This is a genomic window from Kordia sp. (assembly GCF_050633145.1).
Lineage (GTDB): Bacteria > Bacteroidota > Bacteroidia > Flavobacteriales > Flavobacteriaceae > Kordia.
Genome location: NZ_JBOEFY010000004.1, coordinates 32538 through 147880, shown reverse-complemented (window position 1 = coordinate 147880; position 115343 = coordinate 32538). Strand labels below are relative to the sequence as shown.

The window sequence follows — 115343 nt, the reverse complement described above, 5'->3', positions numbered from 1 at the left end:
AAAACTATCTTTCTTTGACGATTTTGTGTTTAAATTTAAAGCGGCAAATGGAGCTGAAATGATCGGAAAATTAGAAGCAAATCATAATGTAGATGTTATTCTGATGGACATTCAAATGCCCGAAATGGATGGAATAAAAGCGACGGAAATCATTAAAGAACGTCATCCGCAAATCAAAATTATCATGTTGACTGTTTTTGATGATGAAGAAAATATTTTTAGAGCCATTCAAGCTGGAGCTGATGGTTATTTACTCAAAGAAATCAATGCAGAAAATATTCATAAATCCATTTTAGAAGTTGTAAACGATGGTGCACCAATGTCTCCGAGTATTGCGTTGAAGGCATTAAACTTACTTCGAAATCCGCTTCAAATCACAGAAGAATCAGCGATTGAAAAGGTAAAACTCACCAAACGTGAAACCGATGTATTATTGCAATTAAGCAAAGGTTTAAACTATAATGAAATTGCAGAAAACCTATTTATTTCTTCGGGAACGATTCGCAAACACATTGAAAACATTTACAGAAAACTAAAAGTGCACAACAAAATGGAAGCTGTACAAAAGGCGAGATCACAGAAGTTAATATAGGTTCGTAGTGAGTGTTGAGGTTTTTTCAAAGCACGTTAGGCTGAACTTTTACGTTGAGCGAAGTTGAAGTGTAATTCAGCTTCATATAACAATAAAAAGAAAATAGTCATAAATTTGTGACAACATCTCGATAAATCTTTCTTCATTTCATTATGAAAAATCACTCGATGTGACGTTGGAATACTAAAAGACCTAAGACCCAAAACCAAAAACCTGCCATATCGAGCGGAGTCGAGATGCTACTCCACAGCAACTTTCTTAATATAGTTTGAAAAGTCTTGTTGGCTTACGCCTAATTTTTCTTTGATAAACCTAAAAAAGTCTTCATCAGTATCTACGGTTCGCAAACCATCAATCACGCCTTTCATTCCGTGTTTTTCAAATACTTTCTTGCAAACAAGTCCACCAATAACATAGCGAAACTCTGTATGATGTTCGCCATTTGGAATATAACCACGCAATTCAGAAAGTGAAATTTCAAAATCAGGATTTTCTAAAATATAAGCTTTTAATTTCTTTGTATGCCAGTCCAAATCATTGCCGCCACTTCCTCCTAAATAAGTAGCAAAACCTTCATTTAACCAAAAATGATTTGCATCAGGGAAAAGTTCATGCGTGTAAATATGTACCAATTCGTGTGCGTAATACGCTGAATTATTTCCGGCATATACAATTCGATTCTGAATATCGGCAACGCCGCCAGTTTGTCCTGGAATGTAAATTTTAGACATGTAATCATATCCTAACAAACGAACAATTTCTCTTGAATAACTACTCAAAAAATAGTCAAATGAAATAGGAGCAACCTTAAACATTTTTGCAATTTCTTCATTAAAGTCATTCATTCGAGTTGCATCTTTCTCATCAAATTGATGCATTGGATGAATATAATACGTGATTTTACCAAATTGCTTTTTTTGCCAAACATTTTTATGATACTGCGAACTATTTACGAGCAAGAATTTTCCGTCTACTTTTTTAGCATACACGGAAAGAATAGCTTCCAAAACAATGGTGTTATTTTCATCTAAATGAGCCAACGAGGTTTTTATTGCATAATGACCGTTTTCTACAGGAAATATACCTAATACAGTACATTGCACTTTTGGAGTTCTTGTGCGAACTGTTCTAAGATCAATCATCCACAAAAAATCATCAGGAATACGATACTGACTTGTATCCCAATATGGAGTTTCTGGATTTTTATATTCGCCAGATTTTAAATAGGCAGTCCAAAGTGCTATAATTTCTTTCTCATTAGGATCATTTGCGTTTTCTACATTTGCATCAATTTTTACTTCAAAAGTATTTTCATTTTGCGCAAAGCAAGCCATATTGAATATCAAAAAGAGAAAAAATAAAATTCGTTTCATTATCGGTTGTTTAGTTGCCCAAATTAAGAAATGAATATTTTATTGATATAATATTTATGATATGTTTAAGGTTTTTAACTCGTACTGACGCTCAGAGCACTAAAATACCAAGTGCAAAGCAATCTAACAGGCGAAGCCGATACTAACATTCTAAAAACGAAGTGCGTCTAACAATCTAATGAGGCAATTTATCTTTCAACAAACCATAGACAAAAGTTCCTAACAAGGCAGCAACAATTAGAACAATAACAGGCAAAAAACCTGCGCCAATTAAGGTGAACATTGGTCCTGGGCAAGCGCCAGCCAAAGCCCAACCCAATCCGAAGATGATTCCGCCAATGATATAGCGTGCAACTGTTTTCTGCTTTGGAGGAAATTGTATTGCTTCTCCATAAAATGATTTGACCTTGTAACGTTTGATTAATTGTTTTGTAATAAGACCAAACAATAAGGCAGTTCCAATAATTCCGTACATGTGAAACGATTCAAATTTGAACATTTCATAAATACGAAACCAAGAAGCTGCTTCCGACTTCAGCATGGTAATTCCGAATACAATTCCAATCAATAAATAAGCAAGTGTTCGTTTCATAGTTTAAAAAAGTAAAGGGAAAATAACATGAATCATAAGCAATCCGCCAATAAAAAAACCAATAACAGCAAGGAGTGAAGGCAATTGTAAATTACTCAAACCAGAAATAGCATGTCCAGAAGTACAACCACCAGCATAACGAGCGCCAAAACCAACAAAAAAACCGCCGATGATAAGAAGAGAAATACTTTTTATATCTGTAAAAGCATCTAACGAAAATAAGGTTTCAGGCAAATAGGCTTTTCCAGCACTTTCAAATCCCAAAGCTTGTAAATCGTTTACTGTATTTGGATTGATGGCAACAGAACTATCTACAGTTAAAAACTCGTGCGCAATGTATCCGCCAATCATTGTACCTAATACTACAATTAAATTCCAACGTTGTGCTTTGCAATCAAATCGAAAAAAATCTGCTTTATTTCCAGCACCACAAATACTACAAATTGTGCGGAGATTTCCAGACATTCCAAAATTCTTTCCAACCATGATTAGTAAAAACATGACCAAGGCAATCATAAAACCTGAAACATACCACGGCCAGGGTTCATATATCCACTCCATAACATATTATTTTTAACAAAAAAAAGGAAAACATAGCAGGATGGAAGTAACTTAGGTTACAGAGGTGAAAAAACGAGCATAAACAGGGGTTTTTACGCTAAAATACTTATAGCATTTCTAGTACATTTAAAAAAACAAACTAGCATGGCAATACCAGAGAGAAAACAAAAAGCAGAAGAAATAGCTTCTCAAATCAAGCTAAATGTATCAGAATCAACCAAACTTGGTGCAGGTTCAAAATCGAGTATGTGGTTTTATCCAGGAGAAGTACTAGAAGATGGTGAAATGCGCGTGACACTCATGGGAACTGGTTGGGGAAACGTTGTTGGTCCATCACAAAAGGGACCAAGTATTTTTGTAGAACTAGGAAACGAAAACAAAGATTCATTTGTGTTTGATGTTGGTCCAGGTTGCATTCTTAATTATAATGCAATGGGAATTCCAATGTCTCGAATGAACCATATTTTTATCTCACACTTACATATGGATCATTGTTCCGATTTGCCATTTATTTATGCTTTTGGACCAAATTTAGGAGACCGTTTTAAAGAATTACACATTTATGGACCTTCGGGACCAACTGTATATGGTGAAAACAAAAAAACGGGAACAACTCTTGGCATTAAAAACATGGTTGAAGGCATGAAGCAATTCACACAATGGCATACTACAAGTTTTGAAACAATGACATATGGAGCTAAACAAAGTTACAACCTTGACAATAATGTTCATGAATTTGATTACCGTGAATGTGGTGGAACGGTATACGGATCAGACAAACGAAAAGGAAAAGAAGATCATGTTGTGATCAAACATTTTCCAGCATTACATATCATTGATGGTGCAGTAAGTTACCGACTCGAATGGACACCCAAAGGACAAGATGAACCAATTGTATTGGTATATTCAGGAGACACATTGCCGAATGATTTTATGTTAGAATATGGAGCTGGAGCAGATTTATTAGTTCATGAAACAGCTCCATCCATAGAACTAGTAATGAATGGTGCAAATGCAACACCTGCAGAAGCTTTTGCAATTGTATGCAACTCGCATACACCAGCAAATAGTTTAGGGTCTATTATTCAAAAAACAAAACCAGGATTGGCAATTACAACACATTCACCAATGGATCCACGTTCTATAGAAACCTTAATTATGGGTGTGCACGAAGGATTTAATACTGCAAATGCCAAATCTGATGAAACAATAAAAGAAAAGCTAGCATACAAACTAAATTATCAAGTCGGCGCAGATTTAATGGTGTTTAATGTATCAAAGCCAGCTAAAGACGAACTTTCTATAACCAAACGAATGGCTGCTTCGGTAGATCGTCCTTGGCCAGTTCGTGAAAAAGTCAATACAAGTGAAAACATAATGAGTGATGAAGGAGTTAAACATTACCAAAACGGAATCTCTACTGAAGCACCATTTAAACTTAAAGGGAGAATTTTTGAAAAATTAAACGAAGCTCCACAATGTGCTATTTATAATAAATCACAAGAAAACGAAAGTGATGACGAAAACACATTTTAAAAAAGCAGTTCCAATAACAATTATCGCTGGTTTTTTGGGCGCAGGAAAAACATCATTACTCACACATATTCTTAATGCAGATCATGGAAAGCGTATGGCAGTTTTGGTGAATGATTTTGGAACACTAAACATCGATGCCGAATTAATTGTAAAGGTAGAAGGTGAAACTGTAAGCTTAACTAATGGATGTATTTGTTGTACAATTAGAGATGATTTAATGACAGAAGTTTTCAAACTTTTAAATCAAGAAGTTGTTCCAGAACATATCATGATTGAAACCAGTGGAGTTTCCGATCCGACGTTGGTAGCACACACATTTCAAATGCAAGCAATACAAGGAATTGTAGAAGTACAAAGTATCATTTCTGTAGTAGATGCCGATCAGACATTAGCATTACAAAACGAATTTTTGGAGTTGGCGATTCGGCAAATAAAAGTGGCTGATGTCATTGTTATAAATAAAGTTGATTTGGCTTCCGCCAGAAAGAAAACGGAGCTAACAGCATTCATTAAAGAAAAAGTGCCAAATGCCAGAATCATAGAAGCAATTATGGGGCGTGTTCCGTTACATTTAATCCTAAACGAAGCTAGGTTTAACCCAGATCAATTAGTAGAAACTACGCAAAGTCACAATCTCGCGTTTGAAACGTGGACATACACTAGTAAAGAAGCATTTACCTTTATGGCAATACGAAAAGCTTTAGAAAAATTACCTTCTAGCATTTATAGAGCTAAAGGTTTTATACAGTTAGAAAGTGCGCCCGAAGAACAAGGTGTTTTTCAAATGACAGGCGAACGTGCATGGTTGCGTATGGGAACACATTGGGAAAGTGAAAAAAGATCAACACGTTTGGTGTTTATTGGTAAAAAGGAAAGTCTCAATCCAACAGAAATAAACGAACACATAGATGAGTGCCAACAGACATATAGTCGTGAAGCGTTAAATACACGAACAACACCTGTAAAGATTGAAAACTTAAATGCGCTGAAAGTATTATTTGGCTAATCATTCGTTTTGTATCTTGCTCTTTATTTTACATGTATGAAACAACAAATTTTGAGAGAGATTTTAGGAAACGCAGATATTTATTTGATCGATCAAATATTAAAAGGTCGCTATAGAGAAGGCGATTTAATTTTGGATGCAGGTTGTGGAAGCGGAAGAAATTTGCACTATTTCCATCAAAATGGATATACCTTTTATGCAATTGACAATAACGCTGAACGCATAGAAAATCTTCAAAAAAAATATCCTGAACTTTCAACTAATTTTAAAATGGAAGCATTAGAAAACACAGCTTTTTCAGACGATATGTTTAATCATATTTTGTGCAATGCCGTTTTGCATTTTGCCAAAAGTACAGCACATTTTAAAAACATGTTTTCAGAATTGGTTCGTGTGCTAAAAAAAGGCGGAAGCTTGTTTATACGAATGACTTCGGATATTGGCATTGAAGGAAAACCAACACTTTTACAAGATGGTGTTTATTTTTTGCCAGATCAGTCTGAACGATTCCTCTTAACACGTCATTTGTTGAATGAAATGCTAGAGAAACATGAGCTTACGCTGTTGGAACATGTAAAAAGTACTAATGTAAACGATTTGCGAAGTATGACAACTTTAGTATTGATGAAATAAGCTTACTTCCAAGCTTTATATCCACCTTTTAAATCGTATATTTTTTTGAAACCAATTTGAATTAATTTTTTAGCTGTACGTTGACTTCTGTTTCCAGAACGACAGTACAAATAGATTGGTTGTGCTCGATCAAAACCTGCAAAGTTTTCTGTGAAATTTGAACGATCAAAAAAATCGATGTTTACAGCGTTTTCAATATGTCCTGCATTATATTCTAGTTTTGTTCGTACATCAACTAGTTGAATTTTTTTAGTAGAAATTGCTACTTTGAATGTGGTTACATCTAAGATTTCAATTTCGTTTGTAGATTTCGTTTGTCCACCAAATAAGGAGTTTATAAAAGACATGATATTCGAGTTTAGGGGATTATCTCATAGCAAAAATAGGTGTGTAATTTTTTTTGCACAGTAACTTCGGTTACATAGTATTCTTTTTGTGAAAATAAACTGCAGCTGAGTTGTTTTACCATACCAAACTCTAAACATTTTTCATTTCTCAACTGCAGTTGTATTCTAATTTTATACTAATTATAAACTCGTCGGACAGACAAATGCTGACACAGGAATTGTTGTTTCTTTAATGGCTTTAAATCCACCTTCTATATTGACGAGATTATGAATGCCTCTACTTTTTAAGATAGAAGCCGCAATAACACTTCGATAACCGCCAGCGCAATGCACATAAAATGTATTGTCTTGTGGAAATACCGCTAAATGCATATTGATATAATCCAACGGTGTATTTTTTGCTTCTAAAATATGTTCTGAAGCGAATTCACTTTCGCGTCGTACGTCAAAAATTGCAAGATCTTTACGGAATGTTTCCTGAAACGTTTCTGACGAAATTGAACTTATTGTATCATATTCTTTTGTTGCTTTTTTCCATGTGTCAAATCCGCCTTGCAAATACCCCAAAGTGTTGTCAAAACCAACTCTCGACAAACGTGTTACAGCTTCTTCTATTCGATTTTCGGGAGTTACCAACAAAATAGGTTGTTGAACATCGGCAATCAATGCGCCAACCCAAGGAGCAAAACTTCCATCCAAACCGATAAAGATAGAACGCGGAATGTGTCCTTTTACAAAATCATCTTGATGACGAACATCTAAAATAATTGCATTTGTTTCATTGGCTATTACTTCAAATTCTGTTGGTGATAATGCGGTTGTTCCACGTTTTAAGACTTCTGAAATGTCGTCATACCCTTCTTTGTTAAGCTTTACATTGTCTGGAAAATAACTAGGTGGCGGTAATAAGCCATCGGTAACTTCTTTGATGAATTCTTCACGTGTCATATCTTCGCGCAAAGCATAATTTACTTTTTTCTGATTGCCCAAGGTATCAATCGTTTCTTTCATCATGTTTTTTCCACAAGCAGAACCAGCGCCATGTGCAGGATATACAATTACATCATCTGCTAAAGGCATTATTTTTTTGCGCAAGCTGTCATATAAATGACTTGCTAAATCTTCTACCGTGATTTCACCAATTTTTTGTGCTAAATCGGGTCTTCCAACATCGCCCAAAAACAAAGTGTCGCCACTAAATAACGCATGATCTTTTCCATTTTTGTCACGCAAGAGATACGACGTACTTTCCATAGTATGACCTGGTGTATGCAATGCAATAATGCTAATGTCTCCTAACTGAAATTCTTGATTGTCTTCGGCAATAGTTGCTTTAAACGAAGGTGTTGCATTTAGGCCATAAATAATTGGTGCGCCTGTTTCTTTTGCAAGCGTTATATGTCCGCTGACAAAATCTGCATGAAAATGCGTTTCAAAAATATATTTAATTGTAGCGTTTTGTTGTTGTGCTTTGTCAAGATAGGGTTGTACTTCGCGTAATGGATCAATAATAGCAACTTCACCATTACTTTCTATGTAATATGCACCTTGAGCAAGGCAACCTGTGTATATTTGTTCAATATTCATAATACGTAATTTAATGTGATATAAAATTACGAAGAGATGAATTTGTACACAGTAACTTGTGTTACAGTACTGCGCTTTTTTGATTACTTATTGCTTCACAAAAAACTCCATATAGAAGATGAAGATTGCCATTACAAAGATGAAATATCCAAATCCTTTTTTGAGTTTTTTTCCATCGATGAAGTTTCCTAAGTAGCTTCCTATAAAGATTCCAACTAACGAAATAGATGTAAAAATAGCTAAGAACTGCCAGTCAATTTCCATTGTAGTGGCATCGCCCAAAAAGAAGCCTAATAAAGATTTAAAAGCAATGATGATTAAGGAAGTTCCAACAGCGACTTTCATTTCTACATTGGCTAATAATACCAACGCGGGAATAATTAAAAAACCACCACCAGCACCAATCATTCCTGTAACCGCACCGACGACTAAACCTTCTAATAAAATCAGTGGATAGTTATATGATACTTTTCCCGAACTTGTTTTTTCTTTACGTTCTTTCAGCATAGAAATTGCCGCAGGAAACATGAGCATTGCAAACAAACCAAACATTCCCATTCTGCGTGTAAACTCGAAATCTCCAACTGTAAATAAGGTATCTGGTAAAGAAGGAACTATATAATAGCGTATTAAAGTAACTCCAATAATTGATGGAATACCAAAAACAATTGCGGTACGCCAATCTACATAACCTTTTAAGTGTTGTTTGAGTCCGCCAACGAGTGCGCTTGTTCCTACAATAAAAAGTGAATATGCGGTTGCTACTTTTTCGTTAACAGTAAATAAATAGGCAAGTACAGGAACAGCTAATATTGAGCCGCCGCCGCCAATAAGACCAAGTGATATTCCAATAATCAAGGCACTAGCGTAGCCAAGTATTTCCATAATTATTCAAGTATTTATCAGTGCAAAATACAGTTTGGGCAATTGTTTTGCAGTAACAAAAGTTACATATTCAGGCTAAATTTATGATTTTAATATGATTTCTGTGCAATTCTATACGTCCCATTTGTTCTAATTTTTTTAAAAGCCGCGAAATTACTACTCTGGAACTGTGCAAGTCATAAGCAATTTCTTGATGAGTGTTGTGAATTGTATTTGTTTTGTTGATGCGAATTTTCTCTTTTAGATAGTTTAGTAAACGCTGGTCCATTTTTTCAAACGCAACACTGTCTAGTATATGTAATACTTCATTGAGTCGTGTGTGATAACTTTCAAAAACAAAATCGCGCCAAGTTTTATAGTTCGCTGTCCATTCTTCCATTTTTTGAATAGGCACCATAATAAGTTTGGTATCTTGTTCGGCAACGGCTTTGATTTCGCTTTTTGTTTGTCCTAAGCAACAATTCATCGTCATAGAACAAGTTTCTCCACTTTCTAAATAGTAGAGTAGTAGTTCGTCTCCTTCTTTGTCTTCGCGCATTACTTTGATAACTCCAGAAACCAACAAAGGCATTCCACGTACATAATCGCCAATTGCCATCATGGTAAAACCAGCGGGAACTTCTTTAAAAGTACCTACTTGTGCAATTTCGTTGAGTAAATTTTCTTCGAAAAGATGTCCGTAGTTGTCTTTGAGTTCTTGAATCATGAATTGCGTTTTGGACGTCAATGATTTTAGTTACTAAAAGTAATGAAACGATTTAGAATACAAAATTATTGTTTTTCATTTTCTTACTCAGTAACAATGGTTACAAAGCTTCAATTTTCTTCATGATTGCTTCTGCTTCCGCTGTTTTTTGATCGCTTAACTTTCTGTTAGATGTAGAAAGGTCAAAAGCTTCTTTGGTGAGTTTTGTATACTGATCGTATAGTTTTTCTTTTTCAGTTTTCTTTTTGAATAATCCGAACATATTTTTCTTTTTTATAGCACTCTAAATATACAACTTAAAACGCTTTATCGCTATTGTTTTAAAACTAGAAAAGCTAGAAAATCAGTGATTGACTTTCTAGCTTTTCCATATAACAAAAATAAAGAAACATTAATCTTGGATCTCTTTTTGTTTTTTACGTAAATCAGTATTAAATACAACACTAAATTGTAAATATCCTTTTCCAGTAGTGCGTACTCTTTGATACAACATTCCTGTTTGTAAATTCACATTTTTATTTAATTGATATCCAATTCCGCCATACAAACGGTTTCTATCAAATAATTCTTCTTGTCCATTCACAAATATCTCATTGTAAACTCCAAAGAAAAATGTCCCTGTTTCTATTTTTGGTTTATTTACAGGAATAAATAACATCAATCGGTAACGAAAACGTGTTTTAAAATCGTCTTCAACCCAACGTTGTTCTGCTCGGTATCTGTGTTCAAATTTTACACGACCTAAATAGTTATTCGTAATTAATTGTTGCCAAATACGGTGTTCTTCCGTTTCAGGACTATCGCGTTCGCTTTCATAAGCAAAACTTCCAATATATGCATATCCAGCAGTAGCAAACGCATTTTTTGCAAAGTGATAATTTAATCCAGTTCGTAACAACCATTGTTCTGTATTGTTTGGAAATACGGTATGATTACGAAATTGAACTTCCGAGTGAATACTTAATTTTTCACTAATTCGGTTCGATCCAAAATACATTAACCAGTTTCCTGTTTCGTCCTGACTCCAACTCATAAGTGGAATCATACACAATAGTAAAACAATGATTCTTTTTTGTATGATTAACTTCATTTTATAAGAAAGTTACTTTTCCGTTATTGATATCGTACATTCCACCAACAATTTTAATTTCTCCATTGCTTTCTTGTTCTGCTAGTACAGGACTTTGCTTGCGAATGTTTGCAATAGTCATTTCCACATTTTTTACAGCAACATTATTTACAAAGTCAATGTTTTTAGAGTTACGTAAACTTTCATCAGTTGGCTCAGTTACCGCTTCTACTGCAGGCTCAATCTTGTTGATTAAAGCAGTTAAGTTTCCAAGTCTTGCATGATCGCAAGCTCCTTTTACAGCTCCACATGCAGTATGTCCTAAAACAACAATCACTTTAGTACCTGCAAGTTTGCATGCAAATTCCATACTTCCTAAAATGTCTTCGTTAACAAAATTTCCAGCGATACGAACACTAAAAATATCTCCGATTCCTTGATCGAAAATCAACTCAGAAGAAACTCTTGAATCAATACAACTTAAAACTGTTGCAAATGGATATTGTCCTGTGCTTGTATCTGAAACTTGATCTAATAAGTCGCGAGAAACTTGTGTGTTTCCCATAAAGCGCTCATTACCATCTTTTAATGCTTGTATTGACGAATCTGGAGTCATTACTGCTTGTGTTTCTTTTGTATGTGCTTTCATAATGTATTAATTTGTGTTATTGTAGTTGAATTGATGATTTATTATTTATAATTAAAATCGGTGCATTGATTTTTTGAATTACTTCTTTTATGTTAGATTGTATATTGAACAAAGGTCCTGAACTTTTCTTTTCATGCGGATTTATGCATAAGAGTCCAATATTATTTTTAGCAACATATTTAGCGATGTTATTCATTGTATTGCTATCGTTCTCAAACTCGTATGTAATTACGTTTTCAGCATTTGCTTCTTGCACCATTTGTTCCTTTTCATTGCGAATGTGAAAACGTTTCATTGGGCTTTTATTATTCTTGCGCAAATCGTTAGTAATTACAGCGGGTAATTCGTCAACAGTTGTGTTAAGCATTCCTAGTGACATCCCTTCAGACGGTTGTAATGCTTTTTCCTTTCCAGAAATTAATACTGAGCCTTCAAAGGAATTTAAGATAAACTTTGTAAATCCATCACCAAGAAAGTTCGCTAATTTTTTTGTACGCTTTCCTAATACGATAATATCTGGGTTTACTGCTTCAATATATTCTGTAGCTTCGTCTTTTAAGTTTCCTAAAATACAATGTGTACGAATGGTAATATTTGACTTTTCAGCAATTTCTTTTGCGATTTCTTTTAACTGCGATTTTTTATTAACTCGTTCTTCATCAATAGAGCGCATAGTCGAAAATTGATTTTCATATTCTGCAATATCAGAAGATTTCATTACGTGAAAAACATCAATGCTTCCACCGATAGTCTTAGAAAGATTTACGGCGTTTTCTAGCGCTATATTACAAGCTTTAGAAAGGTCTGTTAATACTAATAATTTATATTTTGGTGTGCTCATTATTTTTGACTTTTAGTGGTTAATAGTGCTTAGGCCGTTTTTGGTCTAAGCTGGAAAAACTCGATAAAACTATCTGGGTTTTCAACAATACCGCGTTCAGAAATCAATTTAATATCAATATTTCTGTTGCGTGCTTTTTCTGAAAAATCGTCTAATATTTCAATAATATCGTTGTCCAAGAAACGTGTTTTACGAACATCTAATTCTAAAAATGTATCTCTTGGTAAGCTATCTAATTCTTTTAAGATGGTAGCTTTGTTAAAGAATGTTACTTCTTCGGCAAGTGTCATCTTAATTTTATGTTTTCCGTTACTTTTATCTTCAATATGTAAGAAGTGAGAGTTTTGGAAACTTCTATAAAGTATTACTACAATACCTACAGCAAGTCCAAGTCCGATTCCCCATAAAAGGTTAATAAATACAATTCCAATAATGGTTACAATAAATGGTACAAACTGCATCCATCCTGCATTCCACATATTTTTAAAAGTAGAAGGCTTTGCTAATTTATATCCTACAATAAGTAATACTGCAGCTAAAACAGAAAGTGGAATTTTATTTAGAATCGTTGGAATAAGAATTACCGAAATTAATAAAAAGAAACCGTGAATAATTGCTGACATTTTAGTGCGTCCACCAGATTGAATATTTGCAGAACTTCTTACAATAACTTGTGTAATTGGCAATCCACCAATTAATCCAGAAGCTACGTTACCAGCACCTTGTGCTATTAATTCTCTATTGGTAGGTGTTACACGTTTTAACGGATCTATTTTATCAGTTGCTTCTACACATAATAAGGTTTCTAAACTAGCAACCAATGCAATGGTAAATGCGGTAATTAAAACTTCAGGGTTTGTAATAGATGTCCAATTTGGAAATTTAAATTGACCAAAAAAGGAGTCCATACTCTCTGGTACAGGAACATCTACTAAATTTTTATTTGCAATGGCAAAGGTTTCTGAATCGCCAAGGAAAACATAAAATAAAATTCCGACAACCACAGCAACTAAAGGTCCTTGAACCAATTGAAATATTTTTCCTTTTTTCATTAAAAAAGTCCAAGCAATTAAGATGACTAATCCAATCACGGCGATAAGCGTATTTCCTAAACTAATTTCAGAGAATGTAGTAGCGATAGCAGTAAATGTACCTTCATCTTTTGGAGGAATGTATCCAAAAAAGTAAGGTATTTGTTTTAAAATGATAATGACACCAATACCTGTAAGCATTCCTTTAATTACTGAAGAAGGGAAAAAGTATCCAATAATTCCAGCTTTTAGAACGCCCAATAGTATTTGAATGATTCCAGCCAATACGACTGCAACTAAAAAATTTTCAAAACCTAATGATCCAATAGCTGTAAGTACAATAACGGCCAAACCTGCTGCAGGACCACTCACTCCAATTTGTGAGCCGCTCATTACTCCGACAACAATTCCACCAATAATACCTGAAATTAAACCAGCAAAAGGATCTGCTCCACTGGCTACGGCAATTCCTAAACATAGAGGAAGTGCAACAAAGAAAACGACAATACTGGCGGGGAAATCCGCTTTTAAATTTTTAAATGGGTTTGAACTATTCATGATAGTAATAAATATTTGTAGAACCGAAAAAGCGTTATATATACAACGCTACTTTCAATCCGTAGTTAGCTTAAATTTTTTTTGACATGAGTAATTGAACTGCTCTTCAATAAATTAATTTCTGAGAATTAAAGAACATTCAATAATGTGCACTATGTGCGCAGAAGTGTTTTATACCATTTCTGGTGGAGGAATCAATATTTCTATGCTGTGTAAAAGATTTGATTTTTGTACATAAAAGTGAGAATTGCACAAAGATAAATCTATGTTTGTAAGCACAAAATGAGTGGAATCTGTTGTTACTTTTTGATTTTTTTTAGAGGAGTCTTCGTTTTCTTCTTCGGTATCATCTTCAAAATCATAATCAGCCAATTCGTAGGCTTTTGAATTAGAAAGTATCGAATATGTTTGTATGATAGGTTGTGATAAGAATGCACAAAGCACAAGCAAAAAAGGAAGTTGCTTTAATAAGTTTAATATGTGCTGATATTTATTTGGCATGTTAATTAATTACTTTAAAAACTAAGTCATGATAAAATCTGACAATAGTATCTTTTCCTTCTTGAACGTTTGTTAACGATGGTAAATGTTTTGAAAAATAACGTTGTTGATGTGCGCCTTCAATAACTGTTGAAATCAACATTTGCGGACAATCAAAATCAGCATTTATCTCTTTTACCATATTGCTAACGCGTTGTACTACACGTTTGTAAACTTTATAATATCCTTTTTCGTTTTCGGTGTCAATATCTTTTGTATGATACGCTTTTGATGATTCTGCAATAATAATTCTATTCAAAATTACTTCATTGATGTATGAAAACGAATTGTCAACATCTACTTTGCGTGTCAAAATTTCTATAGCTGCGGCTAATTTCTCTTCTTTCGATTGAATATTTGCTGTTGCAAACACTAACTTATACTCAATCCAACTCCAATACCAACAAATCAAATACACCAAAAGCATGTGTTTGCTTTCAAAATATCGATAAATTGAACTTTCATTTGAGCCGATGGATTGTCCCAATTTTTTAAATGTGAACGATTCAAAACCTAATTCATCAATCATTTCAATACTGCGCGATACGATCTTCTTCCCCAATTCTGAAGATTCGGGATTTTTCGTATACAGTTCTTCACTGATAACAATATGTATTTGTAAACGATCCATACTAATATTTACAAATATAATAGTATTACTATCAAAAAATAAGAGTTTAACTATATTTTTAGAAAAAAATAAAGAAAATTTATAAAGAGAATTAAAAAAAGAAGTTGAATTGTTTGAAAATCACGTCAATGAAAAAGAAGTAAAGCAGTTGTTTCTTGGTAAATATATGTATTTTTGCACACTTAAAATATACTAGTAAATCAACATTATATATGTCACACAAAGCAGGGTTTGTTAATATTATCGGAAATCCAAACGTAGGAAAATCAACTTTGATGAATGCGTTTGTTGGAGAAAAACTTTCTATTATAACCTCGAAAGCACAAACTACGCGTCACAGAATTTTAGGAATTGTAAATGGCGAAGATTTTCAGGTGATTTTATCAGATACACCAGGAATTATAAAACCTGCGTATGAATTGCAATCGTCCATGATGGATTTTGTAAAGTCAGCTTTTGAAGATGCTGATGTGTTGATATACATGGTAGAAATTGGTGAGAAGAGTCTAAAAGATGAAGCTTTTTTCAAAAAAATCATCAATAGTAAAATTCCTGTATTGTTATTATTGAATAAGATTGATAAATCGTCGCAAGAACAATTAGAAGAGCAAATGGAATTGTGGCGAGAAAAAGTACCAACAGCAGAAATTTATCCAGTATCTGCGTTAGAAAACTTCAATGTAACACAAGTATTTTCAAGAATTATTGAATTGCTTCCAATGTCGCCAGCATTCTATCCAAAAGATCAGTTGACAGATAAACCAGAACGTTTCTTTGTCAATGAAACCATTCGCGAAAAAATCTTAGTCAACTACAAAAAGGAAATTCCGTATGCAGTTGAGGTGGAAACAGAAGAGTTTTTTGAAGAAGAAAACATCATTCGTATTCGTTCTGTAATTATGGTAGAGCGCGAAACCCAAAAAGGAATCATTATTGGTCACAAAGGAAACGCATTAAAAACAGTTGGAATTCAAGCACGAAAAGACTTAGAGAAGTTCTTTGGGAAGCAAATTCATATTGAATTGTATGTGAAAGTCAACAAAAACTGGCGTAGCAATGCAAAGCAATTGAAGCGTTTTGGGTATAATAAGTAGGTTTGTTAGTTTTTTGTTGCTTTTGAAATAGCTTCTTCAATATTTCTCAATGGACTAAATTTTGAGTTCATCCAAATTTCTGAATCATACTTGTTGTCAAGTAACCAATTTCTCATAGTGCTCAGTTTTTTCAAGCTATTTGTGTCACTTTTGTTGATTAAGAATGAAAAATAAGAAATACTATTTCGAATATCAATATCTGTACAATTTATAAATAAACTTAAGTAGAAATGAGCGGCATTCTGTACTTGACTTTCATCAAGAAATACACTAAAAGCTCCATCAAATCCAAAGCCAATTGCTTCTATTATTATATGCAAGTAGTCGAATTGCCAATAATTTATATCAGAAATTAAATCATTCCAATCTGTATCTTTAAAATTGTTTACGATGGTTTGTATATCGTGATTTCCACCACCTAAATCCCAAAAATCTCCATCGTGTAATGTAATGTCATTCTTGAATATAATATATCCGTAGAGGTAATTAACTTTTGTGTTTTCAGTTTTTGATGTCGAGAACTCAGCTATTTTTTTTGAGTTATTAATTAAATACTCGTTGTATTCTTGTATATCAGAACTTCTGCGCATATTCTTTATGGTAAATTAAACAAGATTATTCTACAAAATACCATCATATTCAATTAAGTGAATAGTTTGATTTATAGTTTCTAGGTGAAAACCTAAATTATTATTGCTATAGTCTATAATGGCAATATGCCCGAAAATAGTTCCTTTTTTTACTTCAATATCTATATCAAAAATTTCTAAGCCATCAAACCAATGTTGATCGGCTTTATCTATTTTATATTCAATGTTTTTTTGATTATAAAAATTGATTAGTTCTTTTTTACAATTTCCTAACCACAAAAAATATTCGCTAACACTATCAAGGTCTATTTGATCTGCAGAGATAAAAATAGCAGTAGTTGAGATGTATTTGTTGAATACAACAAGTTTCTTAAGTTCATCTTTAAATGACATTCGATACTTTTTGTCTTCATTTATAATGAAAAAATCGTCTTCGGTAAGTTTATTGATTTCTTTTAAAATACGTGCTTGCCGTAAATCTCGATAATGAAAACGTGTATGTAATCTTTTGTTTTTCTCTAATTCTCGTAATTTTTTTTGATGTTTCTTAGCTTCTTTTGATGAAAAAGATTGTGTTTTTAATAGTGAAAAAAGATCGTATGCTTGTATATAAAAACCTAAAAGGCAGTATGCTTCAACAAGCAAAGTGGTTTCTTGATAATTACGTTCTTTATGTTCTAACAGATAGGCAAAGTCAAAAATAGCTTCCACATTTTTTTGAGATGCGTTAGATTCTTTGAATGCCGAAACAAGTGTGTTGAAGTGTAATCGTTTTTGTTGACTCACAATTTTAATTTATGCAAACAAATATACGAAGCTCAACTTAGTTGATTTCCAGTATCGTAACCTTACGTGTCAATTTTGTTCTAGTTTGAATTAATTGTTCTGAGTTTATAGTTACGTTCTTTGCAGTTTGAACGTTTAATTTACTCTTTATTATTTTTTCTTCAAGAGATTCAAAAGATGCATAACCTCCAATTATGGCAGCTTCGTTGGGTTTAACAGTAAGTGTTACAGTATTTGAAGTGGCATCGTAGACAGCATTGTTAGGCAATTTTACAGGTCTTTTTTCAGGATTATTTTTATATAAATACTTTATTTTTTTATTGAAAGAATATGTACTTGGCTTCTTGGAGAATTCAGTTTCATTGACCTCATACGTAACTACGATATCGTGATCTGAACTATTTCCAACAGCCAATAAAATCCCCCAAGAACAAGAGGAAAGACAAAGTGTAGTTATAAATAGGAGTGTTAGTTTGAGTGGTTTCATACTATACAATACGTTTTTTACTAAAAATTAGTATATAGAAAAGAAATGTTTATGTGTAAATGGTTTTATTCAAAAAATCATTCAACTGTATCATTTCTGGCTTTCCAGTCGATTTCCCCCAGCGACCACCAAAATACAACGAAAACCACACCAACACCATGAAAAATGACAATGCAACTTGAATGGCATACGAGTTTCCTAAAGTAGCATTGGAATATGCCCAAACCCCAAATCCTATAAATAAGCACGCTACTATAAAGTGCAAGAACATAAAAAATGTCCAAACTGTCGGACTTGGTCCAAAGAGTCCATGTAACAAGCAGTTGTGTTCATCTATTTCGTCAATCTCAACATGCAATTGTGGCGACCAGAAATGCTGTTTTTGCTTCGGGATTTTTATAAAAACATGCTGGTCAATTCGAGATACGATAAAATCTTTCTGTGTTTTTTTAGTTGCTTCCAAACGATTCAATATCGTTTCAGACGCTTCAGGAATCTCAACTTTAAAGCGCGGTCGTAATACAATTTCTTCTCCTAAACTCATGATAGGTAATTTTTAGGATTCCAAAATAAATCATTCCATCAAAATAAAATCTGATAAATATCATACTGTTAAAATAGTTCTATTTCTTTTTCTAATTAGCAAGAAGTTTTGTAACATTTAACATAACTATTGTACGTATCTATTGCATTAAAACAAATTTAACATGAAAAAAATCACATTAATATTCTTGATTCTAACCACAATAGGTTGTAAGAATAACACGCTTTCAGAAGCAGATAAACTAAAAGTAACAGAATTAAATAATAAAGCAATTGAACTTAGGATAAAGGGGGAAATAGATAAAGCCGAAGAGTTATACATAAAAGCTTTAGAAATTGATAATACAGACTTAAATATTCATTATGCTTTAGTTGGTATCTATATGCAAAAGAAAGAGATTGATAAAGCATTTGATTTATTAAATAACTTGCCAGAAGATGAAAAAAAGGAACCTTATTATTATCAAGCAAAAGGCAATGTTTATGAATTTGATGGAGATTTAAAAAAAGCAAAAGAAAATTATATCAAAGCTTATGAACTGAGTGAAGTAATTGATGTAATTGCTGAAGAAGATTTAGGCTTGCTAGTTGGTTATGCAACTTTAGAAACTTTTGCAGGATACAAAGAAAAAGCAGTTGACAGAATGAACAAAGCGCTAAAGCTTGATTGGCTAACTAAAAGTAATAAACAGTTTCTAGAAAGTTTCAGAAATGAATTTGAATTCTACCAAGGAAAGGGAGCAAAAGAATTTAGTGATAAAGATGAAATGACAATTTGCTCAAAAAACATTGATAGTTTAACTAATATACTCAAAACATATCATATAAATGTTGCAGGAAGTAGTTATACTTCAGAAGAAATAGCAGGAAAAACAAAGAAAGTCGGAAAAATAAGAGTGCATAAAAAATTCTCAAGCGGGATTGAAAAACTAGGAATAAAAGAATGTGACTCCAAATAACTATATTAAAATAACAACTTCATAAAAGACTTACTCAAATTTACTTTTTACTCATCAATAGAAAACGTACCTTTGCAGGCACAAAAAGAACGAAATGAGTAATATAGTAGCCATCGTAGGACGTCCAAATGTTGGAAAATCGACTTTATTTAATCGTATGATTAAACGTAGAGAAGCGATTGTTGATGCAGTAAGTGGAGTTACCAGAGATAGACATTACGGGAAATCGGATTGGAATGGAAAAGAATTTTCATTAATCGATACAGGTGGATATGTTGTAGGAAGTGATGATATCTTTGAAAAAGAGATTGATAAGCAAGTAGAATTGGCAATTGATGAAGCAGATGCAATTCTTTTTGTTGTAGATGTGGAATCTGGTTTAACAGGAATGGACGAAGAAGTAGCAAACTTACTTCGTCGTGTAGATAAGCCTGTATTATTAGTAGTAAACAAAGTAGACGCTGCTAACCGTTTGCACGATGCAACGGAGTTTTACTCGTTAGGTTTAGGTGAATATTATCCAATAGCTAGTATCAACGGAAGTGGAACTGGTGAAATGCTTGATGCTTTAATTGAAGCGTTGCCAGAAGTGGTAGAAGTAGAAGAAGAAAACTTACCGCGTTTTGCAGTTGTTGGAAGACCAAATGCTGGAAAATCATCTTTAATAAATGCGCTAATTGGTGAAGATCGATACATTGTAACTGATATTGCAGGAACAACACGTGATTCTATCGATACAAAATACAATCGTTTCGGATTTGAATTCAACTTGGTTGATACTGCCGGAATTCGTAGAAAAGCCAAAGTAAAAGAAGACCTAGAATTTTACTCAGTAATGCGTTCTATTCGTGCTATTGAACACAGTGATGTTTGTTTGTTAGTTGTTGATGCTACAAGAGGATTTGACTCGCAAGTACAAAATATTTTTTGGTTGGCTGAAAAGAATCACAAAGGAATCGTGATTTTGGTGAATAAGTGGGATTTGGTAGAAAAAGATACTTCTACAGTAAAAGAATTTGAAAAACACATTCGCCAACAAATTGAACCATTTACAGATGTGCCAATCGTATTTATTTCGGTATTGACAAAGCAACGTATTTTTAAAGCGATTGAAACTGCGGTTCAAGTATACAAAAACCGTTCAAACAGAGTGCCAACAAGCAAATTGAATGATACTATGTTATCAATCATTGAACGTACGCCACCGCCAGCACACAAAGGAAAATATGTAAAAATAAAGTTCTGTACGCAGTTGCCAACAGCATATCCGCAATTTGCATTCTTTGCAAACTTACCGCAATATGTGCGCGATCCGTACAAGCGATTTATAGAAAACCAACTTCGTCAACAGTTTGACTTTAACGGAGTTCCTGTGCAAGTCTATTTTAGAAAAAAATAACATGTCACCCAAAGGAATCCTCATCACGTTTGCAGTTGTCAGTCTTTTGTTGATTGGAATTATGTTTTTAGCTGTTGATGGGAGAAATAATTCGGTTTTAGAAAAAGATCCAGTTACAAAAACTTCAAACAGAAGCAAAGCAAACGAAGTGACAAAACGTGAAGATTCACTCAAACTGATTACACAAAAAGACGATCCTAAACTAGAAGATTTCATCATAAGGAAAACGATCAATCCAAACGAAGTACTTAAAACAGAAGCGCAAATAGATTCACTAAAATCGATTGTAAAGTCACAAAAATCAACTGATAAAAAAGTGAATTTGGAAGCGTTCAATAGCATTTCCGAAGAAATTATCACGCATATAAAAGAGCTGCAAGAAACGTTATTTCCTGGCGGACTTGCTGCTCACGACCTTGGAGAATCTCCTAGAATAACAGAAAACAATGCTGTTTTCTTCAAAAAAAATGATGAATACACAAAACAAGCAACACGGTTTATAGCAAAGCTTGATGCTTTTGAAAATGCTATTCGAAGCTTGCAAAAAAACTATCCGAGTCTTAAAACTATAAAACCGGAAGTCCGTGAAGAATATACAGGCGGACATGATTGGCTAGAGTATAATTACAAAGACTTTCCTGCCATAGCTTCACACACAAAATTAATACAGTTAAAAGAAGCAATTAGAAGGAAACAAAAAGATATCATTACCACTTTGTTAACGAACGAGTAATTCTTTACAATAAGTTTTCACAAACAACACACATCAATCACTTTTCACTAACATTCAAATAAAATACGAAGTTCATTTTTGTTGAAATAAATACAATCAACACAATGCAAACTTTAAAAAAATCACTTTTAGTTACAGTCGCAATTATTGGATTGAATAGCTGTAATACTAATGATGATAATCAAACGAATACGGCACAAATAGATACTTCGGTAAATTTTCAATTTAAAAATACCATTAATGTCGGTGGAGAAGGATCAGCAGAAATCTCTGCATTCGACCCTACAACAAATAAACTATTTACGGTAAATACTGAATCAGATCAAATTTCTATCTATGATATTTCTGATGTAAATGCGCCAGTTACAGAAACACCAATCAGTGTTAGTGGTTTTGGAACGCCAAACAGTGTTGCAGTATACAATGGAAAAGTAGCAATTGCAGTAGAAGCTTCCAACAAACAAGCCGCTGGAAAAATATATGTGTACAATACTTCTGATAGCTCGCTGGCAAATGAATATACAGTTGGATCGTTACCAGATATGGTCACTTTTACAAAAGATGGAAACTATATTTTAGTAGCCAATGAAGGCGAACCAAATGATGATTATACAGTTGATCCAGATGGTACAATAAGCATCATTGAAGTAGCCAATAATACGGTAACTACCTTAGATTTTTCTGCTTTCAATGCACAAGAAGCAGCATTGGAAAATCAAGGGTTTAGAGTATTTGGACCCAATGCAAACTTAGCTGCTGATGTTGAGCCAGAATACATTACAGTTTCACAAGACTCACAATATGCATGGGTTTCGTTGCAAGAAAATAACGGAATTGCGAAAGTAAACATACAAACGAAAACCATTGAAGCTATTTATCCTTTAGGTTTCAAAGATTACAGCGTATCAGGAAATGCTATTGATGCAAGTGATAAAGATGATACCAACGAATTGAAAACTTGGCCTGTGTACGGAATGTATCAACCAGATGCGATTACGTCTGTAAATATTAATGGAACAGACTATGTAATTTCAGCAAACGAAGGAGATTCTAGAGAATACGAAGGAGCGCCAGGATATGTAGGTGAAGACCGTGTAAAAGATATCACCTTAGACGAAACGGCTTTTCCAACTTCTGAAAACTATCAAGCCAATGAAAAAATAGGTCGTTTAAAAATTGCTTTAGATTTAGGAGATACTGATGGTGATGGCGATTATGATAAATTATACAACTATGGAGCGCGCTCGTTCAGTGTTTGGTCTGCTGATGGAGCATTATTATACGATAGTGGAAATGAAATTTCAACACGTGTTTTAGCAGAAACTCCAAATCGTTTTAATTGGGATTGGGAAGACAATGAAACAGACAAAAGAAGCGACGATAAAGGTGCTGAACCTGAATCTGTAGAAGTATTAAACATTGCAAATCAACGTTACATTTTATTTGTTGGATTGGAAAGAAACAGTCAAGTAATGGTGTATGATATTACAAATCCGACAGCGCCACAATTTTTACAATTCTTACAAAGAGATACTGACTACGCACCAGAAGGAATTTTGGCAATCAACGCTGAAAATAGTCCAACAGGAAAAGCATTACTCATTATTTCGTATGAAGACAGCGGGACTGTTTCTATTTATGAAAATGAATAAATAACTACAGTAAATAACCAATATCCAAATATTAATAACAGAGGTGTGCCCATTTATAAATGGGCGCACCCTTTTCTTTTATAGCCTATGCTGAATGGCTACTTTCGTTTCGAATCATATGCATTCAACCGCAGAAACTTTGACTGCAACAAACAATTCAAAGTGTATACAATTTAAAATTAATACCATGAAGAAAAAGAATCTTAACGCAAAACTGTCATTCACAAAAAGTACGGTGTCAAACTTTAAAGCATCCACTATAAAAGGAGGAACTGGAGACACAAGAGAAGTTACTTGTGATACATCATTAGTATTTGTTTGTTTAAGTGACAATTGCCCAACCTTGGGTTGTACAGTAGGATGCCCTCCTGGTCCAACAAATGTTAGTTGTGCAGAATCATGCTTTAATGCAATGTGCGATCCGCAAAGTAATCAGGTTGCGGTTTGTTAGAAGAATAATGAGTTGATTATAATTCCATTGTTGTCTTTTTTCTTGATAACAATGGAATTTGTATTTGTTAGTATGGATGTGTAAGTGGATCTACCATACATTTCTTAGGATCTATGCTTTTGGTACAATTTGGATGTTGAGTTTCGGGACATCCTATATACGTTTTGCTTGTGTTGGTTTCATCATCAAGTGAATTTCCACCTCTAGTTCCGCCAAACAATTTTTGAGCATTTAGGCTAGAAATTAAAACCTTCTTCAATACAAGTTTCTTATTCATGATATAGAGTTTTAAAAATGGACTCTCAAATGTAATGGTAAAACTTTCAATAAGTTAAAAGTACTAGTGCCCATTTATAAATGGGCATATCTATTTCTTTTATCGTTTGTGTTGAATAGTTACTTTGGTTTATAGTTATATGCATTTAACAGCAGAAACTTTGACTGTATGAACTAATTCAAAGTAATAGATTATAAAATGTAAAGCCATGAAGAAAAAGAATCTTAACGCAAAACTATCATTCACAAAAAGTACGGTGTCAAATTTTAACGCATCCACAATAAAAGGAGGAACAGCATTTACTGCACAAGTTGATTGCGATACTTCACAAATATTTGTGTGTTTAAGTGTTGCAAATTGTCCAACAGCAGGATGCACAGTAAATTGTACAGTAACATGTCCTACCAACAATAACTGTCCAACAGATGTCAGTTGTCAGCCATCATGTTTTAATGCAATGTGTAATATAACAAACCAACAAGGACCTTGTTAAAAGAAGAATAAAATAATAATTCCATTGTTGTCTTTCTTTTGATAACAATGGAATTATTTCTCAGCATAAAATAGATTACGGATGTGTAGGCGGATCTACCATGCATTGATTTGGAATGATGCTACAACCATCATAACAATCTGTATATACGCAAGTAGGTTGATGTTGTGTTGCAGGAGCATTACAATATTCGGAAGGAGGTTTGTTCGTTTCGTCATCCAAAGAATTTCCTCCGCCAGTTCCACCAACTAATCTGAAAATATTCAAATTAGAAATAGAGCGTTTTTTTAATACTAGTTTTCTTTTCATAATACTAAGGTTTTAAAAATGTGATCTCAAATGTAATTGTAAAACTTTCATTAGATAAAAATTACTAGTGCCCATTTATAAATCAGTCACAAAATAATCATTCAGATATCGTTTCCGCTTCTATATTTTTGATGTAATACGAAGGGTAAATTCCTGTCTTCTTTTTAAAAGCTCTTGAAAATGATTTCGCGCTTTTAAAACCGCATTCTTGGGCGATAGACGCTATTGAGTATGCTCTAAATCGTTTCTCATTTTTCAATCGTTTTAAGGCATACGAAATACGCAAACTTACCAAGTACTCTGTATAACTTTGTTTTTTATGAGTATTTATAATTTTTGAAAGATACGTAGTGTTCGTAGTTAATTCTTGTGCTAAAAAAGGCAAGGTACAGTCAGGATTTACAAACAAAGTACTTTGTTCAAAATGTACTAATGCATTTAAAATTGTTTCTGTTTGTGCTTCTGAAACATGTGTAGCAATCGTATTTTTAGGAACTGCTACTTCTTCTTCGGTTTGTGATAAACTTCTTAAAGTCTGTTCAAAATTCTTTTTATTTAATCGTTCTCTTCGTTTAAAAAACACAAAACTAGCTATTAAAACCATCACTAAAATTAAAGCCAAAACGATCCAAATTTTCTTAGTGTAAGAAGCGCGACTCAATTCATATTGTAACTGTTTTGACTTTTCTTTCAGTTTTGGTAAATCGTACTTTGTATCTAATGTATATTGTAATGAAGCTCTTTTTGAATATGTATTACTTGTATATGCTTCAGCTAACTGTGAGTACTTTAAAGCTTCCTTTAAGTTGTTTTGTTGTTCATAACTTTCAGATAAAAGTGCATACGTGTTAGGAAATGCAAATAGCTTTGATGTATCTGCTAAATGCACTGCATTCTTCTGAAAATAATAAATTGCAGAATCGGGTTTTTTTTGAGCCAAAAACACCATTCCTTTATAATGATACACAGATTTTAAACGTTCTTTCAAACCAATTTCGGAAGCAGTAGTTTTTGCTTTTGTCAAATAGGATAAAGCATCCTCGTAATTTTTGCTTGTATAAGATGCAATTCCTAGTAAAGTTGTTAGATATGTAATATCTTTTTTATTCTTTTCTGCTAAAGCAAGTTTCAAACCTTTCTGACCGAAAAAACTAGAAGAATCTAACAATTTTTTCACCGAAGGATCTAGTGAATATTTCTTAAAATAAACATTGCTTAAACTTTTTATAATAGGAATCTTTATAGCATAGGGAATTTCTTTTTTATCATAGGTTTGATTGTATAAAGTTCGATACATTTGCAATGCCACTTTTTTATTATCGATCATAAAATACAAGGCTGCAATCTTATGTTCTACAGTAATCATTAATAAGGTGTCATTAGTATCCTCTGCTAGTTTTGATGCTTTCAAATAAAACTTTAAAGCGGTTTTATAATCTTTCTTTTTATAATAAAAAACAAAACCTTTTCGCTCATAAGCCTTGCCCATTTCTACAGTGTTCTTTTGACTTTCTAATAAAGAAATTGCAGAATCAACATGTGCAAATGCCTTTTCGGTAGAACCATAAAAAGTTTCATGTCTACAGGCTATTAAAAGTGAAGCAACACGTTGCTCTAAAACAGTTGCTTTTGAGAGCATTTTGTCAAGATAAATTTTTGCTTCTTTTGGACTTGTATTCTTATAAGAGTCGTATTTCTCTGTTAAATCCTTAAAAGAATATATTTCTAAACTGTCAGTGTGAATCTTGTTTTCTTGCGAATGTACATGTAAAGAAAATATAGAATATATACTAATTAAAAGGAAAAGTTTCAACATGTGTAAATAATAGTTAATGCGCATAAATGAAATACAAAAGTAGTAATTAAAGGAATCGAGTTTGAATATAAAATAGTGTTCAATTCTGGTCAATCTAAATATTTTAAGAGTTTGTAAAACCTTTTTAAGATTATTTTAATAATAAATCATCATTTTTTCTGTTTGTTTGTGGAACGAAAACCGATGACCATCAATTAAAACTAAAAATGAATAAACCACTAATTACAATACTGGTATTAATTATCAGTGTTTTTACATCTACAGTAGTTGCACAAGAATTCGAAATAAAAGGAAACATCGTTGATAAAACAGGTAAAACTCCTTTAGAATCTGCAACAGTCTATTTACAAACCATCAAAGATTCTACATTAATTACGTATACAATAAGCGATAAAAATGGACGTTTTGAACTGGCAGGACGAACAAAGCAAACGGAAGCAAATCTATTTGTAACCTTCACAGGATTTAAAGTCTATCAACAAAAAATTACCTTAAACAAGTCAGTCATCACACTACCAGAAATTGGTTTAGAATTGGCAACTGACGAACTCGATGCTGTACAGTTGGTAGCCATAAAAGCACCAATTACTGTCAAAAAAGATACCCTAGAATTTAATGCAGATTCGTTCAAAACACGACCGGATGCTACGGTAGAAGATCTTATCAAAAAACTGCCTGGTGTTGAGGTAGATAGTGATGGAAAAATAAAGGTCAACGGAAAAGAAGTAAACAAAATTCTGGTGAACGGAAAACCATTCTTCGGAAACGATCCAAACATTGCAACAAAAAACTTAACGAAAGAAATTGTAGATAAAATTCAAGTAACGACTACAAAAACGGATGCAGAAGAATTTACAGGAAAAAAAGGAACTTCGGAAGAACAAACCATCAATATAGAACTCAAGGAAGACCAAAACAAAGGTTTCTTTGGGCGAGCCACCGTAAGTGGCGGAACCGACGAACGCTATGCAATGAGTGGTATTGGGAATTATTTCAATGACAAGCAACGAATAAGTGTACTCGCTGGTAAAAACAATATCAATAGCTCAGGATTTAGTTTTGATGAAATTTATGATATGATGGGAAATGCTGGAGGAGGAATTTCTTGGAGTGATAATGGTTCATTTAATATTGGCGGTCAAAGCTTTGGTGGTGGACAAGGAATTACAACATCAACCAATGCAGGGGCAAGTTTTGTAGATGAATACAAAGACAAAACAGAAGTCGTAGCCGATTACTTTTTCTCGCGTGCCGATTCTGAAAATGAAAGTAAAGTTGAACGAGAAAATATTTTGCCAGATGGAAACTTCTTTACAAACTCTAGAAGTACTTCTTTAAACAAAAATGACAATCATAGAGTCAATGCAAATTTGGAGTTTGAAATCGATTCAACTTTTAAAATCATTGTAAAACCAAATTTCCAATTTTCAGAAGGAGAAAACTTTTCGTCTCGTAGTGAAGAATCTCTAGAAGAAGATGGCACTGTAATTAACAGAGGTGATTCACAAAATAGAACTGATTCCGAACGCCGTAATTTTAGAAGTAATATTTATGTGGTTAAAAAGTTTGGAGCTAAAGGAGCGTATTTAAGTGTTGGAGCTAATGGAAACTTTATCAATAACACTTCCGAAAACTTCTTAAATACAACCAACGAAATATTTGGCACAACACCTTCTACTGAAACTAGAGATCAATTGACAGATTCAGAATCCAAACAAAACGAAATTTCTGCAAATATTGAATATCGAATTCCGTTAAAAGAAAAACTATTTATAGATCTTGGATATCGCTTTGCAAACAGACGTGAACGTAGTGATAGACGTGTTTTTGATTTCGATACAGGAACCAATGCGTATGATGATTTTAACCAAAGTTTAAGTTCTGATTTAAAAGTAAATTTTCAAACACATTCGCCAACAATTGGAGTAAATTATGAAACTGATAAACTCTATTTAGGAGTTACTACAGGTTTGTTATTTTCAGAATTAGAAAACGAGGAATTTATACAAAATACATCTGTAAAATCAACGTTTTCAGATATTAGTGTAAACAGTTACATGCGCTATCGCATCAAACAAGGAATGAGTGTATATATTAACTATAATACACGAACACAAGCGCCAAGTGCGCAGCAATTACAGCCTGTAGCCAATGTGAGCAATCCACTAAACATAACTGTTGGTAATCCAAACTTAAATAGAGAGTTTGCACATGATTTCTATGCAAATTTTAATAACTATGATTTTAAATCAAAAAGTGGGTTTTTTATATGGTTAAATGGAGGCTTTACAAACGATAGAATTGTTCCATTATCGGTTACAGATGAAAACAGAATTAGAACAACCACGTTTACCAATGTAGATGGTGTGTATAGAATAAATGGAGGCGGATCTTTAAGCAAAACAATCAAGCGCGATAGTACATCACTTCGTTTCAGAGTAGGCTTGTATGGAAGAGTCAATAAAGACCAAAACTTTAGTAACGGTGTTAAGTTTTCCACAAAGCGAAATACGATTACACCAAGCGCACGAATGACATACAATTATAAAGAATTGCTAGAGATAGAGCCGCGTTATTCACTTTCATTTAATACAATCCGTTACAGCTTAGATAATTTAAGCAATGAAACATTTCAAAATCATAATGTAGGTTTAAAAACGACGACATTTTGGCCTAAAAAGATTGTATTTGGAAACGACTTGCGTTACACATATCGAACCAATGTTGCGCCAGGATTTGAGCGAAGTGCACTATTTTGGAATATGAGTTTAGGGCTAAAAATTCTTAAAGACAAAGGAACTATTAAGCTTACTGCCTACGATTTGTTAAATCAAAATATCAATACCAGAAGGAGTGTTACGGCTGACTTTATTCAAGATTCACAAAGTACAGTATTACAACGTTATTTTATGCTTGGTTTTACCTATAAACTTAATAAAGTTGGTGGAAACAAAACTAGCTTTGAAATGCACTAAACATATATATCATTATATAAAAAAAGCTTCTGAGTATTTTTCAGAAGCTTTTTTTATACGTCAAATATTGTGTCTTTATAAATCATGAATAAATCTTATATTTACGATTGATGAAAGAAAATTGTAACGAATCATTAAAAAGCATCGTCAAACAGAAAAATTGCGCATGAAAAACATACTAAAATCATTGCTTTGTATTATTGTTCTATTAAGTTCAATAACAGTTTTTAGCCAAGAAAATACTCTTGAAACAGAAACCAATTTTATGAATTGTGTGTATCAAGGATTACCCGATAAAGGCGCGGAATTCAGAGAGAGATTCAAAAAAGCAGAACAAAAACTCATTGAGTTAAACTACTTAAAAGATAAAAGTGGTGAAAGTTATGTAGAGTTGTATAATAACCTTGATAACATGTTCGATAAAAATTTGAAAGATTTAGGTGTTGCTGCTTATATGGGAGAAATATCTAGTGTTTTTAATGATTTAGAAGTAGAAAAATGTATGATAAAAATATTTGAATCTCCATCATTTGAAGATTCTAAGCTTTCAAGAATGATGATTCTTATACGATCATTAAATCAATATGATGGTGATTTAAAAGAAGACATCTTAAAAATACTAGATCCTAAAGATTTTGAACATGATTATTACAAAATGATAACATTTACCATGATTGAAAGGATGAATTATGTAGATCATAGTATAGTTCCTGAATCGCCAAAAAAGAAAGAAGAAAATTTTACAGAAGAAGAACTCAGAAATGCATTTATAATTACAATTGATAAAAACGAACAATTGAGTGTAAATGGTGAAAAAATAGCATTGGAAGAGTTGAAAGATAAAGTAGTGATATACCTGAAACAACATACATCAAAAAGTGTCATTGCATTTCAAATGAGTAAAATGGCTGATTATGGAAACTTTATTAAAATTCAGGAGCAAATTGCAGAAGGGTTTGATGCAGTTAGAGATCAATTGGCACAAAAAGAATACAATCGTTCTTTTAAAGAACTCGAAAAGTCAGAACAAAAAATAATTATAGAAACATATCCATTCCGAATCAAAGAATTATAAATAGATGAATAACATGATAAAATCAATAGTCTGCGCTTTTGTAGTATTAATTTCATTGCAAACAAAAGCCCAAAACAACTACGAGCTCGAAACGAACTACATGAATTGTATGTGTAGTTTATTTGATGATAATGGCACAGAATTAAAAGCACTCGTAAAAAAAGCTGAACAAAGTCTAATAACAGCAGAAGTATTAGAAAGTACAAACGGAAAAAGTTACATTTCTTTGTATAAAAACATTCGAACTTCAATTGATGGAAGAGTCGCAAATTTTGGAATTAGTGACTATGTTGTCAATACATTAATGGATTCAAAAAATGTCAAGAAATATTCAATCTGTATGGACAGCATTCTAAAAAATCCAAACTTTAAAGATTCGAAACTCAGTAAATTTATTGCTTTGTCTACTTCAGGAAACAATCCTAAAATTACAGACTTAACAAGCAAAATGTTAGAAGTTTTTGAAGCGAAAGATTTTGAACATGATTTTTATAAATACTTGACTTTTTCGCTAATAGATAAATTCAATGCTGCTAATAAAAAATAAAAATACCTAAAGCTAAATGCGCGTAAAAAAGTAATGAAAAAGAAGCTGCTTAAAATAAGTGTCATTCTGCTATTTTTAATAGGAATTGCAGGATATGTTCTCACAATTCATGTAGCGCCGTACGCCATCATTCAACCGCAAAAAATCAATCTAGATATTACGCCAAAACAACTTGGTTTGCAAAGTGAAATGCTTACAATTACTACTAAAGACAGTATTGAGCTAAAAGGCTATTACATTCAACCAAAAACACAAGCAACTGAAGCAATCATGATTCTCATTCATGGTATTGGTGGTTGTAAAGAACACTTTTTAAACCTTGCGAAAAATTTGGCAACACACGGAATAGCTTCTGTTGTTTTTGATGGAAGAGCACATGGAGAAAGCGGCGGAAAATATTGTAGCTACGGTTTTCATGAAAAACGAGACATTGCAGCAATTGTTGATGAAATCAAAAAGCGAAATCCATTATTAAAAATTGGAATTTGGGGAAACTCGCTTGGCGGCGCTATTGCAATTCAGGCATTAGAACATGACAAACGGATCGAATTCGGAATCATAGAAAGCACATTTGCCGATTTAGATCAAATCGTATACGATTACAAAAAGAAAATGTTAGGCGGCTTCGGATTGCGTTTTATATCGGATGCAGCGTTGCACGAAGCAGGAAAAATTGCTAACTTCAATCCCGATGAGGTAAAACCGATTCGTTCTGTAAAAAACATTCAGCAGCCAATCATTATTGCGCATGGCGATCAGGATGAAAATATTCATTACAGTTATGGTAAAAAGCTCTTTAAAAATACCGCTTCCGCGGAAAAGGAATTCATCTTGGTAAAAGGTGCAGGACACTTTAATGTTGGAGAAAAAGGCGGAAGTGTATACCAAGAAAAATTGTTGAAATTTATCAAAAAGCAATTGCAATAAATTAGCAATCTAACAGAAAAAAACAATCAATGAAAACAATATTTCAAAAGCTTAGTTGTGTGATTCTTCTATTTAGTACGATGCATATTTTGGGGCAAACAGAAAAATATGAAAAAGAAACTGTTGCGATGAATTGTTTTCGTAATGGTTTTAAAGACAATGGAGCTAAACTTGAAAATCTTATTAAAAAAGCAGAAACACTGTTAATTGAAAAAAAGTTACTGAAAGATGGTTCGGGCGAAAGCTATCTAAACGTATTTAAAAATTTAAAAACACTTAAAAGTTCTGAGACTGTAAATTTAGGAGTTGCAGATTTTATTCTGAATACAATGGTGAAAGCAGATGACTTTATTTTTGAAAAATACAAATCTTGTATAAGCGGAATGATGAATGAAATAGGTTTTAAAGAATCTCGCATCAATAAAAATACTGAATTCTTAAAATCTATAATCAAAAATAAAGGCACAAACAGTATTTCTGAAATTGGAAATGAAATTTCCAAAACGTTTACAGCAGAAGATTTTACACATGAATATTACAAGTTTCTAATAATTACGACTATAGATAACTACTATACAAAACCAACAATACAAGAAGTTGATATAGATGAATCACATTTAGCAGAAGAAATTAAAGATGTAATAAAAAAAGATCCGACTGTAGCTACCAATCTTCAAATCACAATTGAGGGAAAAAGCACTTTAAAAATAAATAATGTAAAAGTCTCTTCTGATGAATTAAATGAGATACTTAAAAAGCACTATCAAAAACATACATTCAATAGTAGCATATCTCTAAGAGTTCATTCTGAAACATTAATGGCGACTATTTCTGATTTAAAAAAAGAAATTCAAAAAGTAGCTAATACACTTCGTAACGAATTAGCAGTAAAAAAATTCAATCGTCCATACAACGAACTTACCCAAAAACAACAAGAAGTCATAAAAAAAACATACCCAGAAAGCATAACTAGAAGTTAGTTTTTACAACTATAACGTTATAGTTAATAAAAATCTAGCAACTCACTAGACTGCATGAAAAAAATACTTATTTTTAGAGAGATACTCTAAATAATATGCGCTATTTTTCTCGATCGATATGCTTTTTTCTATTGCTTTTAGCAACTCTAATATTGCATGCGCAAACGCCACCGAATATCTCGGCAGAAGGCGATCAACACTACTGTGAAGATGTTCCAATGAATATTGCCATGAATGTGTCTATTACTGATCCTGATACGCAAGACACAAGTTTACCTGTTGTATATATTCAAATTTCAGAAGGATATTCAAACGGACAAGATCAATTGAGTCTAACAGGAACGCATCCTAATATTGATGCTTCTTGGGCACCAGATTTAGGTCGATTGGCATTGGTAGGACCAGCAACATTTGCCGAATATGAAGCTGCTATTGAAGCTGTCGTTTTTCAAACCACACAAACCAGTTTTACAGAAGATAAATTTTTCTCTATCAATCTAGGCGATGCCAACTATTTGCCCTCTACAGGACATTACTATTTTTATGTAGCAAACACAGGAATCACTTGGACAGAAGCGCGTGACGCAGCAGCAGCACAAACGTATTTTGGACTCGAAGGATATTTAGCAACTTTAACAACCGAAGAAGAAGCCGAATTAGCAGGTTCGCAAAGTTCGGGAACAGGCTGGATTGGTGCCTCAGATGTAAATCAAGAAGGCACATGGCAATGGGTTACAGGGCCAGAAGCAGGAATGATTTTTTGGATTGGAGAAGCTAATGGAGCACCGCAAAATGGCGCGTATACATTTTGGAATTCGAATGAACCCAATAATTTAGGAGAAGAGCATTATGCACATATTACCGATCCGAGTATTGGTTTGTTAGGTTCTTGGAACGATTTGCCGAATGCAGGTTCAACCGATCCGAATAATCCATATCATCCACAAGGATATATTGTCGAATTTGGCGGAATGCCAGGCGAACCAGCAATCAATTTATCTGCGAGTACACGAATTCAAACACCGCAATTTACAATTACAGAAAGTGAAAGCTGTGCTGCAAGCGAATTGACATTGAGTGTTACTACAAATACAGATAGTGTGCAATGGTATACTTCAGAAACCGCAACAACACCAATTCACACCGGAACGAGTTATACGGTTTCGCTTACTGAAACAACTACGTTTTGGGTATTTCCAGCATTTTCAACTTGTACAAATGGAACACGGATACCAATTACAGGAACCATTTTTGGCCTGCCTGAAACGGAAGATATTTCTATTGTACAATGTGGATCTACAAGTGGAGAAACAATTTTTAATCTATTTGAATACAATGAAGAAGTTGCAGCAGGAATCGTTGCAAATAGACAAGTCCGTTATTATACAGATAGTGGATTAACAGATGAAATCACGACAAATACGTATACAAATACGTCCAATCCGCAAACCGTATATGCAAAAATTACAGATGTAGTTTCTGGATGTGAAAATACGGCAGAAGTGATGCTTCAAGTAAATTCAAATGCAATCAATAATGCAACGTTAAATGCTTGTGATGCTATCGAAGAACTTGGTTTTACACAATTCAATCTATCTGATGCAGATATACAAATAACGGCTGGTTTGCCAACGGATGTTACGGTTGCTTACTATGAAACGCTGGAAAATGCGTTATTACAATCAAATCCTTTAGGGAATCAATTTACAAATACAACAGCATATTCGCAAACTATTTATGCACGCGTAGAACAAAATGGTGGTTGTTACGGAATTGGAGAAGTAATGCTCAATGTGATTAATTTACCTTCTATTGACACAGAAGAAACTGTCTATTACTGTCTAAACTTTTCACCACAAATGATTACGCTTTACAGCGGAATTACCAATGACGTATCTAATTATACTTTTGAATGGTCAACTGGAGAAACAACGTCTCAAATACAAGTCAATCAAATTGGAACGTATACAGTAGAAGTAATGGAAATTGGTCGTTGTGCAAAAACAAAAACAATCTCAGTGCAACCATCAAATATTGCCACTGTTGAAAATATTCAAATTGATGATATTTCAGATAACAATATTGTTACCGTGATGGTTTCTGGCGAAGGCGAATATGTATTTGCTTTAGACAATCCGAATACTATATTTCAAGAGTCAAATGTTTTTCAAAATGTAGCTGCAGGATTTCATACAGTCTACATAAAAGACATTAAAAATAACTGCGGAACCATCTCAGAAGAAATTGCTGTTATTGGCTACCCAAGATTCTTTACGCCAAATAACGATGGAATTAACGACACGTGGCAACTCAAAGGAATTTCGGATGTGTTTCAAGCAAATTCTCAAGTCTATATTTACGATCGTTATGGAAAATTACTCAGAGTATTAATTAACTCCGAAGACGCTTGGAACGGAAACATTAACGGTGCAAAAATGCCTTCAAACGATTATTGGTTCTCCGTAAAACTACAAGATGGACGCACCTTTACAGGACATTTTACGTTGAAAAGGTAAGTTGGTAGTGAGATGTTTCTCAATCATGTATAGCTATCTAAGTGCAAACTTTTTCATAAAAACGGTCTGTTTATAACAAACGTCTCTTCGAGTGGCGAATCTATGATTCGTTGTATCGAGAAGTACTAGAGAAACGAATTTGTTACATAAATTCACTCGATCTGATGGTTAGAGTAGAATACAAAAATATCAAGGTAAAACGTAAATAATAACCTAAGAGATTCCCGTCTAAATGGGAACGAGTTTAAAAGCAAAGCGAGTCTAAAGCTCTAAGAGAGAAACAAGTCTAAGAGAGAAACAAGTCTAAAAGCAAAGTAAAGGTAGCTGCGCCTGTCGAAGCTACCAACTTCCACCAGCACCACCACCGCTAAATCCGCCGCCGCCGAAACCGCCACCAAATCCACCGCCGCCGAAGCCGCCACCGCTGCTTCCACCGCCGCCAAAGGAACCTTTTCCAAGATTACTCAAGATAATAATATCGAGTAAATCACTTCCAGTACTTCGTCTTCCACCGCTGCCATTATTGCCACCGCCGTTACGTTTATTATTTCCTAAAATTGAAACTAATACAATAAAGAAGATCACTAAAAAGAAAACCACACCAACAGGTGTACTTTTACTGGAACCTTTGCGACTACCTGTAAATTCGCCAGCTAGTACTTCAATAATACTATCAACTCCAGCGTTCAAACCGCCATAATAATCACCTTTCTTAAAAAATGGAATAATTCGATTTCGCGTAATTTGTCCCACAATTCCTGCGGTTAATTCATTCTCAGCACCATATCCTGGAGAAATCCATATTTTTCGTTCGTTCTTTGCCAAAAGGATAATAACTCCATTATCTTTTCCTTTTTGTCCAATTCCCCATTCGTGTCCCCATTTTGGTGTAAGCATACCAATGCTTTCGCCTTTAAGGCTTTCAATAATAACCACAACAATTTGTGTAGAAGTGGTATCTGAATATTTGATTAACTTATGTTCTAACGATGCTTTTTCGCCTTTAGAAAGCAAGCCTGCATAATCGTATACTGCATCAGGATTTGCCTTTGTAGGTTTTGGCGGAATGTCATATTGAGCATGAGAAACGTTCAAAAAGAACAATCCGATAAGGAAAATAAGTGTATGTAAGGGTTTTATATGTAGTGTCTTAAGCATTAGCCTCTTGAAATTTCATTTGAGAGTTCGTTTTTGTCATCCACATCCCAAGGGAAATGCTTTTGTAATTCTAGTCCAGCTTTTAAAATACCATCAATTAGTCCTTGTGTAAAATTTCCTTGTCGAAATTGATTGCGCATTGTGTCTCGCGTAGTATCCCAAAAACCTTCTGGAACAACATTATTAATGCCTTCATCTCCGCAAATTACAAAACTTTTATCTCGTACAGCTACATAAATAAGGACACCATTGCGGAGTTTCGTATTGTCCATCTTAAGCAGATGAAATACTTCTAGTGCACGATCAAACGTGTTCGTATCTGCATGATCTTCGATGTGGACGCGAATTTCACCAGAAGTACTTCGTTCTGCCGTTCTAATGGCAGCAATGATTTCTTGTTCTTCCTCTGCGGAAAGGAAATCTTCTACTTTAGACATATTGTGTGTACGTATTGTAAATTATTATTTAAAATCTAACTCAACATTTGGTGCATTTTCTGTACCAGCTGCACCTTTAAAACGTGCCATCTCTTTAAAGCTAAAAATCTTTGCAAACATATTTGTTGGAAACGTTTTAATGTGTTTGTTTAAATTGTTTACTGCAGTGTTAAAACGATTTCTAGAAGTTCGAACAGAGTTTTCTGTACTTGCCAATTCGTCTTGAAGCTTTAAGAAATTTTGATTGGCTTTTAAGTCAGGGTAACGTTCTACTGTTACTAAAAGACGAGATAATGCTCCAGATAATCCTTCTTGTGCTTGTTGAAACTTAGCCATGTTTTCAGGAGTTAAATCATCTACATTAATTTGTGTAGCAGTAGCTTTTGCTCTCGCATTAATAACAGCTTCCAAAGTTGTACGTTCAAAATCGGCAGCACCTTTTACAGTTTTCACTAAGTTGTTAATAAGATCGCTTCTTCGTTGGTATTCACTTTCAACGTTAGACCATGCAGTTTTTGCATCTTCATTTAATCCAACCATTCCATTGTATTTCGTATACGTGAAAATGGCAATCACTACAAGGACAACTGTAATGATAATCGATTTTTTACTCATAATTATTCGGGTTTATCTATTTGTTAGTATTGTATTTGGTTCGAGCGTTACATATTATCTTTAATTTTTACTAGTTCAGCTCTTATGTGTTGTAATTTACGAATAATCTCAAAATTGGAAAGTGTTTTTTTCTTTTCCTCTTTTAAGTGAACTTTTGCGCCGTCAAGTGTAAACCCACGCTCTTTTACCAAGTGATAAATAAGTTCAATATGCTTGATGTCTTCTGGAGTAAACTTCCGATTTCCTTTTGCATTTTTTTTTGGTTGAATTTCATCAAATTCTTTCTCCCAAAAACGAATCAAAGAAGCATTTACGTCAAAAGCCTTGGCAACTTCGCCGATGCTGTAATATAATTTGTCTGGTAAATTAATATGCATTTAGTCAAGCGATTGATTTTGCTTTGCAGCGTTTTTAAGTAATTCCTCAAATTCTTTGGGAGTCAAATTTCCGTAGTAGAAGTTAAGCGGATTAATTTTATCGCCATTTTTTCGAATTTCATAATGTAAATGTGGTGCTTGCGATCGTCCTGTGCTTCCCACAAATCCAATCAAATCTCCACGTTTTACTTTTTTTCCTTTACGAACATTGTATCGACTTAAATGTGCGTATAAAGATACATATCCATAACCGTGATCAATACGAATGTGCTTTCCAAAACCAGAAGACGAATTATCTGCACGTACTACAACACCATCGCCTGCAGCGTATATAGGTGTTCCTTTTGGTGCGGTGAAATCCATTCCCCAATGCATCTTACGAGCTTTTGTAAATGGATCGTTTCGAAAACCATATCCAGAAGCCATACGTGTTAAATCTTCATTGTTTACAGGTTGTATGGCAGGAATAGATGCTAAAAACTTTTCTTTGTCCTCTGCTAATTTTGCAATTTCATCTAAAGACTTTGAATGAACAATTAAGCGTTTTTGTAATTTCTCCATTTCTTTTGTGGTGGAAACTAACAAATCGGCATTTTCGTAATTGTATAAAGCTTCATACCTGTTTACACCGCCAAAACCAGCTTTGCGTTGTTCTTCGGCAATCGGATTTGCTTCAAAATACAATCGGTAAATATTATTATCTCTTTCTTCTAAGTTTTCTAACACGGCTTGCGCTTGTGTCATTTTTTTATTCAATAAATTATACTGAAGCTTCAATTGAGATACTTCACGCTTCAATACCTTTTCATTAGGTGTTTCAAAAGCCATATTGATAAACAAAAGAAGCAGTAAAAAAGCACCCAAAACAACCGCAGCTAAATACAAAAGAATGGCTCCAAGTCTGCGTCCACGCTTCGTTTCTATCTTGCGATATGACAATGTTTCTGAATCGTAATAATATTTTACCTTACTCATTCCTTAAATTATTCTATTTTTGTACAGATTTTTCGTGAAAAAAACTCACGAGAAGCTTGTAAAACGAACAAATATAGCTATAGTTTTACAGTTTTTTAAAACTTTAAAGCAGGTTAAGATAATTTTAATAATTCAAAAACTCGCTTTTCTATTTAAATTTTAACACGTTTACACAAATAAATAAGAGATTGTTTACAATTTCTTTTAATACGTTAACATAAATGAAATCTCAAGATATCCGTACGAAGTTCTTGGACTTTTTTAAATCTAAAACACATCAAATTGTGCCATCTGCGCCAATGGTAACGAAGAACGACCCAACTTTGATGTTTGTAAATTCTGGAATGGCTCCTTTTAAAGAATATTTCTTAGGAAATGGAACGCCAAAAAGCAATCGTATCGCCGACACACAAAAGTGTTTACGTGTAAGTGGAAAGCATAATGACTTGGAAGAAGTAGGGTATGATACCTATCATCACACCATGTTTGAAATGTTAGGAAACTGGAGTTTTGGTGATTACTTTAAGAAAGAAGCCATTGCTTGGGCATGGGAATTATTGACAGAAGTATACGGAATAGATAAAGATATTTTATACGTAACTGTTTTTGAAGGAAGTGATGAAGATGGATTAAAACTCGATCAAGAAGCATATGACTTATGGAAAGAAATTATTCCAGAAGATCGTATTTTGATGGGAAATAAAGCAGACAATTTCTGGGAAATGGGAAGTCAAGGACCTTGTGGACCTTGTTCTGAAATTCATGTAGATATTCGTTCTGATGAAGAAAAAGCAAAAACACCAGGAGCCGATTTAGTCAATATGGATCATCCACAAGTAGTGGAAATTTGGAACTTGGTATTCATGCAATACAATCGTAAAGCTGATAAATCGTTAGAAAAATTACCTGCGCAACATGTAGATACAGGAATGGGATTTGAGCGTTTGTGTATGGTATTACAAGATGTAAAGTCTAATTATGATACAGATGTTTTTACACCAATTATAAGAGAAATTGAAACAATTGCGAATGTAGATTATGGAAATGATGAAAAAGTAGATGTTGCTATTCGTGTCATTGCCGATCACGTGCGTGCAGTATCTTTCTCTATTGCAGACGGACAATTGCCAAGTAACAATACGAGAGGATATGTAATTCGTAGAATTTTGCGTAGAGCAGTTCGTTACGGATTTACATTCTTAAACAAAAAAGAACCATTTATTTATCGTTTGGTAGATGTACTAGATAAAAAAATGGGGAAAGCATTTCCTGAACTCAAAGAGCAAAAGCAACTCATTCAGAATGTAATAAAAGAAGAAGAGCAATCATTTTTACGTACGTTAGATCAAGGATTGGTCTTACTTGATCGTGTGATTGAAAATGTAAAAGGGAAAGAAGTTTCTGGTAAAAAAGTATTTGAACTAAAAGATACTTATGGTTTTCCAGAAGATTTAACTGAGTTAATCTTGAGTGAAAATGGATTAACGTATAACAAAGCTGAATTTGATGAGGCTCTCAAAATACAACAAGAAGGCGGACGAATAGGAACTAAGATTGAAGCTGGCGATTGGGTAGTTGTATTAGAAGATGAAGACGAAGAATTTGTTGGGTACGACACATTGGAAGTTGATGTAAAACTGACACGTTATCGTAAAATTGAAACTCAAAAAGAAGGAGTCCAGTATCAATTAGTATTCAATGTAACACCATTCTATCCTGAAGGAGGTGGACAAGTTGGAGATAAAGGATACTTAGAAGTGCCAAATGGTGATGTAGTATATATCTTAGATACAAAAAAGGAGAATAATTTAATTATTCATATCACTAAGAATTTACCGAAAAATATAAATGATACGCTACGCGCAGTAGTTGATAAAAAGCAACGTGATCGTACGGCAGCAAATCATACGGCGACACATTTATTACATCAAGCATTGCGTGAAGTATTAGGAACACATGTTGAGCAAAAAGGTTCAGCTGTGCATTCTAAATATTTACGATTTGACTTCTCGCATTTTTCTAAATTGACAGTAGAAGAATTGCGCGATGTGGAAAACTTTGTAAATGCGCGAATAGAAGGAAAGCTTCCGCTAGAAGAAAAACGAAACAGACCTGTTGCAGAAGCAATGGCAGATGGTGCAATGGCACTATTTGGCGAAAAGTATGGAGATACGGTGCGTTCTATTCGTTTTGGACAATCTATTGAACTGTGTGGAGGAACGCATGTACAGAATACAGCTGATATTTGGCATTTTAAAATAAAATCGGAAGGAGCTGTAGCAGCAGGAGTTCGTAGAATAGAAGCAATTACTTTTGATGCTACAAGAGAATTCTATTTTGAAAATAACAGAGCGTACTACGAAATTAAAGATGTTTTAAACAATCCGAAAGATGCTGTAAAAGCGGTAACGGATTTAAAAGACGAAAATTCGAAGTTGAAGAAGCAGATTGAAAATCTACTAAAAGACAAAGCCAAAAACTTGAAAGGTGATCTTAAAAATGAACTAGAAGAAATAAACGGTGTTCAATTTTTAGCTAAAAAAGTAGATTTGGATCAAAACGGAATCAAAAATCTAGCTTTTGAATTTGGTGGTGAAATGAAAAACTTATTTTTATTCTTCGCAACAGCGACAGAAAGTAAAGTAATGTTAACTTGTTATATTTCAAAAGAATTAGTTGCCGAACGTGGATATGATGCTGGAAAAGTAGTACGAGAATTAGGGAAACTAATCCACGGAGGTGGAGGTGGACAACCGTTTTTTGCAACTGCTGGAGGGAAAAACCCAGGAGGAATTCCAAAAGCATTGGAGCGCGTAAAAGAATATGTAAAATAACTTAATAGTAACCCATATATAATAGCCTAATGAAAAGAATGTATATTATCGTATTGGCATTGTTTTTTGCAATACCAATGCTTGCGCAAGAAAAAACAAAAGAAAAAGATACCAAAGAAGATGTGTATGTTTGGTGTGTAATGCCTAATAAAAAAGGGCAATGGCTAAAATTAGCGCCACCAACACCAAAAGTAGTGACTGATTTTCAGGAAAAACTAATTTATCTTAAACTATTAAACGAGCACGATATCGTTGAAAAAGGAAAATTAGACAGAGCTACAAGTGATGCAATTTTAAAAATGGAAGCACGTAAAGGTGTAACATATGAAGCTAAGGAAATTGTAGGTTTTACGCAAGGAATGAAAAATAGACTGCTTTTATTATATCATACAGCAAAAAGAGCTGAAAAGGCTAAGAAAAAGCAATAAATATGCTATTACAAACCAACATCCCGTTTGTAAAAGAACAATACAATCCAATAAACTACGATTCAAACGTATGTTTATTGGGTTCTTGTTTTTCAGAACATATTGGAGAGAAGTTGGCATATTACAAATTCAAAACCTTTCAAAACCCACTTGGAATTCTATTTCATCCAAAAGCGATTGAAAATGTACTTCTAAAAGCAATCAATGAAGAAGTTTTTACAGAAGAAGATATTTTCTTTTTAAACGAGCGTTGGCATTGTTTTGAAGCACATTCAGCATTGAGTCATCCAGATAAGGAAAAAATGCTAGAAAACTTAAACACTAGCATTCAAAAAACACATACAGTATTGCATGAAGCTTCACATGTTATTATCACCTTAGGAACAGCTTGGACGTATCGAGATATTGAAACAGATACGATTGTTGCTAACTGTCATAAAGTACCACAAAAACAATTTTTAAAAGAAATTTTATCGGTTGAAGAAGTTGCTGCGAGTGTTGAAAATTGTATTGTTTTGCTAAAAAGCATCAATCCGAAAATTACAGTACTATTTACAGTTTCGCCTGTGCGTCATACAAAAGATGGTTTTGTAGAAAATCAACGTAGCAAAGCACATTTGTTGGCAGGAATTCATCAACACGTATCTAAGCGGCATTTTGTGCATTATTTTCCATCCTATGAATTGATGATGGATGAATTACGCGATTACCGATTCTACGCAGAAGACATGATTCACCCAAATTCATTGGCAATTAATTATATCTGGGAAAAATTTCAGCACGCTTGGATTTCTCACGAAAGTGAAAAAACAATAGAAACCGTAGAAAATATTCAGAAAGGATTGGCGCATAAACCGTTCAACCCAAATTCTGAGCAACACCAAAAATTCTTAGCAAACCTTCAAGTAAAAATAGTGCGACTACAAACGCAATTTCCTTTTATAAAGTTTTAATTCCGAACGCTTCACTTTATCACATCCCATTCATAAACCAAGGGCAGTGTGCTTTGTTTTTGATAATTTCCAAAGCTATTTTCATGGTATTATTAATTATGTTTAAAATATCATATTATGAAAAAAGTAAAGTTAAAAAAACTGACAATCAGTAAAAAATCAATCTCTAATCTAACAGCTCAAAACCTTATTGGAGGAATTACTGGAACCAATTGTTCCATTTCTTGTGATATATTTGGAGATATCTGTATTTCAGATGATTGGTGTGATGGAGATGATGACTGTTAATAGTTCTCTATTAATTAAAGAAATTAATTTCGCTTAAATTGTGAGGTTATCTGATAAGTAAGATAGCCTCTTTTTTTATCTAAAATCGAGCCTTATAAAAGCAAAGAAAGTCGGAAGTATAATGCTTCCGACTGTATAAGTGTTTCTTTTTTAAAAAGCAGTACAAAGTGAATCATCCCATATTGAACCGCAGGCAATTTTAGTTTCGCATAAATCGGAATAACAGATTGTCTGACAAGAGTTAAACATAGAGTAGTTTGTACAAACTATTCCACCGCTAGTACCAGAATCATCTTCTATTGGCAATACTCCTCCAACCTTTCCAGATGTAAGATTAGAAATTGATTTTTTGTTTAGACTCAATGAGTTTAAATTTTTTTTCTTCATTGGTGAATTTTTAAGTTATATATGGTAACAATATTAAAAACTCAACGAATAAGATAAAAGAAGAATAAGTCGTATTTACATAAAAACGACTTGTAATAATGAAAGAAAATACATTGAGCGAACTTCGCTCTTTTTTATCTAAAAGCACTTGTGTTGTACTTGTTAAAATGAAGCGTGTCTAACCATCTAAGATATCTAGTTTACCAAATCAACTCCATCACGAATCAACTGTGCAACTTCGGCTCGTTCTGTTTGAATAATTTGTAAACGCTGTAAAATTTGTGTGTTTAGTGCAGTGTCTTCAATTGTCAATTCGTATAATTCTACCAACAACAGCCAATCTTGAGGGTGATTTTTAGTAAGTGTTTTAAAAATGGTTTCCAATGAAATTGTAGAGTTTCCTTGAGCTCTAAAATCACGAATCTGTGCATACAACTTCTCTAGTTCTATAGTTGCTTCCGATTTCTCTACTTTTACAGTCAATGTATCCGATTTAAAATGCATTGCATCAAACGAATTATAATCAGCAGCTCCAGCATAAGCAGAAACAATCTTTTTACCCAAAGCCAAATCAAACGTGCCATATTCTGGTTTAAATAGTACGCGATCTTTATACGTAACAGTACAATCTGTAAACTGAATTAAAATCAACTTTCCGTAAATATTACGAATTCCAGTTACGTTTAAACCTTCTACTTTAATGCCGCTTTCATACTCAAAAGCAATACGTTCTCCATCGTAAAAACTATAAGCTTTTAAATCGCGCGGACTCATATCTTCAATAGCTAAATTGATTCCTTTCAATTTGCCTAAGGGCGAACTAAAACCATGTGGATGCATTGTTACGCCATGACCAATCAACTCTTTCTCACGATTAGATAACGCGGTTGGTCCTTCCGTTCTAAAAAAGACAACTTCATTATCTTCATTCGTAATCATCTCTGTAAAAACGCCTGAAACTTGCAAGCCTGTGCTCAACTCAATTGTTCCAATTTTTTTAGATTCAATCAACTTTCGTAAACCTCTAAAACCACCTTTACGTAAAGCCATCGTAGAAGCAAACTCTTCCAAAACTTGCATCAAATATGAAAAATCGGGTGTTACATACAACTGCGGTTGAGGTTTTGTAATATCAAATTCTTGATACGCGGCATCTACTGAATATGGAATCTTTTTCACCTTATCAGTCATACACCATTTACTTTCGCCAATAGAAGAAAGCAAACCTGCGCCATAAATCTTCGGGTCTTCTACATTGCCAATCAAACCATATTCAACAGTCCACCAATGTAAATTTCGAATCATTGCCATTTCCGACAATTCTACTTTCTTGGCTTGTAATTCATTTACGCGTGCTTCAGCATTTTCAATCTCAGTTTCAGTACTTCCAACAGCTTCTTTTACAATAGAAAGTTTTCGAACTGCTTCATACATATCATTATCATGTGCAGACAAAATTGCCTTCGCCCCAACTTCTCCAAAACGACGTAAATATTCTGCATAATCAGGGTTTGCAATAATTGGCGCATGCCCAGCGGCTTCATGAATAATATCGGGAGCTGGCGTGTATGAAATATGTTCTAACTGACGAATATCACTTGCAATCACCAGCACTTTATATGCTTGAAACTCCATAAATGCATTTGGTGGAATAAAACCATCAACAGCAACAGCTGCCCAACCAATCTCTTTCAAAATTCGATTCATTCCGTACATACTCGGAATATCGTCAATAGAAATTCCAGTCTTTTGCAAACCATCCAAATACGAATCATGTGCCACAGTACTCAAATACGAAACACTCTTTCGCATTACATAACGCCAAACTGCTTGATTTATGGCAGTATAGTCGTCATAATTTTGCGGTTTAATGTACTGTTGTAAATGTGGAGGAAGTTTATCCAGCAAAGGGTTCGTTTCAATATTCTGGTTCATGCGACAAATTTTGACAAAGCTATTAAAACATAAAACAGCAATGCAATAAAAAGCAGAAATTCAACGTATTTTATAAAATATGTATCTTCACAAACTTATAAGGGCAACATCATGAAACAAAAACCAACAACTCGAAAAGAAGAAATTGTCGGTACAGCTGAAATGCTTTTCAAAAAAAAAGGATACAGTGCTGTGACCATGCGCGACATTGCACAAGCCATGGGAATAAAAGCGGCTAGTTTATACAATCATATTCAATCCAAACAACAAATACTTTCAGATATTATCATACAAATTGGTGAACAATTTACGGAAGGTATGTCTGAAATTGTAGCAGCAGAAAACACAACTAGCATTCAAAAACTAGAGCAAATCATCAAACTTCATGTGCAAATTACGATGGACAATCCTTCCAAAATGGCAACGATGAATAATGATTGGATGCATTTAGAAGAAAAATTAGACTACTACTTGCAACTACGTAGAAATTATGAGCAAAGCTTTCGTCAAATATTACAAGAAGGAATTGATAAAGGCGAACTGATAGATGTAAATATCGAAATCATACTATTTTCTATTCTTTCCACGTTGCGTTCACTCTACCTTTGGATTCCAAAAAAAGAAGAAATCATCAAGGAAAATTTACTAGGCAAACTGAGCCAAGTGTTGTTAACAGGTGTAACACTGTAAAGTAGTTGAAAAAATACCCAAAAAATAATTTACAATACAATAACTACTGTAAAACCTTTTATGACTGGACTTTATCTTCTCTATCTTTAAGGTAGATTAATTTTAAACCTACCATAATGAAAAAAAAATCTATCAACAGGTTGAGATTGAAAAAGAGTATGATCTCAAACCTAAATGCAGTAGTCGCAGGTGGACCTCCAGTGCCACCAGGAAGTAACACTTGTTTACAAGAAGAAACATGTTTAACATGTGAAGGAATAACCTGTGAAGGACAAACATGCGGTCGATGCTGACTTAAATTTAGAACTTAAAACTACAAAAGAGTGCCTAAAAAGCACTCTTTTTTTATATGTAAACTATTGATCTGTAATATTTAATAAAAAAATAGTTGCAAGTCAAACTAACAATTGTTAGTTTTGTGCAAAACAACTAAAATATTGCATGGCAAAGTTTCATGAAATCCAAGTAGCTGAAGTACACAAGGAAACTTCAGATTGTACTGTAATCACCTTCAATATTCCAGAAAATCTTCAAAAAGAATTTCAATACAAACAAGGGCAGTACTTAACGCTACGCAAAATAATCAACGAAGAAGACATTCGTAGATCGTATTCACTATGTTCAAGTCCAGTTGACAACGAATGGAAAGTTGCCGTAAAGCAAATTCCAGGTGGTATATTTTCAACTTACGCAAATACAGAATTAAAAGCAGGCGATACACTCGAATTGATGGCACCAGCTGGTAATTTCTATGTAGAAGTAGATCCGAAAGGAAACAAAAACTACATCGCATTTGCAGCAGGAAGCGGAATAACACCAATGCTTTCCATCATAAAAACTCATCTAGAATTAGAACCAGAAAGCACGTTCAAACTATTTTACTTGAATCGCACGGTAAAATCTATTATCTTTAAAGAAGAGATAGAGCAACTGAAAAACAAATACTTACAGCGATTTAACACCTTCTATTTCTTAACAAAAGAAAAACGAGATATCGAATTTTTAAATGGACGTTTTACTCCAGAAAAAATTCAAATACTCACAAAAACGTTCATCGACATCAAGGATACGGGAGATTGTTTTATCTGTGGACCAGAAGAAATGATCTTCCTTATAAGAGACGAACTAGAAGCTGTAGGATTGCCAAAAGAAAACATTCATTACGAACTATTCTTCTCAGGCGATACGAAAGCATCTAACGCACACATTGCTGAAATATTAGAACAAAAAGTAGACGGAACAGATGTAACAATCGTAGATGGTGGTAAAGAATTTCATTTCATCATGGAAGATGAATATGACAACATTCTCGATGGCGCATTAGCCGCAGGTGCCGATTTACCTTTTGCTTGTAAAGGCGGTGTTTGTAGTACCTGTAAATGCAGAATCGTAGAAGGTTCTGTAGAAATGAAAATTAACTACGCATTACTAGAAGACGAACTTGCGAGCGGATTGGTACTTTCGTGTCAAGCTGTTCCTACCACAGAAAAAGTGGTGGTCGACTTTGATGTATAACAAAATAATTTGGGCGTTCCCACCGAAAAGGTGGTCGGGCTTTCGGTAGTCGCTTTTTGAAAACTGTCATTCCTGCGTAGGCAGGAATTCATTTCCAAAAGAGCTTCAACAAAACCTCAATCCCTAACGCGGAACTTCCCGAGAAATCGGGAACCTAAAAAAATAAAAAAATGTCACATCGAGCGCAGTCGAGATGTCTTGTAAAAAACAGACTGACTGAAAATACTCAAAGTGATTATCTAAATAAAACAAAGTCTAAGTGAAAACTTTAAAAATTTACACGTAGCATTTTTAATTTAAAATTCATAACTATGAGTGAAGCACAATTAAAAAACCTGGAAGAAATCTTCGAGAAGCGCATCGCAAATGATGAAAAAATTGAACCAAAAGATTGGATGCCTGAAAAATACAGGAAAACACACATCCGACAAATATCGCAGCATGCACACTCTGAAATTGTAGGAATGTTGCCAGAAGGAAACTGGATTACCAGAGCGCCTTCACTACGTAGAAAAGTAGCTTTACTTGCCAAAGTGCAAGACGAAGCTGGTCACGGATTATACTTATACAGCGCCTGTGAAACCTTAGGAGTTTCTCGCGACGAATTATACGAACAATTGCACTCTGGAAAAGCAAAATACTCTAGTATCTTCAATTACCCAACAGTAACTTGGGCAGATATGGGAGCAATTGGCTGGCTAGTTGATGGTGCTGCCATAATCAATCAAGTGCCATTATGTAATACCTCGTACGGACCGTATGCACGAGCAATGATTCGTGTATGTAAAGAAGAAAGTTTTCACCAACGTCAAGGATATGAAATCATGATGTCTTTATGTAACGGAACAGAAGTGCAAAAGCAAATGGCACAAGACGCACTAAATCGTTGGTGGTGGCCATCATTAATGATGTTAGGTCCCGTAGATTCAGAATCTGTGCATACAGAACAATCAATGAAATGGAAACTAAAACGTAAAACAAACGATGAATTACGCCAGCAATTCATAGATCAAACCGTTCCTCAAGCAGATATCTTAGGAATAACAGTTCCAGACCCAGACTTAAAATGGAATGAGGAAACAGGTCATTACGACTTCGGTGAAATCGATTGGGATGAATTTTGGCAAGTTGTTAAAGGTCACGGTCCTTGTAACAAAGAACGTATGAATGCCAGAGTTGGTGCATGGGAAAAAGGAACTTGGGTTCGTGATGCAGCAATGGCATACGCTGAGAAAAAACAAAACAAAAAAGAAAATTCAGCGAAAGCAGTTTAGAAATATTGGTTTTGTCACATCGAGCGCAGTCGAGATGCAATAAGTCCAGCAAGCATTATAATAGTAACTTAAAGATACCCACTTTCGTGGGCAATAAATATGGAAAAAAATTGGCCTCTTTGGGAAATATTCGTCAGAAGTAAAAACGGATTAGAACACAGACACTTTGGAAGTCTTCACGCAGCAGATGCAGAAATGGCATTAGAAAATGCAAGAGACGTGTACACACGTAGAAGCGAAGGTGTAAGTATTTGGGTTGTTGAATCTAAAGATATCACAGCTTCAAATCCTGAAAACAACGGAGAATTATTTGAACCAGCGCAAGACAAAGTGTATCGTCACCCAACATTTTATACGTTACCAGACGAGATTAAACATATGTGATGCTTTGCATCATTCCTGCTTTCGCGGGAATCCACAATCCGTACACTGAGCGGAGTCGAAGTGTACTATGAAGTTTAACAACAAAAAAATTCCTGTTTTCACGGGAAATAAATATGAAAACAAACTTATACAACTACATACTCGAACTAGCAGACAATTCCTTAATAGGAGGTCAGCGATTAGGAGAATTATGTGGTCACGGACCAAGTCTTGAAACAGACATTGCGTGTACAAATATTTCGTTAGACTTATTTGGGCAAACACGTAGTTACTTTCAATATGCAGCAGACATTAAAGGAAATGATGCTACAGAAGATAGTATTGCTTTTCTACGTTACGAACGCGAATACAAAAATGTATTGCTTGTCGAACAACCAAATCGTGATTTTGCATACACAGTAGCACGACAATACCTATTTGATGTGTATCACTTGTTATTGCTAGAAAAATTACAATTCAGTCAAGACATGACCTTAAGCGCAATTGCAAAGAAATCGATTAAAGAAGTATCGTATCATGTACGTTTCTCAGGTGACTGGGTTAAACGTTTAGGTGACGGAACTGAAGAAAGTCATGCAAAAATGCAAGAAGCTATTGATGGACTTTGGACGTACACAAATGAATTGTTTGAAGTAACAGAAGAAGCAAAACTCTTGGCGGAAGAAGGCATTGCAGTAGATGTTTCAACATTAAAAGATACATACTATCAAAATGTAACTTCATTGTTAGAAGAAGCAACGTTGGTAGTTCCAGAATCAAAATACTTCCAAAAAGGAGGGAAATCAGGAATTCATACAGAACACTTAGGATATCTATTAGCAGACATGCAATACATGCAAAGAGCGTATCCTAACATGAAATGGTAGAGAAGCTTTCGTTTGTCATTCCTGCGAAGGCAGGAATCCAAATAAACTAAAAAGTAAGAATGAAAACCAAATAGCCAATACCTAACATCAATTCATGATCGCAACCAATCAACATATAGACGAAGAGTTCATCTCAATCCTAGAAAAAGTATCAGATCCAGAAATTCCTGTGCTTTCTATTATGGATATGGGCGTTGTGCGTTCGGCAAGGTTAATTGATGGAATTGTTCAGGTAAGTATTACACCAACATACTCAGGCTGTCCAGCAATGGATGTAATTGGTGATGATATCTCGAAGGCATTAAAAGAAAACGGATACGAATCAAAAGTAAAATTGATTCTAGTTCCAGCTTGGACAACCGATTGGATTACAGAACGCGGTCGAAATGCACTCCGAGAATACGGAATTGCGCCGCCGCTAAATCCAGATGCAGACAAAGATGCATTACTAGGAGATAAACGCATTGTAAAATGCACCAATTGTAATTCAACAAATACAAAACTAGTCAGTCAATTTGGTTCCACAGCTTGCAAAGCATTATTCAAATGCGAAGACTGTTTAGAACCATTCGACTACTTTAAATGCTTGAAATAAATTATAAACAGCAAAATTTTACATTATAAAGGTATGAGTAACAATTCAATTGAACTAAAAATTGAAAACAATGTAGCGTATGTAACGCTAAATCGCCCTGAAGTATTCAACAGTTTCAATCGTGAAATGGCATTGCGTTTACAAGATACACTAGATCAATGCGAACAAAATGACGAAGTAAGAGCTATTGTATTAACAGGAGAAGGAAAAGCATTTTGTGCAGGACAAGACTTAAAAGAAGTCACACATCCGGAACTCAATCCAGGATTCAAAAAAATATTAGAAGAACATTACAATCCAATCATTCAGCGAATTCGTACCATTGAAAAACCAATTATTGGAGCTGTAAATGGTGTGGCTGCTGGTGCAGGAGCAAACATTGCTTTAGCATGTGATATTGTTGTAGCACATGAAAAAGTGAGTTTCATTCAAGCATTTAGTAAAATCGGATTAATTCCAGATAGTGCAGGAACATTCTTCTTACCACGATTAATCGGATTCCAAAAAGCATCTGCACTAATGATGTTAGGTGACAAAGTTGGAGCTGTAGAAGCAGAACGATTAGGAATGTTATACAAAATATTACCCTTAGAAACCTTCAAAGAAGACGTTACTGCTTTAGCTGAAAAGCTAGCGAAAATGCCAACAAAAGCATTGGGTTTAACGAAAAAAGTGCTGAATCAATCACTAAGTAACGATTTAGAAACACAGTTAGCATTAGAATCAAAACATCAAATAGAAGCGAGTGAATCAGAAGATTACCGTGAAGGTGTTGCTTCATTTGTTGAAAAACGTCTACCTAATTTTAAAGGGAAATAAAATATCAAACCGCAAAATCTAAAAGTTTAAATAGTAAATGTAAAAGGTGAATATATAGACATTTAACATTTATAATTTAACATTTATAATTTATGATTAAAAACGTAGGAATAATAGGTTCAGGAACAATGGGAAGCGGAATTGCACAAGTTGCAGCAACCGCAGGATGCATTGTAAAACTATACGATACCAAACAAGCAGCTTTAGACAAAAGTAAAGCCGCCTTAGAAAAAATATTAAATCGCCTCATTCAAAAAGGACGTATTGACGAAGCTGAAAAAAACAGAATTCAAGGAAACATTTCCTATGTTGATTCACTCAAAGCATTAGGCGATTCAGATCTAACAATCGAAGCAATCATCGAAAACTTAGACATCAAACAAAAAGTATTTGTAGAGTTGGAAACCTATCTTTCTGAGGATGCAATCATAGCTTCAAACACATCGTCATTATCAATAGCTTCTATTGCTTCTGCATTGAAAAATCCAGCACGTTGTATTGGAATTCACTTCTTCAACCCAGCACCATTAATGAAATTAGTTGAGGTTATTCCAGCAATTCAAACATCACAAGAAGTAGTAGACAAAGCAACGAAAACCATTGCCGATTGGAAAAAAGTAGTTGCTGTCGCAAAAGACACACCAGGTTTTATTGTAAATCGTGTAGCGCGACCTTTCTATGGCGAATCATTACGAATCTATGAAGAAGGTTTGGCTGACTTTGCTACCATAGACAAAGCATTAAAAACACTTGGTGGATTCCGTATGGGACCTTTTGAACTCATGGACTTCATCGGAAACGATGTAAACTATACCGTAACCGAAACGGTATTTACAGCATTCTATTTCGATTCAAGATACAAGCCATCATTCACGCAAAAGCGTTTATCAGAAGCTGGATATCTAGGTAGAAAAACTGGAAAAGGATATTACGACTATGACGAAAACGGAAAACGTGTCACGTCGAGCGCAGTCGAGACGCTTTATGATGAAGAACTAGCAAATCAAATATTCAATCGTGTTCTTGTAATGTTGATCAACGAAGCAGCAGACGCACTATTCCTAAATATCGCTTCCGCAGAAGACATTGACAACGCAATGACAAAAGGAGTAAACTATCCAAAAGGATTGCTTGCTTGGGCAGATGAAAAAGGAATCGATTGGTGCGTGAAAACCTTAGATAATTTATACGACGAATACCATGAAGATAGATATCGTTGTTCACCGTTATTAAGAAAACTGAATAGACAAGGGAAAACGTTTTTTTAGTGGAAAAGTTCATTGACATTAGAATCGAAGATAAATTCAAGATTGGTGAGGAGATTAAAGAAAAGTTCAAGGTTGAATTTCCGCTTGTCATAATGGGTGCGATAGACGTTCAATATTATGGGAAATTAGAAGAAGGGAACTATATTAAATTCAAAATTGAAGAACAAACCTTACTCAGAAAAATTATTGGAATAGAATACCTTCGACCTTCACATTATTTAGAATACATGGAAGTGAAAACAAGAGGCGCTGGTTTATTAATTGAATGTAAAAGTGAAGAAGAATTCTATAAAATTTTAAAAGTTGAATCAATATACCAAACAGCAACAATTTATAAAACCACAAAATGAAATGTGAAGATTAATAATTTAAAATTTATAATCCAACATTTAAAATAAAAGAAAGAAAAAACACAAATATTTAATATCAATATCAAATGCTTCTTAAAAACATACTAATCCCTAATACCTAAAAAACAAATGCCTTTAAGCGGAGCTAAAATACCACATAAAATGCTCAATCTCGATCCATTCAGTACATGGCTCGGAATCGAAATATTAGAATGTGAAATAGGAAGATGTAAAGTTGGATTGACTGTCAAAAAAGACATGCTCAACAGTATGGGGAAAGCGCATGGCGGAATTAGTTATTCCTTAGCAGACACCGCTTTCGGTTTTGCAGCAAACACACATGGTAAATACGCCGTCTCTATAGAAACATCTATCAATCATATTGAAGCATTAGAAGAAGGCGATTTCATTGTGGCAGAATCAGTCATAGAAAAAGTAAAAAACAAACTCGGTTTCAACATCATAGAAGTCAAACGTGGTGATGAACTCATTGCACTATTCAAAGGAGTTGTGTACCGAACTCAAAAAGATTGGGAAGAATAAAATAAATGCTAAATGTAAAATTTTAAATTAAAAATTATAAAGTGGAAAAAAAGAAACAATATGACTTACAAAAACGTTTGGTGAAATTCTCAGCAAATGTTATCGTCAATTCTTCCGCTTTAAAAAAAGAATATGCATCCGAGCATTTAATTAAACAATTGATTCGTTCGTCTACATCAGCAGCTTTAAATTATGGAGAAGCACAATCAGCTGAATCAAAAAGAGATTTCATCCATAAAATGAAAATCTGCTTAAAAGAATTAAGAGAATCTCAAGTCAACATGGAGATTATGGTAGCGGCAAATTTAGTAGGTAACAAGATTGAGTTTGAAAAAAATCAAAAAGAGTGTAGCGAATTAGTAGCTATCTTTACAACAAGTATAAAAACATCAAACAAAAAATAAAATATCAATGATAAAGTTCTAAATAGAGTTTGATAATCAAAACAAACACTTTAAAATTTTACATTAAAAAAACATTCAACACATACTAAAATATAAATGAACAAATACTAAATACAGTTTGATAATCACAGCAATCACTTTTAAATTTAGAGTTTTACATTTAATATTTTTCGGTTTTAAATTTTACATTTCAAAATGGAAGCATACATCATAGACGGAGTCAGAACTCCAATAGGAAAATTCAAAGGATCATTGGCAACCACACGTGTCGATGATTTAGGAGCTATAGTCATCAAAGAAGTTACGGATCGCAATCCAAACATTCCAAAGGATGCGTATGACGATGTTATCATCGGTTGCGCCAATCAAGCAGGAGAAGACAATCGTAACGTAGCGCGTATGTCATCATTACTAGCAGGATTGCCATACACGGTTCCTGGTGAAACGGTAAACAGATTATGTAGTTCAGGATTATCTGCTATCATTCACGCCAATCGAGCTATCAAAGCTGGAGATGGAGATGTCTTCATTGCTGGTGGAGTAGAGAATATGACGCGCGGACCGTACGCAATTGCAAAGCCTTCAAGCGCTTTTGGAACGGATGCTAAAATGTATGATACGAGTTTCGGATGGCGATTCATCAATCCAAAAATGCACGCTGCTTATGGTACGGATGGAATGGGAGTTACTGCCGAAAATCTAGTTGAGAAATACAACATCTCTCGCGAAGATCAAGATGCATTTGCATACAGAAGTCAAATGAAAGCAACGGCAGCACAAAATTCTGGACGATTAGCCAAAGAAATTGTAGCGGTAGAAATTCCGCAACGTAAAAAAGATCCAATCATCTTCAATCAAGATGAATTCATAAAACCAACAACAACAACAGAAATCTTAGCAAAACTAAGAGCTGCTTTCAAAAAAGAAAATGGAAGTGTTACCGCAGGAAATGCCTCTGGATTAAATGACGGTGCAGCAGCAACAATTGTAGCTTCGGAAGCGGCAGTTAAAAAATACAATCTAAAACCAATGGCGCGAATCGTAAGTTCGGCAGTTGTAGGTGTAGAACCGCGTATCATGGGAATTGGTCCTGTAAATGCTTCCAACAAAGCATTGGAAAAAGCAGGATTAACCATGGACGATATGGATGTAATAGAACTCAACGAAGCCTTTGCAGCACAAAGTTTAGCCTGCATTCGCGAATGGGGATTAGCTGATGATGATGCCAGAATCAATCCAAATGGTGGTGCCATTGCAATTGGTCATCCACTCGGAGTTACAGGCGCGCGTATTGCCTATTCTGCGGCGTTACAATTGCAGGAAACTGGCAAGCGTTACGCACTAATTACCATGTGTATTGGTGTCGGACAAGGCTATGCAGCAATCATTGAAAATGTAAATATTTAAAATAATTTGGGCGTTACCGCAAGGGTCGCGCTTTCGGCAGTCGCTCTCACAACTCTTAAATAAACGAGTTCACTGAGCGGAGTCGAAGTGAGGAGCTCCAACAAAACCTCAATCGCTAACGCAAACGTTCCCGAGAAATCGAGAATCCAAAGAAAACTAGAATTGAGTTATGAGAATAGAGACTGTTATTCAAATGTCAAAACGTCATTTCGAGTGATTTTCTGTCGCATTGAGCGCAGCTGAAATAGACAGAAAATTGTATCGAGAAATACTATGATACTATGAATGCTAAATGCTGAATGAAAAAGTATTTTTGAATAACGAATAACGAATAACAAGAGCAGCGACACAAACAACAAATAACAAGAAACCAACAACAACATGATTCTACAAAGCTATATCAACGGACAATGGACACAAGGAACTGGAGACGGTTCACCAATGTTTGATGCCGTAACAGGAGAAACCATCGGATTTGCAACTACAGAAGGACTTGATATTCCCGCAGCACTTGCGTATGGAAGAACAAAAGGAGGCGAAAAACTTCGTAAAATGACCTTCCAAGAGCGTGGAAACATGCTCAAAAAATTAGCTTTATATCTCAACAAACGAAAAGAACAATTCTACGATATCAGTTACAAAACTGGTGCAACGCGTGTAGACAGTTGGATAGATATTGAAGGTGGATTCGGAAACCTATTCGCAAATGCATCACTTCGTAAACTATTTCCAAACCAACCGTATCACGTAGAAGGTGATCCAATCGATTTGTCTCGTGGTGGACGTTTCATGGCACATCATATCTTAGTGCCAAAACGTGGAGTTGCAGTACATATCAACGCATTCAACTTTCCAGTTTGGGGAATGTTAGAAAAATGTGCCGTAAACTGGATGGCAGGAATGGCAGCAGTCGTTTTGCCAGCACCACAAACAGCATATCTAACAGAAGCGGTTGTAAGAGTCATTGTCGATTCTGGAATCTTACCAGAAGGTGCAATCCAACTACTTAGCGGAATGACACGATCTATTCTTGATACAGTAGAATCGCAAGATGTAGTAACTTTTACAGGTTCTGCACATACAGGTCGCATCTTAAAAGCACATCCAAGACTCACACAAGAAGCGGTGCCATTCACAATGGAAGCCGATTCATTAAACTGTTCAGTTCTTGGAGAAGATGCAGTACCAGGAACTCCAGAATTTAATCTATTCATCAAAGAAGTTCGTAAAGAAATGACCGTAAAAACAGGTCAAAAATGTACGGCTATTCGAAGAATCATTGTTCCAGAAAACTTAGTAGAAGATGTGCAAATTGCACTTGGAAAACAATTAGATAAAGTTACAATCGGTGATCCAAGATTGAAAGAAGTTCGTATGGGCGCATTAATCAACAAAGCGCAAGTACAATCTGTAAAAGATCAAGTTTCTAAATTGATTCAAACTGCAGATATGGTTTACGGAAGTTTAGACAATGTCGATGCAGTTGGTGCAGATGGTGAAAAAGGAGCGTTCTTAAGTCCAATCTTACTAAGAGAAAACAATCCGTTCAAAAATACAGCAGTTCACGAAATTGAAGCCTTCGGACCAGTTAGTACGATCATGCCATACAAAAATATGGACGAAGCTATTGAATTGGCTCAAATGGGGAAAGGTTCGCTAGTTTCTTCAATCTTTACAAATGATGACAAACGTGCCAAAGAATATGTAGTTGGAGCAGCATCACATCACGGAAGAATCTTAGTCGGAAATCGCGACATGGCAAAACAAAGTACAGGACATGGTTCGCCATTACCATTATTGGTTCACGGTGGTCCAGGACGTGCTGGTGGAGGAGAAGAAATGGGTGGAATGCGAGGCATCAAACATTACATGCAACGTTGTGCTATTCAAGGTTCGCCAACCACACTAACCGAAGTTACAGGAATCTATCAGGCGAATGCCGAATACAAAGAAACAGAGAGGCATCCGTTTGCATATCATTGGGAAGATATAGAAGCTGGAATGTCTTTAAAAACACACAAGCGTACGGTTACAGATACAGACATTATCAACTTTGCAAACCTAACGTGGGATCATTTCTATGCGCATACAGATATCACTTCATTAGAAGGAAGTATTTTTGAAAAACGTACGGCGCACGGATACTTTATTATTGCTGCTGCGGCAGGATTATTTGTATATCCAAACAAAGGTCCAGTAGCTGCAAACTACGGATTGGAAGAATGTCGTTTCTTGCGTCCAATCTATCATAATGATACCATTTATGTGCGATTGACATGTAAAGAAAAAATAGATCGCGATTCAAGAGGAAAAGAATTGCCAAGCGGAATTGTAAAATGGTTCGTTGAGGTATTCGATCAAGAAGATGAATTGGTAGCAATTGCGACAATTTTGACGATGGTTCAAAAGATAAATCCGTTCAAAACAATTAATAAAAAGACAATTCAGAATTATCTAGGTAAACTTACAGAAGACACAAAACCAGCTTGGGGAACAATGTCGCCACAGCAAATGGTAGAACATTTAGAATACACGTTGAAAGTTGCTTCTGGAGAAATTCAAGATTTTGAAATAGAAACACCAGAAAAGTATCTAGAAAAAGTGCAAGACAGTTTGTACACGCATGATAAAATGCCAAGAAACTTTGACGCGCCAAAACTATTAGAAGGATTAATCAGTGAATCGCGTTACGAAAATCTGGCGGAAGCTAAAACGAAATTGCTAGAAGCATACGATGCATTCGAATTGTACTTTAAAGAAAACCCTGAAGCAACGACGAAAAATGCAGTTTTCGGACATCTAGACAAATTTGAGTGGAGTTTGATGAATACGAAACACTTCTGTCACCACTTCGAACAATTTGGACTTTTGTAATTATTAGTATTGAGGTTTGAGAATTGAGTAGTGAGAAAATAATAACTTCATTTTGAGTGTTTTAATTCTACTTTAAAATGGAACTAGAAGATTTTATAGCATCTTTTTCAGGCAAAATTGAAGAGCCAATAGGAAGGAAAATAGTATATTTTAAATATTTATTTCATGAAGTAAATGGTGTTTCTGAACCTGTATTTGCTTGGATGAAAACAGATGATGGTATTTGGCATCGATTCTTCATGGATGTGTGGATTCCGTATTGGGAAGCATTAAATCCGGAGCAAGCACTTAAATATGCAAAAGATGCGCATGAAGATTCTATTGAAGCCCATATAAAAGAAGAATTTAAAGAGTATATTGATGATGAAGGCGGGCAATGGAAAGTGGTAGATATACTTGAATTGTATAATGTGCATAACAAAGAAATTTTGAATGTAGAAGTAACTTATAAAAAAGAAAATGATCCTACTTTTGCACAATTAAAACTCTTAATAGAAGAAGATGTCGAAATATTGATAAACGATTTTTGTGATATTACTGAGACAGAACTAATTATTAATAATAATAAAATAACCTAAATGTCATTTCGAGTGATTTTTATGGAGCGAAGCGGAAATAAAAAATGTATTTCGGCTATGTTCAATAGAGCTATCGAGAAATACTCAGAAATTCAAAGTAGTTCTCGATACAACGAATCACAGATTCGCCACTCGAACTGACAACAATTTATAATTTTACATTTAGCATTTAAAATTTAACATTTTACCATGAGCGATCCATACGTAAAACAAGACATACAAAACGGTGTAGCAACCATCGAATTTTTTCACCCAGCACACAATTCGTTGCCAGGAGATATATTAGCCAAATTAGCACAAACAATCACAGATGCAGGAACAAATGACGACATCAAAGTTATTGTGCTTAAAAGTGGAAGAGACAGAACATTTTGTGCAGGTGCAAGTTTTAAAGAATTAATAAACATCAACGATGCAGAAGCTGGAAGAATCTTCTTTTCAGGATTTGCAAACGTAATCAACGCCATGCGTAAATGTCCAAAATTTGTCATCGGACGTGTACAAGGAAAAACAGTTGGTGGTGGCGTCGGATTGGCTTCTGCAGTAGATTATTGTATGGCTTCAAAATTCGCTTCTATCAAATTAAGTGAGTTGAATGTTGGAATCGGACCTTTTGTGGTTGGACCAGCAGTTGAACGTAAATTAGGATTAAGTGGAATGTCACAAATTGCTATTGACGCAAATAGTTTTTACGACGCAGAATGGGCGAGAAGCAAAGGCTTATACATGAAAGTCTTCGAAACAAATGAAGAATTGGACGAAGCTGTGACTGCTTTCGCAAATCATTTATGTACCTACAATCCGGAAGCGATGGCTGAAATGAAAAAAGCATTTTGGGCAGGAACTGAAGATTGGGATACCTTATTAGCAGAACGTGCAGTGATTTCTGGAAGACTAGTCCTTTCTGACTTTACAAAAGAAACGTTGAAACGATTTGCGTAGTTCTTGATAATCGAATCGTCAGTTCGAGTGTTGTTTATTGAGCATAGCGAGAACAAAAAAATTGTATCGAGAACAGCTTAGAACTTCATAGTAGTTCTCGATACAACGAATCTTAGATTCGCCACTCGAACTGACGTTTGTTGATTTCAATACTCATTCTTGTAGATAAAACATCAGTTCGAGTGTTTTTTACATTGATTGGGGTCGAAATGAAAAAATGTACCCAACAGAATACAGTTTTCTGTTGAAAACCACTCGAACTGACTTTTAGTGAGATTAAAGACAAGAGTTTCAATAAAACTTTTGCCTTACAGTAGATACTAACTACAACTCACTAATATTTTATAATGTACTTTGAATAAACTCAGAGCAGTTCTCGATATGTCACATCGAGGGTAGCCAAGATGCATTCCGAAAACTACTCGAACTGACGACTTGATTATTAAAAAGGATTTCAATTCTTTCATGCTGAGCAGAGTCGAAGTGCTAAAAAGTAAATCGAACACCTAATCCTGCATAATACGATATATACGATCGGAAAGCAGTAGTGTTGATATTTGTGTTATTAGATTTTCTATCAATGAGATTGGCATTTGCTATAATTGCCCATTGATCATTCAATTGATATGCGCCTGAAAATCGAGCACGTAAGTAATCATATTCAAGCAATCCGACTTCAATTTCTTCACTGTTTTCTGCTGTCAATTCATTAAATCTTCTTAAGCTATAACTGCTAGATAGTTTCAAATTCAATTTGTCTGTTTTGTATTGTAATCTAATAGATGGTCTAAATTGGTCATATCCAAATTCATCATCTGTTCGATCCATACGTTTTTCGTACGCCAAACCAGAAGTAAGATTCCAGTTTTTGCTCAACGGAAGTTTATATGACAATGCTACATTCAAATATTGCCATGTTCGTTTTGAGATTTGTCCAGAAGAACGCGATAAAATATCATACGATCGATGGTAAAAACCTGCTTGAATTCCATAACTATGTAACAAGCCATTTTTCCAATTGAGATGTTTGAAACCTGTAGAAACACCATATCTATGATAGGCAATTGCGCGTGTATCTGAATTGTCAAAATTCTTGTAGGTATAATGCAATTTCACAAACGATCTATTATTTTTATACCATCTATAATTCAATCCGCTAAAGGCGTTGAGTTGACGATACCCTAAACGTGTATTCAATTCATTCTGATCTAAATCTTGTCCATTTTGATCTTTCAGTTTATACTGAATCGTACTTTCCCATTCGAAATACTTTTTAAGTCGCATCGTATAATTTACACGACTATTTAAAATGATTCGTTTGGCGCTTGGTTCATCAAAATAATAGCGAAACTCTGGAGTCATTGAGAATTTCAAATCGTGAGTTCTATCTTTAAAACGATACGAAAAGTTAAACAAAGCATCTTGATACATACTTTCGGTGACTAAGGCTTCTCGTTGCATCAAAATGTCTGTGTCTTCAGAAAACAAAGTATTTGGTGCTTTAAAAATATTAGATTCAAATCCAGCAGAAGTTTCTGTTTTTACTTTTATCTGTCCGTTTACATAGGTTGAAAATGTTACAAAACCAGCAACGATGATTAATCGGGAAAATTTCATAAAAGAATAATTTAATAAATTGGAATTACTTTATGTCAAATCGAGCGCAGTCGAGATTCTATGAAGAAGTGCATTTATAAAGTACTTCTCGATAGCTACGCTAGGTGCTTTCAGCAATGCTCGAACTGACATTTCTATTTTTCAGAAAAGTCTTGATTAATAGTTACTAGCAATAGTTGAACGATTCTGTTTTGTTTCTTCCGTAGCAATTTGATACGAACTCGTTTCTTGTTTCTCAATCGTATGCACAATGGGTTGTTCAATTGAAGCATCTACAGAAAAATTAAAAAATACAGTAACGCTCATAATAGCAATGAATAGGAATACGAACGGAAAAGGTGATTTTTGAAATGTCATATAATTGTCTTTGTTTTCCCTACTAACAGGAAGTGCAGAAATTACCCTGTGTTTTGTTTTTATTTTTTTTAAAGATTTGATAAGTATTATTCTAACAATCCTTTCATCCCAACCTTATTCGCCATTTGAATGCCCAAACCTGGGCGCACATTAATTTCCATAATCAACGGCCCTAAAGTTTTGTCAATCACAATATCGACGCCTAAATACTGCAAGGGAAAATGTGTAGCGGTTTGTTTAGAAATCTCTAAAATAGCTTTCCAATGCGGAATCTTTTTGCCTTTAATTTGGTTGCCATTATCTGGATGCACATCGTGATATTTGCTTCCATCATGCGCTTGTAGCAATTCTCCTTTTTGCATATCAATTCCTATACCCAAACCACCTTGGTGTAAATTTGCTTTTCCTTCCGAAATGTCTGTTGGAATACGAAGCATAGAAATAATAGGTTTTCCGTTGAGTAAAATCACTCGAAAATCGGGAACACCTTCTGGGTAAATTTCATGGAAAAACGGATGTGGTTCTATGCAGGCTTCTATCAATACATGATCGTCTGAACCTAAAGAAAAATAGCCCATAATAATATTTGCCATGTGTATAAAAATAGATTTTTCAGAACATAGTTTGCCATTGCTATACCAACTATTCTCTTTTTTAGATAAAATCTTAATGCCGCCACCACCGCTTCCATTGGCAGGTTTTACGGCTATTTTTGAATACTGTTGAATACTTTTCCAAGCGGGAACAATATCTCCAATGCGTTCAATTACAGCATAGGTTTTTGCACAAGGAATATCGTAAGTTTCTAAAATGTTTTTTGTGAGTACTTTATCGTCCGCCAATTTATAATGTTTGCGTTGATTGTTTGGGTAAATTAAGGATACATTACGTTCATTAATTCCCATTGTTTCGAAGTTGTTGTGTAGACTTTTCTTGAAAAAATTTTTAAACATAGCTTTGTTTTTTTTATTCCTGTATGAACAAGAACTTGTTAGTGTTCAAGTAAATCTCGATACATTCTGAAACGTATTTCAGAACACCCAATCTGACGTTTAGGTTTTCTAGGTAAGTAGCATCGTCATTTCGAGTCATTTTTCGTAGAAAAATAATATCGAGAAGTACTTTGAATCTCATATTAATTGTTGCTAAAAATCAATCGTTTAAAACGGAAATATTCTGTAATGCGAAGCCCAATCCACTTTCCTAATAGTAAATTGATTAGTAAGCATAAGAATATGATTTCGGGGAAAATTAACACTAAGGTTTGTAAGGTTGCTGAGGCAAAAACGAAATAACAAGCAGCAGTTGCTATTAAGGTTTGTCCAATAGTACTAGAAGCTTTTTTATAACCATCTTCTTCAATAGCACGTGCAAAACGTTCGGACATAATTACAATTACGATAATTGGGAAAAATGATAATTTAATCAACCAAGAAATCTCAAAATACAATCCAATAGAGATTAACAGTAATATGCTAATAACAGTGATGGTTAATAACACAACTATTTTTGGTGTGTATAACAATTCCCAGCGATTGAGCGGAATGGAAAATAAAGCAATCAATCCTGTAATGCATAGGAAAAGACCAATTCCCGAAAAGAATCCAATCGTACTTAAGGTATATGCAATTAACACAGGTAAAAAGATACCGTAGGTTTTTAAGCCAACTACATTTTTAAGCAATGCAATTAACAATCCAGCTAATGGTAATAGCAATAAAAAACCAAGTACTTTTTTTGGAATGATTCCGCTTTCAGATAGTTTGATAAATGTAAAAGGATTGTTTTGTAAAGTTGTATACGTATCCGAATTGATAAACGGAACGTGCGCTACTTTTTGAATCGTATAATTATAATCAAACAAAATGTCTTTTGTATGTGTAATCAACGGACGATCGCCAGTATAAAGTTCTAAATAATTCGCAGGCAAATACGCAAAATGACCATTTAGCACATCAAACGGAACCCATTTTTCTTGGATAAATACTTCTGTCCATAAATGTGAAATTCTTTTCTGAGTATCTTCTAAAATTAATCCGCCTTTTAGTCTTGCAGGAATTCCTTGATTTCGACACAAAGCCACAAACAATCGCGCTTTTCCATTGCAAGAAGCTAAATTTTGTTCCAATGCATTCAATGCACTTGTACGCTGTTTAATTGGTGCTGACGGAATGTTATACACATACGTATACAACGAAGTAATACTACTTTTTAAATCCTGTGAATTTATAGTTAACCTATTTGCTAAGGTGTTAATTTTTGGATGAAAAACCTCAATATGTGTTTCTTCTAAAAGATACTTTTCATCAACAGTATTTGTTGTTGGTCTTGATAAATTATCTGCAATAACATATTTAATAGCTTTTCCTTTAAACGTAAACGCATATTGTATAGTGTGAAATTTTTTCTTTTGTGTGGTTCGCCAAATACCACGATTATTTAGTGCTTCTTTATGTGTAGAAAACGAAATATTAGTAGCTTGTTGAGAAGCATTCGTAATTCTTTGTCGTTCATTATCTTGTGGAAGATATGACTTCACAAACATGGAATCTTTCCCTTTAAAATAAAAGTCATAAGAGACTTTATACATTTCTTTTGGAAGAAACTCTTCATACGATTTTGATATTGGGCGCAACTTAAAGCTCATAGAAATGATCGAGAAAAATAAAAGAATTGCCAGTACAATTGTTAAACTCTTTGGTCTGCTCATAAATAATTGTATTCGTGGATTTATGAGACAAACAGGAATAGTAAAATTTACCCCATGTTTTGTTTTTATTTTTTCTGAAAGAATCAAGAATCTGGATCGCTTTGCTTTTGGATTCAAGACTTTAACAAAACGTCACTTCGAGTGATTTTTCGCAAAAAAATAGTATCGAGAAGTACCTTGAACCGTTTTGGTTTAAAGCGTGCAATCAAGTAGATTTCGATACAAATTTGTTACATTTCGATAGCTACACTAGGTATTTTTAAATCAAAAATATTTGAATCTCAATAATGCTCAATGTGACACAAATTCACTCGATCTGACAATTTGGAATTTTGTATCGAGACAAAAATGAACATTACTAGAAGGTTCTTATAAAAAAACTATATTTACAATATCAATACTGAGAATACTCTTATGCAAAAAATCTTCACGAATGTTTGTGACGAACATGTTTTTAAAAACGTGTTTACGAAACAATTCGCTACGGTTCGAAATTTCATTTACATTAAATGTAAAGATGAAGCGCAGGCGGAAGATTTAACGCAGGATGCTTTTGTGAAACTTTGGAAAAACTGTGCAAAAGTTTCTCCTGAAAAAGCAGTTTCTTTTTTATTTACAGTAGTTAAGAATGCATATTTTAATATTTACGAACATCAAAAAGTAGTTTTAAAATATAAGCAAGTCAAAAAAAGCAATATAGAGATTGAAGATCCTGATTTTGTATTGAGAGAAAAAGAATTTCAGCAGCAATTAAATGATGCTATCAATGCTTTGTCAGAAAAACAGCGTGAAGTTTTTTTACTCAACAGAATCGAAAAAAAGAAGTACAAAGAAATAGCAGAAATACTAGGAATTTCGGTTAAATCGGTGGAAACCAGAATGCAACGTGCATTGATCCAATTACGAACCAGTATAAAAAATTACAAACTCTAATATGGGTTTTTTTTCAACAAAGCGGTTATAAAGATATAACCCTAAATAAATAGCGTATGCAACAGAATTATGACGATAACTTTTTAGCACGTTGGATGGCAGGTGAATTGACCGCATCTGAACTTGTTGAATTTCAGAAATCTGAAGACTATGTTGAGTATGCAAAAATTATTGATACGCTAGATACAGCTTCTTTTTCTGAACCTAATTTGGAAGCAAACTATGCTGCTTTTCAAGAAAAGATTCAAAACGAATCAAAATCCAAAACCATTGAAGAAACACCTAGCAAAGTAAAACGACTCATTCCAAGATGGGCTTATGCTGCAGCTGCGGCTTGTGTATTGCTTTTTGTAGGTTATACATTTATGTTTCAGGAAACAATCTACACGACTGAAATAGCAGAACAAACAGAGTTTAAGCTTCCCGACGATTCTGAGGTACGATTGAACGCTGATTCTGAAATTAATTTTACAAAATTCAACTGGGAAAACAATCGAACACTAAGTTTAAAAGGAGAAGCTTTTTTCAAAGTCAAAAAAGGTGCAACATTCACGGTACACTCAAATCAAGGTGAAGTCACGGTTTTGGGAACACAATTTTCTGTAAATTCGAGAGTTGATGTATATATGGTGAAATGTTATGAAGGGAAAGTTCAAGTACAATTGGAAAACAATAAAACTTTTATTTTAACCAAAGGAAAAGCAATTACACTACAAAAAGGAAAACTTGAAGAGTATACTATTTTTGAATCGACACCAGAATGGCTTTCTGACGAAAGTTCTTTTTATAACATACACATTAAAGAAGTTGTGGCAGAATTGGAACGTCAATATGGTATAAAAATAACAGGAAAAGAACATTTAAAAGATGTTTATTTTTCGGGAAGATTCACACATGAAAACATAAATCAAGCTGTGAAAACTGTATTTAAAGCGATGAAAATTCCATACACCATCACTCAAGAAAAAACTATTGAAATTCGTCCACATTAATGAAAAAAATCGTTGCATTTTACTTTTGTTTATTTGTGTTGGTTACAAATGCACAAGAACAAAAAATACAATACAATGAAGAACCGTTAACGGATGTAATTCGCGATTTAGAACAGCGTTTTCAAGTACGTTTCTCATACAATACAGCAATTCTTCAAGATGTTTCTATTACATATACAGGGCAAACGACATTGTCAGCAATGCTTTCATTTATAAGAGATAAAGGACAAGTAGAAATTACAGAAATTGATGCGGAAAACTTTATCATTACAGAAGCCGCTTTTAACGAAAATACAAGTCAATACAGTTTAGATGAAGTTGTAATTGTCTCTGAATATGTTACTTCAGGATTTGATCAAAATAAAGAGAATAAAGCAATTACATTGCAACCGAAAAAGTTAAATGTTTTAGCAGGATTGACAGAACCTGATATTTTACAAAGCTTACAACGAATTCCAGGAATTGGAAGTCCAACAGAATCTGCTCGTTTGCACATACGAGGAGGAACGCCAGATCAAAATTTATTATTATTTGATGGAATTACAGTGTATCATGGAGGGCATTTTTTTGGGATGATTTCTCCCTTTAATCCTTATATTACAGAAAGAGTTGATGTTTTTAGAAGCGGAGCTAGCGCGGTTTATGGATCTCGTGTGGCAGGTATTATAGATATGAAATCTTTTGAACATGTACCTGAAGAATTTACGGGAAGTATTGGTTCTACAGCAATTCATTCGGATGCTTTTGTAAAGTTTCCGATCATAAAAGACAAATTGGGCATTGTGCTATCTGGAAGAAGATCTTTAACGGATGTTTGGAATTCTTTTACATATAATTCATTAAGTGATAGAGTTTTTCAGCACACTAAAATTGAGGAAGTCAATAATGTACGAGTTGAAGAAGAACTCGTTATTTTGGAAGATAAGTTTTATTACACAGATTTTTTTGGAAAGATAATATTCAAACCAAATGAAAATCATAAAATAAGTGTAAGTGGTCTTTTGATTAATAATGACTTAAATCATGCCAGTAGTGATGAAGAAAATGAAGGTTCGTCAGACAAACTAAAACTACAAAACAATGGCGTAAGTTTTCATTGGAAAGCGCAGTACGGAGACTCATGGAAAACAGATTTGAAATTGCATTACTCTAAATACGATTCTAAGTATCGTTTTCGAGAGTTTAATGGTTTAGAAGACACAAGATTATATGTTAACGGAAATAGTATAGACGACATAGGAGGTGTCATTAGCGCAAGTTATCATCCAAACAAAAATCACAAATTTAATTTTGGATACGATCTCACAAAATATCGAGTTACGTATGATATTATAGATTTTGAAGACAATATTTCTATTAATGAAGTTGTAAATAATAGAAAACGAGTTCACAGTGGATTTGCTGAATACACTTTTAAAAATGATGATTGGTATTTTAGAGCAGGAATACGAGGAAATTATTTTGATAATCTGAATGATTTTTACCTAGAACCTAGAGTGTATGGAGAGTATTCTTTTTATGAGAATTGGAAACTAAAAGCCTCAGCGGAAATCAGAAATCAAGGAATAAGTCAATTACTATCTTTTGAGTTTGACGAATTGGGACTCAATAATAAAATATGGGCATTAACTGATGAAGATGATATTCCGGTACTATCCAACAAACAAATTACTTCGGGTGTGCAGTTTGCCGATCGTGGATGGAAAATAGATGTGGAAGGATACTATAAACGCATAGATGGATTGTCTTCTTATACAAAAGGATTTAGACCCGTAAATCAAGGAGGAGAAGATTATGCTACAGGGAGCAGCACAGTTTTTGGGGTAGATATATTGGTGAAAAAAAGAATCAAAAAAATGAGCCTTTGGTTGGGATATTCCTTAAGTCAAAACGATTTTCGATTTCCAGAATTACAAGAAGGGAAGTTTTATGGAAATTTTGACCAAAAACACGTACTCTCTTTTTCAAGTACTTTTAACTACAAAAAAATTCAGTTTGCTTTAGGTTGGCAATATACTACGGGAAAACCCTTTACGGAAGCAACAGGAATTACAGAATTGCAAAACGATGATGGAAGTACAGATTTTGATATTACTTATGGAGATTTAAACAACAAAAGACTTCCTGCTTATCATCGATTAGACGCAAGTGTGATGTATGATTTCTATTTTCACAAAGAAAAAAATACAAAAGCACGTTTTGGAATTTCGGTTATCAACCTATACAATCGTGAAAACGAAATTGATAAATTATATAGAATAGAAGGCGACACCACACAACAACTGACAGCACAAACCGACATCGGATTGGGTACAACCTTAAATATGGTATTTCGAGTGAGTTTTTAGATTCTTTTGAATGTCATTATGAGAATAGTTTAGAATTTAAAAGTAGTTCTTGATACAATTTTTATTTCCGCTTCGCTACATAAAAATCACTCGAACTGACGTTTTATATTTAATTGTCATTCCTGCGTAGGCAGGAATCTATTGTGCTATGAAGTGGATTCCGCAACAAGTACGGAATGACAAGCATCTCAATTAGCACTAGCAATATCTCACAACTTACCACTTCAATTCAATCAATATATAAAATGCTTTTCTTAGGAATGGTAATGCCTTGCTTTAACACAACAAAATCAGTAGTAACTGCCCAAATAGTAGTATTTACTTGCATCAATTGATTTGTATGGTCTTTGAAATAAATTGTGACTTTATTTTTTAATAGGTTTCCTAATTTTGTTGCTCGATTCAAATAATAAGATCTTAAATTTCTATTTCTAGGGTTTTTTAAAATTTCTGTTTTAGAAAATTTTAATGTAGGAATATCTTCTTTTTGGATGATACAAGATGGTGTTGTGTAATTCATAGCTTTTTCAATTTTATAGTAAGGTAGTAGTAAATTCAACTCTAAAACTTACATGAAATTGTGCTATTTGTAGAAATTTAACAAAAACACGTATCTCTTAATGATTTGAAAATACAGTATCTTTACGTCTCAATACTCATTGCTAAAACCTCAATACTAATCAGTATGATTTACGAATTCAAAGGATACATACCAGTTGTACATGAAAGTAGTTTTGTACATCCGTTAGCGGCTGTTACGGGAAATGTAATTATTGGGAAAGATTGCTATATAGGACCTGGCGCGGCCATTCGTGGCGATTGGGGAGAAATCATCTTAGAAGATGGCGTAAATGTGCAGGAAAATTGTACTGTGCACATGTTTCCAGGAAAATCAATTGTATTGAAAGAAAGTGCGCATATTGGTCATGGCGCTATTATTCACGGTGCAAATATTGGCAGAAATGTCCTTGTCGGAATGAACACCGTAATTATGGACGATGCTGAAATTGGCGATGAAAGTATTATTGGCGCAATGGCGTTTGTAAAAGCAAAAACGGTGATTCCGAAACGTAGTTTGGTGGTTGGAAATCCTGCAAAAGTCATCAAGCAAGTGAGCGATGAAATGATTGCTTGGAAAACCAAAGGAACACAGTTGTATCAACAATTACCAAAAGACTGTTATGATACCTTGCGCGAAGTAGAACCGTTACGTGAAGTTCCAAAAGAACGTCCAACACAAGAAGCGTTTTATGATACCTTGCGCGATTTTATGGGGAAATGATTATACTTCTAACATCCGCAACACAGCTTTCTCATAAATCGCCTTCACACGATCATATTCCTGCGGACTATTATTTAAAAAGTGTTCAATCATTACGCCCGAATTAATTTCCAAGACATAAAATTCGCCCGAAGTCGTTTCAATAATATCTACCGAACAGAATCGAATATTAATCGAATTTGCAGCTTTAATTGCAAGTGCTGAAATGGTTTCATTCGCTATAATTTCTGCCTCAGCGCCTTCACCCAAATTACTTTTCCAGTTGACTTCTATAATTTCCCCTTTCGGCGGAATGTCACTAAAATTACGAGTTGTTTTCTCAGAAAAAGTAGTAATCGCAGCGTTTAAAGTTTCGCCTGAAAATTTAGTTTGCAGTAATTCTAAAATGGTTGCAGTACCATCAGCAGTTACAAAAGGAATATTTTTTTGATACAACAATTCAACTTCACCATCTAAAATGACAGCTCTGTATTCTTTCTTAATAGCATAAAAAGGAGACAAACAAATACTTCTATGTTTTGAGAAAAGTGTGTGAATTGCTTGTTCGAGTTGCGTCACGGTTTTTACCATAAACACACCATTTCCGCCAGTTCCATCTACAGGTTTGCACACAATATGTTGATCGTTCTCGTTGAAAAATTGTAAGATATGTTGCCAATTTCCAATACTACCAACATACTTTTCCATGCTTGGATTTAAAAATAATTGATGACTTACGGTGGCAACATTTGCAGCTTCTAACAAATCGGAAGCAGCACTTTTATCGCCCGCAATCATTTTTGACGTGGAAGAATTGAGTTCAAAATTATAGCCAAAAATATGTTTATGAATTCCGTTCTTAGATAATTTCAATATCCAATCATACGAAAATGATTCAATATCAATTCCATGATCGTTAGCAATATCATATACAATACGAACTAAATTTCGTTTGCTGTTGGAAATAGTGGGCATAAATACGAATTCGATATTAGTTAACTTCTTTTTGTTTCTTACGATTCATGTTTTCAATAAGTAGCTCGTTTAAATTGCTAAGCTCAGATTTAATAGGAGCAACTTTTGTTTTCTTCAACATTAAATCAACTTTTCTTTTAACATTACTAAAATCTGCTTCAGGATAACGATTAATCAATTTTGTAAAATAGGTTTTAATTCCTTCGGCATATATTTGTTGTCCTTTTTCGGAAAATCGTTTTTCTTCATTTACATAATCCAAGTAATTTGTGAAATTCTTCACAAGGATATTAACGTTTGAATCTGTTGTGGCTTTTACTTCATCTGAATTTGGGTCATCTGAATTCACTCTAATTTCTTCATTTCCGAGTTCAAAATAACGAAGTTGTAAATCCAATCCAAAATGATATACCGCAAGCATTTCCTTATCGTAGATATAATTATCTTTTCTATCCAATTCAGTATAGACAGAATTTAAAAGTCGCCAGCTCTTAAAAAATGCTTCAGCAGCTTCATTTTTATAGCTTATTCCTAGTTCTTTATCTCCTAAGACTACGGTAAAATTTTGTCTATCCGTAAGTTTCTCAACAATCAATCGTGTTTCAGGATCGTCTAATGTTGGAAGTTTTTCATCTGATTTGTAACCAAACTTTAATTCATTCACAACTGCTTCATAATCTTTAATGTCCCAATAGCGTTTACTCAAAGGAAAACGTTCTTCTGTTTCGCAATTTGTTAAGGTAATACAGGCTAAAGCACATAAGAAAATCTTAATCTTATTCATTCAATTTTATTTTTGGTTCTTTAAATCTAGTCAATGATTCTAACAAACTATCAACCTCTTTCTGATATCTTTTTTGTTCGCTTAAAACATAGCTGTGAAATGTATCGTAATCATACTTTCTTTGGTATTCGTTTTCAGCTTGAAGCATTTGCGAAATCACATCTTCTATATTTTCTTCTGATGGATTTTGCAAAGTTACTAGTTTGGCTTTTATTTTTCGAACGTAGAGTTCAGTAATTTTTATATGATATTTTTCATGTGTGAGCAATTCTTTACTGTTTGAATGCGTGTTATATACATACGATCGCGATGGATGAAATAACGAAATAATACTCACAGAATCTTTTTCGATATCAGTCTCTATAGTAGTAACTACATAAGCGAATTGTTTATTGCCATACAATGTTTTTTTGAAAAACTCCAAACCACGAAAATTCTCAAACGTAATCTTATCAATCTTATCATACGTTAATGGACTTTCGTAATTCAAGTAATTTGTGTGATTTAATGTAAACACTATTCCGACAAGAAAAACTAGAGTGACAAATGTATATTTCAAAAACTTCTTTAATCTTCTAAAAGGTTTTTTAGTGTCTTTTTTATATTCTTTGAAAGCCAAATATGAATGATAAAAAAGAGGTGAGAGGTACACTAAAAATGCCAGTATGATGATAAGTTTTGGATTCATTTATAGGTTTCCGATTAAAATACAATTATATGTGTATTATAAGTCAAAAATGTTACAAATGGTGCGTCAAATAAGAAAATATTGCTTATTTACTAATCATAAAACGCATCTTCGTCCACGACCAATGTCGTCAACTCTACATCATGTCCGTCTAAATCTTTTGTGTATATAGAATGAAAATAATGATGATCTTTAAAAATGTAATCAAGACCTAAATTCTCATAATGTTTTCGTGCTTTTGCAAAAGCTTCATTACTCACTTGAAATGCAAAATGATCAATTTTTACATTCTTGGAAGTCGCTTCAAGTTTTGGATCATCAGTATTTGCTGGAAACAAAGCAATTCCTGTTTTGCCAGATAACATAAAAATAGGAAAGTCGCCCCATTTTTCGAGTTGATAACGTTTTAATCCTAATACTTTCTCATACCAAGCCACTGAAGCATCCATATCTTTCACGAGGATTGCTACATGATCTAAAAAGTCTAATTTAAAATCTACCATAGCTGCAAATTACGAATAATAAACATGCTATGGTAGTACTATTTATAAATCAAATCGTTCTTTCAAGGCTTGTTTTACACGTTCCAAACCTTCTAAAATATAGGTTTTGCGTTCTCCGATTCCGATTCTAAAATGATGATCCATTCCGTAGCAATCTCCAGCCAAAATAAATACGCTCTTTTCTGTACGTAGCCATTCTGCCAATTCGGTAGAGTTGATATCTAAATTATATTTTATAAATAACATTCCACCAGCTTTCGGAGCTGTATATTCAAACAAATCGCCATATTGATCTAACCATGCTTTTACAGCAATCAGGTTTTCATTCAGCATTGTTCTATTTCGGGTTAAAATCTCTTGTCTTTTTTCAGGACGTAAAGCAATTTCTCCGATATAGTGACTCATAATTCCAGCTGTAATAGACGTGTAATCATGATATGCCCAAGTATCAGCAATCAAATTTTCTGGACCTACCAGCCAACCCAAACGTAATCCTGGTAAAGCGTAGGCTTTTGACAATCCGCCATTCACCATTACTTTATCATACATGCCCACAAAACTTTCAATCGTTTTCCCATTCAATTCTGCACCTCTATATACTTCATCACAATACACCCAAGCATCAACACTTTTAGCGATAGCAACAATTTCTTGCATTTCTTCATTTGTAAGCGTATAACCTGTTGGATTATTAGGATTACAAAGCGCAATCATTTTTGTTTTCGGTGTAACCAACGATTTCAACTCTGCTAAATCAGGTTTCCATTCATTGTCTTCTCTTAAATGGAATGCTTTTGGAAAACAACCCATTTCTTCTGCAATTCCCCAAATTTGCATATAATTTGGAACCATCATTACAACTTCATCTCCTTTTTCTAAAAGTGTGTGACAGGCAATAAAATTAGCTTCCGATGAACCATTCGTTACCAATACACTTTCTTCATTTGCGCCATGATACATAGCACTTATTCTTTTTCGTAAAGGAATAGAACCATTGGTTTGTCCGTAGCCTAAAACAGTGTTGGTAAGTGTATCTATTTGCTCTTTATCTAACAATTCGTTTAATGTATATGGATGGAATCCACTTTCCGTTAAATTATAATCAACGGTGTTTTCGAATAACGACTGTACTCTTTCTAGTTCAAAAATTGGAATATTCATAGTAATTTTAGTTTTTAAAATTTGTGTACATTGCTTTGGCGATCATCATATCTTGTACGGCAACACCAGTTAAGTCTACAATACTAATTTGTTGTTCATTTGTTCGTTGTAAAGAAGGATTTTGGATAGCTTTTCCAAGTTCTATAACTTTTTCAGGAGCTAATTTTCCATCTTTTACAGCGCGATAAATTTCTCCTCTGCTTTTGCTTTGCGGAATGCTATCTGCAATAACAATGTCTGCCTTAGCGAGTAAATCACTTGAAAGTTCTTGCTTATCTGAAGTGTCAGAACCAACAGCAGTAATATGTGTTCCAGCTAAAATATCTTCAGCATGGAGTAAAGGTATTTCTGAAGGTGTTGTGGTTACAATCAAGTTGGAATGCGCGGCAACTTCTTTTGGAGTTTTTGCAATGTGAATGTCAAAATCAGTTCCTAAATCCGATTTGAATTTAGCTGCGTTTTCTGGAGTTCTTCCCCAAACCCAAACGGTTTTACAAGGTGTATACTTTTGAAGATATTGCAATTGTAACTTGGCTTGAATTCCTGTACCAATAATTCCAATAGCTGAAATTTGTTTTGGTGCAAAATATTTAGCTGCTAAAGCACCAGCCGCAGCTGTGCGGATATCAGTAAGGAAACCTTCATCTAATAAAATTGCAACAGGTTGCCCAGTTTTCTGACTGAACAATAACATCAATCCTTGACTAGATGAAATTCCTAATTTTGGATTATCATAAAAACCCGAAGCGACTTTAATCACATAATAGTCATCATTCTTAATATAACCGTATTTAATATGTGCTTCTCCTTTTGGTTCCTCAAAAATCAATTCGCCAACAGGCGGAACAACAGTATTTCCATTGTTATATGCTATAAAACCTTCTTCCATAGCAGAAACAACATCAATGTTTTGTATAAGTTGTTCTATTTCCTTTTTATGAATAATAGTTGCCATATTTCTGTAGAATTTCCGTTAATAAATTGATGTTTATTTTTTTTCCTGTAAGCACTAAAACGACATTCTTTCCAGCATACTTTTTAGAAGTCAATAATGGAGAAACCGTTAATGCGCAAGCAGGTTCTATAATGGTTTGATGATATTTTACAATAAACGCCAGTGCTTTTTTGATATCTTCTTCTTTAGTGAGTTCAAAGTCAGAAACTAAGTTTTTACAGATATCGAAAGTAATAGCGTCAGTTTCTATTCCGCCAGCAGAAGCATCAGAAATAGTATCTAAACTACTTGGAGGAACAATAGTCCCTTTCTGAACAGAATGATACATTTCTGCGGCATTAACTGGTTGACAACCTATAACGTTTACGGAATCGTTATCAGCGTAATAAGAAGCAATTCCTGAAATTAATCCGCCACCGCCAATAGGAGTTAAAATGGTATCAACCTCTGGAAGCTGCTCTTGAATTTCTAATCCAATAGTTCCTTGTCCTTTTATAATCTCTAAATCATTATATGGATGAATCAGAATGCCGCCAACTTCTTTAGCATGAGTAGTGGCTTTGTTTTCTGTTTCCATACTGTTTTTACCGTAAAAAAACTTTTCTATTGGATAACCGTCCAATGCTTTTACTTTAGCTTCGCTTGTCTGTTCTGGGAGAAATAAAATTCCCTTATAACCGTATTTTTTAGCTGCATGTCCAAAAGCAGCTGCATGATTCCCAGTGGAAGCAGCAACAAAAGGTTTGTCGAATTCTTTTGAATCAATAGTGCTGAGCTTGCTTAAAACACCACGAATTTTAAATGAACCTGTACGTTGCAAATTCTCCATTTTTAAGTACACATTTGCTCCAGAAATATTGCTCAATTCAGTAGAAAAAACCAAAGGCGTTTTGTTGATGTCATTTTTGATAACTTCGTATCTATGTTCTATTTCTTTTTTAGAGATCATGATTTTGAGTTTGGGAATTTTTGATCTATTGATTCAATCGAGGCTTTAATAAGCTTTACCACATTGATATAAAAATCAGGGTTTGTTACTTCGTAATCATCTGTTGCTTTATGATAATCAGGATGATCTTCCTCGCTAAATGTAATATTTGGAATTTCTTTTTGGAAAAAAGGACCATTATCAGAAGAATACATCCAATAGTCTTTTGTTTTGTCATTAGGATCATCATGTCCATAAGAAACAGTGAGTGAACTATTTTTTGCAGCTGTAGCAATAGTTGTTTTAAACTCAGGAAAAGGATAGGTGCCAACTACATAAATTTCATTTTTTGGATTTCTGCTAATCATATCAAAATTGATATTTAGCTTAATGTCTTTTAATGGAATATAAGGTTTGTTTACAAAGGCTTTAGATCCGTGTAAGCCTAATTCCTCTGCATCAAAAGCAGCAAAAACAATAGAATGTTCAGGTTGGTTTTTTGAGAAATGATTTGCTAAAAACAATAAGGCAGAAGTTCCAGAAGCATTATCATCTGCACCATTGTAAATAGTATCATTTACAATTCCTAGATGGTCATAATGTGCGCCAATTACGATATACTTATTAGGGTATGTTTTTCCTTTTACATATCCTACAATATTGATTCCTTCTCTTTCTTTTTTAGTCTTTTCATCTATAAAAGTAAAAGGAATACTATAATTATCTCTTAGTTTTTGAAGTCCAATTTCATTAAAATAACTCGTAATTAAATCTTGAGCTTCTTTATTGTTTCCAGTTCCACGACCTTTAAAAGCATCAGAAGCGAGTTGTTTCTGTGTGTCTAAAAGTTTCGAATATGGATTGGTAGTTACAATATTATACTTTTCAATTTCCTCTATAGTCATCCAATGAATACTATCAGCAGGAGCTGCTTCAAGCGTATACCAATAAAAATCTAGCGGAATATTCATTTCAGTATAATATGCTAAGTATTTTTTATGCTCTTCATGATCTCTTGGGAAATCTAAAGCTACTTGATCGCCACCAGACCAAGAATGAACTCCTAATTTTGCAGTAGGATGCACTGCTCGTTTTTTTCCTGCTAAAAACATATCGGTTCCACCAGAAGCTACCATTCCATTTTCAGGAATATACGTGTTGATATTATTTTTTCGAATCTCTTGAGAAGCAACAAGATTCACTTCGTCATCTATAGAACCTGGAACTTCCTCCATTACCAAGGTTGTAATTTCTGGATTAGCATCGAATGCTTGTTTGATATCTTCTAAAGTATTAGCATAAATAATTCCTTTCATGTAAATGGTGTCTTTGTCAACTTGATTTTCTTTATAATAAAACTCAGCGACTTGCTCACCTTCCATTTTCATTAGAATTCTTTGCCCAAACGCACTAGAGTATAAAACTTGTGGAAAGAAGAATACAATAGCTGCCAAGACGACTATTACGATTACTAGAAAAATGCCTATTTTTTTCATACAATTTAGATTCAAAGTATTAATAATTAGAAATAAAAAAACCTCCGTACACCAAAATCAAATTTTATTGATTTAAGGTATACGGAGGTTTTCCGTAGAAATCTCACTTATCTTTCCAATAGTCTTCCTTAAAGTTGAAAAACAAGTGTGTAATGCGCTGATTACTAAATTTCAATAGTGCAAATATATAAAAAAAAATAAATGACTATAAAATATTTTTTACTTAGGAAGCGAATATGAAGAAGAATTATTAGAGCAAACCTTCCAAATTTAACTGATGTGTTTGCTTTCCTTTTGACAAGGCAATATAGCTTTGAACACTTCCCAAATAAGGTAATAAAGTTAACTTTGTAATAATAAATTTCTCGTATGCTTCTACATCTTCTACAGTCAATTTTAACAAATAATCAAAGTTTCCTGTTACACGATGACATTCTACCACTTCTGGAAAATCATTAATCTGTTTTACAAACTTTTCCAAATAACTACGTGTATGTCCTTGCAAAGTAATTCCAATAAAAACGGTTTGCTTCAATCCCAATTTCTTAGCATTCAATAACGCTACATATTGGTCAATATATCCTTCTTTTTCAAGTTTTTTGATTCTTTCAAAAACAGGAGTAGTGGACATTTGAAGTTCTTCTGCCAAACTTTTGGTGGTACGATTACTATTCTCTTGAAGTAACTTCAAAATCTTAAAATCGATTTGATCTAATCTTAAACTCATAAAGATAAAATTTTCGTATATGCCTTTATAGAAGAACTATAAAAGAATAAAAAGTATTTAAAAAGCTAAAATAAAGAAAAAAACACTGCAAATAAGAATCAGTTGTAGTGTATTAATTCTAATAAGGTTGGAAATAAGTATTTTTGTTCGTTTTTTGCTTCAAAGCAAGAATAAACAGTAAAATACACGCTCATGCCAATAATACCCCTGAAAATGCCCAAAATGGGAGAAAGTATCTCGGAAGCCACAATCATAAGTTGGCTAAAAAATGTTGGAGATACGATTGAAATTGAAGAAACCATTTTAGAAGTAGCAACAGATAAAGTAGATTCTGAAGTGCCATCACCATGTACAGGTGTCATTACCGAAATTCGTTTTCAGCCAAACGATATTGTGCCTGTTGGTGAAATTATTGCGCTAATTGAAGCTTCTGAAATATCGAATATCGAACAGGGAATATCGAATGATGAACTTGAAATTGAAACAGCAAAGGAGCCAAAAGAAAAAACTTCAATCAATTCAGAATCCAAAATTCAACACACTGAATATGTGCGAAATCCTGATGCGTTCTTATCTCCGTTAATTGTAAGCATTGCGAAAAAGGAAAACATGACTATCGAGGAAGTGCAAAGCGTTCCTGGAACAGGTGAAGGTGGACGTATTCGTAAAAGCGATGTATTCAATTACTTAAAAAACAGACAATATCCATTAGCAAGTCGTCCGCAAGCACAACCTAAAGTAACGAAAAGTAGTTACAATCCGCCTCCAATAAAATATGTAGAAGGTCATGACAATGTGGTAGAAATGGATCGCATGCGAAAAATGATCGCCGATCACATGGTGTATTCAAAACACACTTCTCCACACGTTACCGCATACATCGAAATTGATGTAACAAACATGGTAAACTGGCGAAATGCAAACAAAATTCCTTTCCAAGAAAAATACAATCAACGACTTACATTTACACCACTATTTGTAGAAGCGGTTGCAAAAGCGGTTATTGACTTCCCAGGAATCAATGCTTCGGTATCGGAAGATGGAAAGAAAATCATAGAACGTAAAGACATCAACATAGGAATGGCAACTGCGTTACCAAGCGGAAACTTAATTGTTCCTGTGGTAAGAAATGCAGACGAGAAAAACTTAAAAGGTTTGGCTGCTGAGGTAAATCACTTAGCAAATGCTTCTCGCGAAAACAAACTAAAACCTGAAGAAATTCAAGGAAGTACATTCACCATTTCGAATGTAGGAACTTTTGGAAGCTTAATGGGAACACCAATCATCAATCAACCAGAAGTTGCAATTCTAGCACTAGGAATTATCAAAAAACGCCCAGAAGTCATCACAACTGAAAAAGGAGATGAAATTGCTATTCGTAGCATGATGTATCTATCCTTATCATTTGACCATAGAGTCGTTGATGGATATCTTGGCGGATCATTCCTAAGAAAAGTAGGTGATTACCTAGAAGAATTCGATCCGAATAGAAAGATATAGAATTTGAACTCGAATTTGAATTTGAAACTGAACGTCACTTCGAGTGAAATTCTGCAAAAATTTAGTGTCGAGAAGTACTTTGAAATTATAAATGCTGAATGCTGTGTTTTTAAATTGAAAAGAACAACTTAACAAACAACAAACAACAAACAACAAACAACAAAAAATCCCCTAAACCCAAAAAACAGAGCGCAGCGACAAACCGAGAACAGGAGCAAAGCGACCTAAAAACAACTAAAAAAAATGGTACAAACACATACGATAGAAATCACTAAAGCAGCAGCATCAAACGTTTCAAAACTCGATTTTGATAACATTCCATTAGGAAGAACCTTTACCGATCACATGTTTATCTGTTCGTATGAGGATAGCGCTTGGCAAACACCAAAAATTCAACCTTTAGGAATGATTCCAACGCATCCAGCAGCCATGGCATTGCATTATGGACAAGCAATATTTGAAGGAATGAAAGCTACGGTAAATGGAGAAGGAGAACCGTTACTATTTCGTCCAGAAGAAAATGCAAAACGCTTAAACTTTAGCGCACGTCGTATGGGAATGCCAGAATTTCCAGAAGATCTATTCGTAGAAGGACTTAAGAAAATTGTAGACATGGAACGTGGTTGGATTCCGCCACAACAAGGAAGTGCCTTATACTTGCGCCCATTCATGTATGCAACTGAACCATTCATCGGAATGCGTGCAGCCACAAGTTATCACTTTATCATCATTGCATCGCCAGCAGGTCCATTCTTTACAAAACGTATCAAACTATACGCAGAAACAAAATACATTCGTGCAGCAGAAGGTGGAACTGGAGAAGCAAAAGCAGCAGGAAACTATGCAGCAGCAATTCGTCCAACAGAAATTGCAAAATCAAAAGGATTCGACCAAGTATTATGGTTAGATGCACACGAATTTGAATACATTCAGGAAGTAGGAACAATGAATATCTTCTTCAAAATCGATGGAAAATTCATCACACCAAGTTTAGATGGAGCAATTCTAGACGGAATTACACGTAAAAGTGTCATTACCATTTTAGAAGACAACGGTTACGAAGTTGAGCAACGTCCAATCAAACTTTCTGAAATAAAAGAAGCTGCTGCAAACGGAACTTTACAAGAAGCGTTTGGAACAGGAACTGCAGTCGGAATCGCTATGATTCAGGCAATCGGTTACAAAGATCAGGAAATTTATGTATCTGACGAAAGTCCTGTAGGGCAACTAGTCATGGATACCATCAACGGAGTTCGCGCAGGAAAACTAGAAGACAAACATAACTGGATGGTTGCTGTTTCAGAATAAAACAATTTGGGCGTTTCCCTAGCGGGTCGCGCTTTCGGCTATATCTTTTTTTAAAAAAAAAGGATGCCGCCTCAATCGCTAACGCGAAATAGTATTGAGTATTGAGATGTTAGTATTGAGAAGTTTCAAAGCAAAAATCGTCATGCCGAGCTTGACTCGGTATCACACATAAAACTGAGAATAACAAAGCGTCACTTCGAGTGAATTTGTGAAACAAATTTATATCGAGAAGGCTTTGAAACAAAAAGGTAAAATGAAATGAGAAATTAGCTGTGAAAGTATCCCAATACTCACTACTAAAACTCATTACTAAATAATAAAACGTCACTTCGAGTGATTTTCAAAGAAAATTGTATCGAGAAGTACTTTGAAGTAAAATGTATAAAAAGATATGAGGCATTAGTTGTGAAACGCTCTCAATTCTCACTACTAATATCTCACTACTAAAGAAATATGAATAAAAATACACTACAAAAAGGATTTTCATTGCTCTGCACTGCCAAAGCAATGGCAACATTATACGAAGACAACTTCAAGCAAGTTTCCAAATATGTGCATGCAACGTCACGTGGACATGAAGCCATTCAGTGTGCGTTGGGAATGCAATTAGTACCACAAGATTATGCGTTTCCATATTACCGTGATGATGCCATGTTGCTATCTATCGGAATGCGTCCGTACGATTTAATGTTGCAATTACTCGCTAAAAAAGACGATCCTTTTTCGGGTGGACGTACCTATTATTCGCATCCAAGTTTAAAAGATGCGGATAAACCAAAAATTCCACATCAGTCCTCAGCTACAGGAATGCAAACCATTCCAGCAACTGGTACTGCCATGGGAATGCAATACAAAGAATTACAAGGAATAGAAGACCAAGCTGCAAAAGATTCCCCATTTGATGATACACGCGATTTAAATCCAATTACGGTTTGTTCGTTAGGTGATGCATCGGTTACAGAAGGAGAAATTGCAGAAGCGTTTCAAATGGCAGCCTTAAAACAATTGCCAATATTATACTTAGTACAAGATAACGGTTGGGATATTTCGGCGAATGCCGCAGAAACCAGAGCACAAAATGCCGCAGAATATGCAGAAGGTTTTATAGGTTTAGATGCCGTTTCAATTGATGGTGCTAACTTTATAGAAAGCTACGAAACACTTGAAAAGGTGATCAAAACCATTCGAGAGGAACGTCGCCCAATCTTAGTACATGCCAAAGTTCCATTGTTAAATCACCATACATCTGGTGTGCGAATGGAATGGTATCGAGACGATTTGGAAGAAGCGCGTTCGCGTGATCCGTATCCAGTAATCAAACAACAATTACTAGACAATGGCTTTTCAGCGGAAGCTGTAGACAAAATAGAAGCAGCCGCAATTGCAAAAGTAAAGGCAGACTTTGACGAAGCTGTTCAAGCAGAAGATCCAACGCCAGCAGATTTATTTACACACGATTTTGCTCCAACTCCTGTAACTTCAGAAGTAGGAGAGCGAAGTCCTGAACGTGAAGAAAAAGTAGTCATGGTAGATTGTGCATTATTCGCAGTGGAAGAAATCATGCGCGAACACAAAGAATCTTTATTATACGGACAAGATGTTGGTGGACGTTTAGGAGGAGTTTTCCGTGAAGCGGCAACGCTGGCACAAAAATTTGGTGACGATCGTGTATTCAATACACCAATTCAAGAAGCCTTTATTGTAGGTTCTACAGTAGGAATGAGTGCAGTTGGATTAAAGCCAATTGTGGAGGTTCAGTTTGCTGATTATATTTGGCCAGGACTCAATCAGTTATTTACAGAGGTAAGTCGTTCGTGTTACTTATCAAACGGAAAATGGCCAGTTTCCATGATTCTTCGTGTGCCAATTGGTGCTTATGGAAGTGGCGGACCGTATCATTCATCTTCAGTAGAATCTGTACTAACAAACATTAGAGGAATTAAAATTGCATATCCAAGCAACGGAGCCGATTTAAAAGGTTTGATGAAAGCTGCCTATCACGATCCAAATCCCGTAGTAATCTTAGAGCACAAAGGATTGTATTGGTCAAAAGTGCCAGGAACTAAAGGCGCAACTTCGGTAGAACCATCAGAAGATTATATGTTACCATTTGGAAAAGCAAATGTACTACAAGAAATTTGGAAGAAAGACGATCAAGAAACCATGACGATGATTACCTACGGAATGGGAACACATTGGGCAATGAACGCTTCAGAAGGACAACGTGAAAACATTGAAATCATAGATTTACGTACCTTATTTCCATTAGATGAAGAAGCTATTATTGAGTCTGTAAAGAAAACAGGAAAATGTTTAGTCGTTACAGAAGAACCTGTAAACAATTCGTTTGCAAGAGCATTATGCGGAATGATTCAAGAAAAATGTTTCAAATATTTAGATGCACCAGTAATGATTATTGGTTCTGAAAATATGCCGGCAATTCCACTAAACAGTACATTGGAACAAACGATGATTCCATCTACAGAAAAAGTAAAAGCGAAAATTGAGGAGCTGATGAATTATTAAGTTAATCAATAACTTACATTACAAATAGTGATAAGAGGTTTTAGTGTTTCTAAAGCCTCTTTTTTTATGAATTTATGTTAAAAAAGTAATCTAAGCTTGAAATTGTCAAAAAAAAACAATAACTTTGACGTTTTAAGAGATACAGTAAATAAAATGTAGATGTTAAAAATAGGAATGGTGTAATTTAATTTGATATTTTGAGATGAATTAAAAAATATATAAATAAAAGAAAAGGGATCATGAAGACATGTCCCTTTTGCTTTTTGGAAAAACTACAATAAATGTCTGGTCGCCAAACTAAATCATTTAATGTAAACTGATAGAAGAAACAAGGTTGTTTCATCTGTGTTTTCTCTATACAAATATACGGAATTTTATAGTTTTTTCCAATAAGGGTAAATGTCTTTCGCTATTTGGTTAGGCGTTTATAGCCAATAATAAATTAATATTATTAGGTATGAAAACTATATACATATCGTACAGAGTTTCTCTTTTAAATAAGAGAAAAGAGGAGCAAGTTTTAAGTCGTTTTAATGGATATTTGGATTTCATCCATGTCATTAAAGAATTTTGTGATTATACATTGGAAAATATTAAGTCATATTATGATCCACAAGGTAACTCACGAACTTTTTCTTTAAACAGGTTGGCTAAAATTAGTCTAAAAGAAAGAATTGTTTATGGAGATTTTGAATCTGGATTTACAGGGGATGAGGTGCTTGTTAAAGATAATAAGAATAATAATCTTTTATTTGACGTACATACTAAGCATTTGCAAGCTAGGAAGCTACTCTTTCTCTTTTACATTCCTAAAGGCTCTAAATATGGGTATTTAATTCTGCAAAAAAAGAATAATCATGGAGTTAAAACAGTGTTATTGAATGCTCTTAACGAATTCTTAAAAATAAAAGGGTATACTGATTATTTAAGTACCTTCGTTCCTAGTTCAAATTTTAAAAAAATGATAGAGGGTTTGAGATTTGGTAAAATTAAGCAAGTAAAATTTAAAAGTTTTTCTTCAGGTTTAATGGCAAAAAATATACAGATAAACTCTTTTTTTAAGAACAATATCTCAGAGTTAATTGTTAAGCCGTCAAAGAATGAAGATCTTATTAGGCAGAGAGAAATATTATTAAGTTTATTTTCTAATAATTATGAATTTGACGATTTAATATTTATTCCTGGTATTTCTCAGGGTTGCATTGAAATTTCATTTTTAGTCAATTATCAAGGCATAAGTAAGACATACTACATAAAAGAAAAATCTAAAATTAAGTCTAATATCAATGTTAGTAATAAACTGTCTTATGAGAACGGTTACCCAACAAGAGAATCTATGATAATAGTAGCCTTAGAAATAGCAAAATCATTTTTCAATAATGATGATAGTGATTTGGCAGCTTAAAATTAAAGCTTCGTAATTTTATTTCGGAGCTTTTTTTAATATAAAAATATATTAATTCCACTAATATAGTACTTTGGAGCAAACGATGATTCCATCTACAGAAAAAGTAAAAGCGAAAATTGAGGAGCTGATGAATTATTAAGATAGAAAACGTATCTTTAAGTAGTTAAGGTATTTTTTTAATAATCATGGTCATGAAAAAATTAGGTAGACTTATCTGTATTCCACTTTGCATCATTTTATTTACAAGTCAAAGTAGCGGACAATCACTAGATAATCTAAAAGCGATCAATCAGACTTGGGAGAAATTTTATAAAGCTTTCGAATCGCTAGATTATAAGTTATTGCAGGACATTCATGCTAAGGAATTAGTTCGTGTTTCAGGAGGAAAACGAATTGTGAATTATGATACCTGTATGGATAACTACAAAAAAAGCTTTGAAAGAACACAAAAAAAAGGCACTTCAAATACGATATCATTACGGTTTTTTGAAAGAGTTAATAATGGTTCCATGGCTAGTGAGCGTGGTATATACAAATTGACAAGAGTAGAAAGTACAGGTGAAACAAAAAGTTACTACGGGCAATTTCATGTTGTATTGATCAAAAAGGATAACATCTGGAAAATTGTGATGGATTACGATTCTAATGAAGGAAATACGATTGGAGAAGAAGCCTATTTACGAGCGCATGCCATCGATGCATTTGATAAATTTATCCAGAAACAATAGTTTATCATTCATTATTAAAATTAAAAAGAGGATCTCTAAAAAGTATTAAAAACGGTCATCTTGATTTAGTTCATAATCTAATCATGTTGGTTATAAATGATTATGAGGAAATGAAACAAGTTCAGTTTTACGAAAAATGTACTTTTTTGACCTTTAATTTTTATAAAGTATTTAGTGGAATTGACTTTTAGTGTCTAGTTTCAAATTTGCCAGCTCTGTACAAAAAACTTCCAAGGTTAAAACCATAATTTTCTAGTGCTTCTTTTAAGTAAGCTACTCTTGATTTACTAAAGGTTACATGTAGTTAAAATCAACTAAAAATCCATGTAAGAAAAATAGAGACTACATATTTGTGAGAAAGCAGAAGAGATGTGTAAGTTTATATACGCAGGTAATCCGAATAACGAGCTAATACGAGTCTATAGTAAATATAAAAGGGTATATTCACCAAATACTCAACTCACAAACAATCAAGGTTTTGATAAATAAAATTACCCCTAATTTTTTTATGATTATGTTCTTTTTTGGTACATATATCGGTGTTTCACAAATATTAAATCAAACTGCAAATTGGCCTAGCTCTGACTGGACCTTATCAGGCACGTACACAGCAGGAGGCTTGCTGTCAGATCCGACTGGAACAGGCACAAATTTTACTTGGGATGATGATGCTGTTGGCAGTTTTTCTGTAGATAATATTCAAGTAACATCGCCTGTAATTAATTTAACAACTGCTTACGGAGCTGGAGAAACATGGATTACTATTAGTGGGGATTTTTTATACAGACAGCTAGGAGGAGAAATATTGGCAATAGAAATCTATGATGCTGATGCTATGACTTGGTCTGTAGCTTACACTTTTATAGAAAACACTGGAACAGACTACCAAACATGTTCTATGCCATTGGCATACACGACACCTATAATTAATATTGCAGGGTATACTGCAACACAATTATCAGGTTTTCAATATCGTATTACATATGATGATGATGATGGATGGCGATGGGGATTTTGTTTTGCTCCACCAACAATTGCCTCAGCTATGCCGCCGCTATGTTCATCTCCAGTGACATTAACCGCTACAAACATTGATGGCTTTTCTGCTGATCTTGGATGGACAGAATTTGGTAGTGCAGCATTATGGAACATCGAATTAGTAGATGTTACTGCTGGAGGAGTTCCTACAGGAACTGCTACATCTATTGGAGTTACAAACCCTTTTAATCTGACAGGATTAGTGCCTACTAATGATTATGTGTTTTATGTACAGGCCGACTGTGGATCAGATGGAACATCTGTATGGTCTGAGCCATTTATATTCTCAACAACAATAGCATGCCCAAATCCTTCTGCATTAACAGCAACAAATATTTTGACAACTACAGCTGATCTCAGTTGGACTGCTGGTGGATCAGAAGCACTTTGGGATGTTGAAATAGTCGATATTACAGCTGGAGGAACACAAACAATGACAGCTACAGTTTCTGGAGTTACAAACCCATATAATGCCACAGGATTAACAGGTAATAATGCTTACGAATTTTATGTGAGAGCAGATTGTAATCCTAATGGGACATCTACATGGGTTGGCCCATATGCATTTACAACGGCATGTGCTACGCTTACAGCACCATATTCAGAAGACTTTGAAAATGCAGGAGCTGTACCGACTTGCTGGGCACTTGGAGGAGATGAAAACTGGTTGTTTACAAATACAGGAGCAGGAAATCATATTGGAAATAATGGCATGATAAACGGAAATACGATTTCAGGAGGTTATTTTGCTTATGTGGATGATTCTGTGCCAAATGCAACAAATGCACAATTAGATTCCCCATTTGTAGATGTGTCTGGATTAACAACACCTTCTTTATCATTCTATGAACTCAGTAATAATGAAGGGAATTCTAATGCAACTTTAACAGTGAGTGTTTGGGATGGCATTGTATGGAATATAGTGGGAACTTACAATACAAATACTGCTACAGGATGGGAACAGAAAATAATAGACTTAAGCGGATTAACATTTACTGGACCTGCACGAGCAAGATTCTCAATTGCAGATTCAGGATCATTCTATGATGATATTGCTATAGATGATGTTACTTTTGACGAATTACCGACATGCATAGATCCTTCTGTTTTAACAGCTTCAAATATAGATGGTTTCTCTGCTGATTTAGAGTGGACAGCAAATGGAACTGCAACATTATGGAATGTTGAATTAGTAGATGTAACAGCAGGTGGCGTTGCAACAGGAACGGCAACTAGTTCTGGAGTTACAAGCCCTTTTAATCAAACAGGATTGACAACTACTACAGATTATGAATTTTATGTACAAGCTGATTGTGGAGTAGATGGAGTTTCGAACTGGATTGGACCATTTGCATTCTCAACATTAGTAGCATGTTCAGATCCTTCTGCACTAACAGCAACAAATATTTTGACAACTACAGCTGATTTAAGTTGGGTTCCTGGTGCATCAGAAACACTTTGGGATGTTGAAATAGTTGATATTACAGCAGGTGGAACACAGACAATGACAACTACAGCCTCTGGAGTTGCAAACCTATATAATGCTACAGGATTAACAGAAGGTAATACATACGAATTTTATGTAAGAGCTGATTGTGGAGTAAATGGTACATCTACTTGGGTAGGGCCATATACATTTGTAACTGTGTGCAATGTATTTACAGCTCCGTATTCACAAGACTTTGAAAATGCGGGCATACTACCAAGTTGTTGGATGTTAGGAGGAAATGAAAACTGGTTATTTGCAAATACAGGAGCAGGAAGTCATATTGGGAATAATGGCACATTAACTGGAAATACGATTTCAGGAGGCTATTTTGCTTATGTAGATGATTCTACACCAGAAGCAATAAATGCACAATTAGATTCTCCACTTGTAGATGTGTCGGGCTTAACAACACCTTCTTTATTGTTCTATCTACTTAGTGATAATGCAGGGAATGCTAATGCAACTTTAACAGTAAGTGTTTGGGATGGTGCTGTATGGAATGTAATGGGAACATATAATACAAATACATTGGCAGGATGGGAACAGAAAGTAATAGATCTAAGCGGGTTAACATTTACTGGACCAGCACAAGCAAGATTTTCTATTGCAGATTCTGGAAGTTTCTACGATGATGTTGCTATAGATGATATTATATTCCAAGAATTACAAGCATGCCCACAAGCATCCATGTTAACAGCAACAAATATCACAGATACTACTGCTGATTTAGGATGGACAGAAAATGGAAGTGCTGTATTATGGGATGTTGAATTAGTTGATGTAACTGCTGGAGGAACAGCAACAGGAATTCCAACAGCAACTGATGTTGCAAATCCATATACTGCAACAGGATTAGTACAAGACAATGACTATGAATTTTATCTACGGGTAAATTGTGGGTCAACTGGGCTTTCTATCTGGGCTGGACCATTTGCATTTAGAACATTAGAAAGCTGCCCTAGACCATCAGTTTTAACCGCAACGAATATCACAGATACTAGTGTCGATTTAGGATGGACAGAAAATGGAAGTGCTGTATTATGGAATGTTGAACTAGTTAATATCACAGCTGGCGGAACTGCTACAGGAGTAGCAACAGCAACGGGTATCACAAATCCATATACAGCAACAACGTTAATACAAGATAATGACTATGCATTTTATGTGCAAGCAAGTTGTGGACCAGTAGGACTTTCTACCTGGGTTGGACCATTTGCATTCAGAACATTAGAAACCTGTCCAAGACCATCAGCTTTAAATGCGACAGCCATTACACAGACAACGGCTGATTTAGGCTGGACAGACAACGGAATTGCCACTTTATGGAATATCGAATTAGTAGATATTACAGCAGGCGGAACACAAACAATGACTGCAACAGCTTCTGGAGTTATGAATCCATATCCTATTTCTGGTTTAGTGGAAGACAACATCTATCAATATTATGTACAGGCAGATTGTGGAGTAGATGGTGTATCTGCATGGGTAGGACCATTTACATTTATTACACAGTATGTAGCGGTAGCACCAAGCTGTTCTAACGGAATATTCTTAGATTCTGGAGGAATGAGTAGCAATCATTCTGATAATGAAAATATTACATATACAATTTGTCCAGATAATCCAGGAGGTGTGGTAGAAGTAACGTTCAATGCATTTAATTTAGAAGATGATGTAATTTCAGCAAGTTGTTATGATGGATTAACACTTTATGATGGAGCTGATGCTACGGCAGCAACTATTGATCCTCCAGGAGGCGGAACAATTTGGTGTTGGGATGAAAATTCTTTTCCACAGGGTACAGGTGACTTAGAAGGAATGTCTATTGTTTCAACGGATGCTTCAGGCTGTTTAACATTTGTATTTACATCAGATGCGTCTGTGCAAAGATCAGGTTGGGAAGCTACAGTATCTTGTAATACACTAACTACGATTTCTTTTGGAAATGGACGTGCATTCACGTACTTTCCAAATCCAGTTGATAATAAATTGACATTAGTAGCAGGAAAGAACATCGAAAATGTAACGATTTACAATATTTTAGGAACTCAAATACTAACAACAACTCCTAATGAGTTAACAAAAGAAATTGATACTTCTAAACTTACCACTGGAGCATATTTTGTGTCAGTTACTGTTGATGGTGTTACAGATACAATAAAAGTGATCAAACAATAATAAATCTAACATTTCATAAGGCAAAGCGATTCTAACAAGCTAAGAGCGAAACGTGTCTAAAAAAAAACGTATATTTGAGTTCCACTCTTCATTTTTTAGTATAAAACCGTATGAACTATTTTAGTAAACTAGGAATAGTAGTCTTGTCATTGCTATTTTTGTCTTCGTGTGAACCGAAAAAGAAAGAGATATTTTTCTATCATTGGAAAACTGATTTCGAATTGAATGCTTCAAAAAAGGAACTATTAAACACGCTCGGAAGCGAAAAACTCTACACGAAATTTTTTGACGTCACCTATTCGGGAAGTCAAAAAGGACCACTTCCTACAGCAACCATACAATTTAAAGACAGTACCGTTATTGGAGTCAAGGAATTGGTGCCAGTCGTATATATTACAAACGAGGTTTTTAAGAAAATGAACAATGTTTCTGAAGCTGAACAATTGGCGAGAAACATTAGTGATAAAATTGAAAGATTGGTAATGCGTAACAAGTTGACCGTTAGTGAGCTTCAATTTGATTGCGATTGGTCTATGGCAACACGTGAAAACTACTTCACATTTTTAAAAGCCATACGAACACAAGCATCTTATCAGAAAATGGGCAATCCAAATATATCTGCGACCATTCGTTTGCATCAAGTAAAGTATAAAGAAAAAACAGGAATTCCGCCTGTAAATAGTGGTGTTATTATGTTTTATAATGTTGGAGAACTTACCTCAGAAGAAGAAACAAACTCGATTCTTAATATTGAAACCGTTGATAAATATGTAGCTTCTTTAGAAGAATATCCATTACAATATGATGTTGCGTTGCCTTTATTTTCTTGGGTAGCAGTTTTCAATCAAGGGAGATTTAAGCGCTTGCTCAACGATATTTCTAGCTCCGATTTGGAGAAATTAAACAAAGAAGGTAACTATTATTCGATGGAAAGTAGCGGTATGTTTGCGGAGAGTTACTACTTGTATGAAGATGATAAAATGCGTTATGAAACCGTTGATGAACGAAGTTTGTCACAATTAGCGGAACGCATAAAAAAATATGCAGAACAAGATTTTAATATTATTTATTATCATATCAATTCCAAAGTAGCAGATGAGTTTTCTGCAAAAGAAATTCAACAACTAAGCGATAAATTTTAAACGCATGAAACGAAAATTAAAAAAATTTAAAAACATATTCTAAAAGAGAATATTTAAAATTTTTAATGTGAGAGCGAAGCGGTTATATGCGTTCTCAATTTTATAATTAGCTTAAAAATAAATTATTATCAAAATTTAAACGCATGAAAAAGATACTTTTAATCCTAATATTTGTTCCGATAGTACTCAGTGCAAATGTTTACAAGTTTAATTTTTGTGGTTATTCTTATGATGTAGGAGAGCGAAATATTTTATTGTTAGATCAAACCCTGATTTCAGATCCGTCGTTATATCCTTATTTAAACTGTTTAGATGCTACTTTTTGTGCGCCTTTTGGGAATGGAACAACTATTGATTCGTATGATAATTTGGATGAATGGGAAAATTATTTCAATCATAAACTAGGCAAGGAAGCAATAATAAAAGGATTTTATCGCACTTCATTTTTAGACTTTGACAAGTTTTTAAAAGATCATTCTTCAGAAAAATATGTTGCAAAAAATGAGTTGGAACGCTACATATTAGCTTCGCCAAATAAAAAAGAACTGTTGCGTTATTTTTGGTTTGCTAAAAAATGCGAGCTGATTTATACAGGGAAATATGAACTAGAAAATTCTTGGTATCAAGGAGAAAGCATTGCAACTACAAAAGCAGATTTGAATAAAATGTATGAAGAAGCAATTGCGTTGTATACAAAAACTCAAGATGCTTTTTTGAAGAATAGAATAGGGTTTCAAATCGTACGATTGGCATTCGAATTGGGCAACCCAGAACGTACCAACGAAATGTTTGATACATACATGAAATACGATGAAAGCTCAAAATATATTTACTACAAAGCAATGGAACGCAATGCAACAATGTTGTATAGACGTGGTGAAAAAGTAGAAAGTATACGTAGTTTTCTAAAGGTTTTTGAAAATCTCCAAGATCGAAAAAACATTGTATTTTTAAGTTTGCAGCGCTTATCGATGCGCGGATTAGATTTAAGTGAACATTCAAGGGAAAATGAATTGGTACACTTCTTTTATGGCTTTTATGGAAATCACATTGCAGAATTACAAGAAATAGTTGCGGTGAACCCAAATTCTAGCTATGCGGAAGTATTGGCGATGCGTTACTTTGATTCGCTTCATGAATCTTTTTTCGCTTCGAATTTATCTGCAAATACAAATTCGTTCTCGTATGAAAATTTAGCAAAAGCGGAAGCTATTGTTGTGAATCAATTGAACAATTCAAAACTAAAAAACAAAGAACTTTGGTCAATCTTTAAAGGAATCATAGACATTGTAAAAGGAGATTTTGAAACTGCAACAGATACGTTTACAGGAAAGTATATAAATGCTGAATACAGAAATCAGGCTAATGTCTTTGCCTATATCATCAAAGTATTGCAAATAGATGGGTTTGATAAATATACAATGGATCGCTTATTTCTTGAATTAAAAGGAAACAAAAACTTATATAATAATCATGGTGTTAGAGGGTTTTTCTTCAAAAAAATAGCACAGTTATATGCGAATGAAGATCAAAAAATCATCAGCGAATTTCTATCCTATCAATCTATACATTATGCAGAAAACAAAGTAGCTAAGGATGATGTGCTAGCATCGAATTTTAGTGCGTCAAACTTCTTTTACGAACAACATAAATATTTAGAACAGGAAGATTTATTAAAGCTTAAAAAACTAATAACAGTTACTTCCAGAACCGAATTAGAACACTTTATCATAAGTCTGTTGCCTAAAGATAATGAAGACTTCATCAATGAAATGTTGGGAACGTATTTTTTAAGAGAAAATAATTTAGAAAAAGCGATCAAGTATTTCAATCAAATAGAAAAGCCTAAAAAATATTATCAAGAAGGAATCCGAAACAGTTTATTTTCTGGAGCAATAAATGAATATTTTAATGTGAGCTTTTTAGCGCAAAGCGATCGTTTTCATGAAAAATATAAGAATTTGTTATACACTTCAGAGATTGATAAAGAGTATTATATTGACAATAAATTACTGTTGGCAAAGACCTTACTAAAGTTAGAAACATTAGCTACAGAAGAGCCTGAAAATGCAGGAGCATATTATTACATGCTTGGAAATGCGTGGTATAATTTAAGTGAATTAGGTTGGTTTGTAAACACCTTGCATTATTTGAATGGAGGAAATGATGGTAGAAATTCAATCAAAGGATATGACGATTGGGCAGATGAAGATGCCGAACTCGATTCGGAAATGATAGAAAGAGCAATAGCTTATTATAACAAAGCTATTGAAGCTACGTCTTCTAATGAAATAAAAGCAAAAGCAACGTATTTCCTAGCCAAGGCAGGAATGTGTTTTGATATTACTTGGGACGATACTACTAGCAACTACATTGTAGACAAATTTTGTGGCGACCACGAAACCAAATTTGAAGAATTGGAAAACTATAAAGACACAAAATTCTATCAAGAAATTATAAAAGAGTGTACGTATTTTAAAGCATACACACAGCGTAGGTAAAAGAGAAAAGAATTTGAAATGTTAAATGTAAAATGCTAAATTTTAAATGTAAAAATTTTAAGGAAAACCTGTCTAACAGCAAAATAGTTCTCGATACAATTTTCTCCATTTCATAATGAAAATCACTCGAACAGACGCATATTAAATTGAAACTGAAGTTGAATTTGAAACGGGAAACGTCACATCGAGTGAATTTATATAATAAATTTGTATCGAGATGTACTAAAATATTCTAGTTTCAAAAAACACAAAATACTAAGAGCGTTCACACTGAGCTTGTCGAAGTGAAGCTGCGTCTAACAGTGAAGCGATACTAAAAGCGACAGCGCTCTAACAATCCAAGAGCAAAGCGAGTCTAATTAACAATCGTCTTAATCAACTTATCATTCTTATAAATGTACTGCTGTAAAATGTTTCCTTCCTCATCATAAATCGTGTATTCTCCGTGAAAAAGTCCGTGTCTATAATAGTATTCTTCTTTAAGTTTTCCGCTTTCAAAATACTCTTTCCAAGGACCTTCTTTATAACCTTTATCGCGATAAATCCCTTCAATTTCAATTGCGCCCGATTCGTAATACGTAATGCTTTTTCCGAACTTTAATCCGTTTTTATAGTTGTCTACAAACTTCTTACTTCCACTTGGGTAATAATAAATATTCTCGCCATCTACAATCTTACCATTTTTATAAAGTGTTCTATAATGCAATGCGCCACCACTGTGAAACTCTTCACAAAGCCCATTTTTAACACCTTTTTCATATCGATCAATACCTAAAACTTCACCATCTACATGAAAGCGATATTTACTATTTTCTATAATCCCAGCTTTGTATAAAGTAGCTTGTGTAAACTCGTCATAACCATTAAAAGTAAACCACAAACCTTCACGTTTGCCATCTTTTAAAACACCGAAGCTTCTTTCTAAAACTTCATCTTCAGACTCTGAGCTGTATTTTTTCTCTACTGTAACTTCCGATGGTTTTACTTTTCGCTTTTTACCATTTTCATACATAAATGATTTATGTTTTCCATTGCGTTTATATTTGAAAAACAAACCATCTTTTTCTCCATTTTTAATTGTACCTAATTCTTTTACGCGGTTTTTGCGATCTAACTTTATATGCAAATCTTGTGCAATAGATGTGTTTGCATACAAAAAAGAGAGTAGGAGTAAAAGAATTAATCTTGAAGTCATTGGTAATAATTTTTTAGATACATAAAAATAAAAAATGTCTCAGTAAGAATTAGCATAAACGCTAAAAAAAACCTCGAAAATACTTTCGAGGTTTTAATTTTCATATGTGAATCTTGTTTATTGTGCTGCTGCCATTGGCGGATATTCTTTCATAATTTCAGCAACAAACTCTTGAATACGAGCTTCTTTCTTTTCAATAGTGGTACGACGACCTAATAAGTTTCCAGAGCCTCTACCTTGCCATACCAATTCTTTCTGTTTTGTATCGATCAAGTCAATATATAAAACACCTTCAACACGTGAGCTTACCATTGCAGAGCTTCTGCCCATCATCCATGGATTCCAGCCCCAGCCGCCCCAGCCAAAACCACCCCAGCCAAAACCAAAGTTATTGTTGACGTTGATGCGTTTGTTTGCTTTTGTCATAATGTTTACTAAAAGATCTGGATTTTCAGATTTTACAAAACCTCTGGCAATCATTTCTTTTTCTATTGAACGTAGAATTCTTTTCTTATCTAAGTCTGAAATCTCAGCTTTGTCAATTCCAGTTTTATAAAACGCAAATGTTTTATAAGATTTAAAATCAGCTTCCTGGTCGTAATCGGCAACCACTCTGACCGAAATACAAGAAGTAACAAATAGTAGTACAACTACTGGTAAAAGTAATTTTAATGTTTTCATATCACTGCTTTTTTTTTGGGTTACTATATTATTTTTAAAATAAATATTCTAGTCTAATAAAGCATCGTCTACGATATTTGGAATTGTAACTTTTAAGTTAGGTTCAACTTCCATAGCGCGTTTAATGGCAAAAATTGCTTCATCATTTCGTGCCCAACTTCTTCTTGCAATTCCATTATTTACATCCCAAAATAACATAGAATGTAATCGCCTTGATGCTTCCTTAGATCCATCAAGAACCATGCCGAATCCGCCATTAATTACTTCGCCCCAACCAACGCCACCACCATTGTGAATGGAAACCCAAGTAGCGCCTCTAAAGCTATCGCCAATAACATTATGAATTGCCATATCTGCCGTAAATTTCGAACCATCGTAAATATTAGAAGTCTCTCTGTATGGTGAATCTGTACCAGAAACATCATGATGATCGCGTCCTAAAACTACAGGTCCAATATCGCCACGTTCTATAGCTTCGTTGAATGCTTGTGCAATTTTCATACGACCTTCTGAGTCTGCATATAAAATTCGCGCTTGCGAACCAACAACTAATTTATTTTCCTGAGCACCTTTAATCCAACGAATATTATCTGCCATTTGTTGCTGAATTTCTGTTGGAGAAACTTTCATAATTTCTTCCAGAACTTCACAGGCAATCTGATCGGTTTTTGCTAAATCTTCTGGTTTCCCAGATGCACAAACCCAACGGAAAGGACCAAAACCATAATCGAAACACATAGGTCCCATAATATCTTGTACATAACTTGGATATCTAAAATCGATTCCGTTTTCTGCCATAATATCTGCACCAGCACGAGAAGCTTCTAGCAAAAATGCATTTCCGTAATCGAAAAAGTAAGTTCCTTTTGCAGTATGTTTATTCACTGCGGCAGCATGTCTGCGCAATGTTTCTTGTATTTTTTCTTTAAAGAGTTCAGGATTGTTCGCCATCATATTATTGGATGCTTCATACGAAAGTCCAATAGGATAATAACCTCCAGCCCACGGATTGTGTAATGAGGTTTGATCACTTCCTAAATCGACATATACATTTTCCTCATCAAACTTTTCCCAAACGTCTACAATATTTCCTTGATATGCGATCGAAACGATTTCTTTATTCGCTTTTGCGGAATTAACTCTGCTTACCAATTTGTCTAAATCGTATACAACTTCATCAACCCAACCTTGCGAATGACGTGTTTCTGTTGCTTTCGGATTCACTTCAGCACAAACCGTGATGCAACCTGCAATATTACCTGCTTTTGGTTGCGCACCACTCATGCCACCTAATCCAGCTGTTAAAAATAATTTTCCAGCCAAACCTTCACCATTCTTAGAAATCTTTCGTCCACCATTCAATACCGTAATCGTTGTTCCGTGTACAATTCCTTGCGGTCCAATGTACATATAACTTCCTGCGGTCATTTGTCCGTATTGCGTTACGCCAAGTGCATTGAATTTTTCCCAATCGTCAGGCTGCGAATAATTAGGAATCATCATCCCGTTTGTCACTACAACTCTTGGAGCATCTTTATGCGATGGAAACAATCCTAATGGATGACCAGAATACATAACGAGTGTTTGTTCTTCATTCATTTCAGCCAAATACTTCATGACCAATAAATATTGCGCCCAGTTTTGAAATACGCCACCGTTTCCACCATAGGTAATCAATTCGTGTGGATGTTGTGCAACGGCATAATCCAAATTATTCTGAATCATCAACATAATCGCTTTTGCCTGATTCGTTTTTCCTGGATACTCATCTATCGGACGCGCATACATTTTATATTCTGGACGAAAACGATACATATAGATTCTTCCATACGTTTCAAGTTCGTTTTTAAACTCAGGCAATAAAACTTCGTGATGTTTTTTATCAAAATAACGCAATGCATTTCGCAGTGCTAATTTCTTTTCTTCTGGAGATAAAATTTCTTTACGCTTTGGTGCGTGATTGATGTTTGGATCGTATGCTTTTGCAGTTGGTAATTCGTCTGGAATTCCTTGTAAAATATGTTCTTTAACTGTCATTTTAAATTTAATTGTATAGTTATTCTTCATTCTAAAAACTCGGATGTATCTAAAATGTGCTATGGATAGCGAATATCTACACGATGAAAATGTGCAGTAGCCTTTTTATATTTCATAAAGGTAGAATCCATGAAATCTTATTTTCTTTTTTTGTTAAATCCATACGGGCAATGTCTACAACCGTTTTGGCAGCAATATCCTCTTTTTAGGTGAAATTGCTCTGTAAACACTTTATAACCTTCGGGCGAAAGATAAAAATCGCCTTCTTCAATGGGAATTAATTTCTTCATTTCTACAAAGGTACTTAAATTGACGTACATTTGGAATGACTAAGCGTATGGTTTTTGTATCAAAATATATAGTGCCAAAAGGTTTTCGAGGAATTACCTTATATCCTTTTATTTTTTTGCGTGATGCGAAAGATAAAAGGAACGCTATTTTGGTATATCACGAACGGATTCATTTGCGACAACAACTGGAATTACTCATCCTTCCTTTTTATGTTTTATATGTGCTAGAATGGTTGATTAAGCTTTGTTATTATCGAAATAGAAACAAAGCCTATCTTAATTTAAGTTTTGAACGTGAAGCGTATCAAAATGAAAGCGATTTCACCTATTTAAAAAAACGCAGACTTTTTCAGTTTTTGAAATATATATAATAAATCTTCTTAAAACTTTAATAGACAATAACCTTATCTATTGATTCTCCCTTGCTAGAAACGAGTTTTATCAAATAAAAACCTTTTGGTATTGTTGATAAATCAATTGCAGGTTGTGGTTTAAATTCACGTATAATTTTCCCTGAAATGTCATACATTAAAATCTTTGTCAAATTTGTATTTCCAATATTTAATATTCCGTTTGTAGGATTCGGATATAAAATAGCATCAATTTTTTTGAATTCAGGATTGCTAAGTAATGGTCCGTTAAGTTGAATAGTCTCTGTAAATGCTGATTCTATGTTGCCAGGATTGTAAACAGCAGTTACATGTACAAGAACGGGAACAGGGTCGTAAAGTAAAAAGTCTATTCCTCCAGCATTGGAACCGTGTTGTTCATGATAAAGGGAAGTTTCCGTCTGAAATCTATATAATTCATTTCCTCGATATATATTATAACCAATTAACGCATCGTGAGGCAATGCAGGTGCATCCCATGAAAGGGTAAAGTAGTTATTTGGAAATATATATGTCTGATTCCAAGTTAAATTTGTGACTGGATTTGTTTGACCAAAGGATGTAAACGCAAAAGCCATGAAGATTGTAAGAATAAGGATGTTTTTTTTCATGATTTTACAGTTTTTATATAGCAAATTTAGTAGAAGTTTCTGCTAAAAATACAGGAATCTTGCTCAAAATCAAAACCATTTAGATGAATTTATATGCAAAAGAAAAGATAGTTGTAAAATTAAATTTAGAAAAAATCCATTAACTCATTCAAAAGCGGAATTGACTCATTCTCCCTTTTTTATAGTTTTATAAATGGTGAGTTTTGTTTTGAAATTAAAAACAATACCATTATGAAACAGTATGTATACCTTTTCCTTTTTTTACTGTCTACAAATATGTTTGCGCAAAATGTACCTGCAGTTACCGTAAAAAATGCACAAGATTTAAAACTTACCGATTTAAAAGTAAGTGTTGAAATTGTCGGAAACTTAGCTGTAACAACATATGATATGAAGTTTTATAATGGATTGGATAGAACTTTAGAAGGCGAATTGGTGTTTCCGTTAGGAGAAGGACAAACGGTTTCAGGATTTGCAATGGACGTAAATGGTAACATGCGTGATGCTGTCATTGTAGAAAAAGAACTAGGAAGAGTTGCTTATGAAACTACGATACGACGAAAAATTGATCCGGGATTGTTAGAAAAAACAGAAGGAAATAATTACAAAGCGCGTGTATATCCATTATTATCAAAAAGTAACAAACATATTATTGTAAAATTTGAGCAAGAATTAAGTACGCTAGATGGCAAACAAAGTTATGAATTGCCTTTAGGAATTTCTCAAAGTTTAGATGCCTTTTCCGTAGAAATGAACGTCTTTAATGAACAACAACCAATAGTTACCAAAGCGCGTTACAAAAATTTCTTCTTCCAAAAAAAAGGGGAAGCGTTCGTAGCAAAAACTTCAAAGAACAATCATGCGCCAACACAACCAATTGTTATTCAAATTCCAAATAAAACAAATAAAGAAAATCTAGCAACATACAACGGACATTTCCATTATTACAAAGCATTGCAGCCAAAAACACGTTTAAAAAAGAAACCTAAAAAAATCACCATACTTTGGGATGCATCGTATTCTATGAATTACAAAGATTTGGACACTGAACTAAAGGTATTATTGTCATATTTGGAATATGTGCGAAATGTAAAAGTAGATTTTATCGCATTCAACAATGCAATTCAAACACAAAAAGAACTTATAGTAGAAAATGGAAATGTAGAAGCTGTTTTGGAAGCCATTAAAAATGTACAATATGATGGCGGAACAAAATTAAATATCCTTGAAAATGTTCGCATTAAAGCGGATGAAATTTTACTGTTTTCAGATGGTTTGGCAAATTTGGGCGACTTCGCTATCAAACGAAAAATACCTATATATGCAATCAATTCGTTGGTTTCTGCCAATCATCAACACTTAACAGATATTACAACGCAATCTGGCGGAAGTTACCTGAATTTATTACGTTTAGATTTCGCGAAAGCAACACTACTTTTAAAAATGGAAACCTATCAATTTTTAGGAGTAATTCATGATGAAGATGTGCGTGAAATTTATCCGAGACAACGCGTAAATGTATATCAAGATTTTTCAATAAGTGGGCAATTTTCGGGCGATGCTGAAATTGAATTATTATTTGGCTATAGCGGACGTGTAACGCAGAAAATTCCAGTAACAATAGAAGATGTAAACGGAACAAAAGCGGTAAAACGTTTGTGGGCAAAACAAAAATTGGAAGATTTGTATCGCGACAAAGACGCAAACGAAGAAAAGATCACTTCATTGGCAAAAAAGTACAGTCTGATTACCGATTATACTTCTATGATTATTTTAGATCGTATAGAAGATTACGTTCGCTATAAAATAGAACCGCCAAAAGAACTTATAGAAGATTATAAACGACATTTAGAAGTTGCAAAAAATGAAGAAATACTGCGAAAAAAACGCGTGTTAAATAGAAGAAATGAATTGTTTGATGGATATAAAACTGTATTGGATTGGTATCAATCAAAAATTGTATTAGAAGAAGAAAAAAAGCCAGAACCAATAGTAGAAGAACAAACAACTTCAACTACACAACAGGAACAACAACAAGTTGTAGCAACAGAAACGGGAACAGCAACAACACATACTGAGACAGCAACAAATGCAACAACACAAACTACGGTACAAATAGACCAAGGCGTTGGAGAGTTGATAACGATTACTGGAACTATTATAGATGACGAAGGAATGCCATTGCCTGGAGCCAATGTAACCGTTAAACATAGTAATAGAGGAGCAATAACAGATTTTGATGGGAATTATTCGATTCAAGCAAAAATGAGACAACAACTTGTAATTACGTATGTTGGGTATGGTACAGTAGAAAAAGAGATAGCTTCACAAACGATTAATGTAGAAATGAAGGCAGGTGAAAGCCTAGAAGCAATTACAGTGGTAGGGTATGGTGGAAGTGTAAGCAGTGCTAAAATGTCTTCTGCAATTTCAACCGTAAGTTCTGAATATGTAGGGCAATATGGAAACCCATCGGATGAAATGCGCAAAACGATAGAAGCCATAGAAATGCTCATTAGAAGTAGTAATTCGCTCAGTGAAAACAACAAACCATTATTTTTTATTAACGGGAAAATTTCAAATCAGCGTAGTTTTAGAAAAATACAAGAAGAAGAAATAGCTCAATTAGGTATACTGAAAAATCAAGAAGCAACGGCAATCTTTGGAACCAAAGCTCGTGGTGGCGCTGTGTACATAGTAACTAAAAAAGGAATAGCCGAAGATAGTGATGCTATTGACGCTTTTAACGAAAAAATGGCTTCGAGAATAAAAATGAAATCATGGAATTCAGACATGCCATACATCAAGGAATTAGAAAAAGAAACAACGGTAGCAGATGCGTATAAAAAGTACATAGAAATACGCGCTATGTATGTGACTGTTCCATCGTTTTACTTAGATGTAGCTGACTTTTTCCATTCGCGCCAAGCAACAGAAACCGCAATAACCATAATTACAAATTTGATGGAAATTGAATTAGATAATTATGAATTGCTAAAAGCCGCTGCCTATAAATTTGAATATTTTAAACGTTATAAGTTGGCAGTGTTAGCGTATGAAAAAGTATTGGAATTACGACCAGAAGAACCACAATCATACAGAGATTTGGCATTGGCGTACGAGCAAGTTGGAGACATTCAAAAAAGTTACGACTTACTAAATAAATTGTGTGATGGGGAATTATTGCAAAAAGATGAAGAAGAACGATTTACTGGAATAGAACATATTGCGTATGTAGAATTGACACGTTTGGTAAACACGTATAAAAAGAAGCTGAAACTAAAAAAGAAAGTGCGAAAAACGTTTACAAAAATGCCTGTTGATGTGCGAATTGTAATTGATTGGAATCATAATGATACCGATATTGATTTGTGGGTTTACGATCCGAAAGGAGAGAAGGCTTCTTATAAAAATATGCATACAAAAATAGGAGGAAGAATGTCCGAAGATTTAACGGAAGGATACGGACCTGAAGAGTTTATGCTGAAAGATGCTGTAAAAGGAGAATACAAAATAGTTGTGGATCATTATTCAAGTTCTGAACAAAAAGTATCTGGACCTACTATTTTAAAAGTTGCCTTGTATACAAACTACGGAAAGGAAAACGAAGAAAAAAAGACAGCAGTTATTCGATTGTCTGAAAAGAGTGATGAATTGGAAGTTGGGAGTTTGGTGTTTGAATAAAATTGTATTTTACTTTTCTTCTTGAATTTGAGAAATAAGTTTTACTATATGTGGAATTATAAGTTCTGGATTTTTCCAAGCGATTTCGTGTCCTTTTTGTGGAATGGAAATGATTTCTATATGTTGAAAATTCTCTTTGCTAAAGTGGATGTTTTTATAAGGAACAATATCATCTATATCTCCATGAAAATGTAGTACAGGAATCTCAAGGTTTTTCCAATCTTTTTCTAATAATGCAAGTTCTTTTGCGTGTACAACCTTTTCATCACCAGCAACGCGATATCCAGTAGGAACCAGCCATCTTGTTAATTTCCACTGTGTGAATCGAGATGCCCAAATATCTTTTTCATTCCTAGGATCTATTGCTGGAGAAATCATAACAACCGCTTTTACATTGTTGTTTAAAAAACCAACTCTTGCCGCTAACGGACCACCATAAGAAGAACCTATGACAATGACATTCGTTAACTTTTTTTCATTGATAAGTGCGCTCATGAGTTGAGCTTCTAGGTCAATGGAAGTCATTTCATCTCCAAAGTTTGAATATCCATAACCAGGTCTATCTATGGCATGCATATTTGTATTTGCTCTCAGTGTTGTATCTACTAAATAACCATCCCAAGCAGATAATGAACTAGGTGAACCATGCAAGAAAACGAGATTGATATCTTTTCCATTAGTTATAATTGATTGTGTTCGAATCCGTAAATCAAGACTGTCTACTTTGAAATAGGAAATCTCACTTTCAATTTTTAAATCGTTAAACTTTTGTTGAATTTCAGTATCGGATTTGCGCCATTGTAACACAGTGCATGAAGAACTGCTCAAACAAAAAAGAACTAAGCTAGTGAGTAAAAAATAGTTTTTCATGATGTTGTCTTAACAGTTTGTGTAGTATTGGTTACGTTGTTATTTGTAGTTTATTTATTAATAATTTTTCCAATATCTTTTTGTAAAGACCTTTCCGTGCTTATAATCTCTGATATCAACATTTTTACAAACTCCTTTTTATCTTCTCCGGTTTCTCTATAATTTGAAAAAATAAAATCTATTAATTTTTCTGCTTTCATTCGTAAAAGCTCCTTTTGTTCTTCAATATCCACCAAAGTAGAAGTTTTTTCATAATCCATTAATTCAATTTTAGAATTAGAAATAGCTTTCCATGAGTTAATCCTTATTTTTGGGATATAAATTCCTTCAGACTTCTTCAGTATCATTTCCAATGAAACTTGATTGTCTTTTAAGTAAAAATCAAAAGAGTCAATCAATACCTTTTGTTTAAGTAAGTAATCAACGATATCATTATTAGTTTCGGTTAATTCTTTATGAATAGATATTGATATTCGATCAATGTAATTTTTGTCTTTTCTATCTTCGTTCCAATTGTTGATATACAATGCAATTAAAATACCTATTATGATTGGAACTATCTCTTTGAAAAACGCTTTGATGATTTTTTTCATTTTAAGGGATATTTTTAGCTTGTTGCTAATATATAACAGGAACTCCCATTATTTCTAGGTTAATCAAATCTATTTTTAGTATAGAATTTTAGTCATTGATTAAAACTAAAAGAATCTTTATACATATCAAAAGAATGAGTGTTTTTTTATTATTAGATCGAATTTTACATTAGTTGATATTTCAATGTCAGAATCTAAAGGAATCCGATTTTTAAGCTATTTTTGACGTTTCTATGCAGTTTCAAATTGAAAATATACCAATACAAGAAGTCAAACTAGATTTTGCTAAAGATGTTCGCTTATTTGTAAAGCGTGAAGATTTGATTCATCCGTTTGTTTCAGGGAATAAATTTAGGAAACTCACCTACAATCTAGCGGAAGCCAACAAAGAAAAACAAGACACTTTATTGACCTTTGGAGGCGCGTATTCCAATCATATTGCAGCAGTTGCGGCTGCTGGAAAATTACACGGATTCAAAACTATAGGAATCATCAGAGGAGAAGAATTGGTTCGTAAAGTTGATAGTAATCCGACCTTGTGTTTTGCGGTTGAAAATGGCATGCAACTCAAATTTGTTACTCGTGAGAACTATCGTAAAAAAACATCAGAAGAATTTCTAACACAATTAACGGAGGAGTTTGGACGTTTCTATACTGTGCCCGAAGGCGGAACAAACGATTTAGCCGTTAAAGGTTGCGCAGAAATTATCACGGAAAATGAGAAAGATTTTGATACTATTTGTTGTGCAGTTGGGACTGGAGGAACCATTTCGGGAATTTGTAACGGCGCATATTCGCATCAACAAATACTAGGTTTTCCAGCGTTGAAAGGTGATTTTTTACAGAAAGAAATCTCACAGTATACAAGCAAAGAGAATTGGCAGTTGATGAATGATTATCACTTTGGTGGATACGGGAAAGTTTCAGAGGAATTGGTAACGTTTATCAATCAATTTAAACAACAAACAGGAATTCCGCTCGATCCAATTTACACAGGGAAAATGCTCTTCGGAATCATAGATTTAATCAAAAATGGGCATTTTGCAAAACAAAACCGTATTTTAGCAATTCATACTGGCGGATTGCAGGGAATTGAAGGAATGAACCAGAAACTACAAAGAAAAGGACAAAAAACGATCATATAAACAGATGAAGAAACAACTTATTTATACACTTTTAGGTTTATTGATATTATCGAGTTGCGGAACACAAAAACGTGTTTCAAAAACTAAAAAGAGAACGAAGAAAACGACACGAGTTGTTAAAACGAATCCTACAAAGGAAGAACCTGTGGAAGTTGTAAAAACGACTCCAGATATTAAGGTGGAAGTTCCGAAAGCAACTGCAACAAAAAGTATTACAGAAGTTTATATAGATACCTACAGAGATGTAGCAAAACGCGAAATGGAATTGCACGGAATTCCTGCAAGTATTACCCTTGCACAAGGAATTTTAGAATCGGGTTCGGGAAAAGGAAAATTAACTGCACGTTCTAACAATCACTTCGGAATTAAATGTCATAAAGGTTGGAAAGGACAACGTGTGTATCATGATGATGATGAGGATCAAGAATGTTTCCGAAAGTATGCAAATCCGGCGTATTCATTTACAGATCATTCCTTGTTTTTAACTGGAAGGTCGCGCTATGCAGGATTATTCAAACTCCCAAAAGACGATTATAAAGGATGGGCAAAAGGTTTGAAAAAAGCTGGCTATGCTACCGATCGTAAGTATCCTAAAAAACTTATCGCATTAATTGAACGTTACGAATTGTATAAATACGATGCTGAGGTTCTAGGAAAAAAACCAGAAGATGCAAAAAAAGTAACTACACATAACGATCGTTATACGGTTTCTAAAGGTGATACTTTGTACAGTATTGCTAAAAAACACAAAATAACGGTTGCAAAATTAAAATCTTTAAACGGACTTGAAAGCAATGAAATTTTTGTGGGACAAGTACTGTTTGTAAAACCACTTCCAAAAGATTTTTAGTCAAATAAAAAACATAAAATATAGACATGGAATATAAACGTAGCAGCGCGCTATTTGCAGAAGCACAAAAAGTGATTCCTGGTGGCGTAAATTCACCTGTTCGTGCGTTCAAAGCCGTTGGCGGAACACCAATTTTTGCAAAAGAAGCAAAAGGCGCTTACATTATTGATGAAGACGATACTCAATATATAGAATACATTAATTCTTGGGGACCTATGATTTTAGGTCATGCGTACAAACCAGTAATTGATGCGGTAGTTGAGAAAGCTAAAAAAGGAACTTCCTTTGGAATGCCAACTGAGATTGAAACGAAAATTGCAGAGTTGGCAGTTTCTATGGTGCCAAATATTGATATGATTCGTTTTGTAAATAGTGGAACAGAAGCATGTATGAGCGCGGTTCGTTTGGCAAGAGGATTTACAGGAAAAAACAAAATAATCAAATTTGCAGGTTGTTATCACGGACATAGTGATGCATTTTTGATTCAGGCAGGTAGTGGTGCAGTGACTTTTGGAAGTCCAAACAGTCCTGGCGTAACACCTGGAACTGCAAAAGATACCTTATTGGCACGTTTCAATGATTTAGAAAATGTAAAAGAAATTATTTCGCAAAATGCAGATGAAATAGCGTGTATCATTCTAGAACCTGTTGCAGGAAACATGGGATGTATTCCACCTGTAGAAGGGTTTTTAGAAGGTTTACGTGCTGTTTGTGACGCACATGGTATATTGTTGGTCTTTGATGAAGTAATGACAGGATTCAGACTTGCAAAAGGTGGCGTACAAGAATTACTAGGTGTCAATGCAGATATTGTATGTTTTGGAAAAGTAATTGGCGGCGGGTTGCCTGTGGGAGCATTTGCTTCACGTAAAGAAATAATGAGTCACTTAGCACCTTTGGGACCTGTATACCAAGCAGGAACTTTAAGTGGGAATCCATTGGCAATGGCTGCAGGATTGGCCATGTTGGAAGAATTGAATAAAGGCGATGTCTTTACAAGTCTACAAGAAAAAACGGCATACTTATATAAAGGAATCGAAAAAGTATTGACGGAAGCTGGCGTTACACATCAAATTAACACAATTGGTTCTATGATTTCTGTGCATTTCTGTGAGGAAGCGGTAACTGATTTTGAGTCTTCTGCAAAAGGAAACAATGATTCGTTCAAGAAATTTTTCCACGGATTGTTAGATAGAGGAATTTATATTGCACCATCGGCTTTTGAAACTTGGTTTTTATCGGATGCGTTGTCGTATGAAGATTTAGACAAAACGATTCAAGCAATTAAAGAAGTTGCGGAAGAGTTGTAGGTTTTGTTAGATGCGGTCTGGCTTTTAGACTGCTGGCGCTTTTAGATTGTTAGACGAGCTTCACTTTTAGATCGCTTCGCTCTTAGTACTTTGGTAAGTAAACTTTAGTATGAAACTTCATTAACAAATTTTTAAATTGACACATTAACAAGTCAATTTAAATTCACTTTGCTGTTAGATTACTATGATTTTAGCATGTTTTTAGTGATTGATTATGGTAGTTAAATAGACTTTTCCAATTAAAATTATTCGAAGTGACGTTTGGAAAAAGAAAAATATAAGACATAAAAAAACTCGGCAATTTGCCGAGTTTTTTTATTTTATATAAAAGTTGAAGGTTCTTTATTGTGCGCCTCGTCCTTTTGCTAATTTTTGCTTACGCTCTTTATCTTTTACAAAACGAGCTTTAAATTTTTGTTGTTGCTCAGGTTGTAATAAACTGCTAATGTCTTTTCTTGCTTTGTCTAATGCAGCAGCATTTTCCACACGATTGTTCTTTTCGTACGCTAAATAAATAGCATAAACTTGCTTTACTTGTACATCAGAAAGCTCTACAGCTTTTGCCAATTCTAGGGTTTTGTTTTTCGCTTTTAACTCAGGAGTTTCCTGCGCTGTAGCTGTTTGAATTCCTAGGAATAGTACACATACAAACGTGAATAGTGTAATATATTTTTTCATAACTTGTTGGTTGGTGTTAGCTAAATAATACTTCAATAATACTAAAATTGTGTGCAAATAGCAAAAAAGAGAAGCCTTTTAACTTCTCTTTTTTTTGTTTACCTCTCTTTGTTTTTGCGCTTTCCTTTCATTTTTTTCTTTCCTTTGCCTTTGCGAGCTTGCATTTTCTCCCATCGTTTGTACTGTTCATCAGTGAGAATCTCTTTCATCTTCTTTTTGTAGGCAATTTTGGCATCTAAGCGCTCATTCATCATTTGGTAACGTTGCTCTTTTGTTGGTTTTTCACCTTTTTCTTTCATTGCTTTATACGCTTCCATTTTAGCTTTACGCTTTGTAGCAATCGTTGTATTTAAAGCTAAAATTTGTGATTGTTGTCTGTCGGATAAATCTAAAGCTAGCGTGAGTTTCTTTGTTTGTAAATTTGCATGTTGTTCTGGAGTAAGATCCTTAAGCATTTCTCTTTTATCTTTTTTGCCTTTTCGATCTGATCCTTCTTGTGCAGCTATGTTTAGGGTGAATAATATAGCCAATGCATAAATGATGTTTTTCATGTGTTCTGTTCTTTATAATAGTTGCTTCTAAGACTTATGCAATTACTAAAGGTTTAATGAGATTTCTATTTTAGGAATTGTTTAACAGTCTTTGTGTCAAGCTTAACGATTCTTTTTAAAGGAAATTCTTTTCTTTGAGAACCATCAATAGTAAAATATGAGAACCATTACGTACGTCTTTTTTTATGCGAGAGAATTACTGATTCTATCAGTGCTTCTTACCATTATATATATTGTGTGTTATGTATTCGGACTTTCTGTTTTGCCTTTAATTATCGCAGCAAAATTAATTTTACCTCTTGTATTTTTCATCACTAAAAAAATGAACGATCATAGTACGTTGTATTTTTTATATAACCTCGGAATGCGCAATCGTACGATTTTATGTTTGCTGTTTTTTTTCACTACTGTAGATTTGATACTGCTTCAATTTATACTTCCATAATATGCTTGAAGTAGACAATATAGAAAAATATTTTGGCGATGTTCAGTTGTTATATGGCGTATACCTAAAAGCGGAAGCAGGAGCAGTTACAGGAATTTTAGGAAGCAACGGTTGTGGAAAAAGTACATTGTTGAAGATTATTTTCGGTTCTATAAAATCAAAATACAAACTGATAAAGGTTGATGGGAAAGCAATTCTTAAAAAACTATATACAACAGGAATTGTAAAGTATCTCCCGCAGCACAATTTCATTCCCGATTTTATGTCCATTCGCAAGGCATTGCAATTATATAAAGTTTCAGAAGAAGATTTTCAATCGTTTTTTGTGGAAGATGATTTTGACATGTTACAAAAATTTGGGCATCTTTCGGGCGGACAACGTCGTATTGTAGAAGTTTTTCTTAGCTTGAAAACACCTTCAAGAATTATTTTGCTAGACGAACCTTTTTCGCATATTTCACCTGTGCAAGTAGAAGCAATCAAAGAGCTTATTCAAACAGAAAAACAAGATAAAATCATTGTCATTACCGATCATTTATATCGTGAAATCACCGAAGTTTCAGATGCACTATATTTAATCAAAAACGGAAGTTCAAAGCGAATTGAACAACTTCATGAACTGGAAGATTATAAATATATTTCGCAAGGAAGTTTATAGTTAGTTGCGTTTCAATTCTTTGATGTACGGTCTGTTTTCGGCAATACTATTTGTGAAAAAAAGCGCAAGTAATATGTAAATAATTGCAATTATCACAATCCCAATAGTTCCGATGCCAGAAATAGTGTATATAAAATTACCATATATCTCGCCGTAATATTCTTGTATAGAAACGAGATCTGCTTTTTCACCTATGTAAACAACATCTACCAAATAGGTAATGAGACGAATAAAAAGCACAGTAATTAGTAGTATATGAACCCAGATAGATTTTAATATTCCGACTCTTTTGACAGTAAGTTGTAGCGCGGGAATGTGTTCCTTGATTGCGTTAAAAATTTCGTTTATTTTTTCTGAATCATCAATAAATAGTGTCTTTTTAGTTTGCTTTTGATGAATTTCAAGTCGCTTTTTATAGCAGAAAACTTTTTCAATCGTTGCAAAATGAATTCCGTTTGGTTTCTCCCAAACTTGGTTCGTGTTTATTTTTTCAACTTGATTCGTTAAAATGTCACCTTTTTTAGTGTCAATATAGATTGTTTCCTCTTGAATAAGAACTAAAGTATTATGAGTTGATTTTGGAAACGTCCAAAGTTGTAGCATATAATTATTGTTTTTAATGGCGTGAAGGTTGTTTTTGTGAACCATTATCCAAAACTAATATATTGATAATCGGAGTAATTTATGTTTTTTAATTTCTTTAGAATGAAATCAGCTCTTTCTTTTTCCCAAGCTCCATGAATGAACGGAAGTAATCTTTCCCATTCTTTTATGATATTTTGAATTTCGTCTGCTTCCAAATCATGTGGATATTTCCAATTCAATAAATTTTCACATTGTTGTTTTTCAAACAATGGCAACCAATACTCATGAAAGAGTTTGTGTGTTGAAATAGGAATTTCTTCCACTTCGTTTTTTAGATTTTTTGTAAGTATGCTATATGACATGATTTGGTTTTCTTTCGCTAGTGCAAGCATCTTGCTTATGCTAGTTTAGAACGAATTATTGTGTTTTTTTTGGATCAAGATAGACCCGTATTTTTGGATTGTAATGCTCAGCTACATATTTTGTGATTCCTTTTATATTTTTCTCCGTAAGTTCAGGATTCCACAATATTTTCTCCTTATCTTTTATCAATACTTCATTTAATATTGAGGCATATTTGTATATATTTTTCCATTCACTATCTAGTACTTGACTCTCTATAATAAAGAAATTTGAATTTTCATCTTCATCTAAAAGATCTAGTTGAATATTTCTCATCCACCCAATAATATGTAAAAAAGGGAAAGCATAATTTCTAACGCTCATCTTCTCAGTGACTTTTTTAAAATGCTTTTCAGGCATTTTAAAATCATCTTTAACATAATTAATTAATTCGTCTAATATTTCTTTTATAATTGTTTTCATAGTTTTTATGTTCTTGACAATATTGTAAAGAATTCACAATCATATATTTTTGTCGCAATCTAGTAAAAATAGCTACCCAACCAACAGTAGTTATAGTGATGAAGTAAGCAGTGTTAGCCTCGGTTTCTTTGTATTTTGAAGACATTGTAGGATGCTTTAGTTTTACTAAGTGCACGGACTACAAGTTCGCGCTATCGAGTTCTAACCATACATTTCTCTGTAATATTCTATTGAATGCTCTACAACATCATTAATAAATTCACTAAAACGGCTTCGCTCTTCTAGTTTGCTAAGCTCATGTTTTCCTATTTCATAAAATTCTACTTTCCATACTTCAGGATCTTCTATATTTTCATCTAAATAGAAAAAGAAAAATGCTTGCGAACCTTGTGTAAATACCCAATAAGGTCTAGTTTCATTAAAGTTGAATAGGTCTAAATATTTTTCTTTAAAATATGATTGGAACTCTTTATCAGCAAAGTCTTCTATGGAAGATGTTCCTTCAAGTAATGTTAAATATCCTGAGTATTGTCCTGCTAAGAATAAAAACTCTTTATATGCAATTGGAAATTTAATATTGAGTTGTTCTTCATACTTAATAATTTGTTCTTCTGATATACCTTTAATAATTTTCGATGAATATTTTACTTTTGGAGTTTCTTTTAATTTTTTTAAATAGTGTATGTTCATTTTTTTTGTTCAATAACTGATATTTTTCTCTAAGACTGTCTGATAAAATACTTAGCCAATACTCTACTGCAAAGCTTACAAAATATAATCCTTTTGAGATGTGAAATTTATAATTTTGACTCATGTTTTATTACTTCATTAGCATTGCTATATGATTTAATCGTGCGGTAGCGGGGGCTATCGGGTTCTAATTTAATAAATAAGATAATCTTCTTTTATTTTTATAAAAACATGATTTTTAGTGACTTCCAATTTTTCTATTGGTGATTCCGATACAGAATATACACTTGTTTCAGGTGATTCAATTTTTTCAAATGTTTTACCTTTTATAGCTTGTTCAACCCAATTGAAAACTGATATTTGAGGTTGTTTGAACTTTATTTTCAAACTTAATAACCCTAAGTCGAAATTTCCAACTTCCTCAAAGTCTAAAGGTTCAATATCTTGTAATTTACGTTTGTTAGTGTTAAACAAAAGTTCGTCATTTTTTTCATCTTTTTTAGCCTGTAGCACTTGAATTGTACTGTACTCATAAGGATATCGGTCTCTGAAAATCCATATCATAACACTTACAAACTCCTTTAAAGAGCATTCTAAAAGATAATCGGTAAATTGATATTTATAAGGGAAATTAAGTTCTAAATATTTAGGGTCTTTAAGCTCTCCAATATCCAATGCATCTCTATACGGTGTAATGTAATATAACCATTCTGTTAATTTTTTATCTATCATTTTATTTGTATATATTATATTCAACTTTGTTTTTTATTTGGGTAAGCCAAAATTTTTCTTCTAAATCTTCAATGTATTTAGGTAATTTATTTGCTCTGATGAAATGTGTATTCGCGTTTTCTTTAAAAAAATCATCAACCCACTTTTTTCTTGCTGTAATAACATCCCCCAGTTGCCGCACGATTGTATCGTGTGGTATTTTATTTTAACCTAAATTCTGAAATACTACGATATTTTCTAACAATCCTTGTTCGTCAGTATAATCAATAGCACTGCTATAGACGTAGTCTTCAGATTTATAAACTAAACCAGCTTTTACAGGATTGTTGTGTATATAACTTATTTTCTCTTGAATTACTTTGTTACTCCATAACTCAATAGGTTTATTATCATGCCTCCAAAATTGGTATTGATTAACATTAGATGACCTTGAAGCTGCTTCTTTAAACTTGTCTACTAAAAATTCTCTTCTACTTTCTTTAGGATTATTTTGAATAGCTTTTACAATAGTTTTACTTGTGAATCGTTTCAAATCTCCCAATACTAATTGTGGTTCTCTGTTTCCTAAACTTCTAAAAATTAAATGAACATGATTTGTCATAATACACCATGCGACAATCTCCATTCCTTTTTCTTTTTGACAATAACTTAAGCTATCTACTACTATATTTTTATATTCATTTCTTGTAAAAACATCTAACCAATAAACTACTGCAAAGCTTACAAAATATAATCCTTCTGGGTTGTGAAATTTATAATTTCGACTCATCTTTCATTATTTCTTTAGCATTACCACACGATACAATCGTGCGGTAGCGGGGTAATCTTTGGCTATTTTTAGTATTTCTTTATCTGTTAGCATAGTTTTATTATTTGTGACTAAACTCTTCTGTATCTGGATACCAATAACGATCCAAACTTGGAGTTAATGTATTATTCTCATAAAAATCTAAATACTTTTCTAAAGGATACGCTGTTCCAAACTGAACCACTCTACCCGATTCTTTTTCGACCAAAAAAGGAGCTGTACCTATTAAATGATCTTTTATATCTTGTGTTTCAAAATATTTTTTTCCATCAAAAGCATAAATGTTTCCATACGCTTTTTTTTCGATATACTCTGGAAAAAGCATATACTCAGTATCATATTCTCTACTAAGAAAATCAATATATTTCTCTCCAATAGTTCTCATCTCTTTGTCTGTTAGCATAATTTGTATTTTATTATTCAATTTTTAAATACTGCTATCTTTCTTTTGAAAATTCTCCCCAGTTGCCGCACGATTGTATCGTGTGGTATTTTATTTTAACCTAAATTCTGAAATACTACGATATTTTCTAACAATCCTTGTTCGTCAGTATAATCAATAGCACTGCTATACACGTAGTCTTCAGATTTATAAACCAAACCAGCTTCTACAGGGTTGTTGTGTATGTATTCTATTTTTTGTTGAATTACTTTGTTACTCCATAACTCAATAGGTTTATTGTCATGCCTCCAAAATTGGTATTGACTAACATTAGATGATTCTGAAGCTGCTTCTTTAAACTTGTCTACTAAAAATTCTCTTCTACTTTCTTTAGGATTATTTTGAATAGCTTTTACTATAGTTTTACTTGTGAATCGTT

At 34.0% G+C, this 115343-nt stretch carries 113 protein-coding genes and 1 pseudogene (1 of these 114 only partly in view); 55 read left to right on the top strand and 59 right to left on the bottom strand.

All coding sequences use genetic code 11. The features are described from left to right. Positions 1-592, top strand: the 3' portion of a protein-coding gene (locus ACRBBL_RS02875) for a response regulator (RefSeq protein WP_431367535.1). 59 nt of this gene lie to the left of the window's left edge; the window shows 592 of its 651 coding nt (coding positions 60-651); the start codon falls outside the window, past its left edge; its stop codon occupies positions 590-592. A 239-nt stretch (positions 593-831) separates the two neighbouring features. Here the strand turns inward: ACRBBL_RS02875 and ACRBBL_RS02870 are convergent, their stop codons facing one another. The 3 genes from ACRBBL_RS02870 to ACRBBL_RS02860 form a co-directional block, all read right to left on the bottom strand. After that, positions 832-1965, bottom strand: a complete 1134-nt coding sequence (locus ACRBBL_RS02870; RefSeq protein WP_431367534.1) for a hypothetical protein — start codon at positions 1963-1965, stop codon at positions 832-834. 175 nt (positions 1966-2140) lie between these two features. After that, complete coding sequence (locus tag ACRBBL_RS02865; RefSeq protein WP_431367533.1) at positions 2141-2557, bottom strand: DUF6691 family protein; 417 nt, start codon at positions 2555-2557, stop codon at positions 2141-2143. A 3-nt stretch (positions 2558-2560) separates the two neighbouring features. Further along, complete coding sequence (locus ACRBBL_RS02860; RefSeq protein ID WP_431367532.1) at positions 2561-3118, bottom strand: YeeE/YedE family protein; 558 nt, start codon at positions 3116-3118, stop codon at positions 2561-2563. Between the two features lie 144 nt (positions 3119-3262). On the opposite strand from ACRBBL_RS02860, the gene ACRBBL_RS02855 reads away from it, so the two are divergent. From ACRBBL_RS02855 to ACRBBL_RS02845, 3 genes are read left to right on the top strand one after another with little or no spacing between them, the layout of a single operon-like run. Then, the gene (locus ACRBBL_RS02855; protein ID WP_431367531.1) at positions 3263-4654 is read left to right on the top strand and encodes an MBL fold metallo-hydrolase; all 1392 of its coding nucleotides are present in this window, start codon (positions 3263-3265) and stop codon (positions 4652-4654) included. Beyond that, positions 4635-5660, top strand: coding sequence for a CobW family GTP-binding protein (locus ACRBBL_RS02850; protein ID WP_431367530.1), 1026 nt, complete (start codon positions 4635-4637; stop codon positions 5658-5660). The genes ACRBBL_RS02855 and ACRBBL_RS02850 overlap by 20 nt, the downstream gene beginning before the upstream one ends. A gap of 36 nt (positions 5661-5696) precedes the next feature. Continuing rightward, positions 5697-6293, top strand: a complete 597-nt coding sequence (locus ACRBBL_RS02845) for a class I SAM-dependent methyltransferase (protein WP_431367529.1) — start codon at positions 5697-5699, stop codon at positions 6291-6293. A gap of 2 nt (positions 6294-6295) precedes the next feature. Here the strand turns inward: ACRBBL_RS02845 and ACRBBL_RS02840 are convergent, their stop codons facing one another. The 11 genes from ACRBBL_RS02840 to ACRBBL_RS02790 form a co-directional block, all read right to left on the bottom strand. Next, the gene (locus tag ACRBBL_RS02840; RefSeq protein ID WP_431367528.1) at positions 6296-6640 is read right to left on the bottom strand and encodes a rhodanese-like domain-containing protein; all 345 of its coding nucleotides are present in this window, start codon (positions 6638-6640) and stop codon (positions 6296-6298) included. Positions 6641-6820: 180 nt separating this feature from the next. Then, on the bottom strand, positions 6821-8227 hold the full coding sequence (locus tag ACRBBL_RS02835; RefSeq protein WP_431367527.1) for an MBL fold metallo-hydrolase: 1407 nt from the start codon (positions 8225-8227) through the stop codon (positions 6821-6823). A gap of 87 nt (positions 8228-8314) precedes the next feature. Further along, positions 8315-9112, bottom strand: coding sequence for a sulfite exporter TauE/SafE family protein (locus tag ACRBBL_RS02830; RefSeq protein WP_431367526.1), 798 nt, complete (start codon positions 9110-9112; stop codon positions 8315-8317). Between the two features lie 70 nt (positions 9113-9182). Beyond that, positions 9183-9818: a Crp/Fnr family transcriptional regulator gene (locus ACRBBL_RS02825; protein ID WP_431367525.1), complete on the bottom strand. Its 636-nt coding sequence runs from the start codon at positions 9816-9818 to the stop codon at positions 9183-9185. A 100-nt stretch (positions 9819-9918) separates the two neighbouring features. Continuing rightward, the gene (locus ACRBBL_RS02820) at positions 9919-10080 is read right to left on the bottom strand and encodes a Lacal_2735 family protein (protein WP_431367524.1); all 162 of its coding nucleotides are present in this window, start codon (positions 10078-10080) and stop codon (positions 9919-9921) included. 129 nt (positions 10081-10209) lie between these two features. After that, positions 10210-10908, bottom strand: coding sequence for a DUF2490 domain-containing protein (locus ACRBBL_RS02815; protein WP_431367523.1), 699 nt, complete (start codon positions 10906-10908; stop codon positions 10210-10212). 1 nt (position 10909) lies between these two features. Continuing rightward, the gene (locus ACRBBL_RS02810) at positions 10910-11536 is read right to left on the bottom strand and encodes a carbonic anhydrase family protein (protein ID WP_431367522.1); all 627 of its coding nucleotides are present in this window, start codon (positions 11534-11536) and stop codon (positions 10910-10912) included. Between the two features lie 16 nt (positions 11537-11552). Beyond that, positions 11553-12377, bottom strand: coding sequence for a universal stress protein (locus ACRBBL_RS02805; RefSeq protein ID WP_431367521.1), 825 nt, complete (start codon positions 12375-12377; stop codon positions 11553-11555). A gap of 29 nt (positions 12378-12406) precedes the next feature. Next, positions 12407-13966, bottom strand: a complete 1560-nt coding sequence (locus ACRBBL_RS02800) for a SulP family inorganic anion transporter (RefSeq protein ID WP_431367520.1) — start codon at positions 13964-13966, stop codon at positions 12407-12409. A gap of 171 nt (positions 13967-14137) precedes the next feature. Beyond that, positions 14138-14467, bottom strand: a complete 330-nt coding sequence (locus ACRBBL_RS02795) for a hypothetical protein (RefSeq protein ID WP_431367519.1) — start codon at positions 14465-14467, stop codon at positions 14138-14140. 1 nt (position 14468) lies between these two features. Further along, on the bottom strand, positions 14469-15137 hold the full coding sequence (locus ACRBBL_RS02790; protein WP_431367518.1) for a TetR/AcrR family transcriptional regulator: 669 nt from the start codon (positions 15135-15137) through the stop codon (positions 14469-14471). Positions 15138-15307: 170 nt separating this feature from the next. Here ACRBBL_RS02790 and era point away from each other — a divergent pair, with 170 nt between their 5' ends. Further along, a complete protein-coding gene (gene era / locus ACRBBL_RS02785) occupies positions 15308-16231 on the top strand; it encodes a GTPase Era (RefSeq protein WP_431367688.1) in 924 nt (307 codons plus the stop codon). Between the two features lie 5 nt (positions 16232-16236). Here era and ACRBBL_RS02780 read toward each other — a convergent pair whose 3' ends face one another. The 4 genes from ACRBBL_RS02780 to ACRBBL_RS02765 are packed head-to-tail and all read right to left on the bottom strand — an operon-like array spanning position 16237 to position 18638. Beyond that, entirely contained in the window at positions 16237-16821 is a 585-nt protein-coding gene (locus tag ACRBBL_RS02780; protein ID WP_431367517.1) for a hypothetical protein, read from the bottom strand. 30 nt (positions 16822-16851) lie between these two features. Further along, positions 16852-17607, bottom strand: a complete 756-nt coding sequence (locus ACRBBL_RS02775; protein WP_431367516.1) for a hypothetical protein — start codon at positions 17605-17607, stop codon at positions 16852-16854. Between the two features lie 37 nt (positions 17608-17644). Then, complete coding sequence (locus ACRBBL_RS02770; RefSeq protein ID WP_431367515.1) at positions 17645-18094, bottom strand: hypothetical protein; 450 nt, start codon at positions 18092-18094, stop codon at positions 17645-17647. 49 nt (positions 18095-18143) lie between these two features. Then, positions 18144-18638, bottom strand: coding sequence for a GTP-binding protein (locus tag ACRBBL_RS02765; protein WP_431367514.1), 495 nt, complete (start codon positions 18636-18638; stop codon positions 18144-18146). Between the two features lie 163 nt (positions 18639-18801). Here ACRBBL_RS02765 and ACRBBL_RS02760 point away from each other — a divergent pair, with 163 nt between their 5' ends. The 5 genes from ACRBBL_RS02760 (at position 18802) to ACRBBL_RS02740 (ending at position 23831) form a co-directional block, all read left to right on the top strand. Next, on the top strand, positions 18802-19596 hold the full coding sequence (locus ACRBBL_RS02760) for a tetratricopeptide repeat protein (protein ID WP_431367513.1): 795 nt from the start codon (positions 18802-18804) through the stop codon (positions 19594-19596). A gap of 94 nt (positions 19597-19690) precedes the next feature. Next, the gene (gene der, locus ACRBBL_RS02755; protein ID WP_431367512.1) at positions 19691-20995 is read left to right on the top strand and encodes a ribosome biogenesis GTPase Der; all 1305 of its coding nucleotides are present in this window, start codon (positions 19691-19693) and stop codon (positions 20993-20995) included. A gap of 1 nt (position 20996) precedes the next feature. Beyond that, a complete protein-coding gene (locus tag ACRBBL_RS02750; RefSeq protein WP_431367511.1) occupies positions 20997-21728 on the top strand; it encodes a hypothetical protein in 732 nt (243 codons plus the stop codon). 104 nt (positions 21729-21832) lie between these two features. Next, the gene (locus ACRBBL_RS02745; RefSeq protein ID WP_431367510.1) at positions 21833-23380 is read left to right on the top strand and encodes a choice-of-anchor I family protein; all 1548 of its coding nucleotides are present in this window, start codon (positions 21833-21835) and stop codon (positions 23378-23380) included. Positions 23381-23567: 187 nt separating this feature from the next. Further along, entirely contained in the window at positions 23568-23831 is a 264-nt protein-coding gene (locus ACRBBL_RS02740; RefSeq protein ID WP_431367509.1) for a hypothetical protein, read from the top strand. 67 nt (positions 23832-23898) lie between these two features. Here the strand turns inward: ACRBBL_RS02740 and ACRBBL_RS02735 are convergent, their stop codons facing one another. Continuing rightward, positions 23899-24108, bottom strand: a complete 210-nt coding sequence (locus ACRBBL_RS02735; protein ID WP_431367508.1) for a hypothetical protein — start codon at positions 24106-24108, stop codon at positions 23899-23901. Positions 24109-24316: 208 nt separating this feature from the next. Between ACRBBL_RS02735 and ACRBBL_RS02730 the strand changes: the two genes are divergently transcribed. Then, positions 24317-24601 carry a class I lanthipeptide gene (locus tag ACRBBL_RS02730; protein WP_431367507.1) on the top strand — a complete coding sequence of 95 codons (285 nt, stop codon included), beginning with the start codon at positions 24317-24319 and terminating at the stop codon, positions 24599-24601. A gap of 75 nt (positions 24602-24676) precedes the next feature. Here the strand turns inward: ACRBBL_RS02730 and ACRBBL_RS02725 are convergent, their stop codons facing one another. After that, on the bottom strand, positions 24677-24910 hold the full coding sequence (locus ACRBBL_RS02725) for a hypothetical protein (RefSeq protein ID WP_431367506.1): 234 nt from the start codon (positions 24908-24910) through the stop codon (positions 24677-24679). A gap of 97 nt (positions 24911-25007) precedes the next feature. Beyond that, entirely contained in the window at positions 25008-26726 is a 1719-nt protein-coding gene (locus ACRBBL_RS02720) for a helix-turn-helix domain-containing protein (RefSeq protein ID WP_431367505.1), read from the bottom strand. 206 nt (positions 26727-26932) lie between these two features. On the opposite strand from ACRBBL_RS02720, the gene ACRBBL_RS02715 reads away from it, so the two are divergent. From ACRBBL_RS02715 to ACRBBL_RS02690, 6 genes are all read left to right on the top strand, one after another. Beyond that, positions 26933-29701 carry an outer membrane beta-barrel protein gene (locus ACRBBL_RS02715; RefSeq protein ID WP_431367504.1) on the top strand — a complete coding sequence of 923 codons (2769 nt, stop codon included), beginning with the start codon at positions 26933-26935 and terminating at the stop codon, positions 29699-29701. Positions 29702-29867: 166 nt separating this feature from the next. Beyond that, entirely contained in the window at positions 29868-30776 is a 909-nt protein-coding gene (locus tag ACRBBL_RS02710) for an ExbD/TolR family protein (protein ID WP_431367503.1), read from the top strand. A gap of 13 nt (positions 30777-30789) precedes the next feature. After that, complete coding sequence (locus ACRBBL_RS02705; protein WP_431367502.1) at positions 30790-31323, top strand: hypothetical protein; 534 nt, start codon at positions 30790-30792, stop codon at positions 31321-31323. Between the two features lie 33 nt (positions 31324-31356). Beyond that, positions 31357-32250: an alpha/beta hydrolase gene (locus ACRBBL_RS02700; protein ID WP_431367501.1), complete on the top strand. Its 894-nt coding sequence runs from the start codon at positions 31357-31359 to the stop codon at positions 32248-32250. Positions 32251-32279: 29 nt separating this feature from the next. Beyond that, entirely contained in the window at positions 32280-33230 is a 951-nt protein-coding gene (locus tag ACRBBL_RS02695) for a hypothetical protein (protein ID WP_431367500.1), read from the top strand. Between the two features lie 95 nt (positions 33231-33325). Continuing rightward, positions 33326-35746 (top strand): T9SS type B sorting domain-containing protein, encoded by a 2421-nt coding sequence (locus tag ACRBBL_RS02690; RefSeq protein ID WP_431367499.1) that lies wholly within the window; start codon positions 33326-33328, stop codon positions 35744-35746. Positions 35747-36085: 339 nt separating this feature from the next. Here ACRBBL_RS02690 and ACRBBL_RS02685 read toward each other — a convergent pair whose 3' ends face one another. Genes ACRBBL_RS02685 through ACRBBL_RS02665 form a run of 5 tightly spaced genes read right to left on the bottom strand, consistent with a single transcriptional unit; the run spans position 36086 to position 39308 of the window. After that, the gene (locus ACRBBL_RS02685; RefSeq protein WP_431367498.1) at positions 36086-36904 is read right to left on the bottom strand and encodes a TPM domain-containing protein; all 819 of its coding nucleotides are present in this window, start codon (positions 36902-36904) and stop codon (positions 36086-36088) included. Further along, positions 36904-37341: a TPM domain-containing protein gene (locus ACRBBL_RS02680; protein ID WP_431367497.1), complete on the bottom strand. Its 438-nt coding sequence runs from the start codon at positions 37339-37341 to the stop codon at positions 36904-36906. Before ACRBBL_RS02680 ends, ACRBBL_RS02685 begins: the two co-directional genes overlap by 1 nt. A 24-nt stretch (positions 37342-37365) precedes the next feature. Then, on the bottom strand, positions 37366-37956 hold the full coding sequence (locus ACRBBL_RS02675; RefSeq protein ID WP_431367496.1) for a LemA family protein: 591 nt from the start codon (positions 37954-37956) through the stop codon (positions 37366-37368). A gap of 47 nt (positions 37957-38003) precedes the next feature. Then, complete coding sequence (locus tag ACRBBL_RS02670; RefSeq protein ID WP_431367495.1) at positions 38004-38333, bottom strand: MerR family transcriptional regulator; 330 nt, start codon at positions 38331-38333, stop codon at positions 38004-38006. Continuing rightward, the gene (locus ACRBBL_RS02665) at positions 38334-39308 is read right to left on the bottom strand and encodes a M23 family metallopeptidase (RefSeq protein ID WP_431367494.1); all 975 of its coding nucleotides are present in this window, start codon (positions 39306-39308) and stop codon (positions 38334-38336) included. A 221-nt stretch (positions 39309-39529) separates the two neighbouring features. Here ACRBBL_RS02665 and alaS point away from each other — a divergent pair, with 221 nt between their 5' ends. The 4 genes from alaS (at position 39530) to ACRBBL_RS02645 (ending at position 43811) form a co-directional block, all read left to right on the top strand. Further along, on the top strand, positions 39530-42142 hold the full coding sequence (gene alaS / locus ACRBBL_RS02660; protein ID WP_431367493.1) for an alanine--tRNA ligase: 2613 nt from the start codon (positions 39530-39532) through the stop codon (positions 42140-42142). A 29-nt stretch (positions 42143-42171) separates the two neighbouring features. After that, positions 42172-42570 (top strand): hypothetical protein, encoded by a 399-nt coding sequence (locus tag ACRBBL_RS02655; protein ID WP_431367492.1) that lies wholly within the window; start codon positions 42172-42174, stop codon positions 42568-42570. A gap of 2 nt (positions 42571-42572) precedes the next feature. Then, positions 42573-43523 carry a GSCFA domain-containing protein gene (locus ACRBBL_RS02650; RefSeq protein WP_431367491.1) on the top strand — a complete coding sequence of 317 codons (951 nt, stop codon included), beginning with the start codon at positions 42573-42575 and terminating at the stop codon, positions 43521-43523. 117 nt (positions 43524-43640) lie between these two features. After that, the gene (locus ACRBBL_RS02645) at positions 43641-43811 is read left to right on the top strand and encodes a hypothetical protein (protein WP_431367490.1); all 171 of its coding nucleotides are present in this window, start codon (positions 43641-43643) and stop codon (positions 43809-43811) included. Positions 43812-43961: 150 nt separating this feature from the next. Here ACRBBL_RS02645 and ACRBBL_RS02640 read toward each other — a convergent pair whose 3' ends face one another. Further along, positions 43962-44198 (bottom strand): class I lanthipeptide, encoded by a 237-nt coding sequence (locus ACRBBL_RS02640; protein ID WP_431367489.1) that lies wholly within the window; start codon positions 44196-44198, stop codon positions 43962-43964. A 195-nt stretch (positions 44199-44393) separates the two neighbouring features. After that, on the bottom strand, positions 44394-46133 hold the full coding sequence (locus ACRBBL_RS02635; RefSeq protein ID WP_431367488.1) for an aromatic amino acid hydroxylase: 1740 nt from the start codon (positions 46131-46133) through the stop codon (positions 44394-44396). Positions 46134-46244: 111 nt separating this feature from the next. Here ACRBBL_RS02635 and ACRBBL_RS02630 point away from each other — a divergent pair, with 111 nt between their 5' ends. From ACRBBL_RS02630 to ACRBBL_RS02555, 16 genes are all read left to right on the top strand, one after another. Beyond that, positions 46245-46823, top strand: coding sequence for a TetR/AcrR family transcriptional regulator (locus ACRBBL_RS02630; protein ID WP_431367487.1), 579 nt, complete (start codon positions 46245-46247; stop codon positions 46821-46823). Positions 46824-46939: 116 nt separating this feature from the next. Further along, positions 46940-47116, top strand: a complete 177-nt coding sequence (locus ACRBBL_RS02625; RefSeq protein ID WP_431367486.1) for a hypothetical protein — start codon at positions 46940-46942, stop codon at positions 47114-47116. Between the two features lie 148 nt (positions 47117-47264). Further along, a complete protein-coding gene (gene paaE / locus ACRBBL_RS02620) occupies positions 47265-48338 on the top strand; it encodes a 1,2-phenylacetyl-CoA epoxidase subunit PaaE (RefSeq protein ID WP_431367485.1) in 1074 nt (357 codons plus the stop codon). Positions 48339-48649: 311 nt separating this feature from the next. Beyond that, positions 48650-49612: a 1,2-phenylacetyl-CoA epoxidase subunit PaaA gene (paaA, locus tag ACRBBL_RS02615; RefSeq protein WP_431367484.1), complete on the top strand. Its 963-nt coding sequence runs from the start codon at positions 48650-48652 to the stop codon at positions 49610-49612. Positions 49613-49711: 99 nt separating this feature from the next. After that, positions 49712-49996, top strand: a complete 285-nt coding sequence (gene paaB / locus ACRBBL_RS02610; protein ID WP_431367483.1) for a 1,2-phenylacetyl-CoA epoxidase subunit PaaB — start codon at positions 49712-49714, stop codon at positions 49994-49996. Positions 49997-50109: 113 nt separating this feature from the next. After that, positions 50110-50862, top strand: coding sequence for a 1,2-phenylacetyl-CoA epoxidase subunit PaaC (gene paaC / locus ACRBBL_RS02605; RefSeq protein ID WP_431367482.1), 753 nt, complete (start codon positions 50110-50112; stop codon positions 50860-50862). Between the two features lie 94 nt (positions 50863-50956). Next, positions 50957-51457, top strand: a complete 501-nt coding sequence (paaD, locus tag ACRBBL_RS02600) for a 1,2-phenylacetyl-CoA epoxidase subunit PaaD (RefSeq protein ID WP_431367481.1) — start codon at positions 50957-50959, stop codon at positions 51455-51457. Positions 51458-51490: 33 nt separating this feature from the next. Then, positions 51491-52276, top strand: a complete 786-nt coding sequence (locus tag ACRBBL_RS02595) for an enoyl-CoA hydratase-related protein (RefSeq protein ID WP_431367480.1) — start codon at positions 51491-51493, stop codon at positions 52274-52276. 92 nt (positions 52277-52368) lie between these two features. Further along, positions 52369-53544: a 3-hydroxyacyl-CoA dehydrogenase NAD-binding domain-containing protein gene (locus tag ACRBBL_RS02590; RefSeq protein WP_431367479.1), complete on the top strand. Its 1176-nt coding sequence runs from the start codon at positions 52369-52371 to the stop codon at positions 53542-53544. Next, on the top strand, positions 53544-53894 hold the full coding sequence (locus ACRBBL_RS02585; protein WP_431367478.1) for a hypothetical protein: 351 nt from the start codon (positions 53544-53546) through the stop codon (positions 53892-53894). Before ACRBBL_RS02590 ends, ACRBBL_RS02585 begins: the two co-directional genes overlap by 1 nt. Before the next feature lie 129 nt (positions 53895-54023). Then, complete coding sequence (locus ACRBBL_RS02580; RefSeq protein ID WP_431367477.1) at positions 54024-54437, top strand: PaaI family thioesterase; 414 nt, start codon at positions 54024-54026, stop codon at positions 54435-54437. Positions 54438-54478: 41 nt separating this feature from the next. Continuing rightward, complete coding sequence (locus ACRBBL_RS02575; protein ID WP_431367476.1) at positions 54479-54841, top strand: four helix bundle protein; 363 nt, start codon at positions 54479-54481, stop codon at positions 54839-54841. Between the two features lie 195 nt (positions 54842-55036). Beyond that, entirely contained in the window at positions 55037-56248 is a 1212-nt protein-coding gene (gene pcaF, locus ACRBBL_RS02570) for a 3-oxoadipyl-CoA thiolase (RefSeq protein WP_431367475.1), read from the top strand. Between the two features lie 381 nt (positions 56249-56629). Further along, positions 56630-59122 carry a phenylacetic acid degradation bifunctional protein PaaZ gene (paaZ, locus tag ACRBBL_RS02565; protein ID WP_431367474.1) on the top strand — a complete coding sequence of 831 codons (2493 nt, stop codon included), beginning with the start codon at positions 56630-56632 and terminating at the stop codon, positions 59120-59122. Between the two features lie 77 nt (positions 59123-59199). Beyond that, a complete protein-coding gene (locus tag ACRBBL_RS02560; RefSeq protein ID WP_431367473.1) occupies positions 59200-59700 on the top strand; it encodes a hypothetical protein in 501 nt (166 codons plus the stop codon). A 189-nt stretch (positions 59701-59889) separates the two neighbouring features. Next, positions 59890-60642, top strand: a complete 753-nt coding sequence (locus ACRBBL_RS02555; protein ID WP_431367472.1) for an enoyl-CoA hydratase/isomerase family protein — start codon at positions 59890-59892, stop codon at positions 60640-60642. Positions 60643-61128: 486 nt separating this feature from the next. Here the strand turns inward: ACRBBL_RS02555 and ACRBBL_RS02550 are convergent, their stop codons facing one another. The 4 genes from ACRBBL_RS02550 to ACRBBL_RS02535 form a co-directional block, all read right to left on the bottom strand. After that, complete coding sequence (locus tag ACRBBL_RS02550; RefSeq protein ID WP_431367471.1) at positions 61129-62259, bottom strand: hypothetical protein; 1131 nt, start codon at positions 62257-62259, stop codon at positions 61129-61131. 156 nt (positions 62260-62415) lie between these two features. Beyond that, complete coding sequence (locus ACRBBL_RS02545) at positions 62416-62616, bottom strand: hypothetical protein (RefSeq protein WP_431367470.1); 201 nt, start codon at positions 62614-62616, stop codon at positions 62416-62418. A gap of 86 nt (positions 62617-62702) precedes the next feature. Next, positions 62703-63569 carry a sugar-transfer associated ATP-grasp domain-containing protein gene (locus ACRBBL_RS02540; protein WP_431367469.1) on the bottom strand — a complete coding sequence of 289 codons (867 nt, stop codon included), beginning with the start codon at positions 63567-63569 and terminating at the stop codon, positions 62703-62705. 182 nt (positions 63570-63751) lie between these two features. After that, positions 63752-65326: a 7TM domain-containing protein gene (locus ACRBBL_RS02535; RefSeq protein ID WP_431367468.1), complete on the bottom strand. Its 1575-nt coding sequence runs from the start codon at positions 65324-65326 to the stop codon at positions 63752-63754. A 414-nt stretch (positions 65327-65740) separates the two neighbouring features. Between ACRBBL_RS02535 and ACRBBL_RS02530 the strand changes: the two genes are divergently transcribed. The 3 genes from ACRBBL_RS02530 to ACRBBL_RS02520 are packed head-to-tail and all read left to right on the top strand — an operon-like array spanning position 65741 to position 69599. After that, complete coding sequence (locus ACRBBL_RS02530; protein ID WP_431367467.1) at positions 65741-66259, top strand: RNA polymerase sigma factor; 519 nt, start codon at positions 65741-65743, stop codon at positions 66257-66259. A 56-nt stretch (positions 66260-66315) separates the two neighbouring features. Next, a complete protein-coding gene (locus ACRBBL_RS02525) occupies positions 66316-67251 on the top strand; it encodes a FecR family protein (protein ID WP_431367466.1) in 936 nt (311 codons plus the stop codon). Then, the gene (locus ACRBBL_RS02520) at positions 67251-69599 is read left to right on the top strand and encodes a TonB-dependent receptor plug domain-containing protein (RefSeq protein WP_431367465.1); all 2349 of its coding nucleotides are present in this window, start codon (positions 67251-67253) and stop codon (positions 69597-69599) included. The genes ACRBBL_RS02525 and ACRBBL_RS02520 overlap by 1 nt, the downstream gene beginning before the upstream one ends. A gap of 229 nt (positions 69600-69828) precedes the next feature. Here ACRBBL_RS02520 and ACRBBL_RS02515 read toward each other — a convergent pair whose 3' ends face one another. Further along, positions 69829-70119 (bottom strand): hypothetical protein, encoded by a 291-nt coding sequence (locus tag ACRBBL_RS02515; protein WP_431367464.1) that lies wholly within the window; start codon positions 70117-70119, stop codon positions 69829-69831. A 165-nt stretch (positions 70120-70284) separates the two neighbouring features. Here ACRBBL_RS02515 and ACRBBL_RS02510 point away from each other — a divergent pair, with 165 nt between their 5' ends. Further along, entirely contained in the window at positions 70285-70881 is a 597-nt protein-coding gene (locus ACRBBL_RS02510) for a transferase hexapeptide repeat family protein (RefSeq protein WP_431367463.1), read from the top strand. Here the strand turns inward: ACRBBL_RS02510 and ACRBBL_RS02505 are convergent, their stop codons facing one another. From ACRBBL_RS02505 to ACRBBL_RS02465, 9 genes are all read right to left on the bottom strand, one after another. After that, positions 70882-71835 carry an ATP-grasp domain-containing protein gene (locus ACRBBL_RS02505; RefSeq protein WP_431367462.1) on the bottom strand — a complete coding sequence of 318 codons (954 nt, stop codon included), beginning with the start codon at positions 71833-71835 and terminating at the stop codon, positions 70882-70884. Between the two features lie 16 nt (positions 71836-71851). After that, positions 71852-72619: a hypothetical protein gene (locus ACRBBL_RS02500; RefSeq protein WP_431367461.1), complete on the bottom strand. Its 768-nt coding sequence runs from the start codon at positions 72617-72619 to the stop codon at positions 71852-71854. Beyond that, a complete protein-coding gene (locus ACRBBL_RS02495; RefSeq protein ID WP_431367460.1) occupies positions 72612-73109 on the bottom strand; it encodes a DUF922 domain-containing protein in 498 nt (165 codons plus the stop codon). The genes ACRBBL_RS02500 and ACRBBL_RS02495 overlap by 8 nt, the downstream gene beginning before the upstream one ends. Before the next feature lie 290 nt (positions 73110-73399). After that, positions 73400-73810, bottom strand: coding sequence for a VOC family protein (locus tag ACRBBL_RS02490; RefSeq protein ID WP_431367459.1), 411 nt, complete (start codon positions 73808-73810; stop codon positions 73400-73402). A gap of 42 nt (positions 73811-73852) precedes the next feature. Continuing rightward, a complete protein-coding gene (locus tag ACRBBL_RS02485) occupies positions 73853-74971 on the bottom strand; it encodes an aminotransferase class I/II-fold pyridoxal phosphate-dependent enzyme (RefSeq protein WP_431367458.1) in 1119 nt (372 codons plus the stop codon). 7 nt (positions 74972-74978) lie between these two features. After that, positions 74979-75926, bottom strand: a complete 948-nt coding sequence (locus ACRBBL_RS02480) for a hypothetical protein (RefSeq protein ID WP_431367457.1) — start codon at positions 75924-75926, stop codon at positions 74979-74981. Then, the gene (locus ACRBBL_RS02475) at positions 75907-76875 is read right to left on the bottom strand and encodes a pyridoxal-phosphate dependent enzyme (RefSeq protein ID WP_431367456.1); all 969 of its coding nucleotides are present in this window, start codon (positions 76873-76875) and stop codon (positions 75907-75909) included. The genes ACRBBL_RS02480 and ACRBBL_RS02475 overlap by 20 nt, the downstream gene beginning before the upstream one ends. Beyond that, the gene (locus ACRBBL_RS02470) at positions 76872-78350 is read right to left on the bottom strand and encodes a M28 family peptidase (protein ID WP_431367455.1); all 1479 of its coding nucleotides are present in this window, start codon (positions 78348-78350) and stop codon (positions 76872-76874) included. The genes ACRBBL_RS02475 and ACRBBL_RS02470 overlap by 4 nt, the downstream gene beginning before the upstream one ends. 250 nt (positions 78351-78600) lie before the next feature. Continuing rightward, complete coding sequence (locus ACRBBL_RS02465) at positions 78601-79077, bottom strand: Lrp/AsnC family transcriptional regulator (protein WP_431367454.1); 477 nt, start codon at positions 79075-79077, stop codon at positions 78601-78603. A gap of 192 nt (positions 79078-79269) precedes the next feature. Between ACRBBL_RS02465 and ACRBBL_RS02460 the strand changes: the two genes are divergently transcribed. From ACRBBL_RS02460 to ACRBBL_RS02425, 8 genes are all read left to right on the top strand, one after another. Further along, positions 79270-80577: a dihydrolipoamide acetyltransferase family protein gene (locus tag ACRBBL_RS02460; RefSeq protein ID WP_431367453.1), complete on the top strand. Its 1308-nt coding sequence runs from the start codon at positions 79270-79272 to the stop codon at positions 80575-80577. A gap of 243 nt (positions 80578-80820) precedes the next feature. Continuing rightward, positions 80821-81885, top strand: a complete 1065-nt coding sequence (locus ACRBBL_RS02455; RefSeq protein ID WP_431367452.1) for a branched-chain amino acid aminotransferase — start codon at positions 80821-80823, stop codon at positions 81883-81885. Positions 81886-82338: 453 nt separating this feature from the next. Further along, complete coding sequence (locus ACRBBL_RS02450) at positions 82339-84411, top strand: alpha-ketoacid dehydrogenase subunit alpha/beta (protein ID WP_431367451.1); 2073 nt, start codon at positions 82339-82341, stop codon at positions 84409-84411. A gap of 457 nt (positions 84412-84868) precedes the next feature. Then, positions 84869-85816: a hypothetical protein gene (locus ACRBBL_RS02445; protein ID WP_431367450.1), complete on the top strand. Its 948-nt coding sequence runs from the start codon at positions 84869-84871 to the stop codon at positions 85814-85816. A 194-nt stretch (positions 85817-86010) separates the two neighbouring features. After that, entirely contained in the window at positions 86011-86547 is a 537-nt protein-coding gene (locus tag ACRBBL_RS02440; protein WP_431367449.1) for a nuclear transport factor 2 family protein, read from the top strand. Between the two features lie 508 nt (positions 86548-87055). Continuing rightward, the gene (locus ACRBBL_RS02435) at positions 87056-91252 is read left to right on the top strand and encodes a T9SS type A sorting domain-containing protein (protein WP_431367448.1); all 4197 of its coding nucleotides are present in this window, start codon (positions 87056-87058) and stop codon (positions 91250-91252) included. A gap of 110 nt (positions 91253-91362) precedes the next feature. Further along, positions 91363-92394, top strand: coding sequence for a hypothetical protein (locus tag ACRBBL_RS02430; protein WP_431367447.1), 1032 nt, complete (start codon positions 91363-91365; stop codon positions 92392-92394). Positions 92395-92537: 143 nt separating this feature from the next. After that, positions 92538-94895 (top strand): hypothetical protein, encoded by a 2358-nt coding sequence (locus ACRBBL_RS02425; protein ID WP_431367446.1) that lies wholly within the window; start codon positions 92538-92540, stop codon positions 94893-94895. Between the two features lie 355 nt (positions 94896-95250). Here the strand turns inward: ACRBBL_RS02425 and ACRBBL_RS02420 are convergent, their stop codons facing one another. The 4 genes from ACRBBL_RS02420 to ACRBBL_RS02405 all read right to left on the bottom strand — a co-directional run bounded on the left by ACRBBL_RS02420 (position 95251) and on the right by ACRBBL_RS02405 (position 99098). Further along, positions 95251-96090 carry a toxin-antitoxin system YwqK family antitoxin gene (locus tag ACRBBL_RS02420; protein WP_431367445.1) on the bottom strand — a complete coding sequence of 280 codons (840 nt, stop codon included), beginning with the start codon at positions 96088-96090 and terminating at the stop codon, positions 95251-95253. Between the two features lie 117 nt (positions 96091-96207). Then, on the bottom strand, positions 96208-96771 hold the full coding sequence (locus ACRBBL_RS02415; protein ID WP_431367444.1) for a DUF4136 domain-containing protein: 564 nt from the start codon (positions 96769-96771) through the stop codon (positions 96208-96210). A gap of 48 nt (positions 96772-96819) precedes the next feature. After that, on the bottom strand, positions 96820-98808 hold the full coding sequence (locus tag ACRBBL_RS02410) for a urocanate hydratase (protein ID WP_431367443.1): 1989 nt from the start codon (positions 98806-98808) through the stop codon (positions 96820-96822). A 137-nt stretch (positions 98809-98945) separates the two neighbouring features. Then, the gene (locus ACRBBL_RS02405) at positions 98946-99098 is read right to left on the bottom strand and encodes a DUF5522 domain-containing protein (RefSeq protein ID WP_431367442.1); all 153 of its coding nucleotides are present in this window, start codon (positions 99096-99098) and stop codon (positions 98946-98948) included. A 35-nt stretch (positions 99099-99133) separates the two neighbouring features. On the opposite strand from ACRBBL_RS02405, the gene ACRBBL_RS02400 reads away from it, so the two are divergent. Continuing rightward, a complete protein-coding gene (locus ACRBBL_RS02400; RefSeq protein WP_431367441.1) occupies positions 99134-99469 on the top strand; it encodes a hypothetical protein in 336 nt (111 codons plus the stop codon). A gap of 17 nt (positions 99470-99486) precedes the next feature. On the opposite strand, the gene ACRBBL_RS02395 is transcribed toward ACRBBL_RS02400, so the two are convergent. Continuing rightward, positions 99487-100098 (bottom strand): T9SS type A sorting domain-containing protein, encoded by a 612-nt coding sequence (locus ACRBBL_RS02395; protein ID WP_431367440.1) that lies wholly within the window; start codon positions 100096-100098, stop codon positions 99487-99489. A gap of 231 nt (positions 100099-100329) precedes the next feature. On the opposite strand from ACRBBL_RS02395, the gene ACRBBL_RS02390 reads away from it, so the two are divergent. Then, positions 100330-103782: a VIT domain-containing protein gene (locus ACRBBL_RS02390; protein WP_431367439.1), complete on the top strand. Its 3453-nt coding sequence runs from the start codon at positions 100330-100332 to the stop codon at positions 103780-103782. A 9-nt stretch (positions 103783-103791) separates the two neighbouring features. Here ACRBBL_RS02390 and ACRBBL_RS02385 read toward each other — a convergent pair whose 3' ends face one another. After that, positions 103792-104652, bottom strand: a complete 861-nt coding sequence (locus ACRBBL_RS02385) for an alpha/beta fold hydrolase (protein WP_431367438.1) — start codon at positions 104650-104652, stop codon at positions 103792-103794. A 50-nt stretch (positions 104653-104702) separates the two neighbouring features. Further along, complete coding sequence (locus ACRBBL_RS02380; protein WP_431367437.1) at positions 104703-105245, bottom strand: hypothetical protein; 543 nt, start codon at positions 105243-105245, stop codon at positions 104703-104705. Positions 105246-105478: 233 nt separating this feature from the next. Here ACRBBL_RS02380 and ACRBBL_RS02375 point away from each other — a divergent pair, with 233 nt between their 5' ends. From ACRBBL_RS02375 to hemL, 3 genes are read left to right on the top strand one after another with little or no spacing between them, the layout of a single operon-like run. Then, positions 105479-106390 (top strand): 1-aminocyclopropane-1-carboxylate deaminase/D-cysteine desulfhydrase, encoded by a 912-nt coding sequence (locus tag ACRBBL_RS02375; RefSeq protein ID WP_431367436.1) that lies wholly within the window; start codon positions 105479-105481, stop codon positions 106388-106390. Positions 106391-106394: 4 nt separating this feature from the next. Next, entirely contained in the window at positions 106395-107240 is an 846-nt protein-coding gene (locus tag ACRBBL_RS02370) for a glucosaminidase domain-containing protein (protein ID WP_431367435.1), read from the top strand. 26 nt (positions 107241-107266) lie between these two features. After that, positions 107267-108550: a glutamate-1-semialdehyde 2,1-aminomutase gene (gene hemL, locus ACRBBL_RS02365; RefSeq protein ID WP_431367434.1), complete on the top strand. Its 1284-nt coding sequence runs from the start codon at positions 107267-107269 to the stop codon at positions 108548-108550. 342 nt (positions 108551-108892) lie between these two features. On the opposite strand, the gene ACRBBL_RS02360 is transcribed toward hemL, so the two are convergent. Further along, positions 108893-109228, bottom strand: a complete 336-nt coding sequence (locus ACRBBL_RS02360) for a hypothetical protein (RefSeq protein WP_431367433.1) — start codon at positions 109226-109228, stop codon at positions 108893-108895. A 98-nt stretch (positions 109229-109326) separates the two neighbouring features. Then, on the bottom strand, positions 109327-109779 hold the full coding sequence (locus ACRBBL_RS02355; protein WP_431367432.1) for a hypothetical protein: 453 nt from the start codon (positions 109777-109779) through the stop codon (positions 109327-109329). Between the two features lie 446 nt (positions 109780-110225). Here ACRBBL_RS02355 and ACRBBL_RS02350 point away from each other — a divergent pair, with 446 nt between their 5' ends. After that, a complete protein-coding gene (locus ACRBBL_RS02350; protein WP_431367431.1) occupies positions 110226-110882 on the top strand; it encodes an ATP-binding cassette domain-containing protein in 657 nt (218 codons plus the stop codon). On the opposite strand, the gene ACRBBL_RS02345 is transcribed toward ACRBBL_RS02350, so the two are convergent. The 8 genes and pseudogenes from ACRBBL_RS02345 to ACRBBL_RS02310 form a co-directional block, all read right to left on the bottom strand. Beyond that, entirely contained in the window at positions 110883-111485 is a 603-nt protein-coding gene (locus ACRBBL_RS02345; RefSeq protein WP_431367430.1) for a hypothetical protein, read from the bottom strand. It abuts the gene before it with no gap. A 44-nt stretch (positions 111486-111529) separates the two neighbouring features. After that, positions 111530-111829 carry a hypothetical protein gene (locus tag ACRBBL_RS02340; RefSeq protein WP_431367429.1) on the bottom strand — a complete coding sequence of 100 codons (300 nt, stop codon included), beginning with the start codon at positions 111827-111829 and terminating at the stop codon, positions 111530-111532. 55 nt (positions 111830-111884) lie between these two features. Then, a complete protein-coding gene (locus ACRBBL_RS02335; RefSeq protein WP_431367428.1) occupies positions 111885-112292 on the bottom strand; it encodes a hypothetical protein in 408 nt (135 codons plus the stop codon). A 201-nt stretch (positions 112293-112493) separates the two neighbouring features. Continuing rightward, the gene (locus tag ACRBBL_RS02330) at positions 112494-112982 is read right to left on the bottom strand and encodes an SMI1/KNR4 family protein (protein WP_431367427.1); all 489 of its coding nucleotides are present in this window, start codon (positions 112980-112982) and stop codon (positions 112494-112496) included. A 192-nt stretch (positions 112983-113174) separates the two neighbouring features. Next, the gene (locus ACRBBL_RS02325) at positions 113175-113714 is read right to left on the bottom strand and encodes a hypothetical protein (protein WP_431367426.1); all 540 of its coding nucleotides are present in this window, start codon (positions 113712-113714) and stop codon (positions 113175-113177) included. A 205-nt stretch (positions 113715-113919) separates the two neighbouring features. Further along, entirely contained in the window at positions 113920-114483 is a 564-nt protein-coding gene (locus ACRBBL_RS02320) for an REP-associated tyrosine transposase (protein ID WP_431367425.1), read from the bottom strand. 100 nt (positions 114484-114583) lie between these two features. Then, complete coding sequence (locus tag ACRBBL_RS02315; RefSeq protein ID WP_431367424.1) at positions 114584-114925, bottom strand: YrhB domain-containing protein; 342 nt, start codon at positions 114923-114925, stop codon at positions 114584-114586. A 95-nt stretch (positions 114926-115020) separates the two neighbouring features. Next, positions 115021-115343, bottom strand: a pseudogene (locus ACRBBL_RS02310) (transposase); the annotation flags it as partial.

Excerpts from the sequence above, each read along its gene's own strand:
- ACRBBL_RS02870 (WP_431367534.1), bottom strand. The coding sequence starts at position 1,965 with ATGAAACGAATTTTATTTTTTCTCTTTTTGATATTCAATATGGCTTGC.
- ACRBBL_RS02865 (WP_431367533.1), bottom strand. The coding sequence starts at position 2,557 with ATGAAACGAACACTTGCTTATTTATTGATTGGAATTGTATTCGGAATT.
- ACRBBL_RS02860 (WP_431367532.1), bottom strand. The coding sequence starts at position 3,118 with ATGGAGTGGATATATGAACCCTGGCCGTGGTATGTTTCAGGTTTTATG.
- ACRBBL_RS02855 (WP_431367531.1), top strand. The coding sequence starts at position 3,263 with ATGGCAATACCAGAGAGAAAACAAAAAGCAGAAGAAATAGCTTCTCAA.
- ACRBBL_RS02850 (WP_431367530.1), top strand. The coding sequence starts at position 4,635 with ATGACGAAAACACATTTTAAAAAAGCAGTTCCAATAACAATTATCGCT.
- ACRBBL_RS02845 (WP_431367529.1), top strand. The coding sequence starts at position 5,697 with ATGAAACAACAAATTTTGAGAGAGATTTTAGGAAACGCAGATATTTAT.
- ACRBBL_RS02840 (WP_431367528.1), bottom strand. The coding sequence starts at position 6,640 with ATGTCTTTTATAAACTCCTTATTTGGTGGACAAACGAAATCTACAAAC.
- ACRBBL_RS02835 (WP_431367527.1), bottom strand. The coding sequence starts at position 8,227 with ATGAATATTGAACAAATATACACAGGTTGCCTTGCTCAAGGTGCATAT.
- ACRBBL_RS02830 (WP_431367526.1), bottom strand. The coding sequence starts at position 9,112 with ATGGAAATACTTGGCTACGCTAGTGCCTTGATTATTGGAATATCACTT.
- ACRBBL_RS02825 (WP_431367525.1), bottom strand. The coding sequence starts at position 9,818 with ATGATTCAAGAACTCAAAGACAACTACGGACATCTTTTCGAAGAAAAT.
- ACRBBL_RS02820 (WP_431367524.1), bottom strand. The coding sequence starts at position 10,080 with ATGTTCGGATTATTCAAAAAGAAAACTGAAAAAGAAAAACTATACGAT.
- ACRBBL_RS02815 (WP_431367523.1), bottom strand. The coding sequence starts at position 10,908 with ATGAAGTTAATCATACAAAAAAGAATCATTGTTTTACTATTGTGTATG.
- ACRBBL_RS02810 (WP_431367522.1), bottom strand. The coding sequence starts at position 11,536 with ATGAAAGCACATACAAAAGAAACACAAGCAGTAATGACTCCAGATTCG.
- ACRBBL_RS02805 (WP_431367521.1), bottom strand. The coding sequence starts at position 12,377 with ATGAGCACACCAAAATATAAATTATTAGTATTAACAGACCTTTCTAAA.
- ACRBBL_RS02800 (WP_431367520.1), bottom strand. The coding sequence starts at position 13,966 with ATGAATAGTTCAAACCCATTTAAAAATTTAAAAGCGGATTTCCCCGCC.
- ACRBBL_RS02795 (WP_431367519.1), bottom strand. The coding sequence starts at position 14,467 with ATGCCAAATAAATATCAGCACATATTAAACTTATTAAAGCAACTTCCT.
- ACRBBL_RS02790 (WP_431367518.1), bottom strand. The coding sequence starts at position 15,137 with ATGGATCGTTTACAAATACATATTGTTATCAGTGAAGAACTGTATACG.
- ACRBBL_RS02780 (WP_431367517.1), bottom strand. The coding sequence starts at position 16,821 with ATGCGCAGAAGTTCTGATATACAAGAATACAACGAGTATTTAATTAAT.
- ACRBBL_RS02770 (WP_431367515.1), bottom strand. The coding sequence starts at position 18,094 with ATGAAACCACTCAAACTAACACTCCTATTTATAACTACACTTTGTCTT.
- ACRBBL_RS02765 (WP_431367514.1), bottom strand. The coding sequence starts at position 18,638 with ATGAGTTTAGGAGAAGAAATTGTATTACGACCGCGCTTTAAAGTTGAG.
- ACRBBL_RS02760 (WP_431367513.1), top strand. The coding sequence starts at position 18,802 with ATGAAAAAAATCACATTAATATTCTTGATTCTAACCACAATAGGTTGT.
- der (WP_431367512.1), top strand. The coding sequence starts at position 19,691 with ATGAGTAATATAGTAGCCATCGTAGGACGTCCAAATGTTGGAAAATCG.
- ACRBBL_RS02750 (WP_431367511.1), top strand. The coding sequence starts at position 20,997 with ATGTCACCCAAAGGAATCCTCATCACGTTTGCAGTTGTCAGTCTTTTG.
- ACRBBL_RS02745 (WP_431367510.1), top strand. The coding sequence starts at position 21,833 with ATGCAAACTTTAAAAAAATCACTTTTAGTTACAGTCGCAATTATTGGA.
- ACRBBL_RS02740 (WP_431367509.1), top strand. The coding sequence starts at position 23,568 with ATGAAGAAAAAGAATCTTAACGCAAAACTGTCATTCACAAAAAGTACG.
- ACRBBL_RS02735 (WP_431367508.1), bottom strand. The coding sequence starts at position 24,108 with ATGAATAAGAAACTTGTATTGAAGAAGGTTTTAATTTCTAGCCTAAAT.
- ACRBBL_RS02730 (WP_431367507.1), top strand. The coding sequence starts at position 24,317 with ATGAAGAAAAAGAATCTTAACGCAAAACTATCATTCACAAAAAGTACG.
- ACRBBL_RS02725 (WP_431367506.1), bottom strand. The coding sequence starts at position 24,910 with ATGAAAAGAAAACTAGTATTAAAAAAACGCTCTATTTCTAATTTGAAT.
- ACRBBL_RS02720 (WP_431367505.1), bottom strand. The coding sequence starts at position 26,726 with ATGTTGAAACTTTTCCTTTTAATTAGTATATATTCTATATTTTCTTTA.
- ACRBBL_RS02715 (WP_431367504.1), top strand. The coding sequence starts at position 26,933 with ATGAATAAACCACTAATTACAATACTGGTATTAATTATCAGTGTTTTT.
- ACRBBL_RS02710 (WP_431367503.1), top strand. The coding sequence starts at position 29,868 with ATGAAAAACATACTAAAATCATTGCTTTGTATTATTGTTCTATTAAGT.
- ACRBBL_RS02705 (WP_431367502.1), top strand. The coding sequence starts at position 30,790 with ATGATAAAATCAATAGTCTGCGCTTTTGTAGTATTAATTTCATTGCAA.
- ACRBBL_RS02700 (WP_431367501.1), top strand. The coding sequence starts at position 31,357 with ATGAAAAAGAAGCTGCTTAAAATAAGTGTCATTCTGCTATTTTTAATA.
- ACRBBL_RS02695 (WP_431367500.1), top strand. The coding sequence starts at position 32,280 with ATGAAAACAATATTTCAAAAGCTTAGTTGTGTGATTCTTCTATTTAGT.
- ACRBBL_RS02690 (WP_431367499.1), top strand. The coding sequence starts at position 33,326 with ATGCGCTATTTTTCTCGATCGATATGCTTTTTTCTATTGCTTTTAGCA.
- ACRBBL_RS02685 (WP_431367498.1), bottom strand. The coding sequence starts at position 36,904 with ATGCTTAAGACACTACATATAAAACCCTTACATACACTTATTTTCCTT.
- ACRBBL_RS02680 (WP_431367497.1), bottom strand. The coding sequence starts at position 37,341 with ATGTCTAAAGTAGAAGATTTCCTTTCCGCAGAGGAAGAACAAGAAATC.
- ACRBBL_RS02675 (WP_431367496.1), bottom strand. The coding sequence starts at position 37,956 with ATGAGTAAAAAATCGATTATCATTACAGTTGTCCTTGTAGTGATTGCC.
- ACRBBL_RS02670 (WP_431367495.1), bottom strand. The coding sequence starts at position 38,333 with ATGCATATTAATTTACCAGACAAATTATATTACAGCATCGGCGAAGTT.
- ACRBBL_RS02665 (WP_431367494.1), bottom strand. The coding sequence starts at position 39,308 with ATGAGTAAGGTAAAATATTATTACGATTCAGAAACATTGTCATATCGC.
- alaS (WP_431367493.1), top strand. The coding sequence starts at position 39,530 with ATGAAATCTCAAGATATCCGTACGAAGTTCTTGGACTTTTTTAAATCT.
- ACRBBL_RS02655 (WP_431367492.1), top strand. The coding sequence starts at position 42,172 with ATGAAAAGAATGTATATTATCGTATTGGCATTGTTTTTTGCAATACCA.
- ACRBBL_RS02650 (WP_431367491.1), top strand. The coding sequence starts at position 42,573 with ATGCTATTACAAACCAACATCCCGTTTGTAAAAGAACAATACAATCCA.
- ACRBBL_RS02645 (WP_431367490.1), top strand. The coding sequence starts at position 43,641 with ATGAAAAAAGTAAAGTTAAAAAAACTGACAATCAGTAAAAAATCAATC.
- ACRBBL_RS02640 (WP_431367489.1), bottom strand. The coding sequence starts at position 44,198 with ATGAAGAAAAAAAATTTAAACTCATTGAGTCTAAACAAAAAATCAATT.
- ACRBBL_RS02635 (WP_431367488.1), bottom strand. The coding sequence starts at position 46,133 with ATGAACCAGAATATTGAAACGAACCCTTTGCTGGATAAACTTCCTCCA.
- ACRBBL_RS02630 (WP_431367487.1), top strand. The coding sequence starts at position 46,245 with ATGAAACAAAAACCAACAACTCGAAAAGAAGAAATTGTCGGTACAGCT.
- ACRBBL_RS02625 (WP_431367486.1), top strand. The coding sequence starts at position 46,940 with ATGAAAAAAAAATCTATCAACAGGTTGAGATTGAAAAAGAGTATGATC.
- paaE (WP_431367485.1), top strand. The coding sequence starts at position 47,265 with ATGGCAAAGTTTCATGAAATCCAAGTAGCTGAAGTACACAAGGAAACT.
- paaA (WP_431367484.1), top strand. The coding sequence starts at position 48,650 with ATGAGTGAAGCACAATTAAAAAACCTGGAAGAAATCTTCGAGAAGCGC.
- paaB (WP_431367483.1), top strand. The coding sequence starts at position 49,712 with ATGGAAAAAAATTGGCCTCTTTGGGAAATATTCGTCAGAAGTAAAAAC.
- paaC (WP_431367482.1), top strand. The coding sequence starts at position 50,110 with ATGAAAACAAACTTATACAACTACATACTCGAACTAGCAGACAATTCC.
- paaD (WP_431367481.1), top strand. The coding sequence starts at position 50,957 with ATGATCGCAACCAATCAACATATAGACGAAGAGTTCATCTCAATCCTA.
- ACRBBL_RS02595 (WP_431367480.1), top strand. The coding sequence starts at position 51,491 with ATGAGTAACAATTCAATTGAACTAAAAATTGAAAACAATGTAGCGTAT.
- ACRBBL_RS02590 (WP_431367479.1), top strand. The coding sequence starts at position 52,369 with ATGATTAAAAACGTAGGAATAATAGGTTCAGGAACAATGGGAAGCGGA.
- ACRBBL_RS02580 (WP_431367477.1), top strand. The coding sequence starts at position 54,024 with ATGCCTTTAAGCGGAGCTAAAATACCACATAAAATGCTCAATCTCGAT.
- pcaF (WP_431367475.1), top strand. The coding sequence starts at position 55,037 with ATGGAAGCATACATCATAGACGGAGTCAGAACTCCAATAGGAAAATTC.
- paaZ (WP_431367474.1), top strand. The coding sequence starts at position 56,630 with ATGATTCTACAAAGCTATATCAACGGACAATGGACACAAGGAACTGGA.
- ACRBBL_RS02560 (WP_431367473.1), top strand. The coding sequence starts at position 59,200 with ATGGAACTAGAAGATTTTATAGCATCTTTTTCAGGCAAAATTGAAGAG.
- ACRBBL_RS02555 (WP_431367472.1), top strand. The coding sequence starts at position 59,890 with ATGAGCGATCCATACGTAAAACAAGACATACAAAACGGTGTAGCAACC.
- ACRBBL_RS02550 (WP_431367471.1), bottom strand. The coding sequence starts at position 62,259 with ATGAAATTTTCCCGATTAATCATCGTTGCTGGTTTTGTAACATTTTCA.
- ACRBBL_RS02545 (WP_431367470.1), bottom strand. The coding sequence starts at position 62,616 with ATGACATTTCAAAAATCACCTTTTCCGTTCGTATTCCTATTCATTGCT.
- ACRBBL_RS02540 (WP_431367469.1), bottom strand. The coding sequence starts at position 63,569 with ATGTTTAAAAATTTTTTCAAGAAAAGTCTACACAACAACTTCGAAACA.
- ACRBBL_RS02535 (WP_431367468.1), bottom strand. The coding sequence starts at position 65,326 with ATGAGCAGACCAAAGAGTTTAACAATTGTACTGGCAATTCTTTTATTT.
- ACRBBL_RS02530 (WP_431367467.1), top strand. The coding sequence starts at position 65,741 with ATGCAAAAAATCTTCACGAATGTTTGTGACGAACATGTTTTTAAAAAC.
- ACRBBL_RS02525 (WP_431367466.1), top strand. The coding sequence starts at position 66,316 with ATGCAACAGAATTATGACGATAACTTTTTAGCACGTTGGATGGCAGGT.
- ACRBBL_RS02520 (WP_431367465.1), top strand. The coding sequence starts at position 67,251 with ATGAAAAAAATCGTTGCATTTTACTTTTGTTTATTTGTGTTGGTTACA.
- ACRBBL_RS02515 (WP_431367464.1), bottom strand. The coding sequence starts at position 70,119 with ATGAATTACACAACACCATCTTGTATCATCCAAAAAGAAGATATTCCT.
- ACRBBL_RS02510 (WP_431367463.1), top strand. The coding sequence starts at position 70,285 with ATGATTTACGAATTCAAAGGATACATACCAGTTGTACATGAAAGTAGT.
- ACRBBL_RS02505 (WP_431367462.1), bottom strand. The coding sequence starts at position 71,835 with ATGCCCACTATTTCCAACAGCAAACGAAATTTAGTTCGTATTGTATAT.
- ACRBBL_RS02500 (WP_431367461.1), bottom strand. The coding sequence starts at position 72,619 with ATGAATAAGATTAAGATTTTCTTATGTGCTTTAGCCTGTATTACCTTA.
- ACRBBL_RS02490 (WP_431367459.1), bottom strand. The coding sequence starts at position 73,810 with ATGGTAGATTTTAAATTAGACTTTTTAGATCATGTAGCAATCCTCGTG.
- ACRBBL_RS02485 (WP_431367458.1), bottom strand. The coding sequence starts at position 74,971 with ATGAATATTCCAATTTTTGAACTAGAAAGAGTACAGTCGTTATTCGAA.
- ACRBBL_RS02480 (WP_431367457.1), bottom strand. The coding sequence starts at position 75,926 with ATGGCAACTATTATTCATAAAAAGGAAATAGAACAACTTATACAAAAC.
- ACRBBL_RS02475 (WP_431367456.1), bottom strand. The coding sequence starts at position 76,875 with ATGATCTCTAAAAAAGAAATAGAACATAGATACGAAGTTATCAAAAAT.
- ACRBBL_RS02470 (WP_431367455.1), bottom strand. The coding sequence starts at position 78,350 with ATGAAAAAAATAGGCATTTTTCTAGTAATCGTAATAGTCGTCTTGGCA.
- ACRBBL_RS02465 (WP_431367454.1), bottom strand. The coding sequence starts at position 79,077 with ATGAGTTTAAGATTAGATCAAATCGATTTTAAGATTTTGAAGTTACTT.
- ACRBBL_RS02460 (WP_431367453.1), top strand. The coding sequence starts at position 79,270 with ATGCCAATAATACCCCTGAAAATGCCCAAAATGGGAGAAAGTATCTCG.
- ACRBBL_RS02455 (WP_431367452.1), top strand. The coding sequence starts at position 80,821 with ATGGTACAAACACATACGATAGAAATCACTAAAGCAGCAGCATCAAAC.
- ACRBBL_RS02450 (WP_431367451.1), top strand. The coding sequence starts at position 82,339 with ATGAATAAAAATACACTACAAAAAGGATTTTCATTGCTCTGCACTGCC.
- ACRBBL_RS02445 (WP_431367450.1), top strand. The coding sequence starts at position 84,869 with ATGAAAACTATATACATATCGTACAGAGTTTCTCTTTTAAATAAGAGA.
- ACRBBL_RS02440 (WP_431367449.1), top strand. The coding sequence starts at position 86,011 with ATGAAAAAATTAGGTAGACTTATCTGTATTCCACTTTGCATCATTTTA.
- ACRBBL_RS02435 (WP_431367448.1), top strand. The coding sequence starts at position 87,056 with ATGATTATGTTCTTTTTTGGTACATATATCGGTGTTTCACAAATATTA.
- ACRBBL_RS02430 (WP_431367447.1), top strand. The coding sequence starts at position 91,363 with ATGAACTATTTTAGTAAACTAGGAATAGTAGTCTTGTCATTGCTATTT.
- ACRBBL_RS02425 (WP_431367446.1), top strand. The coding sequence starts at position 92,538 with ATGAAAAAGATACTTTTAATCCTAATATTTGTTCCGATAGTACTCAGT.
- ACRBBL_RS02420 (WP_431367445.1), bottom strand. The coding sequence starts at position 96,090 with ATGACTTCAAGATTAATTCTTTTACTCCTACTCTCTTTTTTGTATGCA.
- ACRBBL_RS02415 (WP_431367444.1), bottom strand. The coding sequence starts at position 96,771 with ATGAAAACATTAAAATTACTTTTACCAGTAGTTGTACTACTATTTGTT.
- ACRBBL_RS02410 (WP_431367443.1), bottom strand. The coding sequence starts at position 98,808 with ATGACAGTTAAAGAACATATTTTACAAGGAATTCCAGACGAATTACCA.
- ACRBBL_RS02405 (WP_431367442.1), bottom strand. The coding sequence starts at position 99,098 with ATGAAGAAATTAATTCCCATTGAAGAAGGCGATTTTTATCTTTCGCCC.
- ACRBBL_RS02400 (WP_431367441.1), top strand. The coding sequence starts at position 99,134 with ATGACTAAGCGTATGGTTTTTGTATCAAAATATATAGTGCCAAAAGGT.
- ACRBBL_RS02395 (WP_431367440.1), bottom strand. The coding sequence starts at position 100,098 with ATGAAAAAAAACATCCTTATTCTTACAATCTTCATGGCTTTTGCGTTT.
- ACRBBL_RS02390 (WP_431367439.1), top strand. The coding sequence starts at position 100,330 with ATGAAACAGTATGTATACCTTTTCCTTTTTTTACTGTCTACAAATATG.
- ACRBBL_RS02385 (WP_431367438.1), bottom strand. The coding sequence starts at position 104,652 with ATGAAAAACTATTTTTTACTCACTAGCTTAGTTCTTTTTTGTTTGAGC.
- ACRBBL_RS02380 (WP_431367437.1), bottom strand. The coding sequence starts at position 105,245 with ATGAAAAAAATCATCAAAGCGTTTTTCAAAGAGATAGTTCCAATCATA.
- ACRBBL_RS02375 (WP_431367436.1), top strand. The coding sequence starts at position 105,479 with ATGCAGTTTCAAATTGAAAATATACCAATACAAGAAGTCAAACTAGAT.
- ACRBBL_RS02370 (WP_431367435.1), top strand. The coding sequence starts at position 106,395 with ATGAAGAAACAACTTATTTATACACTTTTAGGTTTATTGATATTATCG.
- hemL (WP_431367434.1), top strand. The coding sequence starts at position 107,267 with ATGGAATATAAACGTAGCAGCGCGCTATTTGCAGAAGCACAAAAAGTG.
- ACRBBL_RS02360 (WP_431367433.1), bottom strand. The coding sequence starts at position 109,228 with ATGAAAAAATATATTACACTATTCACGTTTGTATGTGTACTATTCCTA.
- ACRBBL_RS02355 (WP_431367432.1), bottom strand. The coding sequence starts at position 109,779 with ATGAAAAACATCATTTATGCATTGGCTATATTATTCACCCTAAACATA.
- ACRBBL_RS02350 (WP_431367431.1), top strand. The coding sequence starts at position 110,226 with ATGCTTGAAGTAGACAATATAGAAAAATATTTTGGCGATGTTCAGTTG.
- ACRBBL_RS02345 (WP_431367430.1), bottom strand. The coding sequence starts at position 111,485 with ATGCTACAACTTTGGACGTTTCCAAAATCAACTCATAATACTTTAGTT.
- ACRBBL_RS02340 (WP_431367429.1), bottom strand. The coding sequence starts at position 111,829 with ATGTCATATAGCATACTTACAAAAAATCTAAAAAACGAAGTGGAAGAA.
- ACRBBL_RS02335 (WP_431367428.1), bottom strand. The coding sequence starts at position 112,292 with ATGAAAACAATTATAAAAGAAATATTAGACGAATTAATTAATTATGTT.
- ACRBBL_RS02330 (WP_431367427.1), bottom strand. The coding sequence starts at position 112,982 with ATGAACATACACTATTTAAAAAAATTAAAAGAAACTCCAAAAGTAAAA.
- ACRBBL_RS02325 (WP_431367426.1), bottom strand. The coding sequence starts at position 113,714 with ATGATAGATAAAAAATTAACAGAATGGTTATATTACATTACACCGTAT.
- ACRBBL_RS02320 (WP_431367425.1), bottom strand. The coding sequence starts at position 114,483 with ATGAGTCGAAATTATAAATTTCACAACCCAGAAGGATTATATTTTGTA.
- ACRBBL_RS02315 (WP_431367424.1), bottom strand. The coding sequence starts at position 114,925 with ATGCTAACAGACAAAGAGATGAGAACTATTGGAGAGAAATATATTGAT.